107 protein-coding genes and 1 tRNA gene are annotated in these 112559 nt (G+C 65.0%); 52 read left to right on the top strand and 56 right to left on the bottom strand.

Going from position 1 to position 112559, the window contains the following annotated elements; all coding sequences use genetic code 11:
• Positions 1-7: 7 nt before the first annotated feature.
• A complete protein-coding gene (locus ACR652_RS21685) occupies positions 8-349 on the bottom strand; it encodes a septal ring lytic transglycosylase RlpA family protein (RefSeq protein WP_434508578.1) in 342 nt (113 codons plus the stop codon).
• 503 nt (positions 350-852) lie between these two features.
• On the bottom strand, positions 853-1434 hold the full coding sequence (locus ACR652_RS21680) for a hypothetical protein (protein ID WP_434508554.1): 582 nt from the start codon (positions 1432-1434) through the stop codon (positions 853-855).
• A 199-nt stretch (positions 1435-1633) separates the two neighbouring features.
• On the opposite strand from ACR652_RS21680, the gene ACR652_RS21675 reads away from it, so the two are divergent.
• Positions 1634-2800: an AAA family ATPase gene (locus ACR652_RS21675; RefSeq protein ID WP_434508553.1), complete on the top strand. Its 1167-nt coding sequence runs from the start codon at positions 1634-1636 to the stop codon at positions 2798-2800.
• 8 nt (positions 2801-2808) lie between these two features.
• Here ACR652_RS21675 and ACR652_RS21670 read toward each other — a convergent pair whose 3' ends face one another.
• Positions 2809-4047: a hypothetical protein gene (locus tag ACR652_RS21670; protein ID WP_434508552.1), complete on the bottom strand. Its 1239-nt coding sequence runs from the start codon at positions 4045-4047 to the stop codon at positions 2809-2811.
• A gap of 131 nt (positions 4048-4178) precedes the next feature.
• Here ACR652_RS21670 and ACR652_RS21665 point away from each other — a divergent pair, with 131 nt between their 5' ends.
• Complete coding sequence (locus ACR652_RS21665) at positions 4179-4787, top strand: hypothetical protein (protein ID WP_434508551.1); 609 nt, start codon at positions 4179-4181, stop codon at positions 4785-4787.
• 6 nt (positions 4788-4793) lie between these two features.
• On the opposite strand, the gene ACR652_RS21660 is transcribed toward ACR652_RS21665, so the two are convergent.
• On the bottom strand, positions 4794-5300 hold the full coding sequence (locus ACR652_RS21660; RefSeq protein ID WP_434508550.1) for a hypothetical protein: 507 nt from the start codon (positions 5298-5300) through the stop codon (positions 4794-4796).
• A 42-nt stretch (positions 5301-5342) separates the two neighbouring features.
• On the bottom strand, positions 5343-5915 hold the full coding sequence (locus ACR652_RS21655) for an HNH endonuclease (protein WP_434508549.1): 573 nt from the start codon (positions 5913-5915) through the stop codon (positions 5343-5345).
• Between the two features lie 552 nt (positions 5916-6467).
• On the opposite strand from ACR652_RS21655, the gene ACR652_RS21650 reads away from it, so the two are divergent.
• Both ACR652_RS21650 and ACR652_RS21645 read left to right on the top strand, forming a co-directional pair.
• On the top strand, positions 6468-7688 hold the full coding sequence (locus ACR652_RS21650) for an exonuclease SbcCD subunit D C-terminal domain-containing protein (RefSeq protein ID WP_434508548.1): 1221 nt from the start codon (positions 6468-6470) through the stop codon (positions 7686-7688).
• Positions 7689-11435, top strand: coding sequence for an AAA family ATPase (locus ACR652_RS21645; protein WP_434508547.1), 3747 nt, complete (start codon positions 7689-7691; stop codon positions 11433-11435). It begins immediately after the preceding gene.
• 21 nt (positions 11436-11456) lie between these two features.
• Here the strand turns inward: ACR652_RS21645 and ACR652_RS21640 are convergent, their stop codons facing one another.
• Positions 11457-12668 (bottom strand): TCR/Tet family MFS transporter, encoded by a 1212-nt coding sequence (locus tag ACR652_RS21640; protein WP_434508546.1) that lies wholly within the window; start codon positions 12666-12668, stop codon positions 11457-11459.
• Between the two features lie 182 nt (positions 12669-12850).
• Between ACR652_RS21640 and ACR652_RS21635 the strand changes: the two genes are divergently transcribed.
• Genes ACR652_RS21635 through ACR652_RS21620 form a run of 4 tightly spaced genes read left to right on the top strand, consistent with a single transcriptional unit; the run spans position 12851 to position 16767 of the window.
• The gene (locus ACR652_RS21635) at positions 12851-14257 is read left to right on the top strand and encodes an OmpA family protein (protein ID WP_434508545.1); all 1407 of its coding nucleotides are present in this window, start codon (positions 12851-12853) and stop codon (positions 14255-14257) included.
• 22 nt (positions 14258-14279) lie between these two features.
• Complete coding sequence (locus ACR652_RS21630; RefSeq protein WP_434508544.1) at positions 14280-15083, top strand: hypothetical protein; 804 nt, start codon at positions 14280-14282, stop codon at positions 15081-15083.
• Positions 15084-15088: 5 nt separating this feature from the next.
• Positions 15089-15859 carry a pentapeptide repeat-containing protein gene (locus ACR652_RS21625; RefSeq protein ID WP_434508543.1) on the top strand — a complete coding sequence of 257 codons (771 nt, stop codon included), beginning with the start codon at positions 15089-15091 and terminating at the stop codon, positions 15857-15859.
• A complete protein-coding gene (locus tag ACR652_RS21620; protein ID WP_434508542.1) occupies positions 15856-16767 on the top strand; it encodes an ROK family protein in 912 nt (303 codons plus the stop codon). The genes ACR652_RS21625 and ACR652_RS21620 overlap by 4 nt, the downstream gene beginning before the upstream one ends.
• Positions 16768-16791: 24 nt before the next feature.
• On the opposite strand, the gene ACR652_RS21615 is transcribed toward ACR652_RS21620, so the two are convergent.
• Positions 16792-17784 carry a hypothetical protein gene (locus ACR652_RS21615; protein ID WP_434508541.1) on the bottom strand — a complete coding sequence of 331 codons (993 nt, stop codon included), beginning with the start codon at positions 17782-17784 and terminating at the stop codon, positions 16792-16794.
• Between the two features lie 134 nt (positions 17785-17918).
• On the opposite strand from ACR652_RS21615, the gene ACR652_RS21610 reads away from it, so the two are divergent.
• Positions 17919-18707, top strand: a complete 789-nt coding sequence (locus ACR652_RS21610; RefSeq protein WP_434508577.1) for an NAD kinase — start codon at positions 17919-17921, stop codon at positions 18705-18707.
• 19 nt (positions 18708-18726) lie between these two features.
• Positions 18727-19014 (top strand): (2Fe-2S) ferredoxin domain-containing protein, encoded by a 288-nt coding sequence (locus ACR652_RS21605; protein WP_434508540.1) that lies wholly within the window; start codon positions 18727-18729, stop codon positions 19012-19014.
• An 8-nt stretch (positions 19015-19022) separates the two neighbouring features.
• Here the strand turns inward: ACR652_RS21605 and ACR652_RS21600 are convergent, their stop codons facing one another.
• Positions 19023-20270, bottom strand: coding sequence for a DUF2336 domain-containing protein (locus ACR652_RS21600; protein WP_434508539.1), 1248 nt, complete (start codon positions 20268-20270; stop codon positions 19023-19025).
• 100 nt (positions 20271-20370) lie between these two features.
• Between ACR652_RS21600 and ACR652_RS21595 the strand changes: the two genes are divergently transcribed.
• From ACR652_RS21595 to glpD, 7 genes are all read left to right on the top strand, one after another.
• Positions 20371-21051 carry an aldolase/citrate lyase family protein gene (locus tag ACR652_RS21595; protein ID WP_434508538.1) on the top strand — a complete coding sequence of 227 codons (681 nt, stop codon included), beginning with the start codon at positions 20371-20373 and terminating at the stop codon, positions 21049-21051.
• Between the two features lie 39 nt (positions 21052-21090).
• Positions 21091-22074, top strand: coding sequence for a hypothetical protein (locus ACR652_RS21590; RefSeq protein WP_434508537.1), 984 nt, complete (start codon positions 21091-21093; stop codon positions 22072-22074).
• A gap of 352 nt (positions 22075-22426) precedes the next feature.
• The gene (locus ACR652_RS21585) at positions 22427-24358 is read left to right on the top strand and encodes an OprO/OprP family phosphate-selective porin (RefSeq protein WP_434508536.1); all 1932 of its coding nucleotides are present in this window, start codon (positions 22427-22429) and stop codon (positions 24356-24358) included.
• Between the two features lie 150 nt (positions 24359-24508).
• Positions 24509-24856: a hypothetical protein gene (locus ACR652_RS21580; RefSeq protein WP_434508535.1), complete on the top strand. Its 348-nt coding sequence runs from the start codon at positions 24509-24511 to the stop codon at positions 24854-24856.
• A 37-nt stretch (positions 24857-24893) separates the two neighbouring features.
• A complete protein-coding gene (locus ACR652_RS21575; protein ID WP_434508534.1) occupies positions 24894-25193 on the top strand; it encodes a hypothetical protein in 300 nt (99 codons plus the stop codon).
• A 429-nt stretch (positions 25194-25622) separates the two neighbouring features.
• Entirely contained in the window at positions 25623-26963 is a 1341-nt protein-coding gene (locus ACR652_RS21570; RefSeq protein ID WP_434508533.1) for a DEAD/DEAH box helicase, read from the top strand.
• A gap of 146 nt (positions 26964-27109) precedes the next feature.
• Complete coding sequence (gene glpD, locus ACR652_RS21565; protein ID WP_434508531.1) at positions 27110-28603, top strand: glycerol-3-phosphate dehydrogenase; 1494 nt, start codon at positions 27110-27112, stop codon at positions 28601-28603.
• Positions 28604-28631: 28 nt separating this feature from the next.
• Here the strand turns inward: glpD and ACR652_RS21560 are convergent, their stop codons facing one another.
• Positions 28632-30365, bottom strand: a complete 1734-nt coding sequence (locus ACR652_RS21560) for an acyl-CoA dehydrogenase (protein ID WP_434508530.1) — start codon at positions 30363-30365, stop codon at positions 28632-28634.
• 159 nt (positions 30366-30524) lie between these two features.
• Here ACR652_RS21560 and ACR652_RS21555 point away from each other — a divergent pair, with 159 nt between their 5' ends.
• The 3 genes from ACR652_RS21555 to ACR652_RS21545 all read left to right on the top strand — a co-directional run bounded on the left by ACR652_RS21555 (position 30525) and on the right by ACR652_RS21545 (position 32596).
• Positions 30525-30749: an FmdB family zinc ribbon protein gene (locus tag ACR652_RS21555; protein ID WP_434508529.1), complete on the top strand. Its 225-nt coding sequence runs from the start codon at positions 30525-30527 to the stop codon at positions 30747-30749.
• Between the two features lie 343 nt (positions 30750-31092).
• Positions 31093-31620, top strand: a complete 528-nt coding sequence (infC, locus tag ACR652_RS21550; protein WP_434508528.1) for a translation initiation factor IF-3 — start codon at positions 31093-31095, stop codon at positions 31618-31620.
• A gap of 55 nt (positions 31621-31675) precedes the next feature.
• Positions 31676-32596, top strand: coding sequence for a hypothetical protein (locus ACR652_RS21545; RefSeq protein ID WP_434508527.1), 921 nt, complete (start codon positions 31676-31678; stop codon positions 32594-32596).
• Positions 32597-32600: 4 nt separating this feature from the next.
• Here ACR652_RS21545 and ACR652_RS21540 read toward each other — a convergent pair whose 3' ends face one another.
• The 8 genes from ACR652_RS21540 to ACR652_RS21505 form a co-directional block, all read right to left on the bottom strand.
• A complete protein-coding gene (locus ACR652_RS21540) occupies positions 32601-33467 on the bottom strand; it encodes an ABC transporter permease (protein WP_434508526.1) in 867 nt (288 codons plus the stop codon).
• Positions 33468-33622: 155 nt separating this feature from the next.
• Positions 33623-34369: an ABC transporter ATP-binding protein gene (locus tag ACR652_RS21535; protein ID WP_434508525.1), complete on the bottom strand. Its 747-nt coding sequence runs from the start codon at positions 34367-34369 to the stop codon at positions 33623-33625.
• 169 nt (positions 34370-34538) lie between these two features.
• Positions 34539-35618, bottom strand: a complete 1080-nt coding sequence (locus tag ACR652_RS21530; RefSeq protein ID WP_434508524.1) for a YVTN family beta-propeller repeat protein — start codon at positions 35616-35618, stop codon at positions 34539-34541.
• Entirely contained in the window at positions 35615-36793 is a 1179-nt protein-coding gene (locus ACR652_RS21525; protein WP_434508523.1) for an ABC transporter substrate-binding protein, read from the bottom strand. The genes ACR652_RS21530 and ACR652_RS21525 overlap by 4 nt, the downstream gene beginning before the upstream one ends.
• Before the next feature lie 55 nt (positions 36794-36848).
• A complete protein-coding gene (locus ACR652_RS21520) occupies positions 36849-37253 on the bottom strand; it encodes an EF-hand domain-containing protein (RefSeq protein ID WP_434508522.1) in 405 nt (134 codons plus the stop codon).
• Between the two features lie 101 nt (positions 37254-37354).
• Positions 37355-39775, bottom strand: a complete 2421-nt coding sequence (locus tag ACR652_RS21515; RefSeq protein ID WP_434508521.1) for a TonB-dependent receptor — start codon at positions 39773-39775, stop codon at positions 37355-37357.
• 210 nt (positions 39776-39985) lie between these two features.
• Positions 39986-40522 carry a GNAT family N-acetyltransferase gene (locus ACR652_RS21510; RefSeq protein WP_434508520.1) on the bottom strand — a complete coding sequence of 179 codons (537 nt, stop codon included), beginning with the start codon at positions 40520-40522 and terminating at the stop codon, positions 39986-39988.
• 1 nt (position 40523) lies between these two features.
• The gene (locus tag ACR652_RS21505; protein WP_434508519.1) at positions 40524-41879 is read right to left on the bottom strand and encodes a histidine kinase; all 1356 of its coding nucleotides are present in this window, start codon (positions 41877-41879) and stop codon (positions 40524-40526) included.
• Between the two features lie 74 nt (positions 41880-41953).
• On the opposite strand from ACR652_RS21505, the gene ACR652_RS21500 reads away from it, so the two are divergent.
• A complete protein-coding gene (locus ACR652_RS21500; protein WP_434508518.1) occupies positions 41954-42574 on the top strand; it encodes a response regulator transcription factor in 621 nt (206 codons plus the stop codon).
• Positions 42575-42589: 15 nt separating this feature from the next.
• On the opposite strand, the gene ACR652_RS21495 is transcribed toward ACR652_RS21500, so the two are convergent.
• A complete protein-coding gene (locus tag ACR652_RS21495) occupies positions 42590-43843 on the bottom strand; it encodes an FAD-dependent monooxygenase (protein ID WP_434508517.1) in 1254 nt (417 codons plus the stop codon).
• 213 nt (positions 43844-44056) lie between these two features.
• On the opposite strand from ACR652_RS21495, the gene ACR652_RS21490 reads away from it, so the two are divergent.
• The 3 genes from ACR652_RS21490 to rlmH all read left to right on the top strand — a co-directional run bounded on the left by ACR652_RS21490 (position 44057) and on the right by rlmH (position 46365).
• Complete coding sequence (locus ACR652_RS21490; RefSeq protein WP_434508516.1) at positions 44057-45031, top strand: quinone oxidoreductase family protein; 975 nt, start codon at positions 44057-44059, stop codon at positions 45029-45031.
• 419 nt (positions 45032-45450) lie between these two features.
• Positions 45451-45873, top strand: coding sequence for a ribosome silencing factor (gene rsfS / locus ACR652_RS21485; protein ID WP_434508515.1), 423 nt, complete (start codon positions 45451-45453; stop codon positions 45871-45873).
• A 12-nt stretch (positions 45874-45885) separates the two neighbouring features.
• Positions 45886-46365: a 23S rRNA (pseudouridine(1915)-N(3))-methyltransferase RlmH gene (gene rlmH / locus ACR652_RS21480; protein WP_434508514.1), complete on the top strand. Its 480-nt coding sequence runs from the start codon at positions 45886-45888 to the stop codon at positions 46363-46365.
• A gap of 6 nt (positions 46366-46371) precedes the next feature.
• Here rlmH and ACR652_RS21475 read toward each other — a convergent pair whose 3' ends face one another.
• Complete coding sequence (locus tag ACR652_RS21475) at positions 46372-47037, bottom strand: SH3 domain-containing protein (protein WP_434508513.1); 666 nt, start codon at positions 47035-47037, stop codon at positions 46372-46374.
• Between the two features lie 113 nt (positions 47038-47150).
• Positions 47151-47624 (bottom strand): hypothetical protein, encoded by a 474-nt coding sequence (locus ACR652_RS21470; protein ID WP_434508512.1) that lies wholly within the window; start codon positions 47622-47624, stop codon positions 47151-47153.
• A gap of 200 nt (positions 47625-47824) precedes the next feature.
• Here ACR652_RS21470 and ACR652_RS21465 point away from each other — a divergent pair, with 200 nt between their 5' ends.
• The 10 genes from ACR652_RS21465 to ACR652_RS21420 all read left to right on the top strand — a co-directional run bounded on the left by ACR652_RS21465 (position 47825) and on the right by ACR652_RS21420 (position 56772).
• On the top strand, positions 47825-49120 hold the full coding sequence (locus tag ACR652_RS21465) for an adenylosuccinate synthase (RefSeq protein ID WP_434508511.1): 1296 nt from the start codon (positions 47825-47827) through the stop codon (positions 49118-49120).
• 17 nt (positions 49121-49137) lie between these two features.
• The gene (locus ACR652_RS21460) at positions 49138-50367 is read left to right on the top strand and encodes an MFS transporter (RefSeq protein WP_434508510.1); all 1230 of its coding nucleotides are present in this window, start codon (positions 49138-49140) and stop codon (positions 50365-50367) included.
• Between the two features lie 138 nt (positions 50368-50505).
• Positions 50506-50913, top strand: coding sequence for a succinate dehydrogenase, cytochrome b556 subunit (sdhC, locus tag ACR652_RS21455; RefSeq protein WP_434508509.1), 408 nt, complete (start codon positions 50506-50508; stop codon positions 50911-50913).
• 14 nt (positions 50914-50927) lie between these two features.
• Positions 50928-51323, top strand: coding sequence for a succinate dehydrogenase, hydrophobic membrane anchor protein (gene sdhD / locus ACR652_RS21450; RefSeq protein WP_434508508.1), 396 nt, complete (start codon positions 50928-50930; stop codon positions 51321-51323).
• A 47-nt stretch (positions 51324-51370) separates the two neighbouring features.
• Positions 51371-53203, top strand: a complete 1833-nt coding sequence (sdhA, locus tag ACR652_RS21445) for a succinate dehydrogenase flavoprotein subunit (protein ID WP_434508507.1) — start codon at positions 51371-51373, stop codon at positions 53201-53203.
• 90 nt (positions 53204-53293) lie between these two features.
• A complete protein-coding gene (locus tag ACR652_RS21440) occupies positions 53294-53617 on the top strand; it encodes a virulence factor (RefSeq protein WP_434508506.1) in 324 nt (107 codons plus the stop codon).
• Between the two features lie 7 nt (positions 53618-53624).
• Positions 53625-54404 carry a succinate dehydrogenase iron-sulfur subunit gene (locus ACR652_RS21435; protein ID WP_434508505.1) on the top strand — a complete coding sequence of 260 codons (780 nt, stop codon included), beginning with the start codon at positions 53625-53627 and terminating at the stop codon, positions 54402-54404.
• A 193-nt stretch (positions 54405-54597) separates the two neighbouring features.
• Complete coding sequence (locus ACR652_RS21430) at positions 54598-54963, top strand: hypothetical protein (protein ID WP_434508504.1); 366 nt, start codon at positions 54598-54600, stop codon at positions 54961-54963.
• Between the two features lie 196 nt (positions 54964-55159).
• Positions 55160-56194 carry an aspartate-semialdehyde dehydrogenase gene (locus ACR652_RS21425; protein WP_434508503.1) on the top strand — a complete coding sequence of 345 codons (1035 nt, stop codon included), beginning with the start codon at positions 55160-55162 and terminating at the stop codon, positions 56192-56194.
• A gap of 308 nt (positions 56195-56502) precedes the next feature.
• Positions 56503-56772 carry a general stress protein gene (locus ACR652_RS21420; RefSeq protein WP_434508502.1) on the top strand — a complete coding sequence of 90 codons (270 nt, stop codon included), beginning with the start codon at positions 56503-56505 and terminating at the stop codon, positions 56770-56772.
• Positions 56773-56852: 80 nt separating this feature from the next.
• Here the strand turns inward: ACR652_RS21420 and ACR652_RS21415 are convergent, their stop codons facing one another.
• Together ACR652_RS21415 and ACR652_RS21410 are read right to left on the bottom strand one after the other, a co-directional pair.
• Positions 56853-57647: an outer-membrane lipoprotein carrier protein LolA gene (locus tag ACR652_RS21415; protein WP_434508501.1), complete on the bottom strand. Its 795-nt coding sequence runs from the start codon at positions 57645-57647 to the stop codon at positions 56853-56855.
• A 192-nt stretch (positions 57648-57839) separates the two neighbouring features.
• Positions 57840-58052, bottom strand: coding sequence for a hypothetical protein (locus ACR652_RS21410; RefSeq protein ID WP_434508500.1), 213 nt, complete (start codon positions 58050-58052; stop codon positions 57840-57842).
• 258 nt (positions 58053-58310) lie between these two features.
• Here ACR652_RS21410 and ACR652_RS21405 point away from each other — a divergent pair, with 258 nt between their 5' ends.
• Positions 58311-59447, top strand: coding sequence for a hypothetical protein (locus ACR652_RS21405; protein ID WP_434508499.1), 1137 nt, complete (start codon positions 58311-58313; stop codon positions 59445-59447).
• A gap of 36 nt (positions 59448-59483) precedes the next feature.
• Here ACR652_RS21405 and ACR652_RS21400 read toward each other — a convergent pair whose 3' ends face one another.
• The 7 genes from ACR652_RS21400 to ACR652_RS21370 all read right to left on the bottom strand — a co-directional run bounded on the left by ACR652_RS21400 (position 59484) and on the right by ACR652_RS21370 (position 67128).
• The gene (locus tag ACR652_RS21400) at positions 59484-62036 is read right to left on the bottom strand and encodes a DNA translocase FtsK 4TM domain-containing protein (protein WP_434508498.1); all 2553 of its coding nucleotides are present in this window, start codon (positions 62034-62036) and stop codon (positions 59484-59486) included.
• Between the two features lie 83 nt (positions 62037-62119).
• On the bottom strand, positions 62120-62962 hold the full coding sequence (locus ACR652_RS21395) for a YihY/virulence factor BrkB family protein (protein WP_434508497.1): 843 nt from the start codon (positions 62960-62962) through the stop codon (positions 62120-62122).
• 260 nt (positions 62963-63222) lie between these two features.
• A complete protein-coding gene (locus ACR652_RS21390) occupies positions 63223-64032 on the bottom strand; it encodes an outer membrane protein (protein WP_434508496.1) in 810 nt (269 codons plus the stop codon).
• A 393-nt stretch (positions 64033-64425) separates the two neighbouring features.
• Positions 64426-64502 (bottom strand) — tRNA-Pro (locus ACR652_RS21385).
• A gap of 76 nt (positions 64503-64578) precedes the next feature.
• The gene (locus ACR652_RS21380) at positions 64579-65106 is read right to left on the bottom strand and encodes a dihydrofolate reductase (RefSeq protein WP_434508495.1); all 528 of its coding nucleotides are present in this window, start codon (positions 65104-65106) and stop codon (positions 64579-64581) included.
• A gap of 10 nt (positions 65107-65116) precedes the next feature.
• The gene (locus tag ACR652_RS21375; protein ID WP_434508494.1) at positions 65117-65923 is read right to left on the bottom strand and encodes a thymidylate synthase; all 807 of its coding nucleotides are present in this window, start codon (positions 65921-65923) and stop codon (positions 65117-65119) included.
• A 5-nt stretch (positions 65924-65928) separates the two neighbouring features.
• On the bottom strand, positions 65929-67128 hold the full coding sequence (locus ACR652_RS21370; protein ID WP_434508493.1) for an MFS transporter: 1200 nt from the start codon (positions 67126-67128) through the stop codon (positions 65929-65931).
• 216 nt (positions 67129-67344) lie between these two features.
• Here ACR652_RS21370 and ACR652_RS21365 point away from each other — a divergent pair, with 216 nt between their 5' ends.
• The 3 genes from ACR652_RS21365 (at position 67345) to ACR652_RS21355 (ending at position 72894) form a co-directional block, all read left to right on the top strand.
• A complete protein-coding gene (locus tag ACR652_RS21365; protein WP_434508492.1) occupies positions 67345-68358 on the top strand; it encodes a TIM44-like domain-containing protein in 1014 nt (337 codons plus the stop codon).
• Between the two features lie 178 nt (positions 68359-68536).
• A complete protein-coding gene (gene hrpB / locus ACR652_RS21360; RefSeq protein ID WP_434508491.1) occupies positions 68537-71104 on the top strand; it encodes an ATP-dependent helicase HrpB in 2568 nt (855 codons plus the stop codon).
• Positions 71105-71394: 290 nt separating this feature from the next.
• The gene (locus tag ACR652_RS21355) at positions 71395-72894 is read left to right on the top strand and encodes a phosphomannomutase/phosphoglucomutase (protein ID WP_434508490.1); all 1500 of its coding nucleotides are present in this window, start codon (positions 71395-71397) and stop codon (positions 72892-72894) included.
• A gap of 41 nt (positions 72895-72935) precedes the next feature.
• Here ACR652_RS21355 and ACR652_RS21350 read toward each other — a convergent pair whose 3' ends face one another.
• The 3 genes from ACR652_RS21350 to ACR652_RS21340 all read right to left on the bottom strand — a co-directional run bounded on the left by ACR652_RS21350 (position 72936) and on the right by ACR652_RS21340 (position 74827).
• Positions 72936-73688, bottom strand: coding sequence for a TadE/TadG family type IV pilus assembly protein (locus ACR652_RS21350; RefSeq protein WP_434508489.1), 753 nt, complete (start codon positions 73686-73688; stop codon positions 72936-72938).
• Entirely contained in the window at positions 73685-74290 is a 606-nt protein-coding gene (locus ACR652_RS21345; protein WP_434508488.1) for a TadE/TadG family type IV pilus assembly protein, read from the bottom strand. The genes ACR652_RS21350 and ACR652_RS21345 overlap by 4 nt, the downstream gene beginning before the upstream one ends.
• Positions 74291-74365: 75 nt before the next feature.
• Complete coding sequence (locus ACR652_RS21340; protein ID WP_434508487.1) at positions 74366-74827, bottom strand: pilus assembly protein N-terminal domain-containing protein; 462 nt, start codon at positions 74825-74827, stop codon at positions 74366-74368.
• A gap of 381 nt (positions 74828-75208) precedes the next feature.
• Between ACR652_RS21340 and ACR652_RS21335 the strand changes: the two genes are divergently transcribed.
• The 10 genes from ACR652_RS21335 (at position 75209) to cobS (ending at position 84848) form a co-directional block, all read left to right on the top strand.
• Positions 75209-75370: a Flp family type IVb pilin gene (locus tag ACR652_RS21335; protein ID WP_434508486.1), complete on the top strand. Its 162-nt coding sequence runs from the start codon at positions 75209-75211 to the stop codon at positions 75368-75370.
• A gap of 151 nt (positions 75371-75521) precedes the next feature.
• Positions 75522-76028, top strand: coding sequence for an A24 family peptidase (locus tag ACR652_RS21330; RefSeq protein WP_434508485.1), 507 nt, complete (start codon positions 75522-75524; stop codon positions 76026-76028).
• A gap of 192 nt (positions 76029-76220) precedes the next feature.
• Complete coding sequence (gene cpaB / locus ACR652_RS21325; RefSeq protein ID WP_434508484.1) at positions 76221-77015, top strand: Flp pilus assembly protein CpaB; 795 nt, start codon at positions 76221-76223, stop codon at positions 77013-77015.
• A 56-nt stretch (positions 77016-77071) separates the two neighbouring features.
• Positions 77072-78541, top strand: coding sequence for a type II and III secretion system protein family protein (locus ACR652_RS21320; protein WP_434508483.1), 1470 nt, complete (start codon positions 77072-77074; stop codon positions 78539-78541).
• Between the two features lie 27 nt (positions 78542-78568).
• A complete protein-coding gene (locus ACR652_RS21315) occupies positions 78569-79099 on the top strand; it encodes a CpaD family pilus assembly lipoprotein (RefSeq protein WP_434508482.1) in 531 nt (176 codons plus the stop codon).
• A 204-nt stretch (positions 79100-79303) separates the two neighbouring features.
• On the top strand, positions 79304-80560 hold the full coding sequence (locus ACR652_RS21310; protein WP_434508481.1) for an AAA family ATPase: 1257 nt from the start codon (positions 79304-79306) through the stop codon (positions 80558-80560).
• 27 nt (positions 80561-80587) lie between these two features.
• Positions 80588-82018 carry a CpaF family protein gene (locus ACR652_RS21305; protein WP_434508480.1) on the top strand — a complete coding sequence of 477 codons (1431 nt, stop codon included), beginning with the start codon at positions 80588-80590 and terminating at the stop codon, positions 82016-82018.
• Between the two features lie 17 nt (positions 82019-82035).
• On the top strand, positions 82036-83001 hold the full coding sequence (locus tag ACR652_RS21300) for a type II secretion system F family protein (RefSeq protein WP_434508479.1): 966 nt from the start codon (positions 82036-82038) through the stop codon (positions 82999-83001).
• A gap of 26 nt (positions 83002-83027) precedes the next feature.
• Positions 83028-83999: a type II secretion system F family protein gene (locus ACR652_RS21295; RefSeq protein WP_434508478.1), complete on the top strand. Its 972-nt coding sequence runs from the start codon at positions 83028-83030 to the stop codon at positions 83997-83999.
• Positions 84000-84074: 75 nt separating this feature from the next.
• The gene (gene cobS, locus ACR652_RS21290) at positions 84075-84848 is read left to right on the top strand and encodes an adenosylcobinamide-GDP ribazoletransferase (protein ID WP_434508477.1); all 774 of its coding nucleotides are present in this window, start codon (positions 84075-84077) and stop codon (positions 84846-84848) included.
• Here the strand turns inward: cobS and dusA are convergent.
• Entirely contained in the window at positions 84773-85825 is a 1053-nt protein-coding gene (gene dusA / locus ACR652_RS21285; RefSeq protein WP_434508476.1) for a tRNA dihydrouridine(20/20a) synthase DusA, read from the bottom strand. The two genes, cobS and dusA, sit on opposite strands and share 76 nt — an antisense overlap.
• A gap of 179 nt (positions 85826-86004) precedes the next feature.
• Between dusA and ACR652_RS21280 the strand changes: the two genes are divergently transcribed.
• Positions 86005-87072, top strand: a complete 1068-nt coding sequence (locus ACR652_RS21280; protein WP_434508576.1) for a tyrosine-type recombinase/integrase — start codon at positions 86005-86007, stop codon at positions 87070-87072.
• A 248-nt stretch (positions 87073-87320) separates the two neighbouring features.
• On the opposite strand, the gene ACR652_RS21275 is transcribed toward ACR652_RS21280, so the two are convergent.
• The 4 genes from ACR652_RS21275 to ACR652_RS21260 form a co-directional block, all read right to left on the bottom strand.
• On the bottom strand, positions 87321-89480 hold the full coding sequence (locus ACR652_RS21275) for an ATP-binding protein (RefSeq protein ID WP_434508475.1): 2160 nt from the start codon (positions 89478-89480) through the stop codon (positions 87321-87323).
• On the bottom strand, positions 89377-91350 hold the full coding sequence (locus tag ACR652_RS21270; protein ID WP_434508474.1) for a CheR family methyltransferase: 1974 nt from the start codon (positions 91348-91350) through the stop codon (positions 89377-89379). Before ACR652_RS21270 ends, ACR652_RS21275 begins: the two co-directional genes overlap by 104 nt.
• A gap of 1368 nt (positions 91351-92718) precedes the next feature.
• Positions 92719-93819 carry a helix-turn-helix transcriptional regulator gene (locus ACR652_RS21265; RefSeq protein WP_434508473.1) on the bottom strand — a complete coding sequence of 367 codons (1101 nt, stop codon included), beginning with the start codon at positions 93817-93819 and terminating at the stop codon, positions 92719-92721.
• A 587-nt stretch (positions 93820-94406) separates the two neighbouring features.
• Complete coding sequence (locus ACR652_RS21260) at positions 94407-94592, bottom strand: hypothetical protein (protein ID WP_434508472.1); 186 nt, start codon at positions 94590-94592, stop codon at positions 94407-94409.
• A gap of 118 nt (positions 94593-94710) precedes the next feature.
• Between ACR652_RS21260 and ACR652_RS21255 the strand changes: the two genes are divergently transcribed.
• Positions 94711-95007, top strand: coding sequence for a hypothetical protein (locus tag ACR652_RS21255; protein WP_434508471.1), 297 nt, complete (start codon positions 94711-94713; stop codon positions 95005-95007).
• 483 nt (positions 95008-95490) lie between these two features.
• On the opposite strand, the gene ACR652_RS21250 is transcribed toward ACR652_RS21255, so the two are convergent.
• On the bottom strand, positions 95491-95754 hold the full coding sequence (locus tag ACR652_RS21250; RefSeq protein WP_434508470.1) for a hypothetical protein: 264 nt from the start codon (positions 95752-95754) through the stop codon (positions 95491-95493).
• Between the two features lie 589 nt (positions 95755-96343).
• Between ACR652_RS21250 and ACR652_RS21245 the strand changes: the two genes are divergently transcribed.
• Together ACR652_RS21245 and ACR652_RS21240 are read left to right on the top strand one after the other, a co-directional pair.
• A complete protein-coding gene (locus tag ACR652_RS21245; RefSeq protein ID WP_434508469.1) occupies positions 96344-96721 on the top strand; it encodes a hypothetical protein in 378 nt (125 codons plus the stop codon).
• 73 nt (positions 96722-96794) lie between these two features.
• On the top strand, positions 96795-99311 hold the full coding sequence (locus ACR652_RS21240; protein WP_434508468.1) for a TonB-dependent receptor: 2517 nt from the start codon (positions 96795-96797) through the stop codon (positions 99309-99311).
• Between the two features lie 635 nt (positions 99312-99946).
• Here the strand turns inward: ACR652_RS21240 and ACR652_RS21235 are convergent.
• From ACR652_RS21235 to ACR652_RS21150, 18 genes are all read right to left on the bottom strand, one after another.
• The gene (locus ACR652_RS21235; RefSeq protein WP_434508467.1) at positions 99947-100138 is read right to left on the bottom strand and encodes a hypothetical protein; all 192 of its coding nucleotides are present in this window, start codon (positions 100136-100138) and stop codon (positions 99947-99949) included.
• A gap of 25 nt (positions 100139-100163) precedes the next feature.
• Positions 100164-101192, bottom strand: coding sequence for an ACR3 family arsenite efflux transporter (gene arsB / locus ACR652_RS21230; protein ID WP_434508575.1), 1029 nt, complete (start codon positions 101190-101192; stop codon positions 100164-100166).
• 81 nt (positions 101193-101273) lie between these two features.
• The gene (gene arsA / locus ACR652_RS21225; RefSeq protein WP_434508466.1) at positions 101274-103040 is read right to left on the bottom strand and encodes an arsenical pump-driving ATPase; all 1767 of its coding nucleotides are present in this window, start codon (positions 103038-103040) and stop codon (positions 101274-101276) included.
• A gap of 9 nt (positions 103041-103049) precedes the next feature.
• Positions 103050-103409, bottom strand: a complete 360-nt coding sequence (arsD, locus tag ACR652_RS21220; RefSeq protein ID WP_434508465.1) for an arsenite efflux transporter metallochaperone ArsD — start codon at positions 103407-103409, stop codon at positions 103050-103052.
• Positions 103410-103431: 22 nt separating this feature from the next.
• On the bottom strand, positions 103432-103842 hold the full coding sequence (arsC, locus tag ACR652_RS21215) for an arsenate reductase (glutaredoxin) (RefSeq protein WP_434508464.1): 411 nt from the start codon (positions 103840-103842) through the stop codon (positions 103432-103434).
• Positions 103843-103844: 2 nt separating this feature from the next.
• The gene (locus ACR652_RS21210) at positions 103845-104372 is read right to left on the bottom strand and encodes an arsenate reductase ArsC (protein ID WP_434508463.1); all 528 of its coding nucleotides are present in this window, start codon (positions 104370-104372) and stop codon (positions 103845-103847) included.
• The gene (locus tag ACR652_RS21205; RefSeq protein ID WP_434508462.1) at positions 104369-104863 is read right to left on the bottom strand and encodes an ArsI/CadI family heavy metal resistance metalloenzyme; all 495 of its coding nucleotides are present in this window, start codon (positions 104861-104863) and stop codon (positions 104369-104371) included. The genes ACR652_RS21210 and ACR652_RS21205 overlap by 4 nt, the downstream gene beginning before the upstream one ends.
• Positions 104832-105125: an ArsR/SmtB family transcription factor gene (locus ACR652_RS21200; protein ID WP_434508461.1), complete on the bottom strand. Its 294-nt coding sequence runs from the start codon at positions 105123-105125 to the stop codon at positions 104832-104834. Before ACR652_RS21200 ends, ACR652_RS21205 begins: the two co-directional genes overlap by 32 nt.
• A 261-nt stretch (positions 105126-105386) precedes the next feature.
• Positions 105387-105611, bottom strand: a complete 225-nt coding sequence (locus ACR652_RS21195) for a hypothetical protein (protein ID WP_434508460.1) — start codon at positions 105609-105611, stop codon at positions 105387-105389.
• Between the two features lie 190 nt (positions 105612-105801).
• Positions 105802-106122: a hypothetical protein gene (locus ACR652_RS21190; RefSeq protein ID WP_434508459.1), complete on the bottom strand. Its 321-nt coding sequence runs from the start codon at positions 106120-106122 to the stop codon at positions 105802-105804.
• Between the two features lie 86 nt (positions 106123-106208).
• Complete coding sequence (locus ACR652_RS21185; RefSeq protein WP_434508458.1) at positions 106209-106478, bottom strand: hypothetical protein; 270 nt, start codon at positions 106476-106478, stop codon at positions 106209-106211.
• A 230-nt stretch (positions 106479-106708) separates the two neighbouring features.
• Complete coding sequence (locus ACR652_RS21180) at positions 106709-107131, bottom strand: hypothetical protein (RefSeq protein ID WP_434508457.1); 423 nt, start codon at positions 107129-107131, stop codon at positions 106709-106711.
• 3 nt (positions 107132-107134) lie between these two features.
• Positions 107135-108121 carry an N-acetylmuramidase family protein gene (locus tag ACR652_RS21175; RefSeq protein ID WP_434508456.1) on the bottom strand — a complete coding sequence of 329 codons (987 nt, stop codon included), beginning with the start codon at positions 108119-108121 and terminating at the stop codon, positions 107135-107137.
• Positions 108122-108151: 30 nt separating this feature from the next.
• Positions 108152-108520: a hypothetical protein gene (locus ACR652_RS21170; RefSeq protein ID WP_434508455.1), complete on the bottom strand. Its 369-nt coding sequence runs from the start codon at positions 108518-108520 to the stop codon at positions 108152-108154.
• The gene (locus ACR652_RS21165; RefSeq protein WP_434508454.1) at positions 108520-108756 is read right to left on the bottom strand and encodes a hypothetical protein; all 237 of its coding nucleotides are present in this window, start codon (positions 108754-108756) and stop codon (positions 108520-108522) included. The genes ACR652_RS21170 and ACR652_RS21165 overlap by 1 nt, the downstream gene beginning before the upstream one ends.
• A gap of 43 nt (positions 108757-108799) precedes the next feature.
• Positions 108800-109351: a hypothetical protein gene (locus ACR652_RS21160; protein ID WP_434508453.1), complete on the bottom strand. Its 552-nt coding sequence runs from the start codon at positions 109349-109351 to the stop codon at positions 108800-108802.
• Positions 109351-111714 carry a hypothetical protein gene (locus ACR652_RS21155; protein WP_434508452.1) on the bottom strand — a complete coding sequence of 788 codons (2364 nt, stop codon included), beginning with the start codon at positions 111712-111714 and terminating at the stop codon, positions 109351-109353. Before ACR652_RS21155 ends, ACR652_RS21160 begins: the two co-directional genes overlap by 1 nt.
• A 31-nt stretch (positions 111715-111745) precedes the next feature.
• Positions 111746-112399, bottom strand: a complete 654-nt coding sequence (locus ACR652_RS21150; RefSeq protein WP_434508451.1) for a hypothetical protein — start codon at positions 112397-112399, stop codon at positions 111746-111748.
• Positions 112400-112559: the final 160 nt, after the last annotated feature.

Here is a 112559-nt window from a genome sequence, read left to right as displayed (position 1 = left end):
AGGAGGATCAGCGCGCCGCGATCGAGAGCGGTTCCACGCGCACATGGGCCAGCCCGGCGGAGCGGAAGCCGAGCGCGTCCGCGGCATGGGAGGAGACGTCGATCACCCGGCCGCCCGTGAACGGCCCCCGGTCGTTGATGGTCAGCACGACCGACCGGTTGTTGTGCAGATTGGTGACGCGCACCTGGGAGCCAAAGGGCAGGGTGCGATGGGCCGCCGTATAGGCGCCGACATGGCCGCCGCTCGCGGTGCGTCCGCCACTGTAATAGGAAGCTTTACCAACCCAATCCGCCTTCGCATTGCAGGTCAGCGCAACCAGCGCGGCGGCTCCGTACAAAACGGTCTTCAGACTCTTCAACAGCACTCTCCTTCTGCGCGTGCGGGCTTGCGCGCGTTTCCGCGCGGCCACGTTGTCCGCGCAACACGCCTAGTAGTGTCGCGCTTGGGCAGAATAAAGGCAGCCAGAGTCATGTGATTTTGATGAATATCACAGGTTGCATTTGAGAGGATTGGACGTCGATGGTTAGGAAGAACGTAAAGTATAGTATAAAATCTATACTGTCTTCGCTTCGCGCGGCAGATTTATCTGCTTTATGACGAAAGAGTTAATGGAAATATTCAAATTTGCGATTGCGGCGCGCTGCGGGAACGAATGTCACGCTTCGCTCCCGGGTCGACGCAGACGCGCGCCGCCTGCGCGCGACGTGGCGGCGGCGGTTTCCTGGCGACGACGGCTATGGGGGAGGGTGGAGCGGTCGGCCCCGCGCACCGCCAGCGTCGGCTGGCGGGTCCGGCTCTTTCGGGGGGAGGGTGAGCTGAGCGCCCTCCCTCGAACGCGGGAGGGCGTCTGCGTCAGGCTGCGCCGACGGCTGTGTGGGCGTGCACGTCGTGGCCGCCGTTGCGCTGCATGATCGAGATGGCGGTCTGTTCCTTGGCCTCGTCCCAGACGCGCGCCCAGAGCAGCAGGCCGCCATGCGACATCTGCTCCCTGAGCCATTTGGCCTCGCGCGCGCCGACGAGCTGGGCGAGCGTGGCGCCGATCAGCCCGCCGCCGCCTCCGAGCACCAGCGCCGCCGCGATCGCCGCGCCGAGCGCGCCGCCCGCCGCCATCACCATGCCGGCGCCGCCGACGGCGCCGATATAGATCAGCGCGCCGATGAGCCCGGCCTTGGCTTCGTTACGGGCCTCGGGATCGATATAGACGCCGCGCGGCGCCGCCGGATTGTCCTCCAGCGCCTCGGCGGGAACCTGCTCGTCGCCCATTTTCTGGCGCACGATCTTTTCCGGCGCGAGCAGGCTGATGGTGGTCTGGTCGAAACCGTCTGTCAGCAGATCGTCGATGGCGGATTGCAGCTTATCGAGATTGTCGAACACGCCGACAACTTCCCGCACTTGACCGCGCTGCTCCGGTGTCAGGGCTTTTTGTGCTTCCATGGCCGATGCTCCCGCGAGCGCGGCGCGACCGGGCCGTCCCGGCCGACCCCGCTCCCGCTTTGTTAAAGGGAGCGCTGACGCTGGGGTTCAAGGGTTTCGCAGCCAGTTTCGGCGCCCCACGGCCGAGCCTTGCGGCGCGAGCGCGCCGTTCTCATCTCAAGAGGCTGTCCGCGATACGCCGTCAGGCTGAAAGGCGCTCATGACCATTTTCGACACCATCGCCGCCGCGCTCGCGTCGAACCAGCTCCTCGCCGGCGGCGTCGGCACGCTGGCCTTCGGCGCGCTGATGTACGTCTGCCGCGCCGTTCCCGAGAAGACGCTGGAGATATTGGGGAAGACGCTCTGGACGAGGGTCACCGTCGAAAGCATGTCCAACGAATACGCCGACGTCGACGCCTTCATCGAGGGCAGGCGGCTCGACTTCTTCAGCCGGTCGCTGGAGATCAAGGACGGCGCCCTCAAGACCGGCTTCGGCGGCGGCTGGGGCCTCTATGACGGCGTGCTGTTCAGCTACGCCAAGACGAAGTCGACGCAGCAGGTCGCCCCTTTCGAGACGATCGCCGTCTCCTTCCTGACCCGGGACCGCGGCGTGGTGGAGCGCTTCATGCGCGACTGCAAGCCGGAGGAGCATCGCAACGCCATCTTCATCTCGAGCTATTCGGCCAGCGGCGGCGACGGCGGCCTGCGCCGGCGCAAGCGCGGGCTAAACACAGTGTTCGTCGATCAGGCGATCAAGGATCGGCTGGCAGCGCGGCTGCGCTGGTTTCAGGGCGCCGAGGCGTGGCATCTGGCGCGCGGCATTCCCTGGAAGCTCGGCGTCGTGCTGCACGGACCGCCCGGAACCGGCAAGACCAGCCTCATCCACGCGCTCGCGTCGGATTTCGGCTTCGACATCAAATATATCAAATCGCTCCATGGGCTCGGCGCGGCGTTCCGGACGGGAACCGGAAGCGATCTGTTCGTCATCGAGGACATCGACACGATCGCCGGCGGGCTCACTCGCGACGGGGCGAAGCCGCAAGACGAGAAAGGCGCCGCGCTGGCCGCGCCGCTGCATGAGATCCTGAACGCCATGGACGGCATGCAGACGCCGGACGGCCTGAAATTCATCGTGACGACAAACCATCTCGACCGGCTCGACCCGGCGATCGTGCGGCCGGGACGAATCGACGAGGTGATCGAGCTGGGGCCGCTCTCGCTGGAAAGCGCGCGGGCGATGTTCCGGGCGTTTTATGGGCGCGATGGCGTCGGCGCCTATTCGCCGCGCACCGGCGCGGAGCTACAGCAGATGTTCTCGACCATGACACCCGAGCAGGCCGAGGCGCAATTGGCGGGGCAGGGCGATCGGGTGCGGGAGGCCGCCTGACGACGACCTCAGCGGCTCCAGGAGTCGATGGCGTCGGCGAAGACGCGCTCGCCCGAGGCGCCCTTCTCCATGTTGATCGTCGCCGGACGGCCATCGACGAATTGCAGCGGCAGGTCCAGAACGCTCAGCGAGCGCAGCAATTGCACATTGCGCGCCTCGCGGTCGCCGCGCATCAGGCCGATGAGGAAATTGTTCTCGGTGATCGGCACCGGGATGCCGACCAGCTTCTCGCCGGCCTGCGCGTCGGGCCGCCGCATCTGGATCGGGCCGATGGCCTTCACATTCCCGAGCTGGTTTCCGGCTTGCGGCTTGAAGGAAATGTTGATCGTGTGCGAGGCCGAGAGCGCGGAATCGGTGTTCTTCTGGAACAGCAGGCTCATTTTCAGCTTGGCGTCGGGGATGTCGACTTCGCCACGCACCGCCGAGCTGACCGGCTGGCCCGGTCCGCCGCCGACGTTTTCGAGCCGCCAGACCACATTCGCATTGTAGATGCGGTCGACCTTATCGGGCTCCTGCGCCGTCGCGACCCAAAGTTCGGCTTTCTGCGCCACGGGAACCGAAGTGACCCGCTTCGGGCCGGTCGCGGCGCCGCCTTCGATCCGCTCGCCAAATTTCCCGCTGTCGCCGCCCTTGGAGGCAGTCTCGGCGGGTTTGAGCCGGGCGAGGTCCTCGGGCCTCTCGCGCAGATACCAGGCAAGCGCGCCGACCACGGCGATCAGCGACACGAGCACACCGCCGAGCGCGATGAGGCGGGCGGGCGGGCGTTGCGGGCTCGGCGGGCGGGGGAGGGGCGCCGCGGGCCGCTGCGGCTCGCGGGAATGATTGGCGGGCGCGGTCGCGGCGAGCGTGTCGCGCCAGGCGTCTTCCGCGCTGCGCGGGGCCGGCTGTGACTCGGGCGCCGCCTTGCCGGGCTCGGCGGCGCGCGGCTGCGCGGCGGGCGCCGCAGCGGCGGGGGACGATCCGGGCGCAGCCCCGCCATTCGCCCTGGCCGCCTGAGTGGCGGGCGCGGTCTTCTGCGCCGCCGATTGCGCGTTGGCGCGGGCGAGTTCGATCTCGAGGCGGGCGATGGCTTCTTCCAGCGCGCGGCTTTCGGCGGCGATGTCGGCTTCGGCCACGGGCGGCTGAATGCTGCGCAACTGGTTGACCAGAGCTTTCCGCGCGCGTTCGTAAACACCCTGTCTCGTGTCCGGCGTCTGGCCGGGTAGAGCGGATATGGCGCGGGAAATCAGCGAATAATAATCAGCCATGTTCGGTTAAGAGCATTTCCGGCCGAAGGCGTCAATCCTGACCCCTTGCAAAACCACGAAAAACCGGGGATTCGAGCATGCTTGCGCAAGTCGCCGGCGCCCGTGTTCGCGCGACGCGTGGAGAGAAAAGAATGTCTTCGCTGACTCCCCTTGCCCGGCTGATGTCGGCGGCCGTCCTCGCCGCCTCTGTTTTTCTGATCCCTCATGCGGCGAACGCCATCAGCATGGACAAATCCTCAACCATTCGCGACCAATGCGAAATCTCGATCGGACCGGATCTCATCGGCATTGTCTCCTACATGCCCGACCGCTCGCGCGATCGATTTTGCGGCGAATTTCCCGCAACGGGGCGCATCATTCTGACAATCGATCTCATCGCCGAGCGTCTGCGCGAATTGCCGATCGAGGTGCGCATCGTGAAAGAGTCCGGCAGGCCGCTCAGCGAAGAGGATGATCTCGGGCCCGCCACGGTCGCCTATCTGCCGCCGCGCGTTTATCCCGGCGGCGCCGTGCCGGTGGAGCATGTCTTCGACGAGGCCGGAGACTACGCCGCCTTCATCAGCGTCACAGAGAGCTCCGGCGCGCGCCGCACCACCCGTTTCGCCTTCACCGTGGGCGGCTTCTGGCAATTCTACGCGACGGCCATGCTGGCGGGCGTGGCGCTCGCGGGCGCGGTGTTCGCCTACTGGACTCACGCCGGCGACCGGAAGGGCTTCCGCCGCGCGCGGCCCTTCGGCTGACGGCTGTCAGGGCGTGCGCGCGTTTTCCAGCGGCGCGGGGCGGGACGACGACGGCGCCGCGATCAGCCAGTAGATCGCGCCCGTCAACGCCCCCGTCAGGAAGAACAACAGCGCCAGACGCCCTTCGCCGTCGCTGACGCTCTGCGTGCGCTCCAGCCCTCTGGCGGCGCGCGCGATCCATGGCGAGGCGCCCGCCAGAAAACCGCTGACGCCCGAATACCAGACGAGCGAGCGCGCCCCCGCGACTTCTCCGATCAGGGCCGCGATCGCCAGCGGCGCGGCGCAAGTGGCTATGAAAATCGCCCAGAGGACGAAGCCGATCGCCGACAGGCTTTCACTCGGATCGCCGCCGTCGAGCGCGGCGTCGAAGGCCGCGAACAGGCCGGTCATCACCGAAACCAGTCCCGCCTCGCGGGTCGCGGGATCGAACATCGCCGTGATGACGAGAAACGCCGCTCCCACGCCGGTGGCGATGAGGAAACCGAACGCCATCACGATCAGCCGGCGGAACATGTGACTCTCCCCTACGGGCCGCAGTTCGCCGCGCGCGATCCGTTACGGCTCCAGGACGGAATCCCAATAGAGGTAATCGAGCCAACTGTCGTGCAGATAGTTGGGCGGGAACCGCCGGCCGTTGCGATGCAGGTCGACGATGCTCGGCTGATAGGGCTTCTGCGCCGGCACCATATGCGCCTCATGCGGCAGACGGTCCCCCTTGCGGAGATTGCAGGGCGAGCAGGCCGCGACGACATTTTCCCAGGTTGTCGCGCCGCCCTTCGAGCGCGGAATGACGTGATCGAACGTCAGTTCGTCATGCGCGCCACAGTATTGGCAGGTGAAGCGGTCGCGCAGAAAGACGTTGAAACGAGTAAAGGCCGGCTGACGGGCCGGCCTTACATATTCTTTCAGCGAGACAACCGAGGGGAGGCGGATCTCGAAGCTCGGACTTTTGACGACCTTGTCATATTCCGAGACGATGTTGACCCGATCCAGGAACACCGCCTTGATCGCGTCCTGCCAACCCCACAGCGACAGCGGATAATAGCTGAGGGGCCTGTAATCCGCGTTGAGGACGAGCGCGGGACAAGCCTGAGGCGAGACGTTTTGATGTCTGAAGTGAGCGGTCACCCTTGCCAGCCTCTCGGTTTCGAGAAGGGCCTGAAGGACCGCGCCAAGGTCCGTCCGGCCTTTTGCGTCTTTAGATAGTTTACAGGCAGTACGACACGATTGTGAAGACTCGCCGGTCGCCGGCCGGGAGCGGCTCATCGGGGCCGGTCGGGAGCCGGCTGGACGCCCCTCGGTGGCGGCATGTTCTATCGAAAATCTCGTAAAATCAATTTGATGTCAGAATTTTGACTTTGCCGGGCGGCTCCCCGCCGATCCGGGGCGCGCATTTTGCTGCGAGTCGCGCCAGGCTTCCGCTGGCGGGGCCGACTGTCCCATTTCGGGCCAGGCCGATTCGAGGGAGCGCGAACGTGGCGCAGCAAATGGACTTCAGCGAAGCGGGCCTGCGCTCGAACGCCTGGCCGCGTCGACGGTCAGCCTCCCGCCCGGGAGCCGGTTCGGTTTCTCATCATCCGACCTGCGACGCTGCTGGACGATGAGAGACGGGCGGCAGGCCGAAGCAGGCGCGTTGCGTATGCTTGCCTCCGGCCTGCCGTCTGCTGAACTATTGGCTCCGTGATTCGACTGCTTCATACCGCCGACTGGCATCTTGGCGCCGCTCTTCAGGGCTGGCCGCGTGAGGCGGAGCATCGCGCCGTATTGGCGCAAATGGTGCTCTACGCGAAAGAAAACGACGTCGACGCCATCATCGTCGCCGGAGACGTCTTCGACAGTCTCAACCCTTCGGCCGAGGCGCAGCGGCTTCTTTACGAGTCGCTGCGGGCGATGCGCGCCGCCTGTCCGCGCGCGACAATCGTCCTCGTCGCCGGAAATCACGATCCCGCCGGACGGCTGGAGGCGCCGCGCGCCTTGTTCGAATTCGTCGGCGTACATTCGATCGGCGTCATTGCGCGCGAGGCGGGCGCGTTCGATCTCGCGACGCACCTCCTGCCGATCCGCGACGCGGCGGGCGTCGTCGGCGCGCATCTCCTCGCGCTTCCCTATCCGCGCGCCGCCGATCTGCCCATCGCGCGCGAGGATGTGGCGGGCTCCCCGGTGGTCTGGGGAGTCCGCGAACTCTATCGCGAGGCGATCGGCGCCGCGCGGGCGAGGATCGGCGCCGCGCCGCTGGTGGTGACGGGCCACCTCCACATCGCCGGCGGTCTCGAATCCGAAGGCGCGGAGCGGCGCATCCTGGTTGGCGGCGAACATGCGGCGCCCCCCGACATCTTTCCGGCCGACGCCGCCTATGTGGCGCTGGGCCATCTGCATCGGCCGCAGAGCGTCGGGCGCGAGACGATCCGCTATGCGGGGTCGCTCATCCCGATGTCGAAAACCGAGATCGACTACGTCCATGGCGTCAGCATCGTGACGATTGACGACAGTGGACGGGCCTCGGCGCGGCATGCGCCCTTCACCCGAACCGTCCCGCATCTGCGCCTGCCGGCGCGGGGCGCGCTGGCGTTGGAGGAGATCGAGGCGGCGATCGTCGCGCTCGGGCTCGATCAGGAGCCGCCGGACGCGGCGCGGCCCTTCGTGCATCTCACCGTGAAGGTCGATGGCCCCTCGGCGGGGCTGAAGGCCGAGATCGACGCGATCTGCGATCGCTTTCCGATCCGCCTCGTGTCCCTCACGGTCGAGCGGCCGCAGGCGCAATCGGCCGCGCCAATGGCGCCCGCGCGTCTCGCCGAACGTCAGCCCGTCGATCTGTTTCGCGAGGCCTTCGAGGCCGCGCATGGGGCGCCGCCGTCCGAGGCGCATCTGCGGTGTTTCAACGCCCTCGCGGAGGAAGACTGATTGCGCATCCTCGCGATCCGGGGCGAAAATCTGGCGAGCCTCGCCGAGCCCTTCGCCATTGAATTCGAGCAGGAGCCGCTGCGCTCCGCTGGCCTGTTCGCCATCACCGGGGAAACCGGCGCCGGCAAATCGACCATTCTCGATGCGCTGTGCCTGGCGCTTTACGACAAATATCCGCGCGTCGTGGCGGCGGGCGGCGGCGAGGGCGCGCCGGACCCCTCCGGGGAAACGCTCGCGTCGGGCGATCCGCGCGCGATCCTGCGTCGCGGGACCGGCCGCGGCTTCGCGGAAGCGGATTTCATCGCGCGCGACGGGCGCCGCTATCGGGCGCGCTGCGATTTGATGCGCGCGCGCGGGCGCGCCGCTGGCCGGCTGCAAAATCGCGGGCGCAGCCTGTGGCGCCTCGACGACGCCGGCACGGTCGTGGAGACGCTCGAGTCGGGCGTCGAGCCCGTCAACCGCCGCATTGTCGAACTGACGGAACTGACCTTCGACCAGTTCCGGCGCACGGCGCTTCTGGCGCAAGGCGATTTCGACGCCTTTCTGCGCGCAGACGCCCGCGAGCGCGGCGATCTTCTGGAGAAGATCACCGGCGCGGAGATTTACGGGCGCCTCTCGATGCGCGCCTTCGAGAAGGCGCGGGAGGCGCGAGAGGCCGTCGCCGCGCGCGACAGAAGTCTGCGCGAGATCGGCGTCCTGCCGGATGACGAGCGCGCCGCGCTCCTCGCCCGGACCGACGCCATGGGCGCGACGCGGGCGGCGCTCGACGGCTCCCTGCAGGAGATCACGGAGCAATTGCGTCGCCTCGACGCCCATGCGCTCGCGGCCTCGAAACTCGCGCAGGCGGAAAGCGAGCGCGGGGCGGCGGCGGCGGCATTTGACGCTCTGGGCGCGCAGAGGCGCAGGCTCGACGATCTGGCGCGCGTCGCGCCCCTGCGCGGGCCGCGCGAGGAGGCCATGAAGGCCGAGCGGGCCATCGCCGAGAAGCAATCCCTGGCCGCGCAGGCCGCCGAGCAGGACGAGGCGGCGCGCGCCGCCCTGGCGCAGGCGCATCGCGAGGAAGCCGACGCGGCGGCGGCGCTCGAGGCGGCGCTGGAGGAGATGGCCCAGCACGCGCCGCTCTGGGAGAAGGCCAACGCGCTCGACACGCTGATCGCGACGCAGAAAGCCGAGGTCACGCGCGCGCAGGCGGCGGAGCGGGAGGCGGTTCGTCTGGCCGCCGAAAAACAGGCCGAGCTCGACCGGGCGCGCAAGGACGAGAGCGAGACGCAGGCGGCCGGCGAGGCCGCGCGGCAGGCGCTCGAACGGCTCGCCGCCGCGCGTCCGCTGAGCGAGCGCTGGGCCGAGATCGACGAGTCCCTGTCCCGGCGGGCGCAGACGAACGCCGATATGCGCGCGGCGGGAGAGGCGCTGCGCAAGGCGCGCCACGAGCTCTCGCACGCGGAAGAGACGCGCGCCGCCTTCGATCGCGCCGACGAGGCCGACCGCGCGGCGCTGGCCCAGCTCGTCGAACAGGCGGGCGAGCGCGAGGCGGCGCGGGCCGCGCTCGAAGCGCCGGAGGCGCAACAGGCGCTCGACGACATGGCGCGCGCGCATCAGGCGTTGCAGGAGATGGCGCGGCTCGCCCGCGAGCATGATCAGGCGCAGGAAAAGGCGGCGCGGGCGCGCGAGGACATTGCGCGTTTTCAGCACGACGCCGAAGAGCTGGCGCGTCGTCTGGCGGACTTGCAGGCGCTGCGCGCCGAACAGGCCCGGCAGGACGAAGAGGCGTCGCGGCTGGGCGACCTGGCCGACGCAGCGGCCGCCTCCCATGCGCTCGAAATGCGCGCGACGCTCGAAGCCGGACAGCCCTGTCCGGTCTGCGGCGCCAAGGAGCATCCCTTCACGCAGTCGCAAGGCGCCGCGCAGGCGCTGGTCTACGCCTTGCGCGAAAGGCGCGAGGCGGCGCGGCTGGCGCTCTCGGAGACGGACCGGCGGCTCGTCCAGGCCAGCGGGCGCGGCGCGCAGACCCGCGCCCTGCATCAGGACGCGACGCAGCGGCAGGCGGAAGCGCGCGCCGCCATCGCGGCCGCCGCTCATGATTATGAGACCTTGCGGGCGCGGGAGCCGCATCCCGAGGCGCCGCGCTCCGCCGCCGGAGCGGCGGAGACCATCGCCCGGCTGATCGTCGAGGCCGAGGCGCGCCGCGAGGCGCTCAGAAAGATCATCGCCAGCGAACGACAACTCTCGGCCGATATCGCGCTCTTCAACAAGCAGCTCGACGACCGGCGCGCCGCCATCGACGCGCGTCGCGCCGAGCGCGACGCCGTGGAGACGCGCGCGCGTCGCGCGGGCGAGGAGTGCGCGCGACTGGAGCAGACTTTCGGCGCCGCCACCGGGCGGCTTCTCTCCGTCGACCAGTCTCTCTCGTCCTATCTGATCCTGTGCGACCTCAAAGCCGAAGACCTCGATCGCGATCCGGCCGGCTGCCGGCGGCTGCTCGCCGAGTCGGGCGCGAGGTTCAAGCAGGCGCAGGAGGCCCTGACCAAATCCGGCGAACGCCTCGTCGAGCTGGGACGCCGGATCGCGGCGCTGGAGGTCGAGGCGCGGATGGTGGCGGAAACAGCCGCCTCCGCCGCCGCCGATCACGGCGAGCGGCATGGCGCGCTGGCGCGGTTGCAGATCGAACGCGGCCAGATGCTCGACGGCGAGGCGACCGCGCCGCATCGCGCCCGGATCGAGGAGAGACACGCCAGCGTCCATCGCGCCTATGAGGCGGCGCGCTACGCGCGCGCCGAGGCGGACAAGGTGAAGGCCGCCTGCGACGAGCGCATCGCCGGCGCCGCGCGCGACGTCGAAAAGGCGCTGGCGGCTCTTGGAACCGCGCGGACGGCGTTCGCCGGGGCGCTGGCGGCGACGGGCCTGCGTCAGGAGGAAGCGACGCCGCTCCTCGCCATTCCGCAGGAGGAGGCCGACGCCCTGCGGGCGCTTGTGGAGACGGCGCAGGTTCGATTGCGCGACGCCGAAACCGCCATGGCGGCGCGGCGCGGCGATCTTGCCGAGGCGGAAGCCGCCGGGCTTCCCGAGACGCCGCGTGACGAACTGGACGCGCGCCGCGCCGCCGCCGCCGCCTCTTTGGCGGAAGTGTTGACGCAGATTGGCGTCGTACGCCAGCAACTCCAGCAGGACGACGAGGCCCGCGCCCGCGCGCAGGCGCTCTCCGGGGAGATCGACGCGGCGCGGGCGACGAGCCGCATCTGGGAAGAGATCAACGCCGCCATCGGCTCGAAGGACGGCGACAGGTTCCGCCGTTTCGCGCAGGCGGTCACGCTGGAGCAGCTTGTCGCATTGGCCAATCAGCGGCTCGCGCTGCTCTCGCCGCGGTATCGGCTCGAACGTTCGGGCGACATGGGCGCGCTCGGCCTTCAGATCGTCGACCGCGATCTCGGCGACGAGCGGCGCTCGACCCGTTCGCTCTCTGGCGGCGAGCGGTTCCTCGCCTCTCTCGCTTTGGCGTTGGCGCTGGCGGGGCTTGAGGGGCGCGACTCCTTCGTCGACACGCTGTTTATCGACGAAGGCTTCGGGGCGCTCGACGCCATGACGCTGGACGTCGCCATCGACGCGCTGGAGACCCTGCAGGGGCAGGGGCGCAAGGTCGGCGTCATCAGCCACGTCGAATCGATGCAGAGCCGCATCGCGACAAAGGTCTCCGTGGAGCGTCGCGGCGGCGGCGTCAGCGCCGTCCGGCTGCTCGCGGCGGGCGCATAGCTCCCCCGCGACGGGGACCCGTCAAGGATCGGTCGCCTTCAGGCGCAGCGCGAGGCTCGTCGCCAGCAGCGCGGCGGCGATGAAATAGCCGGCGCCCGGGAAGACGTCCCAGGCCACGGACAGGGCGAAGATCTGCGTGAAGATCAACGGGCCGACCATGCCCGAGACGCCGCGCAGGCTGCCCAGCGCGCCTTGCAGGCGGCCCTGTTCGGTGGCGCCGGCGAGTCGCGTGGCGAGCCCCTGAAACGATGGATTGGCCATGCCCCACAGCGCGATGAGCGGCGGCGCGGCCATGAAGAGCGCGCCCGTCGGGGCGAAGGCGTAGGCCAGAAAGCCGAGTGCGCCGCTGGTCAGCGCGATCATCAGCGTCGTCCTCTCGCCGAGACGCGCCACGGCGGGGCGCACCAGCGCGCCGGAGACGATCGTCTGCGAGATTCCGACGATGGCCAGCGCCCAGCCCGTCGTGCTCGCATCCCAGTTGTAGCGCTGCTGCGTATAGAGCACGAACAGCGCGGGCAGGGATTCATGCGCGAGATAGGACAGGAAAAGCGCGCCCGCGAGCAGCGTCAGCGCCGGGGTTCGGCGCAGGAATTCGAGCGAGCCGAGCACATTGGCGCTCCGCCAGACGATCTTCGGGGTGCGCTTCTCCGGCGGAAGCGACTCCGGCAGGATGAAGAAGCCGTAGAGGAAATTCGCCAGGCTGAAGGCGGCGGCCGCCCAGAAGGGGAAGCGCAGGTCATGCGCGCCGAGCACGCCGCCGATGGCGGGTCCCAGAATGAAGCCCAGACCGAACGCCGCGCCGATCAGGCCGAAACGGCCGGCGCGCTTTTCGGGCGGGGTGATGTCGCTGATATAGGCGTTCGCGGTCGAGACGCTGGCCGCCGTCGCGCCCGAAATCAGCCGCCCGACGAAGAGAAAGGGCAGGGACGGCGCCAGAGCCATGAAGACGTAATCCAGCCCGAGGCCGAGATTGGACGCGAGGACCACCCGCCGGCGTCCGAAATGGTCGGACAGCGCGCCCAGAACTGGCTGGAAAAGGAACTGCATCGCGGCCCAGGCGAAGCCGAAGAAGCCGACGACCCGCGCCGCCGACTGGAGATCGCCGCCTTCGAACTGGACAACGAGCTTGGGAAGCACGGGAATGATCACGCCCAGCGCCAGCATGTCCAGCGCGACGGTGATCAGGATGAAGACGAACGCGGCCTCTCTGCGAGGCTGCGGCGGAAGAGTCATGGATGGCCCCGGATGTCTGCGTTGCAGGCTCCGATAGCGGCAAAGCTGCGACCGGGCAAGGAGTCCGCGCGCCTCGGGCGGGACGCGCGCGCCATCTTCTTGACACCTGCGCCGGTCAGACAAGGATGCGTTGCGAGTATGCGCGTCTTGACTGATTCTCACCTCACGGGGCCAGGACGTTCATGCACCAGCCCAGAAAATGGTGGATCGGGCTGCCGATCCTCGCGGGCCTGATCTATATGGCGGCGGCGGCGCTGACGCCCCGCATCGAGGCCGATCTGACCTCGCGCCTCGCCGCGCGCCTCTCCGTCGATCCCGCAAGAATTTCGGTCTCCGGCCGTGACGCCGCCGTCGCCGGCGTCGCTCCCGACGCGCTTGCCGCGCTTCGCGACGAACCGGGCCTGCGCCGGATCGCCGTCGCGGGCGCCCCCTTGCCAGCCCAGGCCCCGGCCCCGGTCACGGTCGCGGAGGCGCCAAGGCCGGCGCCGCAGCCTTATGTTTTCGCCGCGACGCTGCGCGAGAGTCTCGTGGCGCTCGACGGCAAATTGCCGGACGAGGATTTGCGCCGCAAAGCCGAGGTGCTTGCGGCCTCGGCGGGACCCGGTCTCGCGGTCGCCGACGGCGCCATCATCGACGCACATGCGCCCGCCGGCGATTATGCGGCGGCGGTCGGCGCGGCCTTCGAGGCGCTTGGAGCGCTTGCGCAGGGCAGGGTGACCCTCTCCGATCACGCGCTCACCATAGAAGGCGCCGGGCGCGCCAATGTCCGCGCCCAAAGCCTCGCCGCGACTGTGAAGGCGCATCTGCCGTCCGGCTTCGATCTGGCCCGGACGGAGGTCTCCCCCGGCCCAGTCTCCCCCTATCTGTTCGAGGCGACGCGCAAGGGCGCCGTCGTGACGCTCTCCGGCTACGCGCCCGAAAGCGCCGTCCGCGCGCGGCTCGTAGATTTTGCGCGGCGGCGCTTTTTCGACGCGACCGTCGAGGATCGTCTGGAGATCGCGCCGGGCGCGCCGCCGAAATTCGCCGATGCGGCGCAGGCGGGGCTCGCGGCCCTGGCGCGTCTCGATGACGGCCGGCTTACGCTCTCGGGCGTCGCGCTGGCGCTTTCCGGGGCGGCCCGCGTCGACGGCGCGCGGGCGGAGATCGCCGCCGCGCTCGAAGCTGGCGCGCCCAGGGATGTCGCAAGCGATCTACGTCTCGTCGCGCCTGCGCCGGGCGCGCCGCTCGACGCCGAGGGATGCCGGGCTGCCTTCGCGCGGCTGTCCACGACGCCGGTGCTGTTCGAGCCGGACGAGACCGCCGTCAGCGACGCCTCCGCCGCGCTTGTCGACAGTCTGACGGCGACGGTCCTGCGCTGCCGGACGACGGCGATCGAGGTCGCCGGCCATCTCGACGATCAGGGGATCGCGGAGCTCTCGCGCGACCGCAGCAAACGCCGCGCGCAACTCCTCGTCGACAGATTTGTGAAGGCTGGCGCGGACCCGTTCCGCGTCTGGGCCATGGGGTATGGCGGCGAGCGCCCGCTCGCGCCCAATGACGGCGAGGAGAACCGGGCAAGAAACCGGCGAATCGAATTCATCGTGAGGTGAGAAACGCAAAGGAGGGTCGGGAATGGCTTATGTGCTCTCGCTCGGTTGGCCCTGGTTCGCGGGCGCGCTCGCGCTCGGCGGGTTGGTTGGTTTTCTCAGCTTTTCGCGCGTCAGGGACGCAACCTTCTCGGGCGGCTGGATCGTCCTTCTCGGCCTTGTCGCCCTTGCGATCGGTTTTTCCACCTCGCTTGCGGAAGTTTTCTCCGGCCGCGACGCGCTCACGCTCGACGTGGCGGCGCTGGCGGGGCTGGCCTACGCCGCTGGCCTGCCTCTGGGCGGCGTGCTGAAATCCGCCGCTCCGGAGGCGGAACGAAAACCCGCGAAGGCGTTTGTTCCGGTCATTGTCGCGTCGGCGCCCGAGCCGGCCGCCGAGCCCGAACCCGAGCCGGTCTTCGAGCCCGAACCCGAGCTGGCCGCCGCGCCGGAGCCGGCGCCGCTCGCGGAGGCCGCCGCGGCCGATCCCGAACTGTCGGACCCGCCGTCCATGGAGACGCCGCTGGCCGCGCTCGAACCCGCTTCGGCTGCGCCGGAGGCGCCCGCCGCCCGGCCCGCGCGCGGGAAAAAATCGGCGCCCGGCGTGAAGCCCGAGACGCTCCCGGCCCCAAGGGAGGGGCGCGCGGACGATCTGGCGCGCATCAAGGGGATCGGCCCCAGGAGCCTCGAAAAGCTCAACGCGCTCGGCATCTTCCATTATGATCAGATCGCGGCGTGGAATCTCGACAACGCCAAATGGATCGGGGCGACCATCGGCGCCCCCGGCCGTGTCGAGCGCGACAAATGGATACAGCAGGCGCGGGCGCTGGCCAGCGCCGGAGTGGAGCAGTGATGCACATGCGTTGTCTTCGGCGCGCCGCGATTGGCGCGCTGCTTCTCGCGCCGGCGCAGCTTGCGGCGCAGGACATGTTGCAGGGCGTCGATCTTTCGCAACCCGCCTATTCCCAGTCGGAGCTGACCCGCTCCGACGTCGAGGCCGCGATCCGGGCCGGCCGGCTGGACTTCGCCGGCAAGAGCCTCAACGGCCTCGATCTCTCCGGGCTGGATCTTTCAGGCGCGAATTTCCGCGCGGCGCGTCTCAACAAGGCGCGTCTCGCCGGCGCCAAACTCGATCACGCGATTCTCGATCAGGCTTGGCTGATGGAGGCCGATCTGACCGGCGCCTCGCTCAAGGGCGCGCAGGCGTTCGCCGCCCAGATGCAGAAGCTGCGCGCCGACAATTCCGATTTCTCCGGCGCGCGCGTCGCCGGCGATCTGACCGGCGCCTTCCTGCGCGGCGCGGTCTTCGACGGCGCCAATCTCTCGGCGGATATGAAGAACCAGTCCATGGGCCTGATGCGCGCCGTGCTGCGCTCGGCCATTCTAGAGGGCGCCGTGTTCCGCAAGGCCAATCTGATGAGCGCCGATCTGCGCTTCGCCCATGCGGCGCGCGCGGATTTCACGGGCGCCAATCTCATGAACGCCGACGCGGCGGGCGCCGATTTCACCGCCGCGAAGTTCGCGGGCGCCATGACGAAGGATCTCGATCTCGACTCGGCGCAGATCGACACGGCGGCGGAGGGCGAGCTGCAATCGGCGCAGCATCTCGACCGCGCGCGACGCCAATGAGCCAGGAATCCCTTCGCATCGGCGTCGATCTCGGCGGGACCAAGATCGAAGCCATCGCGCTCGACACATCGGGCGCGGTTCTCGCGCGCCGGCGCGTGGCCACGCCCGCGCATGATTACGCCGAAATCGTGCGGGCGGTGGCCGCGCTGGTGCGCGACATCGAGCTTGAAACCGATCGTCGCGGCACGGTGGGCGTGGGCGCGCCCGGCTCGCTCTCGACGCGCACCGGGCTGGTGCGGGGCTCCAACACGCAGGTCGTCAACGGCCGGCCGCTCGACGTCGATCTGTCGAAGGCGCTGGGGCGCCCCGTGCGCGTGGAAAACGACGCCAATTGTTTCGCGCTGTCCGAAGCCGTCGACGGCGCCGGGCAGGGCGCCCGCGTGGTGTTCGGCGTCATTCTCGGCACGGGCGTCGGCGGCGGCGTGGTCGTGGAGGGGAAGCTCGTCACGGGGCGCAACCGCATCGGCGGCGAATGGGGCCATACGCCGCTGCCGTGGATGACGTCCGACGAATATCCCGGCGTGCGCTGTTTCTGCGGTCACGACGGCTGCGTCGAAACCTTTCTCTCAGGCGCCGGGCTATCGCGCGACCATGCGCGCCGTTCGGGCGACAGCGCCGGCGGGGAAGAGATCGTGCGGCGCGCGGACGCGGGCGAGCGGGCGGCGCTCGACGCGCTCGAAGCCTATCAGGACCGGTTGGCCCGCGCGCTCGCCATGGTGATCGACATTCTCGATCCAGACGCGGTGGTGCTCGGCGGCGGCCTGTCCAATATTGCGCGCATCTATCAGGGGCTGCGCGAACGGGTGGCGCGCCACGCCTTTACCGACGCGCTGGACACGAAAATCCTGCGAAACGCCCATGGGGATTCGGGCGGCGTGCGCGGCGCCGCGTGGTTGTGGCGCGAGTAGCCCTGCGCTCCTCCCGCCGTCGCCTCAATGATAGGGCAGGCATTCCACCTGACTGACCTCGGGATACTTCATCCCATTATACATCATGCCAGTCTCACCCTTGACCATCCATGGCCACGTATCCTTCGTGCAGCTCCTCGCACTGCAGGAATCGTACAGGAATCTCACTCTGACGCCGTCGCAGACCTGCACGAATTTGAATCGGTACTGTCCGAGATTTTGACCCAGCGGCTTGACGCTGACGCAGGTGCTCGGGTCTTGCGGACACGCGCCGCCGCGCGAATTGCCGGAAGATGGCTGTGGCGCCTGTTGCTTCGCGGCAGCGAGGATTTTCCTGCGCATTTCCTGCGCCTTCTTCTGCATCCGATCGATATCGTAGATCTCGCTGTCGGACGTTCCCTCGTATAATTTGGCGGCTCTGTCGTAGCATTTGGCGGCGGCGGACAAATTGGCGCTGTTCGCCAGGCTGTCGCATTCATGCTCCTTGTCGAGGGCGATTCCATAGGCCTCCACCACTTCCTGGGGCGGGTTCGGCATGGGCATGTCCATCTGCGGAGGTGCGCTGGATTGTGACGACCGACCACCCGTGTCCGCGCCAGAAGAGCTTGGGGTTTCGTGACGCTCGGATGGCGGCGAGCGTGTTGGCGCGCTCGTCGGCGGGATTCTGAAGATGCAATGGGTGAAGCCCTTGCCGTGGTCAGGCGAAAAATAATCGAAAAGCGCGCCGGTGCGATCACGGCAATCGGCCTCGGAGGTGGTGATGCGAGAATGGCAGAAGCCATTACCATCGTAACCGCCATACGGTCCTTCGTAACTATCGGCGCTGGCGCCGGGAATGATGGTTTCGCAGGAATCCGCGAAAGCATGGGGGCACCCGATCCAGCCAAGGAACACAGTTGCGGCCACAAGCTTTTTCATGGTCATGGCTCCCGATTGATCAAAACGGCATGCGAAAATAGCACAGTTCAAGGAAGCGGTCTCATGCGGCGGCCGCCTTCCCGATGGCGCGCGATCCATCTCGCCTCACCGGGCCGCTCCTCGCAAGGGAGAGAGAGTCATTGGGCGGCGATCGCCTTCCCATCGCCCGGCGCGCCGTGTATCGAGAGGTCGGCGGCGCGCCTTCCCGCGCCGGGCATCGGGATGTCATGGTCATGGGCGCTGGCGACGCTCCCACCGCAGCGAAGAGACTGGCGTTCCTCTCCTCCGGCACTCCGGAGGCCGAGGAGGCGCGGCTGCGCCTTGTCGAGAAATACGGCGACTCGCCGCCGGAAGAGGCCGACTGCATCGTCGCGCTCGGCGGCGACGGGCTGATGCTGCGGACGCTGCACAACTACATGGACACGGGCAAGCCGATCTACGGCATGAACCGCGGCTCGGTCGGCTTTCTGATGAACCAGTATCGCGAAAGCGGCCTGCGCAAGCGCATCGCCGAGGCCAAGGCCTCGATCATCCATCCGCTGCTGATGGACGCCACCAATGTGCATGGCGACGAATTCTCCGCCCATGCGATCAACGAGGTTTCGCTCCTGCGCCAGACCTCGCAGGTGGCGAAGCTGCGGATTCTCGTCAATGGCCACGAGCGTCTGCCCGAGCTCATCACCGACGGCGTGCTGGTGTCGACGCCGGCGGGCTCCACGGCCTATAATCTCTCCGCGAACGGCCCCATTCTGCCGCTCGACGCGCCGCTGATGGCGCTGACGCCGATCTCCGCCTTCCGTCCCCGGCGCTGGCGCGGCGCGCTGCTGCCCGACGCCGCCAGGGTGCGCATCGAAGTGCTGGAGGCGGCCAAGCGGCCGGTGTCGGTCGTCGCCGATCACGACGAGTTCCGCGATCTGGCCTATGTGGACATCGAGATGGACCACAACGCCAATCTCGTCCTGCTGCACGATCCCGGCCATTCGCTCGAGGAGCGAATCCTGCGCGAGCAGTTCGGCTATTGATCAGGAGCGCGTCGCAAAAGTGATCGAACCCTTCCGGCATCATCTCTTCGTCTGCACCAACAAGCGCGACGGCCGTCCCGCCTGCGAGGACCATGGCGCGAAGGACGCGCTTGCGAAGGTGAAGGAGGCGGTGCACGCTCTGCCCGCCGCCGAGCGTGAGGGCGTGCGCGTCTCGTCCGCGGGATGTCTCGGCCGCTGCCAGCACGGGCCGGTCGCCGTGCTCTATCCGGCGAACAAATGGATCAGCTACACATCGACCGAAGAACTGATCCGCTTCGTCATGGACGCGATCAAGACCAGCGGCTGATCCTCCCGTCAGGCCGCCATCAGCTCGGCCTCGAAGGCGACGAGGTCGATCAAGGGCGCGCGTGCGGAGACGCCGGAGAATGTCGCGGGCGGCGCGACTTCGGGAACCATCGCCTCCTGCGCGATGCGCGCCGTTTCAAGGCGGGCCTCTTCCAAAGCGGCCTCGCGCTCAAAGCGCCGCAGCAGCGCCATCAGCATGTCGAGCTGGCCGTCGTTGATCGCCTCGCAGGCGGTGATGACGCGCTCCACCATGATGAGGGAGAGGCGCGCATCGGCCCCGCCGCCGGCGCCATATTCGCGCTGGGCCGCGAGCGCGGCGCGGAAGGCGGGCAGGAATTTTTCCGGCAGTCCGGCGCGCATGTAAACCGCCGCAAAGCCGGCGCCGCGGAAGTCGGCCAGCATGGCCGCGACCCTGTCTTCGTGAAGTCCGGACAATTCGGCGAGCGCCGATTCGAGGAGATCGCGGTTTCCCGACAGCAGCGCCCGCAGAACGAGACTCGAGGTCAATTGGCCGGACGCGCGCAGATGCGCGACGAGTTCGCGCACGCCGCGACGGCCGTCATGTTCGGCGGCGTCCGCGACGATCAGCACATTAGCCTTGTCGCGCTCTTCCCGCAGGAGCCGCTCGGCGCGCTCGCTGCTGAGCCATCCGCATTCGACGGCGAAGGCCGAGAGGCAGGACGCGGCGGCCGCGACAAGCGCGCTGCGCACGGACGGAGGCAGCGACGGCCGCGACAGCAGCGCCTCGCGCGTCTCGCCGTCCTCGCCGAAGCGCTCCACCATGCGGCGCAATGAGAAATCCAGAAGATCGGCGCCCGGATTGACGGCGAGCGCGATGCAGGCCTCGCGCGCGCCGATTTCCGCCAGCGCCGCGCAGACGCCATGCGCGAGGCGGGGGCGCAGCGCGACGGCCGTTTGTGAAACGGCGTCGCCGATGGCCACGCAGTCGATCAGTTCCGCGTCCGACAGCAGCGGCGAGCGCGAGAGCACGGGGCCGGCGATCCCCGACTGGTCGCAGGCGAGCGTCGCGATCAGCGCGCGCGGAGCATCGACGGCGCTGGCGAAATTATCCGCGAGCGCGCGGCGCACCAGCGGGGAGGGGTCCTCGGCGAGCGACATCAGCGCAATTTCAACTTGCCGCCGCTCCGTTGCGTCGAGATCGCCATAGAGATAGGTCCGCGCCAGCTCGCCCGCCCCTTCCGCGCGTTGCGCGGCGCTCGCCGTTTGCGCCCAGGACAGGAAATAGCGGACAATCATGCGACGCTCCGGACCGGTAAAGCTCAAGATTAAGCGATCATGGCCGTTTATGGTAAATGTGGATTTAAAGGCGCCCCCGCGCCGGAAGGAATTCCCCACCATGCGCTCCGTTCTCCTGTTTTCGGCCGATCGTCGCCGGTCGTTCGTCGACGCCCTGTCCAGCGGCGCGTCGGCGATCCTGCTGCGTCCGGGCGACGCCGCCGGGATGACGCGGGCCGAAGCGCTCGCCTGGGCGCGGGGGCTGATCGAGGCGGCGCGCAAGCGGGCGGAGCGGCCGCGGCTGCTCGTGGAGATCGCGCCGCTGCGAGACCCCGCCGCCGAAGAAGAGCTGGCGGCGCTCGTGATCCCCGGACTCGACGGCGTCATGCTCGGGGGCTGCGAGGGGCGGGCCGACGTCCAGCAGCTTTCCGTGCGGCTGTCGGCGCTGGAGGCGGCGGCGGACATGCCCGCCGGCGCCGTGAAAATCATCGCCCTCGCCGCCCAGACCCCGGCGGGCGTTTTCGCTCTGACCGGCTATGCGGGCGCCTCGTCGCGGCTCGCGGCGCTGGCGATGGACGAGACGCCGCTACCCGGCGGCGCGGCGGCGCGGGCGACCGCCCGCACGCTTCTGGCGCTTGCGGCCGCTGCGAGCGGCGCGCGCGCGCTCGACGCCGCGCCGCCGGCGCGGGGAAGCGCGCTGGAAGAGGCCTGCCGCGCGATCCGACGCGATGGGTTTTGCGGTCTGATGACCGCCTCGGCGGGAGATATCCCGGTGATCAACCGGGCCTTCGTCGCCGCCTGATCGACAAAAGGCCACGATCACGGCCATAGAAAAGGGACCATGACGAAAAAGACGCTCCGCACCGCCGGCCGCCTGCTCGCCGTCGCGCTGGCGCTGCCGCCCCTGACCGAAACCGCCCTTGCGCGCAGCGGCCATCCGCAGGGCGACGCCAGCGCGCCCGCCGCCGGCGCGAAGGCGCCTGCGGCGCCCGCCAATACGGAAGGGCTCGCGACGCTGCGGCTCAGCGCGACGCTCGGCCCCGCGGATACGCAGGTGGTGCGCAACGGCATCGTCTGGCGGATTTTCCAGGAGGCGGTCGAGCCCGACGGCTCCCACAAGCTCGTCGCCCAGCTCGACGAGGCGACTCCGACCGTGCCGCTGCCGGACGGCGCCTATATCGTCCACGCCGCCTATGGGCTCGCGGGCGCGACCCGGCGCGTGGTCATGGAGGGCCGGCATCTCTCCGAGCGGGTCCCGCTCAACGCCGGCGGCCTGAAGCTCATCGACATGCTCGGCGACACGCAGATCCCGCCGCAACGCCTCGCGATTTCGATCTACGTCCCCGAGCGCGGCAATTCCGAGGCCAAGCTGGTTTTGGCCAACGCCAAGGCCGCCGAGGTCATCTGCCTGCCGGAAGGGGCCTATCACATCGTCTCGACCCTGCTCGACACGACCCAGGGCGCGCAGGGCGGCAACAACGCCACCAACTCGGTGGTCACGGCGGATCTCAAGGTGCCCGCCGGCAAGCTGATCGAAGCGACGCTGAAACACCACGCCGCCACCATCACGCTCAAACTGGTGAAGGCCCCGGGCGGCGAGGCCCTCGCCAACACAAGCTTTTCCGTGCTGACGCCGGGCGGCGACGTCATCCGCGAACTGATCGGCGCGTTTCCGTCGCTGGTGCTGGCGGAAGGCGAATATGTCGCCATCGCGCGCCACGAGGGCAAAACCTATCAGAACACCTTCCGCGTGCAATCCACGAAGGACGCCGACGTGGAGGTCGTCATGAAGGACGAGAAAGTGCCGGAAGAGCCGGCGCAATAGGCTCGCGCCCCGGCGCCTCGGGGACGCAAGACGCGACAGAATCAGACAAAATCCTCGCTGTTGTCGAATCGTCATAATCGGGCGATCTTGGCCAAACCGTCGCTGATTCGAGCGATGTGTTGCGTTCCAGTCACGCGAGGAGCCGCCAGGCTCCATTTGTTCAATAAAGCGTTGGAACCTTTCAACATTCCGTGTCCTCCGGGACGGGTGTGGCTGCAACAAATTGTGGCATTTGCGCCACATGTCAGGCGTGACTGCGTCCAGGGCCTTTAGCGCGGCCCTTTCTGTCACGGCACTGTCATGCAGCCCCGGCTTGAGTGTCGCGGAAATTCACTGCTCGGGGAGTTCTCTGATGTTGCTAAGGAAATGGGCTGTCGGGGGCGTTGCTGTAGGCGCGCTTCTTTCGGCGACGGCGGCGCACGCGATCGACGCGAGCGCGATCGACGCGCGCTTGCGCGCTCTCGAATCCGAGATCGCCAAGCTGCGCAAGGAAGCGAAAGATGCGAAGGCGCAGGCCGCCAGGGCGACCAATGTCGCCAACGCCGCCGTCGTGAAGGGCGCTCCCGATCCGCACGCGCCGCCGCCGCCCCCGCCGGTCTTCGTCAATATGGGCTTCGGCAAGGGCTTGCAGATCGAGACCGAAGACAAGGAATTCATGTTCAAGGTTGGCGGCCGCCTGTTCGTGGATGGCGGCGGCACGGCCGGTTCGCCCGGCAACGGCTGGCAGGGCAATGTCGGCTTCGGCCAGGCGCGTCTCGAAGTCGAAGGCAAGATGCATTCTTGGTTCTACAAGATGCAGTACGACTTCGCGAACTCCACTGTGCAGCTTTGGAACACCAACCTGCCCAACGCGAACGTCAACACCGGCCTGGCGCAATGGTCGAACAACTACGTTACCGACCGCAACTTCCTCTGGGGTGGCTGGCGTGACGCCTATCTCGGCGTGCAAGACCCGCGTCTGTCGGCTCCGTGGCTGGCCGAGCCGGTCTACTTCAAGATCGGCAGCCAGTATGAGTCCTTCAGCTTGGAGGCGCTCGCGTCCTCGAAATATCGCGACACGATCGAGCGTCCGCTCGCGGTCGACGCCATCGCGCCGTTCCGCCACCTCGGCATCGCCGCCGGCATGATCGGCAAGGACAACTGGACAGCTCACTTCGGTCTCTACTCGCTGAGCTTCCAGGATCTGAACATGCGTCCGGTCAATACGTCGTCCGGCAACTTCGGCGTCATCGTTCCGCAGTACAACGGCGTCGGCGTCACCAACGCCAACTGGTATCAGCCCTGGGGCGGCGGCGCTTATTGGGAGGCCACCGGCCGCGTGACCTGGGCGCCGATCCGTGACGAGCACAGCCTCGTGCATATCGGCGTCGCCGGCAGCTACCACCAGCCGAACAACTCGACCGCCTATAGCGACGATCGCAACATGGCGCCCGGCAACCGCCTCGGGTCGGAAGCCAACGTCATGGGGACGAACTTCCTCGGAACCACCGATCTGTCCTGCGGACGCTTCAGGCAGAGCGGCGCCCTTTCGACGACCCCTGGCTGGAACACCTACAACGCCGCGGGGACGAACTGCGTCAAAGATATCGAAAAGCTCGATATCGAAGCCGCGGCGTCCTACAAGAACTTCTTCGTTCAGGGTGAGTATCTGCTGGCGAACTACAATCGCAACAGCGCTGCGGCCGCGACATTCGCCCAGGTGCAACTCGGACCCAACGCGACGCAAGCACAGGGCATCTACCTGTCGCCCGGAAACTCGCGTTACGTGGCGAGCGGCGGCTATGTCCAGGGCGAGTGGTGGATCACCGGCGAAGAAAAAGCGCAGTCCTACGACATGAAGGACAAGAACGGCGTCACCTTCGGCCAGTTGAAGATCAAGGACCCCTTCTCCAAGGGCGGCTGGGGCGCGTGGGGCCTGGTTGGCCGCTGGAGCGTTCTCAACCTGAACAACGGTCCGTTCTCCGGCGGGAACATCAACAATGCGCTCGCCTACGCCAACAACGCGTTCGGGTTGTTCAACGGCCCGATCGCGACCGGCGGGTCGGCCCAGGGCGCCAACGCCATCCTGTTGGCGAACGCGATCGGCAACTCTGGCATCTATGGCGGTTACCAGCAGAATGTGACGGCCGGCATCAACTGGTATCCTGACGCAGGCGTCGCCTTCCAGTTCAACGCGACTCACGTTCTGTCGCTGAAATCGCCTCTGAACTGGAATCCGCAGTCCACGTATGAGGGCGGCTCGCACCCGACCTTCCTCGAGGGACGCGTGAAGGTCTACTTCTAGTCCTCGACTCCAGTCGAGAAATCAGGCCTGCGCTCCCGAAAGGGAGCGCAGGCTGCTTTTCATGGCGAGGCTTTGCAGATAGTTTTTGTCTCAGAAGACTCGGCTGGACGGCTCGTCTGGGTCGGAAGCCTCGCAAGGAACGGGGAACTCATGAGACTTTGGGCGCTCTTCTTCGGTTGTCTGATTTTCCTGTGCGTTTCCGCCCAGGCGCAGCCGGCGAATGAATTGAGCGGATGCGTCGACCGGCAACGGGCGCAGCAATATCTCGTCGACCACAATTATGCCGAACTGCTGCGCGGCGAGGGCGCCAACGGCAAGACCGTCGCGGTCTGGACGACCGGCCTGAAAATCATCGTTTTGAACTTCCCGACGCCCAAGGTTCCGGGAAGCGACGAAGTCAAGACGGTCTGCATTGACCAGTCCGCGTCCAAGGTCGCGTTCAGCCTCGAAGTCATCGAGAAACTGATCGGCTCCGCGTCCGGCTCGACGAAGCAATAGTGGTCAGAGACGCGGTGAACAGAGTTGGAGAGGGCGCATGTTTCGTGAAATTCGACTGATTGTGGCCATCGCCGCCATCTTTCCTTTGATGGCGCCGGAGTCTTTTGCGGCTGGAGCTGTTAGCGCCCAACCCGTCGCCGGAAAGCACCGCAATTTCAAGAAAGGCTACGATGCGGGATACCGCGCCGGCTATGCGAGGGGCTACCGTCAAGCAGCCAACAACGCAAATCCCAGCCCGGCATTGGTTCCGGTCGAAATGTTCGGCGTGACAGTTTACAGGGCAAACCCTTGTTACCAGTACAACGACAGGGATTGGGCTTTTGAGAATGTCTGTTGAGGCCTTTGTCCGCTCTGGCCCCGATGGAGACGAGAGGCGCATGCTGGCGCAAAAATGACGGGCGCGCGGCGCAGGCTGGCGATATACGCCGCGCGCTCAAGCGTGGCCGTGGATGGTTGTCCAGGCTTTTCAGTTTCCATACCGCTGGCTTTCCGCCTCGGTGTCCATACGCACGTCCGCGCTTTTTGGCCCTTCATGGTTGACCGCAGCGCCGCCGTCCTGTATCGCAGTCTGGCTGCGCCGCAGCATCAGGCGCTCCAGCCGCGTAATCGGAGTTCTGCCCACCAAGGGGCCTCCGACCAGCTGTCGAGCCTTTGACGACATTTCTACCGACGGCCCGATACGCGGGGCATGTCTCCCCCTTTACCGGACATGCGACCTGCGCCCGCTCTACGGACGCGGCCGTTGATCCTTCATGAAAGAAGCTCAGTGACCACATTTTCCGATCTCGGCCTCGCCGAGATTCTGCTACGCGCCCTTGCTCACGAGGGCTATGAGACCCCCACCTCCATCCAGGCTCAGGCCATCCCCTATCTGCTGGAGGGTCGCGACCTTCTCGGCATCGCGCAGACCGGCACCGGCAAGACGGCCGCTTTCGCCCTGCCCATTCTGGAGCGCCTCGCCGCCGACCGGCGCCGTCCGGCTCCCTTCACCGCCCGCGCGCTGGTGCTGGCCCCGACGCGCGAGCTCGCCGCGCAGATCGCCGACAGTTTCCGCGCCTATGGCCAGTTCATGCGCCCGAGCGTCGGCGTCATCGTCGGCGGCGTTTCGCATCGTCCGCAGATCGACATGCTGGCGCGCGGCCTCGACGTGCTCGTCGCGACTCCGGGCCGTCTGCTGGATCATGTCGCCAGCGGCCGCATGCGGCTCGCCTCGACGGAAGTGCTCGTCCTCGACGAAGCCGATCACATGCTCGATCTCGGCTTCATCGTGCCGATCCGCCAGATCGTCGCCAAGCTCCCCAAGCAGCGCCAGACGCTGCTGTTCTCGGCCACCATGCCGAAGGAGATCGCGGGTCTCGCGCAGGACATGCTGCGTGAGCCGGCGCAGGTGTCGGTGACGCCGGTGGCGACCACCGCCGAGCGCGTGGATCAGCATGTCTTCCTCGTCGACGGCGGCGCCAAGCGCGACATGCTGATCGAACTGATGAACGACGCCGAGATTTCGCGCGCCATCGTCTTTACGCGCACCAAGCGCGGCGCGGATCGCGTGGCGCAGCATCTCGACGCCGCCGGCGTCGGCGCCGAGGCGATCCATGGCAACAAGAGCCAGAGCCAGCGCATTCGCGCCCTCGACTCGTTCCGCAAGGGCCGCACGCGCGTGCTGGTCGCGACCGACATCGCCGCGCGCGGCATCGACGTCGACGGCGTGTCCCATGTCGTGAATTACGAACTGCCGGAGACGCCGGAGGCTTACGTTCACCGCATCGGCCGCACCGCGCGCGCCGGCGCCTCGGGCCGCGCCATTTCGCTCTGCGACAATGGCGAGCGTCCGCTGCTGCGGCAGATCGAAAAGCTCACGCGCCAGTCGCTTCCGGTAACGGACCGCCGCAGCGCGGATCAGCGTCACGACGACGCGCAGCCGGCGCGTCGCGCGCCGCGCGGCGGGGCGCCGAAGAGCCATGCCGGCGCCCGCAACGCGCCGAAGCATCCGCGCCGCGAGGGGCAGCACCGCGACGGCCAGCATCCGGGCGGGCAACGCCCGGCCAATGGCCAGAAGCGCCGCGCTTTCGGCGGCGGCCGCCCGCCGGCGCGCGCGCCGCAGGGGTAAGGCTCACTTTCTGTCTCTCCCGCGTGATCGCGGGAGAGACACTCACTTCATCCCTCTCCCGCGTAACGGGGGAGGGGCTCCCCACGCCGAGCTTGCGCCTTTCCCCCGCCGCCATAGATTGAGCATGGGGTGAAAAAGGGCGGCGCATGATCTTCGATCTTCTCATTGTCGGCGGCGGAATCAATGGCTGCGCCATCGCGCGCGACGCGGCCGGGCGCGGCCTGTCCGTGCGTCTCGTCGAACAGCACGACCTCGCCAGCGGAACATCGTCCGCCTCGACCAAGCTCATTCACGGCGGCCTGCGCTATCTGGAGCTGTATGAGTTCCGCCTCGTGCATGAGGCGCTGGCCGAGCGCGAATTGCTGCTTGCCGCCGCGCCGCACATCATCTGGCCGCTGAAGTTCGTTCTGCCGCACGAGAAGGGCTTGCGCCCGGCATGGATGCTGCGGCTCGGGCTGTTTCTCTACGACCATCTCGCGCGCCGCAAGCGCCTCGAGGGGTCGCATATGATCTCCCTCAAGGGCAATGCGCTGGGCGCGCCTCTTCGCGAAAGCTACACGGTCGGATTCACCTATGCGGATTGCTGGGTGGAAGACTCGCGCCTTGTCGTTCTCAATGCGCTCGACGCAAAGGAACGCGGCGCGACGATCAGCGTCGGCGCGCGGCTGACGCGGGCCCGTCGCGAGAACGGCCGATGGCTGGCCACGCTCGAAGACGGAACGCAGATCGAGGCGCGCGCGCTCGTCAATGCGGCGGGGCCATGGGTTTCGCAAGTGATCGAAGACGCGCTGCATGTGCGCTCGCGCAAGCATGTGCGGCTGGTGAAGGGCTCGCATCTGGTGACGCGCAGGCTCCATGACGGCGCGCACGCCTATATCTTGCAGAATCCCGACGGCCGCATCGTCTTCGCCATTCCCTATGAGCAGGATTTCACGCTGATCGGCACCACCGACGTTCCTTATGAGGGTGCGCCGGGCGCCGTCGGCATCAGCGAGGCCGAGACCGAGTATCTGCTCGACTCCATCAATCACTTCCTGCGCGTTCCGGTGACACGCAACGAGATCGTCTGGAGCTATTCCGGGTTGCGGCCGCTCTATGACGACGGCGCGCTGAACGCGTCGGTGGTGACGCGCGACTACGCCTTCGATCTCGACGCGCCGGGCGGGGCGCCGCCGGCGCTCTCGGTTTTTGGCGGCAAGATCACCACGGCCCGCCGCCTCGCGGAGCACGCGCTCGACGATCTCGCGCCCTATCTGCCGCCGCATGGCGCCGCATGGACGGCGGGCGCGGTTTTTCCCGGCGGCGACATGGCGTTCGAGGAGGTCGTCGCGCGTCTTGAAAGCGAAAAGCCGTTCCTCGGCGCCAGGCTCGCGCGCCGCCTCGCCCGCGCCTATGGAACGCGCGCCGGGCAATTCCTGAAACATGCGCGCGCCATGGCGGATCTCGGGCGCGATTTCGGCTGCGGGCTCACCGAAGCGGAACTGCGCCATCTCGTCGAAAACGAATGGGCGCGCACCGCCGATGACGTGCTGTGGCGCCGCTCGAAGCTCGGGCTGCATATGAGCGAGGATCAGCAGCGGGCGCTGCGCGATTACATGGCTACTCCCTCTCCCCGCGAGGCGGGGAGAGGGCTGGGGTGAGGGGCAAAGGGGAGCAGGCGGGGAGAGGTCAACTCCCGAGCGCCGCCCGTGCGTCCGTCACCGACTCCGCCCCCTCCATCACCATGCGCGCCAGTCCCGGCGCGGCGACGGCGACGTTCTTCGCAAAGAAGCGCGACAGCGTTTCATACCGTTTCGCGTTGGGATCGTTCTCGCGACGCGCCAGCTTCGCGCCCTTCTCCAGCAGCGTGCCGCCGCGGGCCAGCGCGAACAGGCGCAGATAAGGCGTCGCGCCGGCGAGGCCCTGGGCCGGGGCGTCCTTCATCGCCCGCGCCATGTGCTCGCTCGCCTGCGCCAACGCCTCGACCGCCTCGGCAAGCGCCGCTTCGCCACTCTCGCGCGCGATGGCGCGCATGTCGTCGATTTCGCGCCGCGCCCTCGCGCCGCCCGACATGGCCAGCTTGCGGCCGGCGAGGTCGATGGCCTGAATGCCGTTCGTGCCCTCGTAAATCGCGCAGATGCGCGCGTCGCGCATGAGCTGGGCGACGCCCGTCTCCTCGATATAGCCCATGCCGCCATGAACCTGCACGGCCAGCGACGTCACGTCATTGCCGATGTCGGTCGAGAAGGCCTTGGCGACCGGCGTCAGCAGGCTCGCGCGTTCGTCCGCTTCCCTGGCCCGCGCCGGATCGGCGTCGCGACGCGCGCGGTCGATCGAGGCGGCTGTCTCGAAACAGATGGCGCGGGCGGCGGCGGTCAGGCTCGCCATGGTCAGCAGCATGCGCGCCACATCTGGGTGCTCGACGATCGCGCTGGTTTCGGACGCGCCCGGCGCGCGTCCCTGCCTGCGCTCGCGCGCATAGGCCAGCGCCGCCTGCGTCGCGCGCTCGGCCAGCGCCACGCCCTGGAGCCCCACGGAGAGGCGGGCGTTGTTCATCATGGTGAACATGCAGGCGAGGCCGTTGTTTTCCTCGCCGATGAGGAAGCCGGCGGCGTCCTCATAGATCATGGTGCAGGTCGGCGAGGCGTGGATGCCGAGCTTGCGCTCGATCCCCGCGCAGCGCACGTCGTTGCGGCGGGTGAAGGCGCCCGATGCGTCGGGCAGGAATTTGGGGACGAGGAAGAGCGAAATGCCCTTCACGCCCGCGGGGGCGTCGGGCAGGCGGGCGAGCACGAGATGCGCGATGTTGTCCGCGAGATCGTGCTCGCCATAGGTGATGAAGATCTTCTGCCCGGTGAGCCGGTAGGAGCCGTCGGGGTGGCGCGCGGCGCGCGTGCGCAGCAGCGCGAGATCGGAGCCCGCCTGCGGCTCGGTGAGGTTCATCGTCGCGGTCCATTCGCCGCTGACGATCTTGCCGAGATAGGTCTCCTTGAGCGCGTCGCTGGCGTGGGATTCCAGCGCCTCGACGCCGCCATGGCTCAACAGCGGGCAGAGCGCGAAGGAGATATTCGCCGCGTTCCAGATTTCCGTGCAGGCGGCGTTGAGCAGGGCGGGGAGACCCATGCCGCCGAAATCGGGGTCGGCCGCGATGGCGTTCCATCCGCCGGCGCGCCATTGCGCATAGGCCTCGCGCCAGCCCGGCGCGGTGATCACGGCGCCGTCGGCGAAGCGCGCGCCGATGCGGTCGCCCTCGCGGTCGAGCGGAAGCAACTGGCCTTCCGCGAATCTGGCCGCCTCGGCGAGGGTCTGCTCGGCAAGCCCGCCGGCGAGATCGGCGTAGAGTCCGTCCGCTTCCAGCGCCTCCCGGCCCGCCGCCAGACGAAGGGAGAAGACGAGATCCTGAAGCGGGGCGCGATAGGTCATTTTTTCCTCTGATGCGAATCGTCGCCGCAAATCTAGCAGGCTGCACATGGCCAACTAGGGCGCCGCGCCGGCCAGCGCGCCTGCGACGCCGTTTCGGCTTCCCGACCATGCCTTGGGGCGGGTAAAATACGACGACGCCAAAACAGGAGGCCGCCAGATATGCCGCTCTACGCGTTCCGTTGCCAGACCTGCGCCCATGAATTCGAGACGCTCGCGCGCTTCGAGGAAACCCCGGAATGCCCCGCTTGCGGCGCCGCGCAGGTGGAGCGGCAGCTTTCGCTGATCGCCAGGCCCGCCGCCGGCGGCGATACGGGAGTGGGCGAAAGCTGCGCGGCGATGGCCGGCGGGGCGCCCTGCGCAGGTTGCCCGGCGCTCGCCGACTGACGGGCGACCCTGCGGGGTGCGGGAGGAGGGGCTGTCGCAAAAGTGTTTCGCGCTATGTGCCTGACGCGGGGGTCGAAAAGCCGCGCGATCAGGCAACCGCGCCTGAGGATGCGCCGCACGAGGGCGTGGAGGTGATGCAGAATGACCTCCGCGGTCCGGTTTCGCGCGAATTATGGGGTTCTGGCCGATTTCGGCAGTTGACTTGCTGGCCTTTCGTGAGAATCTCCCGTACTTCGAAAACCCCCTTCGGGAAGCGCCTCGACCGGCTGACGGAAGGCGCCTGTTTCAATCGATGGCCGGAGATTTCGGCCACTGCCAAGGAGAACGATCCATTCGCAGGCCAATGAAGAGCATCGCGGCGCCGCAGAAGGAAGGCCCGCGCATCAATCGTGAAATTCGTGCGCGCGAAGTGCAATTGATCGATTCCGAAGGCAAGAATCATGGCATCGTGCAATTTCCGGACGCGATGACCCTGGCCGAGCAGGCCGGGCTCGATCTCGTCGAGATCGCCCCGAATTCCACGCCGCCCGTCTGCAAGATCCTCGATTACGGACGCTTCCGCTTCGCCGAGCAGAAGAAGGCCGCCGAGGCGCGCAAGAAGCAGAAGGTCGTCGAGGTCAAGGAGATCAAGCTTCGCCCCGGCATCGACGAGCACGATTACGACGTCAAGATGAAGGCCGTGCGCCGATTCTTCGAGGAAGGCGACAAGGTCAAGGTGACGCTGCGGTTCCGTGGTCGCGAGATCGCCCATCAGGACATTGGTTTCCGTCTCATGACCCGCGTGAAGGCCGAGACGGCCGACATGGCGAAGGTCGAGCTTGAGCCGTCCATGGAAGGCCGGCAGATGGTGATGGTTCTCGCGCCGAGATAAGGCGCTGCGCTCGCCGGCGTCGCCGGCGGGTATGGGGAAGGGCTGGGTTTTACAAATGTCGATTGCGCCGTCCTGGACAATTCTTTCTTGGGCGGCGGGGGCAGCCGCGTTTTTCTGCGCCGCCGCCGCGGTTTCGCCTGTCTCCGCCCAGCTCGCGCTTCCCGGCGCGGTCGAGCCCACCCCGGAGGGGTCGGTGGCTTCGCCGGCGCGGCCGAAGAAGAAGCTGAGCAGCGGCGAGATCGGCTCCGCGCGCGGCCCCGTGGTGATGCCGAAGGCCCCGTCCGAGGACACGATCATCGGCAAGACGCTGAAGCTCGACGGCAATGGCAGCGCCATCGAGTTCTCACGCGCGGGCGGCGCCGATCTGCAGATCGCCAAGCTGACCCTCTCGGGCGACCGGCTCTCCCGTTCCGGCGAGGAATGCCGCGTCGAGGTTTCGGGCATGCCGCTCAAGCTGACGCCGCGCGACAGTGGAGCCGGCCTGCGCCGCTATCAGGTCGCGTCCTTCCCGGCCTGTCCGTTCACGCTGGACGTGCTCGACGGCGCCGTTCTCGTGACCAATGACGGCAAGGCCTGCGAGATCAAGGAAGCGGATTGCCGCGCCGATCCGAGCGGCCTGTGGGGAACGCCGGAAAGCGACTTCGACCCGAAGAAGGCCGAGGAGATGCTCGGCTCCCGCGCGGCGGTCGAGAAGACCGTGCGCTCGGATTTCAAGGCCCTTTACGACCGCAACAGCAAGGACAAGCTGGTGCGCGGCTTCGTCGTGAAGGAGCAGGCGGGCTTCTCCTCCTGGCGCGAGGAAGTGTGCCGGTCCTACGCGAAGGAATCCGATTTCGGCTATTGCGCGCTGCGCCTGACGGAAGCGCGGGTCATCGCGCTTGGCGCCCAACTGGCGGGCGGCGTGAAACTCCCGGAAGGCTACGCCGAAACCGTCGCCGCCGAGGAAAGCGCGGGCAAGGCCAAGGGCAAGAAGTAAGCGGTCAGCCGCCCTTGCGCATCAGCATGCCGCGCGCCGGATCATAGGCGATGATCGCGCCGACGAGAAATACGCTCGCATAGGCGACGAGCACGGCGAGCGAGGTCCAGGCGACCTGCTGGTAGAAGGCGAAGCGGATCAACTCCACGGCGTGGGTGAACGGATTCGCCTCGCAGACGTAATAGAGCCAGGGGCTCGACTCCTTCACGCGCCAGAGCGGATAGAGCGCGGAGGAGGCGAAGAACATTGGGAAAATCACGAAGTTCATCACCCCGGCGAAGTTCTCGAGCTGCTTGATCAGCGACGACAGCAGCATGCCGAGCGCGCCGAGCATCAGTCCGGCAAGCGCCAGCGCCGGCAGCACGGTGAGATAGCCCCACTTTGTCGGCGGCTCGATTTCCCAGAAATAGGCGATGAGCAGGAAGGCGTAGACCTGCAGAATCGAGACGGCGACGCCGGCCAGCAGCTTCGACCCGAGCAGGAACCAACGCGGGAAGGGCGAGACCAGCAGCGTGCGCATATTGCCCATCTCGCGGTCGTAGACCATCGAAAGGGACGACTGCATCCCGTTGAAGAGCTGGATCATCGCCATGAGGCCCGGCGCAATATAGACCTCGTAGAGGATGTAGGTCTCGTAGGGCGGGATGATCGACACGCCGAGCACCTGCCGGAATCCCGCCGCGAAGATGAACAGCCACACCAGCGGCCGCACCAGCGCCGATATGAACCGCTCGCGCTGATGCAGAAAACGCAGCCCCTCGCGCCAGACCACGCCCCCGAGGCAGATGAGATATTGGTGAAGCGTGAAGCCGCTCTCCCTCTCCCCGCTTGCGGGGTGAGGAGCAAGGCCGCTGTGCTGACTTTCGGTCACGGACTGAGGCTTTCGGTTTTCATTGCTGATGTGGCCTGCCCCTCACCCTAACCCTCTCCCCGCAGGCGGGGAGAGGGGATTGGGGCGCCGCTCCCTCTCCTGCTTGCGGGGAGAGGGCCGGGGTGAGGGGCAGGCCCCGCCACTTACTTTGCCGCTCATGCCAGCGCCTTCTCGCTGGCGCCGGTGATCTTCGCGAAAGCGGCGCCAATGTCCCCGGCGCCGCTCTGCGCCACGATCTCCCGCGCCACGCCGTTCGCCAGCACCTTGCCCTGATGCAGGATCACCACCTGATCGTCCTCCGCGATCTCGTCGATCAGATGCGTGGTCCACAAGACGCCAAGCCCTTCGTCGCGCACGAGGCCGCGCACATGCGCGAGCAGATCGGCGCGCGCCTTGATGTCGAGGCCGACGGTTGGCTCGTCGAGCAGCAGCAGGCGGGGCTTGTGCAGCAAAGCGCGGGCGATCTCCACACGGCGCATCTGCCCGCCCGAAAGCGCCCGCGCCTTGTCAGCGCCGCGTTCCGCGAGACCCGCGCGTTGCAGCGCCTCGAGTCCGAGACGGCGCGCCTCCAGCGGGCCGATGCCGTGCAGCGCCGCGTGATAGATCAGATTTTGCATCAGGCTCAATTCGAGATCGAGCGTGCGCGCCTGAAACACCACGCCGAGTCGTCGCAACGCCGCGCCGGGCTCCCGCAGGACATTGGCGCCGAGAATGTCGATCTCGCCGCCGCGCGCGACGTAGAGGCGCGTGATGAGCGAAAACAGCGTGCTCTTGCCAGCGCCGTTCAGCCCCAGCAGTACAGTGAAGCTGCCGGGCGCGACGTCGAAGGAGACGTCATCGAGCGCCTTGCGTGGGCCATAGGAATGGCTGACGTTCCTGATGCTGAGGGCGGGAGTCGTCATGGCGCGGGTGACGTTGTCGTATGTTGGCAGGCCCCCTCCCTGTCCCTCCCCCGCTTCGCGGGAGAGAGGACCCTCCCGATCAGCAATCTTGAGGAAGGCGCCAATCTGCTCCCTCTCCCGCGCAGCGGGGGAGGGGTGGGGAGGGGGTCTCGCAACGACATGCGCCCGTTCATTTCGGCGCCACCACGACGCCCCAGGGAAACGATCCCACGGGGATGGACTTCACCACCTTCAGACTGGCGACGTCGATGATCGACACGTCATTCGACACGCCGTTGGCTGTGAGCAGATATTTTTCGTCGGGCGTGAAGGCCAGGTGCCAGACGCGCTGGCCGACCAGCAGATATTTCTCGACCTTCTTCGTTTCCGCGTCGACCACCGCGACGCGGTTCGCCGGGCCGAGCGCGACGAAAGCGCGCTTGCCGTCTTTCGTGATGGAAATGCCGATCGGCTGAATGGCCTCCTTCGACATGCCGGGAATCTCGAAACTGATCTTCTGTTTCAGTTCGCGCTTGGCCGGATCAATCACCGCCACCGTGCCGCCGACCTCGGACGACACCCAAAGCTCCGAGCCGTCCTTCTTGAATTCGGCGAAGCGCGGGCGCCCGTCGACGAGAATATTCGCGACGATCGCCTTGGTCTGCGTATCGATGAGATGCGCCATATTCGTTGTTTCGGACGTATTGACGAGAAGCTTGCCGTCCGGGCTCACCGCCATGCCCTCGGGCTCGACGCCGACGGGAATATCGCCGATCTGCTCCCTGCGCTTCACGTCGATCATCGTGACGAGATTGTCGTTCTCATTGGAAACGTAAATCGTGTCGCCGCCGGGCGAGAGCGCCAGCAGCTCCGGATCGGGCCCGGACGGCAGCTTGCCTGTCAGTTTCAGCGTCCTTGTGTCGAGCACCTGAATGGCGTCGTCGTCGCCGGCGCAGATGTAGAGCTCGGAGCCGTCCTTGTTGAGCTCGATGCCGCGTGGCCGGCGGCCGACTTTGACAGTCGCGGTCGCTTCGAGCTTGTCCGTGTCGATCACGGTGATGGAGTTGCCCTTCTCATTGCTGATGTAGGCCGTGTAGGCGCGGGCGGGGGAGGGGATCAGGGCGGCGCAGAGAATTGCCGCGAGAAGCCCCCTCAGCCCTCCCCCGCTGCGCGGGAGAGGGAGCAGAGCCGGGCCTTCATTGAAAGCGCGGATCGTGAGCATCCCCTCCACCGTGAAACGGGGAAGGGAGAGGGAGGGGGCCTTCGTCATTTCAACCTGCATTTCGTTTCGGGCTGATCGAAGCCCAGCGTGTCGAGTTCGCTCACCTGATGCAGGAACCCTTCCTGCGGCGAGACGGAGACGGTCATGCGTCCGTCGGAGAGAAGGATCGGCTGCCGCAACTGCTGATTCCACGGGCGCAGCGTCAGCCGCACGCCCTTGAAGGCGGCGATGGAAAATTCCGGGCTGGCGATGAAGGCGCGCAGCTTTTCAGGATCGGCGGAATTGGCGCGCGTCGCCGCTTCGCCAATCATGCGCATGGCGAGCCAGGCGTTGTTGTCGCGCGCGTTCATCAGCCGGCGAAAGGTCGCCATGAAGCGGTTCTGCAATTGATGCGCGCCCCATTGCTCATGGGCCGGGTCCCAGCTCGTCGGATAGAGTCCCGCCGACCCTGCGACGGGTCGCGGGTCCCATGTGCGATAGGGCAGATAGCCCGCGAAAACCTCGCTCTCGTCGACGGCGACGAGCGTGTCATAGGCGGCGGCGTTCTGCGTGAGCACCGGCATTTGCCGCTGCGTCTGCACGGAGCCTGAATCACTGCGTCGTCCGCCGCCCGTATCCTCGTAGACGCGCTCCTCGACGATCTTCGCGCCGAATTTCTTCGCGGCGTGGCGATAGGCCTGCGCGAGCAGTTCGTCAGCGGGATGCGAGCCCTTGACCAGCAGCCATTTGCGCCACTGCTTCCAGACGAGATATTGCGCGAGTCCATCGGCGAGCATGGCGCGCGATGGGGCGACATGAATCACATTGGCGCGACAGTCCTCCTCGCGCAGCTTCTCGTCCGGCGCCGAGACGTTGAACAGCAGAGCGCCCTTCGCTTTCGCGCGCTCGCTCGCGGCGAGCAGGCGGTCGGCGGCGAGGTCCGCGATGATGAGACGCGCGCCCTTGTCGGCGAGCGCGTCGATGGCGGCGGCGACATCGGCGCCCTCGTCGAGCGTCTGGTCGATGGCCTCGTAGGTCTGATGGGTGAATTTGCCGGTGGTGTTGTTGTCGGCGGCGCCGAGCAGCGCGCCGGCAAGCGTATCGTCGGCGGCGGGAATGTCGAGGATGGAGAGCGTCTCGCGCGAGTGCGGCTCCCGCAGCACGCCGACCTTGAGGTCAAGCGCCTCCGCCACGGCGGGGGTGGCGGCGAGCAACAAAAACAAAGCGGCGGCGAGGCTTTTCATGCCTCCTAAATGGCCGCTTTGGCGCGCGGGATCAAGTCCGCGCGCCAGCGCGGGCTCAATGCGTGGCGCGCACCAGATCCTTGCCCTTCTTTGAGGCCAGCTCCTTGGCGTCGAGCGTCCCATCATTGTCCGGATCGGCGTCTTTGAATAGCGAGGAGATGGCGGACAGGAATTCGTCCCGGGTCAGCGTGCCGTCCTTGTCGGGATCGGCGGCGGCGAAGCTTTCCCGCGTCAGCCGGCCCTGAAGCTCCTTCTTGTCGAGCGTGCCGTCCTTGTCCTTGTCGAGCTTGTCGAAGAGCGCCTCGGCCGCCTTGTTCGCCTCGTTGAGGTCGACTGTCGAGTCGTTGTCCGTGTCGAGCCTGGCGGCGGCCGATCCGGCCTTCTTGGCCAGCGCCGGCGCAACCGGGGCGGCGAGAACGCCCGCGAGGGCGAAGACGCCAGCGAGAAGCAATCTGTTCATGGCAAGCTCCTGTCGGGAAGAACTCCCGGAATATATGGGCGCCTTTTCCGGCGCGCCAGCCTCGCGAAACGCAGGCTGGGCGCGGATGCGGCAGGCGCCCGTCAATAGGTGAACTTGACGCCGCCATAAATGCCCGTCGGCGGTCCGAGCGAGACCAGGCGCGGATTTGTGTATGTCAAGAAGCTGATGTTCTGCGTGTCGAACCAGGCGCCGAAGCTGCGCGCCCGCGTGTTGGTGACGTTCTCGAACAGGCCGTAGACCTGAAGGTTCGGCGTGATCTGATAGGACGTGCGCAGATTCAGCAAGGCGTAGGAGGGCAACCGGCCGCCGATGTTGATTTCATCGCCGCGGATGAAGGAGCCGGCGGTGTATTGCACGTCCGCGCCCAGCTTCCATTGCGGCGTGACGGCCCAGTCCGCGCCCGCCTTGAAGCGATGCGGCGCGACCGACGTCAGATTGGCGCCGGGAGTCACGAGGATGGAGCCGTTGCCGAACTGTTGCGCGAGCGGATTGTTGGGCGAGCCGAGCGTGACCGCCGAGCGGAACGTTCCGATGGTCATGGTGTAATTGGCGTAGGCCGAGAGGCGTTCGTCGCCATAGCGCAGCGCGACTTCCACGCCCTCGCGCCGCGTCGAGCCCGCATTGGTGAAATAGCCGCGGCCGGGGATCGAGCTGGGGACAGCGAGAATATCGTTGAAATTATTCGTGCGGTAGAGCCCCGCGCTCCACGTCAGCAGACCGGGAAAATAGTCGCGGGCGGCCGGAAGCGCCTTCGGAATTTCGATCGTGCCCCGCATGCCGAATTCGGTCGTGTTCGACTCCACCTGCTTGAGCGGCGGATCGGAGACCATGAAGGTGTCGATGAGGCAGGGACGCGCCGGATCGGCGCAACCAAGCTCCAGCGGCGTCGGCGCGCGATTGGCTTCGGAGTAGCTGGCGTAGGCGAAGCTGTTCGGCAGCACCTCATAGGTCGCGCCCGCGACTGGATTGATGCGGGTGAAGACGTCGGCGCCGTTGAGCGCCGTCCCGCGCAGATCATAGAGGCTGACCCCCGCGCGGTTGAAGCGCGCGCCCGCCGTCACCTTGAGCCGGTTGGTGACGTCGAGCGTGTCGAGCGCATAGACGCCGAGATAGGAATTGCCCGAATTGACGGCGACCGGCGCGACGCCGCTCGCCGGTTCGTCCACGTAATAGTTGATCCCCTGCACGACCAGATTGGGCGGGATGATTCCGAGTTCTTCACTGCCGTTGAAATAGGTCCAGCCCTGATCGAGGCTCGCGCCGAAGGTGATCTTGTTGTGGAAGCCGAAATAGACGTCATCATTCGTCGCCTGAACCGTGCCGCCGATGGTGCGGGAGCGCGTCCATGTGCGATTCACGGCGCCGAGTTGAATCTGCCCGTCGAAGAAATTGGGGATCGAGGTCGTCGCGCCGTCGCCGTTCTGGCAGAAGGCGTCGCCCTGCTGGCAATTGAAATCCGTCGCATTGCCGTCGACGCGCGCCTGATCGAAGGCGCGGTAATGGATGTCGCCGAAGAGTTTCCAGCTCGGGGACGCCTGCACATTGCCGTTGATGTCGAACATCGACAGCGTGTTCTTCTGCGACTGCGGCGTGGTGTAGACCGCCCAGGGATTGCGGGTCGCGTCCTCGATCGGCGCCGGCCCCGTGCCGTTGATCTTGTTGCCGGCGAGCGTGACATTGGCGTGAATCTCGGCGCTGTCGCCGCGGTAGCCGATGTCGCCATAAAGGCGCTTGATCTGCGCGCCCGAGAAATAGCGATAGCCGTTGTCGCCCAGCGCCTCCATGGCGAGATAGCCGGCGTAGGGGCCGACCTGCACGCCATATTCCGCATAGCCCTGGCGCCGGCCGCGGCTGCCGCCGCGCCCATCGGCCTCGAAGCCCTGCCAGGTGAAGCCGTTCTTCATGTCGAGCACCACGGCGCCGCCGATGGCGTTGAGGCCGAACAGCGGATTGCCGGTGACGATGGTGGAGCGGTCGATGGCGATATTGGGGATCATGTCCCAATAGACATTGTCGCCCCACGCCTCATTGAGGCGAATGCCGTTCTGATAGACCGCGAGGCCCTGCGGCGTGCCGGCGGAGGGCGATGCGACGAAACCGCGAAAATCCACTTCGGGCTGAAGCTGGTTGCCATTGACGTCATTGACGCTGACGCCCGGAGACTGGCGCGCGAGATTGCTGACCAGCTCGAAGCCGCGCGTGTTCTGCAATTCCTTCGACGACAGCGTATAGGTCGCCGCCGGGACGGCGTATTGGATGACCACCGGCGAAACCTGCGCGGTCGCCGGAGCCGCCTGGACAGGGGCGGTCGTCGGCGCGGCGGGACGGCTCGGGCCGGACGCAGCCGCCGCCGGGGCGGGCTTTGGTCCGCGCGGCGTCGTCGAACGCAGGGGCGCGGCGCCGACCTCGATCGTCGGGAGCGACTGCTGGGCGAAGGCGGCGGCCGGGAGAAGGGCGGCGCCGAGCGCGATCAGCGAAACTTGCCTGTTGAGAGCCATCATATGTCCGGGCGGGTCGTGCGGTGTTGCAAACTCGGCGACGTTTATAGCGTCGGCACGCCCGTCGCGTCCTTGTCACGACGCCTCATTTCACCAATATTCCCAGCCTGTTGTAAGATCGCTACAGTTCTGAAAAATAACGGTTTTCCGGGGATGGCGTCCTGCGCGGCCCGGGAAGATTTCCCGTTTCCGGCAATCGCTGGAGGGCCGCCGCTAGTCGTCGAGACGGCGCGAATAGCGGATCTCGTCATATTCGACCAGCACACCGGATTCCCGCCGCGAAATCCTGCGGGCGCGTTCGTCGCAGACAAAGCCGGTACGCTCGTAAAAATCCCTGGCGCGGCGGTTGCTGCGGATCGTCCACAAGATGATTGTCCGGTACTGCCGTTGCCGGAAGTCCTCCAGCAGCCATTGCATCAGATCGTAACCGATCTTTTTGCCCCACCATTCCGGCAGCACGTAGAACGACAGCAGCTCGCATGTCTTCCCGCCGTCTTCGGCGTCATCCGCCCTGTCCGCGGCCGCGAAGCCGATCACCTGCGGTCGCCCGATGATCCACAGGCGCCCCTCCGGGCCGAGATCGTGGTAACGCCCCCGCCACAGCTCGATGCGCCCGGAGAGCGTGAGGGCGTCGAGGACGGAATCCGGGCAGATGCCGCGATAGGCGACCCTCGACGAGTCGAGGTGAACGCCAGCCACGGCGGGGATGTCCGTCTCGGCCCCGCGCCGGATGTCTGGCGATGTCTTCATGTCAGATCTCCGCCCTCACTCGGAAAGCCGCTTCGCGACTTCGGCCATCTATGTCGCGAGCTGGAAACGGCAACGTCGCGATCAGCCTCGCGCCGCCCTCCGAGCCGTTCCCGACTCTCAAGGCGCCGCCGAGCGCCTCGACGCGCTCGCGCATGCCCCTCAGGCCGAGACCTCCTCGCTGTTTTGGTGCAAGTCCGGCGCCGTCGTCGCTGACCTCGACGCGCAGCCCCTCGCGCGCGCGCGTCACCGAGAGGATGACGCGACGCGCGCCGGAATGGCGGAAGGCGTTGGTGAGACCCTCCTGCGCGACGCGATAGGCTGTCAGCGCGGTGGCCTCGTCGATGTCGTCGCCGGCGCCGTCGAGCGCGAGTTCGATGAGCATGTCGGCGCGCGCCTCGCGCCAGCCCCGCGCCAGCGCCTCCAGCGCGTTCGCAAGCCCCATCTCGGAGAGCGCGGCCGGGCGCAGCCGCCCGAGAATGCGGCGGTTGACCTGCTGGAGCGTGGCGACCTGCGCGTCGATCTTCGCGCACTCCTGCGCGAGCAGCGCCGGCTCGGCGCCGGGCGTCTGAGCCTTGCGCGCCAGCGCGCCGAGGCCCGCGCGCACGGTGAAGAGAAAGGGGCCGATCTCGTCGTGGAGGTCGCGCGCGATGTCGCGCCGCTCCTCATCCTGCACGGTGATCATGCGCCGCACGAGCTGGCGGTTTTCGTCGTCCAGACGCTGGAGCGTCGTCGCAAGGCTGTTGAGCCGCGCCGCGATGGCGACGAATTCGGGCGAGCCGTCGCCCGGCGCCCGCACCGCATAGTCGCCCTGTTCGAGCCGTTGCAGCGCGGCCGAAAGCATTCCGATGGGGCGCAATGTGCGTGAGACCGCCAGCGAGACAAGACCGAACGCCACCCCCGCGACGCCCGCCGCGCCGATCGCCAGCCAGACGATCTCCTCCCAGATTTCCGCAATTTCATCGGCGGGATTGGCGCCAATCTCGATGACGCCGAGCGGCGTGGCGACATAGGCGGGAGCCGGCGCGCGGAACACCAGCGCGCTGAACCAGTCGGGCGCGGCCTTCTGCGTCGCGGGCGCGGGCGCGGGCTCGCCTTCGACCCCGACATGAACATGCCGCAGCCGCCGCGCGTCGGCGAGAAGATCGGCAAGCTCGCGTTCCGGGCGCCGCGAGGATTGCAGGCTGGGCAGGGTGGCCTGCACGAGATCGCGCGCCAGTCGCGTCGCGCCCTCGGCCTCGGCGCTGACGCGGGCGCCGGCGTGGAGGATCAGCAGACCCACGCCGAACGCGAGGCCGGCCACGATGACGCCGCCGAAGAGGAGCGACAGCCGGGCGCGCAACGACAGACTTTGGAGCATGGGCGCTTTCCTTCCGCCTCGCCGGACTTTACGAAAGCCGGGCCGGCGGTCAATCTGGAGGGGCGGGAGGAGAGATGCGGGTTCTCATCGTCGACGATCATCCGATCATTGTCGCGGGCTGCTCGGCCATGCTGGCCAGCGAGGGCGACATCGAGGTGGTCGACGCGCGCGACGCGGACACCGGCCTTGCGGCCTTTCTTCAGCACCGGCCGGACGTCACGGTCGTCGACATCGCCATGCCGGGCGTCTCGGGGCTGGAGCTGGCGCGCCGCATTTTGCTCGAAGACCCCGCCGCGCGCATTGTCGTGTTCAGCATGAACGACGACCCGATCTTCGCCGCGCGCGCCATCGAGGCCGGCGCGAAGGGCTATGTGACGAAGAACGACGATCCCTATCTCCTGGTGAAGGCGGTGCGCGACGTCGCCGCCGGCGGCGTGTTTCTCATGCCGAAGATCGCCAATCGTCTGGCTTTCGGGAAGACCGGAGGCGGCGTCAGTCCACTCGCGTCGCTCACCCCGCGCGAGATGGAAATCCTGCGCATGCTCGGGGCGGGGCTGGGCATGGCCGAAATCGCCGACGCCACGCAGGTCTCCTACAAGACCGTCGCGAACAGCTGTTCGATCATGAAGCGCAAGCTGGGCGCCCGCACGCCGATGGAGCTGATGCGGATCGCCCTTGAGCAGAAACTCGCCTGACCGCAAATCCCGCCGTCAGCCGGCTCTCGCCTCGCGCGCCGGCCGGCGCATCAGACGCGGCAGCACGAGATGCGGCAACACGCCTTCGCGGATCACGGCGCGGCGCAGCGGACCCAGCGCGGCGACGGCGATGAAGCTCGCGCCGCGAAACAGATCGACCGGAAGATAGGGGATGATCAGCGAGCGGTTGAGCACATCCACGCCATGGGTGCGGAAGCCGATGTCGGCATGGCGGTGACGGTCATAACGGGCGAGGGCGCGCGACACTTCGCGTTCGTTGCGCAGATCGACGCTGGCCAGACAATCTTCGAGATCGGCCACGTCGCGCAGGCTCAGATTGAGGCCCTGCGCGCCGATGGGCGGGAAGATGTGGCAGGTCTCGCCGACGAGCGCCATGCGGCCGGCCGCATGTTTCGACACCTGCATGCCGCCCATGCGGAACTGGCCGATGTCGCTCTCGATGGTCATCGCGCCGAATTCGGACTTGGCGTAATCCTCGATTTCATATTCCAGCTCGTCGCGCGGCTTGGCGAGACGGCGGCGGGCGTCGGCGACGCTCATCAGCCAGACGAGGCTCGAGCGATTGGGCGCGCCCTCGCGCGGCGGCAGCGGCACCAGCGTGAAGGGGCCGGAGCGCGTGTGCCACTCGGTCGAAATGTTGTCGTGCGGGAACTCGTGCCGCAGCATCATGGTGAGGGCGACCTGCGGATAGGTCCCTTCCTTGATGTCGATGCCCGCCACGGCGCGGGCGCGGCTGTTGCGGCCGTCGGCGGCGACGAGGAAATCCGCTTCGATGCGCCGGCCGTCGGCGAGGATCGCGGCGGCGCTCGCGCCATTGAGCTCGTAATCGACGATGTCCGCCTCGATCAGCGCGATCTCGGGCTTGGAGCGGACGAGGTCGAGCAGCACGCCGACCAGTTCGTCGTTGGAGATGTTCACGCCGAGCGCCGGCAGATCGACCTCGCTCGCCCGCAGGGTCAGCTCGGGCACGGGGAAGAGCTGATCGGTGTCGTCGATCATGCGGATCGCCTCCACCGCGCAGCCGAGCGCCTTCACGCGCTCGAGCGCGCCGAGCGCGTCCAGGAAGCGGATCGACGCCTCGAACAGCGCCACGGTCCGGCCCGGCAGCGGCGGCGGGATGCGGCCGACGAGCGTCACCCTCAGCCCGGCGCGGGCGAAGGCGAGGGCGGCGGCCAGGCCGGTCGAGCCGACCCCGGCCACGAGAATGTCAGTCTTCGTCGCGCCAGTCCGCGCGGAAACCTCGGTCATCACGAAACTCCTGATCGTGACTCTGTTATAGCGGCCCGCTCGGCTCAGGGCGAGGGTCCCCTGTCACAGACGCGACAGTTTGGGCTTATAGGGAGGCTGCGGCGGCGCTTCCTGTGGGAGACGCCGCAAACATTCATGCGCGGCGGTCTTCCCCTGCTATCTAGGTAGACTCAAGCAGTCCAGATTCGCGTCTTTCAGTCTTTGGAGGTTTCGATGGTCAAGGCGATCCGCGTGCACCGGCCGGGCGGTCCCGATGTGCTTCAGCTCGAGGATGTGGAGCTTGGGCCGCCGGGGCCGGGCGAAGTGCAGATCCGCCAGCGCGCCATCGGCGTGAATTACATCGACATTTACCGGCGCACCGGCCTGTATCCGGCGGAACTGCCCTACATTCCGGGCCACGAAGGGGCCGGGCAGATCGTCGCCGTGGGCGAGGGCGTGAAGGATTTCGAGGAGGGCGACCGCGTCGCCTATATCTCCGGCGGGCTCGGGGCCTATATCGAGGCGCGCAACATCGCAGCCGAGTCGGTCATCCATCTGCCCAAGTCGCTCAGCTACGAGCAGGGCGCGGTGATGATGCTGAAGGGCTTGACGGCTCAATATCTTCTGCGCCGCACCTTCCGGGTCAAGAAAGGCCACCGCATTCTGGTCCACGCCGGCGCGGGCGGCGTCGGCCAGTTGCTCTGCCAATGGTCGCGCGCGCTCGGCGCCAAGGTCATCGCCACGGTCGGCTCGCCAGAGAAGGCGGCGATCGCCGAAAAGGCCGGCGCGCAGGACGTCATCCTGTATCAGGAGGAGAATTTCGCCGAGCGCGTGAAGGAGATCACCCGCGGAAAGCTCTGCGACGTCGTCTATGACGGGGTGGGGCGCGCCACCTTCCCGGCCTCGCTGGACTGTCTCGCGCCCTTCGGCCTGTTCGTGAGTTTCGGCTCGGCGTCGGGGCCGATCCAGGCGTTCGACATCAATCTCCTCTCCCAGAAAGGCTCGCTTTTCGCCACCCGGCCAACGCTCTTCGCCCATATTGCGAAGCGCAAGGATTACGAGGAAATGGTCGAGGACATGCTGCACGCCATCAAGCGCGGCCATCTGAGCATCGACGAGCCGCAGCGCTTTCCGCTGTCGGACGCCGTCGGCGTTCACGCCGCCCTCGAATCACGTCAGACGGCCGGATCGCTGGTCCTGATCCCGTGACCGACGCCGCGGCGGGGCCTGGGCGCCCCCGTCGCGGCGCAATTTTTGCGTGTGTGGCTTTCACGGCACGCCGGTGCGCGCTTTTTTCCTAAGCATCTGAAAATCATGCGCTTCCTCGGCGCCATCCGGCGCCCGTCCGCCCGTGAAAATGCAGGATTGACCGTAAACAAGCCTTGCCTTAAGGGCGCGTCGCGCGCCCGTCTTAAAAACAGTCGCGCCTTCTGTCCCGAAATGAGCTATATTGAACCTGTTCCGGCTTTGAGGTTCCTCCCGCCTCTCGATTAGCCTGAACTGCCTACAGACCCGGCCTCGACGCCGGGTTTTTTTCGGCCCGGGCAGCCTCAGGTCCTGCTTTTTTATTGCAATCAGCGGCAAAGGGTCCCATCCTTTGTCTGCGGCCGGTTAACAGGCCGCGGAGCATGAGGGTTGCAACGCTGTCGACAAGTGTTCATCCGGGAGTGAATCGTCTCTCCCAGCCGACCATCGGCGCCAACGCGCCGCTTTCCGGCTCGGCCGTGCACAATGTCCTTCAGGCCCTGGACGAGATGAAGGCCGAGGACATCATCTCCATCGATCTGCGCGGCAAGACCGCTCTCGCTGATGAAATGATCATCGCGACGGGCCGTTCGACCGTGCATGTCGGGGCTGTCGCCGACAAGGTGATCAGGGCCCTGAAGAACGCGGGCGTCACGGCGCGCGTCGAGGGGCTGCCCCAGTGCGACTGGGTGCTGATCGACGCCGGCGACGTCATCGTCCACATTTTCCGTCCCGAGGTGAGACAGTTCTACAACCTCGAGAAGATGTGGGGCGGCGACCGGCCCGTGGAGATGCGGGTGGTCTAGCGCGGAACGCCGGTGCGTTTGGGACTGGTTTGCGTGGGGCGGCTCAAGGCCGGACCCGAGCGCGAGATTTACGCGCGATACGCCGAGCGCATCGCCGCCCTGCGGCGGATCGGGCTCGACGGTCTCGATTTGCGCGAGATCGACGAGAACAAGGCGAAGAGTCCGGCCGAGCGCATGGCGCGGGAGGGCGAGGAGATCCTCGCGGCGGTCCCGGCCGAGTCGGGCCTCGTCGTCTTCGACGAGCGCGGAAAAGCGGCTGACAGCACGGCCTTTGCGGCTTTCATCGGGCGCGAGCGGGACGCCGGGCGCAAGGCGCTGTGGTTCGCGGTCGGCGGCTCGGAGGGCCTCGACGGCGCCGTCCGCGCCCGGGCGACGGCGGTCTTTTCGTTTGGCGCCATGACGCTCCCGCACCAACTGGTGCGGATCCTGGCGGCGGAGCAGATTTACCGGGCGATGACGATCCTGTCAGGGCATCCCTACCACAGGCAGTGACGCCGCCTACTCGCGCAAAAAGCGCCCATTCACCCAGCCGCGGTCGGCCCCGTCTTCGACCTGACACCACCGCTGACCGCCGCTGTTCCGACACCCCAGGTTCTTGACCGTCTTGCCGTTCGGGATTTGCCCGAGGCGCGCGCCTTTCGGGGACGGCGCAGCGCGCAGGGCCAGCGCGTCGTTGGGCGCGACGCCCGTCACCACCCAATAATCGGGGCCGCCCGTCAGACCGTCGGCGAAGTCGCGGCCGCCCTTTTCCTGCGCGGCGCTTTTTTGGCCGAGCCGGATCGTCACCTTATAGCGGGCGGCGGTCCCGCGACGGGCCTCGTTGCGCATCAGATAGACGCGGGCGGTGTAATCCCCGCTGGTCGCGGCGACGCCCTCGAAGGTCGCGCCCGACGTCGAGCCGATAAAGATCGCCTCATCGGCGGCGCCGGGGGCGAGCACGTTGAAGAAGGCCTTCTTGCTGGCGAGGGAGACGCTGATCGACTCGCCCGCCCCGGCGGGGAAGACATAGTCGTTGGACGCATAGCCCTTCACGACGCCGCTCAGGATCGCGCGGCCAGCCTTGAATGTTACGCGGGTGACGCTGGACGTCTCCTGCGCGCCGGCGAGGGAAGCGACGAGGCCAAGGCAAATGGCCGCGGCGGTGACGGGCAATGGCCGAAACATGACTTCTCCGCAGAGCTTTAAGCGATCGCCGCCAAGCTTGCTCCCCTGAAACGAAAATTGAAACGCCGGCTCGGCGATTTCCGCAGCGGCCTTTCGCCGCGCGCCGGCTGGACTTACGTTGACCCGGTCCATAGCTCCGGGCCGCTTGCCTGCTTCTCCGTCCGCGCCGCCTGAAGGCGCGTCATCGCGTCTTCGACCTGCCGGAAATCCCCCCGAAGCGCCTTGAGCGCGTAGCGCTCCTGATCAATCTCGCGCTGGGTGCGGAAGCCCAGGCGGCGCAGCACGGGGAGGGGCGGGCACCAGCCCTGGATGGCGTGCTGCATGAGGAAGCCCGAGACCAGCGCCGGCAACGCGAGCCAGCGCCGGCTGCCGAGGAACCCGAGCGTCAGCCCGCCGAGCCCGAAGGCGGAGGCGTTGGCCTCGAGCGCGCGTTCGACGTCCCACTCTCGGTCGAGTTCCTCCAGCCGCCCGCCGATGCGATCAGGGTGCAGCGCGAAATAGATGAGGCGCTCCAGCATCTCCGCGTGAATCATGCGATTCACGGCCTCGCTGGTGTTGCTCTGGACGCGGTCGGCGGCGGCAGCCATGTTCCTGACCCTTCTGGCGGCGGGATCAGAGGCCAACCGGCGAGCGGCCGCGAAGTTCCGGCGGGTCTTTACCGCCCGGCTGTCCTGCGCTACACCCCGTGCGTAACGAGCCTTCGCGTTACCGCGAGGGCTTTTTGTCGTTTTGGCGCGCGTTCCGTCGTGAAAGCGCCCCGAAGAACCAGACAGCGCGAAGAAGCATCATGGCGAATGTGGCGGTGGTCGGCGCCCAGTGGGGCGACGAGGGCAAGGGCAAGATCGTCGACTGGCTGTCGCTCGAAGCGGATGTGGTCGTCCGCTTCCAGGGCGGCCACAACGCCGGTCACACGCTCGTCATCGACGGCAAGACCTACAAGCTCGCGCTGCTGCCCTCGGGCATCGTGCGGCCCGGCAAGCTCTCGATCATCGGCAATGGCGTGGTCGTCGACCCGCACTTCCTCGTCGACGAGATCGAGCGGCTGCGGGCGCAGGGCGTCGAGATCACGCCGCAAAATCTGAAGGTTGCGGAAAACGCGCCGCTCATTCTCTCGCTGCATCGCGAGCTTGACGCCCATCGCGAGGAGGCCGCCGCCGGCGGCGCCAAGATCGGCACCACGAAGCGCGGCATCGGCCCCGCCTATGAAGACAAGGTGGGGCGCCGTTCCATCCGCCTGATGGACCTCGCCGAGCCGGACACGCTCGACGACAAGATCGCCCGCGCGCTCGCCCATCACAATCCGCTGCGCCGGGGCCTCGGCCTGCCGGAGGTGTCGCCCGCGACCCTGCGCGAAGAACTGCTCTCGGTCGCGCCTCGAATCCTGCCCTTCATGGACGCGGTCTGGGACCTGCTCGACGAACAGCGCCGCGCCGGCAAGCGCATCCTCTTCGAGGGCGCGCAGGGCGTGTTGCTCGACGTCGATCACGGCACCTATCCCTATGTCACCTCGTCCAACACGGTGGCGGCCTCGGCCGCGAGCGGCTCGGGCCTCGGGCCGGGCGCGATCGGCTATGTGCTGGGGATCGCCAAGGCCTACACCACCCGCGTCGGCGGCGGCCCGTTCCCGACCGAGCTTCACGACGCCATCGGCGAGCTGATCGGCGACCGTGGCCACGAGTTCGGCACGAATACGGGCCCGCGGCGCCGCTGCGGCTGGTTCGACGCCGTGCTGACGCGACAGGCGGTGAAGACGTCGGGCGTCAATGGCGTCGCGCTGACCAAGCTCGACATTCTCGACGGGTTCGAGGAGATCAAGATCTGCACGCACTACATGCTGGACGGCAAGCAGATCGACCGCCTGCCGGCCTCGCAGTCGGCGCAGGCGCGGGTCACGCCGGTGTATGAAAGCTTTCCCGGCTGGCAGGAGACGACCAGCGGCGCCCGTTCATGGGCCGAGCTTCCCGCGCAGGCGATCAAATATGTCCGCCGCATCGAGGAGCTGATCGGCGCGCCTGTCGCGCTGCTGTCGACCAGCCCCGAGCGGGACGACACGATCCTGGTCCACAATCCCTTCCAGGATTGAGCAAGAACGGGAGCGCGGTGACGAGCGGAGAGTGCCCCCTCCCTGACCCTCCCCCGCTCGGCGGGAGAGGGGAGCGGCTGCGCCGGATTCCGTCGAGCGTCTGGGCGCTTGGGCTCGTCTCCCTGTTCATGGATTTCTCGTCCGAGATGATCCATGCCCTGCTGCCGGTCTATCTGGTCGGGGCCATGGGCGCGACCATGGCGGAAGTCGGCGTGATCGAGGGCGTCGCCGAGGCGACGGCCTCCATCGTCAAGATATTCTCTGGCGCGGTTTCCGACTGGTTCGCCAGCCGCAAGCTGCTCGCGATTCTCGGCTACGGCCTCGCGGCGGCGACGAAGCCGATGTTTCCGCTCGCTCCCGATGTCGGCTGGGTGATGGCCGCGCGATTCACCGACCGGGTGGGGAAGGGGATTCGCGGCGCGCCGCGCGACGCGCTGGTCGCGGATGTGACGCCTCCGGAGCTGCGCGGGGCGGCCTTCGGCCTCAGACAGTCTCTCGACACGGTCGGCGCCTTTCTCGGCCCCGCGGTCGCGGTGCTGGTGATGTGGCTGACGGTGGACGACATCCGCGCGGTCTTCTGGCTCGCCGTCATTCCGGCGATTCTGGCCGTGGCTGTGCTCGCGTTCGGCGTGCGTGAGCCGGCGGAAGACCGCCCGGCGCGCCCGGCGCGCTTTCCCCTGCATTGGGATGAGATCGCGCGGCTCGGCGGCGGTTTCTGGCTGGTGGTCGCGGTCGCGACGCTCTTCGGTCTGGCCCGATTCTCGGAAGCCTTTCTGATCCTGAAAGCCACGTCTCTCGGTCTGCCGGAGGCGCTCGCGCCACTGGTGCTGGTGGCGATGAACGTAGTTTACGCCGGCGCCTCCTATCCCGCCGGCGCCTTCTCCGATCGCGGCGACCGGATCACGCCGCTGGCCATCGGCGTTTTCGCGCTGGCGCTGGCGGACGCGGCCCTCGCCGTGGCGACCTCGCTGCCGCTGGTCTGGGCCGGCGTGGCGCTCTGGGGGCTGCATATGGCGCTGACGCAGGGGCTTTTTTCGGCGCTGGTCGCCGACGAGGCCCCGCCCGCGCTGCGCGGCACGGCCTTCGGCGTCTATAATCTCGCCAGCGGACTGGCGCTCCTTGTCGCAAGTTTTGCGGCCGGAAAGCTTTGGGACCTTTATGGCGCCGGGGCGACCTTCGCCGCGGGCGGAGGGGTCGCCGCCGTTTCGCTGGCGGCGCTTTTGCCTCTGGCGAGAATGAGACGTTGAGCGATTCGAAAAACCTGCCGAAAGCCTTGTCTTTTCCTGCATGAAAAATGGCGCAGTTGCGGCGCCGCACCATTTGAATTATCCACTCCTTAGAGCGTTCCTCGGAACCATTCCGGCGAACGCGGGAGAGGATCACGCATGGCAAACGCCGGACTCGACGAGCGCGCCGAAAAGCGCCCGCTGTCGCCGCATCTGACCATCTTCAGGCCCTGGCTCACCATGGCCATGTCCATGGCGCATCGCATCAGCGGGGCCGCGCTTTACGTCCTTATGGCGTTGCTCGCGCTTTTCCTGCTCGGCGCCGGCTTCGGCGGCTGGCTGCACGCCCTCACCGGCTGGCTGGCCTCGGGCTTCATCGGCGGCGTGATCGTCTTCCTGACCACATGGGCGATTTTCCATCATCTGATGGGCGGCGTACGGCACGCGCTGTGGGATCGCGGCCTTTACATGGACCCGCAGGGGCGCGAACTTCTGGCGCAGGCCTCGCTCTATGGCGGCATCGGCCTGACCGTGCTGCTGTGGATCATCAAGTCTCTCGCCGGTTGAGGAAAGGCGCGTCGATGTCGGTTCCGACTCATTTCAAAAGCGGCCGCACGGGCCAGGGCGCGGCTTACGTCTCGGATCACGAGGGGTCCGCGCACGCCCGCTTCATGCGCCTGTCGTCTTGGGCGCTGGCGCCGCTCGGCGTGCTCTCGGCCTGGTGGATCGCGGGCCTTGCCGGCAAGACGCTGGAGGGCGTGCGGGCCGAGATCGGCCGGCCGATTCCGGCGATCGTGCTGATCGCTTTCGCGGTCGTCGGCATGATCCACGCCCGGCAGGGCATGACGGAAATCATCGAGGACTATGTCCACGATCCCGTTCTGAAAGAGAAGGCGTTGCACGCCAACAAGATTGCGTCGATCGCAATCGCCGCCGTCTGGACGCTGGCGATCATGCTGATCGCCGCGCCGAAGTAGCGCGCACAACGGGCCGCTCGAACCAAAGATAAATAAAGGCTTCTGATATGGCTGCGAATGGCGCTGCTGCTTCCGTCTCCATCAATGGACGGGCCTATCCGATCATCGACCACACCTTCGACGTCGTGGTCGTGGGCGCCGGCGGCGCTGGCTTGCGCGCGGTCGTCGGCTGCGCCAAGGCGGGCCTCAACGTCGCCTGCGTGACCAAGGTTTTCCCGACCCGCTCGCATACGGTCGCGGCGCAGGGCGGCGTCGCCGCGGCGCTGGGCAACATGGGGCCGGACGACTGGAAATGGCACATGTACGACACCGTCAAGGGCTCCGACTGGCTCGGAGACCAGGACGCGATCGAATATCTGTGCCGCAACGCCCCGCAGGCGGTCTATGAGCTGGAGCACTGGGGTGTGCCCTTCTCGCGCACGGCCGAGGGCAAGATCTACCAGCGCCCCTTCGGCGGCATGACGACCGATTTCGGCAAGGGACCGCCCGCGCAGCGCACCCGCGCCGCCGCCGACCGCACCGGCCACGCCATGCTGCATACGATGTATGGGCAGGCGCTGAAGCACGAGACTAAATTCTTCGTCGAATATTTCGCCATCGACCTGATCATGGACAGCGAGGGCGCCTGCCGCGGCGTCGTGGCGCTCAAGCTCGACGACGGCACGATCCACCGCTTCCGTTCGGCGCTCACCGTGCTCGCGACCGGCGGCTATGGCCGCGCCTATCTCTCCGCGACCTCCGCGCACACCTGCACGGGCGACGGCGGCGGCATGGCGCTGCGCGCAGGGCTGCCGTTGCAGGACATGGAATTCGTGCAGTTCCACCCGACCGGCATCTATGGCGCGGGCTGCCTGATCACCGAGGGGGCGCGCGGCGAAGGCGGCTATCTGACGAACAGCGAGGGCGAGCGCTTCATGGAGCGTTATGCGCCGTCCGTGAAGGATCTCGCGCCGCGCGACATGGTCTCGCGCGCCATTACGGTGGAGATTCGCGAGGGCAGGGGCGTCGGCAAGCGCAAGGATCACGCCTATCTGCATCTCGAGCATCTCGATCCGCAGATTTTGCACGAGCGCCTGCCGGGCATTTCCGAGAGCGCGAAGATTTTCGCCGGCGTCGATGTCACGCGCCAGCCGATCCCGATCCTGCCGACCGTGCATTACAACATGGGCGGCATCCCGACGAATTATCACGGCGAAGTGCTGCGCAAGGTCGACGGCGATCCCGACGCGGTGGTGCCGGGCCTGATGGCGCTCGGCGAAGCGGCCTGCGTCTCGGTGCACGGCGCCAATCGCCTCGGCTCCAATTCGCTGATCGATCTCGTCGTCTTCGGCCGCGCCGCCGGCCTGCGCGCCGCCGAGCTGGTGAAGCCCGGCCAGTCGCAGCCCGAGCTGCCGGCCGATTCGGCGGAACTGCCGCTCTCGCGCCTGGACTTCGCGCGCAACGCCAATGGCGGGACGTCGACGGCCGAACTGCGCGACAAGATGCAGCGCGTGATGCAATCGCATTGCGCGGTGTATCGCACGGGCGAGGTGCTGGCCGAGGGCGTCGCCGGCGTCAACGAGGTGTGGCGCGAGGCCGCGGATGTGAAGGTCTCCGACCGCTCGCTGGTCTGGAACTCCGACCTCGTGGAGACGCTGGAGTTCGACAATCTGATCGTGCAGGCGGTGGTGACGATGGAGTCGGCCGCCAATCGCAAGGAGTCGCGCGGCGCGCATGCGCGCGAGGACTTCCCCGAGCGGGACGACAAGAACTGGATGAAGCACACGCTGGCGACGATTGACCGCGAGAAGAAATCGACATCGATCGATTACCGTCCCGTGCACAATTACACGATGACGAACGAAGTGGCCTATATCGAGCCGAAGGCGAGGGTGTACTAGCGGCGTTCCAACAGGAGGGTCAGACGGATGGGTATGGCTTCGCGAAGCAATCCGGGCGTCGGCCATAATCGCAAGGGCCGGAGCCCCTACATGTACGCCATCGCTTTCGACCTCGACACCGAGCAGTTGCGGCAGGTCTATCCAAACGCAAACTGGAACAACGCTAATTTCGACATCCGCAGGGAGTTGGAGGCGCGCGGTTTTCGCTGGCAGCAGGGCAGCGTGTATTTCGGCGGCGACGACATACGGGCGACAGATTGCGTGAAGGCCACGATGGACCTCGATGCAATGTTTCCGTGGTTCAAGCCCTCGGTTCGAGATATCCGAATGTTGCAGATCACAGAGGAAGACACGCTGATGGGCTTCCTTGGCTACGAAGCGGGCCGGTCGGCGCGCGGCGACCGCAAGCGTTGAGGAACCGATGGTCGAATTTACCCTTCCGAAAAACTCCGTCATCGGCGAAGGCAAGGCGTGGCCGAAGCCGGAAGGCGCGGCGACTCTCCGCGAGTTCCGCATCTATCGCTACAACCCGGACAGCGACGCCAATCCGCGCATCGACACGTTCTTCGTCGATACGGACGACTGCGGGCCGATGGTGCTGGACGGCATCATCTGGATCAAGAACAAGATTGATCCGACGCTGACCTTCCGCCGCTCCTGCCGCGAGGGCATCTGCGGCTCGTGCTCGATGAACATCGACGGCGTCAACACGCTGGCCTGCACGAAGGGCATGGACGAGATCGAGGGGCCGATCAAACTTTATCCGCTGCCGCATATGGGCGTGGTGAAGGATCTGGTGCCGGATCTCACGATCTTCTATGAGCAGCACGCGGCGATCGAGCCTTGGCTGCACGCCGGCGCCAATCCGGAAAAGGAGCGGCTGCAATCGCCCGAGGATCGCGCGAAGCTCGACGGGCTTTACGAATGCATCCTCTGCGCCTGCTGCTCGACGGCCTGTCCGAGCTATTGGTGGAACTCCGACCGCTTCCTCGGCCCCGCGGCGCTGCTCCAGGCGTTCCGCTGGGTGCAGGATTCGCGCGACGAGGCGACAGAGGAGCGTCTCGGATATGTGGATGACGTGTTCCGCCTCTACCGCTGCCACACGATCATGAACTGCACCAAAGTGTGCCCCAAGGGCCTGTCGCCCGCCAAGGCCATCGCCGATCTGAAGAACCTGGCCATCGCGCGTCAGGAGGCGTGAGCCCACGCCCGGCGTGATCTCGCGACCGCATTGGCAGAAAAAGCGGCAATCTGCGTGTTCTCATCCCTCCCCTCGCGGGGAGGGTGGCGCGCGCAGCGCGACGGGTGGGGTTTCCGCCGCGCCGTCGCCTCCGACCTTGATCCCGCCGCGCGGCGGGGGTAGGACGGCTGGAGCATTTTCGGAGAACAAAGCCATGCGTCATTGCGCGCGTCGTTTTTACGGATCTCTCCTCGTGGCGGCCTTCCTGACCGCGGCGGGCGCCGCCGTCGCGCAGGACCTGCAGGTCGATCCCAAGGCGCTCGATACGTCGGGCGCCTCGGTTCAGGTCAAGCGCAAGGGCAAGAAAGGCGCGGACGCCGCTGCGCCTCAGCCTGCCGGCAAGACCGGCGCGGCTGGCGGTCCGAACCGGCAGTTCGGCGAGCTGGAGGGCTGGTCGCCCGGCAAGGCGCCGCCGAAAACCAAGGAACAGCTCCAGCAGGAGGAGCGGACCTCCTCCTCGAAGAGCGGCGGCGTGAACATGTCGCCATCTGGCAATGTCGGCGTCGGTCTTCCGTTCTAGAGCGCTTTCCGCCCCTGGAAACCGGTTGGCCGCAAGAAAGCGCGACAAGCCAAAAAACGAGAGCCCCGCTCTGATTCCATCAGAGCGGGAAATGCTCTAGAGCCTTCTCGACCGCGCTTTCCGTTTCGCCGGGCCGGCAGCCGCCCCGGGGGAAAGCGCTCTGAACCCCGGCCATCGCGCCGGACGGAGTTTCTCAATGGCGTACAAGGTCGCCATCGTCGGGGCCACGGGCAATGTGGGCCGCGAGATGCTGGATATTCTGGCGGAGCGCCGCTTCCCCGTGTCGGAAGTCGTGCCGCTCGCCTCGTCGCGCTCCATCGGGCAGGAGGTGTCCTTCGGAGAGAAGACGCTGAAATGCCGGCATCTCGACACCTATGACTTTTCCGACACGGACATCTGTCTGATGTCCGCGGGCGGGACGGTCTCCAAGGACTGGTCGCCGAGGATCGGCGCGCAGGGCTGCGTCGTCATCGACAATTCCTCGGCCTGGCGCATGGACCCGGACGTGCCGCTGATCGTGCCCGAGGTGAACGCCGACGCCACGGCCGGCTTTCGCAAGAAGAACATCATCGCCAATCCGAACTGCTCCACGGCGCAACTCGTCGTGGCGCTGAAGCCGCTGCATGACGCCGCGACCATCCGGCGGGTGGTGGTGTCGACCTATCAGTCGGTCTCGGGCGCCGGCAAGGACGCCATGGACGAACTCTTCGCGCAGACGCGCTCGGTGTTTGTCTCGGACCCGGTGGAAGCCAAAAAATTTCCCAAGCGAATCGCCTTCAATCTCATTCCGCAGATCGACGTCTTCATGGAGGACGGCTTCACCAAGGAAGAGTGGAAGATGGTCGCGGAGACGAAGAAGATCCTCGACCCGAAGATCAAGCTCGTCGCCACCTGTGTCCGCGTGCCGGTGTTCATCTCGCATTCGGAAGCCGTGAACATCGAGTTCGAGAAGCCCATCTCGGCGGACGAGGCGCGTGACATTCTGCGCGAGGCGCCGGGCGTGCTCGTGATCGACAAGCGGGAGCCTGGCGGCTACATCACCCCCCACGAGGCGGCGGGCGAAGACGCCACCTATATCTCGCGCATTCGCGAAGACCCCACGGTCGACAACGGGCTGGTTCTGTGGTGCGTCAGCGACAATCTGCGCAAGGGCGCGGCGCTCAACGCCGTCCAGATCGCGGAGGTTCTGATGAACCGCAAGCTGCTCACGCCCAAAGCCAGGGCCGCGTAACGACCAGCGAGATTTCGAAAGGAATCGGCCGGGCGTCCCCATCGGACGTCCGGCCGCTGCGTTTTGGTAACGTTGCAGGGTTGAAATGCGCCGGAACGTCGCGCCAAGACCGACAGAAATTCGTGATTTTCTAGAGTGCTAACAATTAATTTCTAACGTTTGTCACGTTTTCTGTTGCCATTTTCGGTTGTCCAAACGTAGCTTGCAACCATCGCGAACCTCCCGCTTTGGCTCCGGCCGCGCGGGAGCGATGTGAACGTCCGGCTCGATGGGCCAGGGCGTCGCCCCTTTTGTGACTGGTGGACACCATGGACGCGCCAAAGAAGAGTAAGCGTGGGTTTGCTTCGATGGACCCGGAACGGCAACGTGAGATCGCCCGCAAGGGCGGCAAGAGCGTGCCGCCGGAGCGGCGGAGCTTCTCGCAGGACGCCGACCTGGCGGCGAAGGCGGGTCAGAAGGGCGGCAGGAACGTCGATCCCGCCAAGCGCTCGTTTTCGCAGGATCGCACCCTGGCGTCCGTCGCCGGCGCCAAGGGCGGCGCGGCGTCCCATAAAACCGTCCTTCCCAAGAACGGCTGAGCGCCTTCCCGCGAGAGAGCGGGAGGGAGCATTCCCGGTCGGCCGCGCCGTCATGCTGCGCGGCCAGCCGGACTCTTCGGCTATTTGCCGATCTTGAACAGCGCCGGATCGGGCGTCTTCGTCTGGTCGATGTTGAAGAGGGTGATCAGCGTCTCATAGCCCTGCGGGTCCTTCACCTGCCATTGCTTCAGTTTGAAGGTCTTGGGATCGAAGATCAGCCGCAGATGCGAGGTGCCGCCGAAGGTCGCCTTGTCCTCGATCAGGATGGTGACGCCTGAGTCGTCGGTCTGCACGTCCTGAACGGTGACGTCCTTCTCCAGATCGATCTTCTCCTTCATCAGGAACTTCAGTGGCGTCTGATTGATGAAGTAGAGATCCTGCGTATTGAGCTTGCGGTCGCGCACGGCGACTTGCGCGCCGTCGGCGACGACCTCCATGGTCGCCGGCTGCGCATATTCGAACCTCACCCGGCCCGCGCGCTGCACATAGAGCTTGCCCTCGGAGCGCACGCCGTCGGCGCCGATCTGCACGAAATCCGCCGTCATGACCGGGGACGCGTTGAAGAACGCGTCGGCGCGCTTGACCGCCTCCTCACGGGTGAGCGGCTTGGGCGGCTCGGCCGGCGCCGCCGGATTGGCGAGCTGAACGGGATCGGCCGGCTTGGCGGCCTTGGCGCCTTTCTTTCCTTTGGCGGTCGTCTTGGAGTCCGCCGCTTTCGGATCCGCCGGCTTGGCGTCGACGGCCTTTTCCGCCGGCTTTGGCGCTTGGCCCGGCGTCGTCCCGGTGGGAGTCTCGGCGGGCGGCGCGGCGGGTCCGGCGACGGCCGGCGCGGCGAGCGCAGATGCGAGGGCGATGGCGAGAACAGCGTGCTTCACTGGCGCGAATCCGGTTTTGGAGCTTCCGACCCACTTGCTAACATAACTTGGCCGAAATGCGGGCGTTTGCCCCGGCGCCTCGTCGCGCCGGAAAAAAGCGCGGACCCTGAAACGCAAAAAAACCGCCGGGAGGATGTCTCCCGGCGGCAAAGGTCAGAGCCAGTCATACGGGGCGCTCGCCAGGAGTCAGTTTTACTCTCCCGAAACGGGCTTCGGCTTGCAGGCTTGCGGGTGCTGCTCGCAGAAGTCCTCGTTGTGCCGTCCGCCTTTGCTGTTTTCCTTGTCGCCCTTTTTGGCGACCGCAACCTCTTTCGAGTCCTTGCTGTCCTCGGCGACGACGGCGCCCGTTGTCAGAACGAATGCCAAACCCGTCGCCAAACCCATAGTGATGAACATCTTTTTCATGCGCCACCCTCACATCGAAACGCGCCAAGCTAAAGCGATGACCCCCGCCATGTCCATGGCGGGGCCATCATTTTTTTTGAAGGCGCGCGGCGCGCCGGTCCGTCGTGGGGCGGCGGCTGAATCGCTAAAATTTGAAGTATTAAGATTAAGAATACAGGTTTGACTTCAAGTGTTGAAATAAAACAGGAGCCTGCTGTAAGAAAACAAGCTGAAACTTGGCTTTGAAAATACCGCAAGCATGATCGGGAGAAACTGACCATGACGATCTTTTGGAAAGGTTCTGTCCTCGCAGGTCACGCGGCGGTTCTATTCGGGGCGGTCTGCGCATCCGCACAGGCGGGCGATGTCAAGGCGAACCAGCGCGCGCAGATCGAATTCCTGCAGAAATACGCCGCGCCTGCTCGGCTGACCCCGCCGCCGGCGGCGCTCACGACCCCACATGCGAGCGCGCCGCAGTCTCTTCCGCCGCCATCCGCTTCAACGAGCGGCGGCGGCCCCCGGGCGTTCGCGCCGAGCGCAGCCCCCACGGCGGCGCCCGCTGTGACAGCCGGCGCCGCGACGACGGCGGCCTTTGCCGGCGGCACGACGGCTGTCTATTTTTCCGCGCATCCCGACGACTTCGTGCTCTTCAGCCTTCCCTATCGGGACGTCGCCGCAGACGCGCGGGCGGTCTTCATCTTCGTCACCGCGGGCGACGGGGGGCTTGGCGCGGGACCGACAAACGCGCCCTATTATCTCGCGCGTGAAAACGCCGCGTTGAAAAGCATCCGCTTCATGGCGGATGCGGCGCGACCCTGGGCGGAGAAAATCTACACCGTCACCGCCACGGTCAACGGTCATCTGATTTACAAATTCTGGTACCGCAGTTCCGTGGCCTATTTTCTGCGCCTGCCCGACGGCAATGGGGCGGGCGAGGGTTTTCCGGGCACCGGAAATACGTCGATCGTGAAGCTCCACAATGGCGAGGTGAGCACGCTGAAGGCCATCAACAATTCGACGACCTACAAGGGATGGGCGGATCTGGCGGGGACCGTCACCGCCATCGTCAAGGCCGAGTCGGCCGGCAGTCCGAATGTCTGGCTCAACGCGAACGACTTCGACGAGTCCAAAAATCCGGGCGACCATTTCGATCATTACGCGACGGGCGCGCTCGCGGCGGCGGTCCAGAAGACGCTGCCCTGCGTGAACGCCGCTTATTACGTCGGCTATTCGCTCGCGGGCGTCTCGAACCTCAGCAAGGAAGACGCGCTCAACAAAACCGGCTCCTTCGCCAGCTATGCGACAGGGCTGACCGAGAAGAATTATTTCGGCGCCTGGGACAGCTCGCACAAGGCCTGGCTCAACGGGCTCGCGGTCAGGACGGCCATGGGCAATGGCGCGGCCTGCGCCAATTGAGTCCCTGACGGGGGAGCCGTCGCGCGGGCGACGGCTCTATTCCGCCGCCTCGATGTCGAACGCCCCGCGATCAATTCCGCCGCCGACGAGAATGTCGCGCTTGCCCGCATGGTTCGGCGCCGAGACGACGCCTTCCTTCTCCATCCGCTCAACCAGCGAGGCCGCCTTGTTGTAGCCGACCGACAGGCGCCGCTGGATGTAGCTCGTCGAACATTTCTTGTCGCGCAACACGATGGCCACGGCGCGGTCGTAGAGATCGCCGCCTTCCTCCGCATCCATCGAGCCGGGCTGAGGCGCCTCGCCGTCATCGCCCATGTCGTCGTCCTCGGCGGTGATGGCGTCGAGATATTGCGGCGCGCCCTGCGCCTTGAGATGCGCCACCACATGCTCGACTTCCGCATCGGACACGAAGGGTCCATGCACGCGCGAAATGCGGCCGCCGCCGGCCATGTAGAGCATGTCGCCCTGACCGAGGAGCTGTTCGGCGCCCATCTCGCCGAGAATGGTGCGACTGTCGATCTTCGAGGTCACCTGGAAGGAGATGCGCGTCGGGAAGTTCGCCTTGATCGTGCCGGTGATGACGTCCACGGACGGGCGCTGCGTCGCCATGATGAGATGGATGCCGGCGGCGCGGGCCATCTGCGCGAGGCGCTGGATCGCGCCTTCGATGTCCTTGCCGGCGACGAGCATGAGATCGGCCATCTCGTCGACGATGACGACGATATAGGGCAGAGCGGAGAGGTCCATCTCCTCATGCTCGAAGATCGCCTCGCCCGTCTCGCGGTCGAAGCCGGTCTGCACGGTGCGCGTGATGGTCTCGCCGCGCTTGTGCGCGTCGGCGACTCGGGCGTTGTAGCCGTCGATGTTGCGCACGCCGAGCTTGGACATCTTCTTGTAGCGGTCCTCCATCTCGCGCACGGCCCATTTGAGCGCGACCACCGCCTTCTTGGGATCGGTGACGACGGGCGTGAGGAGGTGCGGGATATTGTCGTAGACCGAGAGCTCCAGCATCTTGGGATCGACCATGATCAAACGGCACTCTTCCGGCTTCAGCCGGTAGAGCAGCGACAGGATCATGGTGTTGATGGCGACGGACTTGCCCGAGCCGGTCGTGCCCGCGACGAGCAGATGCGGCATGCGGGCGAGATCGACGATCACCGGCTCGCCGCCGATCGTCTTGCCGAGCGCGATGGCGAGCTTGTGGTTGGAGTGCAGGAAGTCCTCGCTGGCGATCAGCTCGCGCAGATAGACCGTCTCGCGGCGCTGGTTGGGCAGCTCGATGCCGATGGCGTTGCGACCCGGCACGACCGCGACGCGCGCCGAGACCGCCGACATGGAGCGGGCGATGTCGTCCGCGAGGCCGATGACGCGCGAGGATTTGATGCCCGGCGCCGGCTCCAGCTCATAGAGCGTGACCACGGGGCCCGGCCGGACGTTGATGATATCGCCGCGCACCGAGAAATCCTCCAGCACGCCTTCGAGCACGCGGGCGTTGGACTCGAGGATGTCCTCCGAAACAGGCGCCGCGCCGGCCGTCTTCTTCGGCTCGGCGAGCAGTTGCGGCTCGGGATAATCATAAGCGTCCGGGGCCGCGCGAGCGGACTGGCGGGCGGGTTCGCGGGTGACGCGCCGGGCGGGAGCCGGCGCCGCGGCCGGCGCGCGGCCAGGCGCCGTGCGTGGCGCCGGCGCGCTGTAAGCGTCGGGCGCGTCGTCATCGTCATCGTCGGAGGCCGCCTCCTCGGCGCGGCGCATCCGACGCGGCGCGTAGGGCATGTAGACTTCCAGATCGTCGAAGGTCGGCTCGACGCGCGGCTGTGATCCCGATTCCTCCTCGACGACCGGGCGCGGCGCCACGCGCTTGCGCAGCTTCTCGGCGACGCGCCGCAGCGACGCCTTCGCGGAGAGGCCAAGATGGAGCAGGGCGCCGAGAGAGATGAGCGCGAATCCCGGCTCGCCGGCCGGATCGTCGTCTTCCTCCACATCAGGCGAAGGGTCGTCCTCGTGCCGCAGACCATCCTCGCGGATGTCGTTTTCGGACTCGAAGCCCAGCCCCGAGGCGCCGCTGACCGAGAGAATCGCGACGAAGGCCGCGCCGAGGCCGAAGATGGCCATCAAGATTCCGGAGCCGGCGAACATGGTGCGCGGCACCGCGAGAATCGCATCGCCCGCGACGCCGCCGAGGCCGGTCGGCAGAGGCCAGCGGTCCGTCGTCGGCAGCAGCGAGGCGGTCGCCGCCGTGGCGAAAATGCCCGTCACCCAGAGGCCGAGCCGCAGCGCAGCGCGGTCGATTCGGCGGCGGCGGATCATGCGCAGGCCCTGCGTCGCCAGCGGCAGGATGGCGGCGATGGAGCCGAACCCGACGAGTTGCATGAAGATATCGGCGGTGACGGCGCCGGGAGACCCCAGCAAATTGCGCACATGCCCGCCGGTCGCATGATTGAGGGACGGGTCCTGCGCCGACCAACTGACAAGCGCCAGCGTCATCGCCCCGGCGCTTCCCACCATCAAGGCGCCGGCCGTCTCTGCCGCGCGACGGGCCAGAAATTCGCGAAGCTGTTCTGAAAATCGGTGAAATCGATAGCTACGCATGTGAAACTGGCCCGCATGGCGAGACGGCGCCGGGAGGGCGCGCCGATCATGCGCGAGGGTAAAAAACCTCGGTTAAGAGCCGCTTAACCCTCGGACTTTCGGGCGCCGGCGCGCAGCGCGATGATCTGGTTCAGTTCAGCCCCATAAATGAAGATGACCGCCAGAGTATACAGAAAGACCAGCGCGATCATGATCGAGGCGAGGCCCGCATAGGTCGAGACATAGTTGCTGGCGAATCTGGCGAGATAGGCGCCAAACCCCGCGCCGAAGGCCAGCGAGACGACGAGAGTCAGCACGAAGCCCGGCGCGATCATGAGCAGGCTGCGCCGACCGGTCGGCAGAAGCTTGTGCGCCGCGAGCACCGCGACGCCGACGATCGACGAGGTGACCCCGTAGCGCACGGGCGCATAGAGCGGTTCGAGCTCGGCCATCAGGCCCGGCGCATATTTTTCCGCCAGCGCCCGCGCAAGCGGCGCGAGCACCATCAGAAAGGCGACGGCGAGCAGCGCCGCCGCGCCGAGGAAGACGTAGAGAATCGATTCGAGCCGCAGCAGCCACCAGGACCGTTCGTCGCGCATGTCATAGGCGCGATTGAGCGAGATTCGCAGCGCCTCGACCCCGCTGGAGGCGAAATAGATCGCCAGCACGGCGCCGACCGTCAGTAGCCCCCCGCGCGGCTGCGTCAGCACATTGTGGATTTCCGCCGAAATCGGACCCGCGACGCTCGGCGGCCAGGTCTCGAAGATGAGCGCGGTCGCGGCGTCGGCCTCCGTCCTGAGGCCGAAGAAGCCGGCGAGGGCGGTCAGGAAGATCAGGAACGGAAACAAGGAGGTGAGGATCGAGAGCGCGATATGGCTCGCGATCGCCCAGCCGTCGTCGCGAATGAATTTCAGATAGGAGTCGTAAAGGATCCGAATGACTGGCATCGCCTGAAGACTAACCGGGGCGACGCGCCTCGGCTAGAGCAGCCGACCGATGGTCAGTCTGACGCCAGCCAGCGGATGCTATGACGGCAGCGGCGTCGACTCCAGCTCGCGCCAAAAAACGGCTCGTGACCTCGGATGTAAAGGCGCGGGCTGTTTTTCTTTTTGTCGAGGCCCGGCGTCGCGACGCGGCCCCAAACGAAAAAAGCCCGGCGCGAGCCGGGCTTTTCCGTGTGCCGCCAGCGCGAGGGCCGGCCGCGACATCAGTACTTGGCGAGGACCGGAGCGCCGGCGCCGCCGAAGTTGAAGTGATAGTTCACGCCCGCGCGAACCGTGTTGAACTGCGGGTGGTGATGATAGCCGGGGGAGAAGCCGAACACGCCCGAGGACGTGTTGGTCTGCAGGTCCGTGTAGAGATACTCGGCCTTGGCCGACCAGTTCTGCATGAACATCCACTCGACGCCGCCGCCAGCGGTCCAGCCGGTGCGGACGTTGGAGCCGTTGAACGGACCACCCGAAACCTGGCCGTAGGCGAAGCCGCCCGTGCCGTAAACGAGCAGGGTGGGGGTGATCAGGAAGCCGGCGCGGCCGCGGAGCGTGCCGAACCAGTTGAGAGCCACGCCGCGGTTGCCGCCCGGAGCCAGGGGAATCAGGAAGCCGTTCGAATCCGGATCCGGATACAGGATGTGGTTGGCCATGCCGCCCGTGGACATGCTCGTGCCCTGGAAGTCGGTCTCAATGCCGACCACGATGTTCGAGCCGAACTGGTAGTTGTAGCCGATCTGGCCGCCGCCGACGACGCCGCCAGCGTTGCTGCCGCCCTGCGTGTTGCCCGGCAGAATGAAGTAATTGCCGGTCGCCGGGCTGACATAGCCCGTCATGCCGCTCGAGTTGATCGTGCTGGACGACCAGCCGCCACCCAGGTTGAGACCCGCATAGAAGCCCGTCCACATCGGCGGCGGCGGCGGGGGCGGCGGCAGAATCGGCGCGGCCTTGCGGGAGGGGAGATCGGCAGCGAGGGCAACTCCCGCGGACAGCGCCAGCATGGCGACGGACACAGTTATTTTTTTCATCAAGACAAGCCCTTTAGGTCTTCGTGAACGAGAACGAGAGCAGCAGCTCATGAGCAGCATAGAGGCTGGCGGGGGGCCTTTTGTCTAGGCCTTCGCAGCAAGATTCAGCCGGTTTTCGGAGGGGTGTAACAAATACGCAACATGTAACGATGTGAAACTCATTGATCATGGCAATAGTTTGATAAGATGTTGATCAATCTGATCGATTTTGGCGTTGCAATTTAGCTGCCACGGTGACGCCGTGGCGCCGGGCCGATGGCCAGAATATGTTACGAGCTGCGTTAAAGCGGGGGGTCGCGCCGAGCGTCGGCCTCTCGCCGATGACCCGCAGGGAAGCGGGTCTCGACGAGCGGCTGCTCGCGCCATCGACTTCGTGCTGGAAGAAGATGAAAATGGTCGGAGTGAGAGGATTCGAACCTCCGACCCCCTCGTCCCGAACGAGGTGCGCTACCAGGCTGCGCTACACTCCGAACCGGCGGCCGTCTCGGCCGCTGACGAGGGGCCTTATAGCTACTGGTTGCCGTTCCCGCAACTGTCTTTTGCCGCTCACGTCGCCTTTTCGCGCCGCCGCCGGCGAAGCGTCACGAAAGAAAAATTCGCCTCGTCCTTCTCCCCGCGCGGCGGGGTCTGCCGCGCGACTTCTTCCCAGTCTTCCGGGTCGAGCGCTGGAAAATGGGCGTCGCCGGGGATGTCCAGATCGACGTCCGTCAGTTCGATCAGCTCGGTTTGCGCGAGCAGCGCGCGGTAAATTTCCTCGCCGCCGGCGACGATGATCTCGTCCGTTCCCATTTCGCGAGCGAGTCGGCCGGCGACCGCCAGCGATTCGTCCAGGCTTGCCGCCACATGGGCGCCCGGCGCGACAAATCCCGGGCGGCGCGTCACGACCACGCTCTCGCGGCCCGGCAGCGGCCGGCCGATCGATTCCCAGGTGCGGCGGCCCATGATCATCGGCCGGCCCCAGGTGCCCGCCTTGTAGCGTTTCAGATCGGACGAGAGGCGCCAGGGCAGGCCATTGCCGACGCCGATGACGCCGTTTCGCGCACGCGCCACCACGGCCACGAGTTTGGGGGTCATTTTTGAATCCTTACACCGCAATTGGCGCGGCGATCGCCGGCCAGGGGTCATAGCCCTCGATCGAAATGTCCTCGTAGCGGAAGTCGAAGAGCGAGGCGACGGAAGGGTTAAGCGCGAGACGCGGCAGCGGACGCGGCGCGCGGGTCAGTTGCAGACGCGCCTGATCCAGATGGTTGAGATAGAGATGCGCGTCCCCGAGGCTGTGGACGAACTCGCCCGGCTCGCAGCCCGTGACCTTCGCCACCATGTGGGTGAGCAGCGCATAGCTCGCGATGTTGAAGGGTACGCCGAGAAAGACGTCGCCCGAGCGCTGGTAGAGCTGGCAGGAGAGGCGTCTCGCGCCGCCGGTTTCCGCGACGTGGAACTGAAACAGGCAGTGACAGGGCGCAAGCGCCATCTTCTCGATTTCCGCCGGATTCCAGGCGGTGACGACGAGCCGGCGCGAGAAGGGATTGCGTTTGATCTCCTCGACGAGCCAGGCGATCTGGTCGATGGTCTCGCCGCCGGGCGCGGGCCACGCGCGCCATTGGCTTCCATAGACCGGGCCGAGATCGCCGTTGGCGTCGGCCCACTCGTCCCAGATGGTGACGCCGTTCTCGCGCAGATAGCCGATATTGGTGTCGCCTTTCAGGAACCACAGCAATTCGTGGATGACGGACTTCAGATGCACGCGCTTCGTCGTGACGAGCGGGAACCCCTCCGAGAGGTCGAAGCGCATCTGATGGCCGAACATGGACAGCGTGCCCGTGCCGGTGCGGTCCTCCTTGCGGACGCCTTCGGTCAGGATCTTGTCGAGGAGGTCGAGATATTGGCGCATGCCGTTTAGTCCAGGGCGGCGCCGCGCCGCTCGGGTATAAGCAACAGGGTCGCGCAAATATCCAGAAGATAAATCCCCGCCAGCAGTGCGATCGCGTGTGCGAAACCGGACTGCGCGGCCAGCGCGGCGATCACCACCGGCCCCCAGCCGCCAATGCCGCGACCGATGTTGAAGAGCACATTCTCCGCCGTGGCGCGGGCCTCGGTGGGGTAGAGCTCGGAGAGCAGGGCGCCATAGCCGCCGATCATGCCATTCACGAAGAGCCCCATCAGCGCCCCCGCCACCAGCAGCGCCCAGGGATCGGAAAGCTGCGCATAGAGCAGAACCATGCAGAAGGCGCCGAACTGGAAGGTCACGAAAGCGGGGCGGCGGCCGTATGTGTCGGCCATATGGCCGAAGACGAGGACGCCCGAGGCCATGCCCGCGACCGTGAAGATCGTCCACAGGGCGGATTTCGAGAGGCTGAAGCCGAACTGGCTCGACAGATAGGTCGGCAGCCAGACCATCAGCCCGTAATAGCCGAAATTCTGCACCGTGCAGAGGATCGCCATGCCGAGGCTGGCGCGGGTTTTCTCCGCGTCGGCGAACAGCAGGCGCAGAGGCGCGATTGCGCTTTCGGCGCGGACGGCGGCGCGGAAAATCTCCGGCTCCTCGACATGGCGGCGGATGACGAAGGCGACGAGACTGGGGACCACGCCGACGAGAAACACTCCGCGCCAGCCAATATGGGGCAGGAGCGCGGGCGCGAGCAGCGCCGCCATGAGCACCCCCGCCTGCCAGCCAAGGCCGACATAGGAGCAGGCGCGCGCGCGTTTTTCGGCGGGCCAGGTCTCGGCGACGAGCGCCATGCCGAGCCCGAACTCTCCGCCGAGGCCGAAACCGGCGAGGGTGCGGTAGAGCAGAAGATCATCGTAGCCGCGCGCGAAGGCGCACAGGCCGGTGAACAGCGCGAAGACCAGGATCGACCAACTCAGCAACCGGACCCGTCCATAGCGGTCGCTCAGCACGCCGAAGAGCAGCCCGCCGCCGACCGCGCCGATGAGCGTCCAGGTGATGAGCGCGGCCGCCTGCGCGCGGTCGAGGCCCAGATCGGCCGAGATCGGCTCCAGCATGAAGCCGAGGATCAGCAGGTCGAAGCCGTCCATCGCATAGCCGACCGTCGCGGCGAGAAGCGCCCTGTGGGCGGCGGAAGGTGTTGCGGGCATGTGTGTTCCGTCGGCGGCGGGGCGCCGCGGCCTCGGGCTTATCCGAAAGCGGCGGGTTTTGGGAGGGAGAAGGTCGCCAGCCCTCCCTTTCGCGCCGCCCGCGCGGGAGGACCGCCCGTCGTCTTTCCCGACCCCGGTCTTTGCAGCCCAAGGCCTCATCCCCATATACTGCCTCCGAGGGGAGCCACGCTTCCCCCGCGAAAGGGGATACAGACAATGTTGCGGTTTCTGGCGCAAAAGCGCGGATCGCTGTTTTCAATAGTTCTTGCGGCCCTGCTGGCGTTCGCGCCGGCGATCGCCGAGGCGCGCATGGGCGGCGGCGGGAGCTTCGGCTCGCGCGGCTCGCGCACATGGTCGGCGCCCCCGTCGACGCGCACGGCGCCAGGAACGGCCTCGCCCTTTGAACGCAGCGACACGCCACGCTCGGGCTATGGCATGAACCAGCCGGGTTACAACAGCCCCGCCTTTGGCGGCTCGTCCTTCGGGCGCGGCCTGATGGGCGGCCTCGCCGGCGGCCTGCTCGGCGCGGGTCTCTTCGGCCTGCTGACCGGCAACGGCTTCTTCGGCGGCATTGGCGGCTTCATGTCGATCATCGGCTTCCTGCTGCAGATCGCGCTGGTCGTCTTCCTGGCCCGCATGGCCTTCGCCTGGTGGCAGCAGCGCAATGCGCCCGCCGGCGCCGGTCCGAAGGGCTCGACCTTTTCCTTCACGGGCGGCGCGCCCTTCGGCGGCCGTCCGGGCGGGGCTGGTCCCATGGGCGGAGTCTCGGGCGGCTTCGGCCCGGCGGGCGGCGCGGCCCAGCAGGCGCGCCCGACGCCGATCAAGGTCGCGCCGGAGGACTTCAACGCCTTCGAGCGGCTGCTTGGCCAGTCGCAGGCGGCCTATAGCCGGGAAGACCTCGGCGCGCTGCGCGCCATGGCCACGCCGGAGATGGTTCGCCACTTCGAGGAGGAGGTCGAGGCGAACCGCGCCCGCGGCCTCGTCAACCGCGTGACGGACGTGAAGCTTCTTCAGGGCGACCTGTCCGAGGCATGGCGCGAGGGCCGTGACGAATACGCCAGCGTCGCCATGCGTTTCGCGCTGAACGACGTGTTGGAGGACCTCTCGACCGGCAAGCCGGCGCCCGGCTCGCAGGGCCGCACGGAGGCGACCGAGGTCTGGACCTTCCGCCGCCCTGCGGGCGCCGGCCCGGACGGCTGGACGGTCTCCGCGATCCAGCAGGCGGCGTAACCCTTGCTCCCTCTCCCCGCCACGGCGGGGGGAGGGCTGCGGCGAGAGGCGACGCCGGGGCATCCTTCCCAACCTCGCCTCGTGATTCACGTTATTTCCGGTTGCGGGCGCGGGCTCGCCCCTCACCCTGTCCCTCTCCCGCGAGGGGAGAGGGGATTTTCCGTCGAGCCGAGCAAAGTTGACACGCCCACAGGACGCCCTGCCGATCGACGCCGTGCTGCCCGAGATAAAGGCGGCGCTGGCAGTCTCGAACACTCTCGTCATTGTCGCGCCGCCCGGCGCCGGCAAGACCACGCGCGCGCCGCTCGCCCTGCTCGACGCGCCCTGGATGAACGGCGGCAAGCTCATCCTGCTGGAGCCACGCCGCCTCGCCGCCCGCGCCGCCGCCGCGCGCATGGCCGCGACGCTCGGCGAGCCAGTGGGCGAAACTGTCGGCCTGCGCATGCGCCTCGAGTCGAGGGTCTCGGCCAGGACGCGCATCGAGGTCGTCACCGAGGGCGTCTTCGCCCGCATGATCCTCGACGATCCGGCGCTGGAGGGCGTCGCGGGCGTTCTGTTCGACGAATATCACGAGCGCTCGCTCGACGCCGATCTCGGCCTCGCGCTGGCGCTCGACGCGCAGGCGGGGCTGCGCGAGGAGCTGCGCCTTGTCGCCATGTCGGCGACGCTGGACGGCGCCCGCGTCTCGGCGCTGATGGGGGACGCGCCGACGATCGTCAGCGAGGGCCGGGCTTTCGACGTGGAGACGCGCTATCTCGGCCGTGACGCGCATGAGCGTGTCGAGGACGCGATGACCCGCGCGATCTTGCGCGCAGTGCGCGAGGAGCCCGGCTCGGCCCTCGCCTTTCTGCCGGGGCAGGGGGAAATCCTGCGCGTCGCCGCGCGGCTGGAGGACGCGCGGATCGAGGGCGTCGACATTGCGCCGCTCTATGGCGCGCTGGATCGAGCGGCGCAGGACCGCGCCATTTCCCCGTCTCCGCCCGGACGACGCAAGGTGGTGCTGGCGACGTCCATCGCCGAGACGTCGCTGACCATCGAGGGCGTGCGCGTGGTGGTCGACTGCGGACTTTCGCGTGTGCAGATGTATGAGCCCGACCTCGGCCTGTCGCGCCTCGAAACCGTGCGCGCCGCGCGGGCGAGCGTCGATCAGCGGCGCGGCCGCGCCGGACGCACGGAGCCGGGCGTCTGCTACCGGCTCTGGGACGAACCGCAAACCGCGTCGCTGCCCGCCTTCGCCGCGCCGGAGATCCTGGCGGCCGATCTCTCAAGCCTGGTTCTGGACCTCGCCGCCTGGGGCGTGAGCGATCCGGCGCAGTTGAACTGGCTCGATCCTCCTCCCGCGCCCGCCTGGAAGGAGGCCGTGGCGCTCGATCGCGCGCTCGGCGCGCTCGATGACGACGGGCGTCTCACGGAAACGGGCAGGGCGCTGCGCAGCCTGCCGCTGCCGCCGCGACTCGCCCGCATGACGCTCGAAGCCGCGCGCCATGGCGAAGCCGAGCGCGCGGCGGAACTCGCCATGCTGCTCTCCGAAAAGGGGCTCGCCGGCAATGACGCCGATCTCTCTCACCGGCTGGAGCGGTTGCAGGGCGACGGCTCCAAACGCGCGCGAGACGCGAAGCGGCTGGCGGGGAATTGGGCAAGGCTGGCGAAAGCGGCCGCGCCCCCGCCCCAACCCTCCCCCGCTGACGCGGGAGAGGGGGCAAAATCTGGATCGCGAGCGACCCCTCTCCCACGAAGTGCAGGGAGGGGGTCTGGAGACTCCGCCCGCGCCGCCGCCGATCTCTCCGACGGCGCCCTCATCGCGCTGGCGTTCCCGGACCGCATCGCCAAATCGCGTGGGAACAAAGGCGATTTCCTCATGGCCAATGGCCGCGCCGCGAGCCTGCCGGTCGAGGACCCGCTGTCGCGCGCGCCTTTCCTCGCCGTCGCCGAACTCACCGGCCGCGCCGCGCAGGCCCGCATCCTCGCGGCTTGCCCGCTCGATGCGGAGGAGGTCGAGGGGATCGCCGGCGGCCAGATCGACGTTCGCGAGGAAACGACCTTCGATCCCGCCAGCGCCAGTCTGCGGCGGCGCCGATTCCGCCGGCTCGGCGCCATTCGTCTGTCCGAGCAGAACCTCTCCGTCGAACCCTCGTTGGAGAGCGCCCGGGCGCTGGCGCGCGGCGCGGCGCAGCTTGGTCTCGCGCGTCTGCCCTGGACGAAGGCGCAGACGCAATTGCGCGACCGCGTCGCCTTTCTGCGCCGCGCCGAAGGCGAGGAATGGCCGGACCTCTCGGACGCCGCGCTGACGGAGACCGTGGACGACTGGCTCGCGCCCTGCGTCGTCGGCCGCGCGTCGCTGGCGGACATCACCGCCGGCGATCTCGACGCCGCGCTGGCCACGCTGCTGCCCTATCAGTTCATGCGCCGCCTCGACACGGAGGCGCCCTCGCATTTCGAAACGCCGGCGGGGGCGCGTCACGCGCTCGATTATGGCGCGCCAAATGGCCCGCTTCTCTCCGTGCGCGTGCAGGAGCTCTACGGACTCTCGCAACATCCCAATCTCGCGCGCGGCCGCGCGCCGCTCACGCTCGAACTGCTCTCGCCCGCGCATCGGCCGATCCAGACGACGCGCGACCTGCCCAGCTTCTGGGCGGGGTCCTGGAACGAGGTGAAGAAAGAGATGCGAGGCCGCTATCCGCGCCATCTCTGGCCCGACGATCCGGCGAAGGCGCCGCCCACGACGCGCGCGAAGCCGCGCGGGTAGACCCAGCGCCCCCGGGGCGCGACGCTTCGCCGTGGTCGCGCAATTTCGACTAAAACGGGTAACATCCGCGGACCGCTTTAAGAAACGCGAAATCAATTGCGAACATGATGTTTCGTCTCCTGGAGACAGGGGGGCGCCGAGGGCAGCGGCGTCTCCCTTCCCCCGGGAGGCGGGACCTTGGAACAACCGGCGGCGCGCTTCGTTGCGTCGGCGCGGGCAGGGGCGATTTTGCGGGGCTGGCGCGACGGTGTAAACGAAACGCCGTTTCCAGCCCGCACCAAGGACGCTCCATGCTGCCGAAACCCGTTTCAGCCTTAAGCTCCAACACATTTGAATATGAGCAGAAGCCGCTCGTGAAGCCCACGGGCTTCCGCGAGTATGACGCGCGCTGGCTGTTTGGTCCGGAGCTCAATCTGATGGGCGTGCAGGCGCTAGGCATGGGCCTCGGCACGCTGATCCACGAAATGGGCGTCGCGCCCGACCTTGTCACCGGCCACGACTATCGCTCCTATTCAAGCTCCATCAAGCTTGCGCTGGTGGCGGGGCTGATGGCCTCCGGCGTGCGCGTGCGCGACATCGGTCTCGCGCTCTCTCCCATGGCCTATTTCGCGCAGTTCGAACTCGACGCCCCCGCCGTGGCGATGGTCACGGCCTCGCACAATGACAATGGCTGGACCGGCGTGAAAATGGGCGCCCAGCGCCCTGTGACCTTCGGACCCGACGAGATGAGCCGGCTGAAGGAAATCGTTCTCTCCGGAAAATTCCGTGAGGCCGGCGGCGGCTCCTATCGCTACATCGAGAATTTCGGCGCGCGCTATCTCGACGATCTGACGCGGCGGCCGAATTTCGCGCGCAAGATGAAGGTCATCGCCGCATGCGGCAATGGCACCGCCGGCGCCTTCGCGCCGGCGATGCTCGAGCGGCTGGGCTGCGAGGTCATCCCGCTCGACGTCGAGCCGGATTACAATTTTCCGCGCTACAATCCCAATCCCGAAGACATGGAAATGCTGCACGCCATCGCGCACAAGGTGCGCGAAACTGGCGCGGACGTGGGGCTGGGATTCGACGGCGACGGCGACCGCTGCGGCGTCGTCGACAATCAGGGCAATGAAATCTTCGCCGACAAAATCGGCGTGATGCTGGCCCGCGACCTCTCGAAAGTCTACCCCGGCGCGAAATTCGTGGTGGATGTGAAATCCACCGGACTCTTCGCGACGGACCCCGACCTCCTAAGCCGCAATGTCTATACCGATTACTGGAAGACCGGCCACTCCTACATCAAGCGGCGCGTCAACGATCTCGGCGCGCTCGCGGGCTTCGAGAAATCCGGTCACTTCTTCTTCAACACGCCCGTCGGGCGCGGCTATGACGATGGCCTGCTGACGGCGGTGCATATTCTCGAGATGCTGGATCGCAATCCCGGCAAGAGCATGTCGGATTTGTACAGCGAACTGCCGAAGACCTGGGGTTCGCCCACCATGTCGCCGCATTGCGACGACGAGAAGAAATACGATGTCGTCAAACGCGTGACCGCGCACATCGAAGGGATGAAGGCGCGCGGCGAGATGCTGCTCGGCCAGCCGATCCGCGACGTGGTGACGGTCAATGGCGTGCGCGTGACGGTCGCGGACGGCACATGGGGCCTGGTGCGCGCCTCGTCCAACAAGCCGGACCTGGTCGTCGTGGTGGAAAGCCCCGCGTCGGAAGCGCGCATGCGCGAGATGTTCGCGGCGGTCGATGCAATCTTGCGCCAGAATCCCGAAGTCGGCGCGTATAACCAGACAATCTGACCCAGAGAGGGGCTGGCGGCCCTCCGGCCGCCGGCGCCTTCTCAGGAAGGCATCCAGGGACAGGTCACCGCGGCGCCTGTCGTCTTGTTCTGTATGTGGGCAGGCGAATAGGTGTTGCGGTTCTGGGCGTGGCCGGCTCGGAAGCTCGTCGATGTCGCCGACTGGCCCCAACTGAAAAGCCCGTAGCCGAAGGGAGACGTATAATCATAGCGCACATGGGTGACGATGATGTAGCGATCCTTGCTCAGATCCCAGGTGGCCATCTTGACATATTCGCTCGCCAGGGAATTTGGTCCGTCTAATCCGGCGGAGAGCGATGTGCTGCATTGAAGGTAATTCAGACCATTCTGGTTGGCGCGCCACACCAGGCGGGGATCATATGAGTAAGAGAGCATCACTGTGCCGCCATTGGAAACAACCTTCGACGTCAAGCTCAACCGGAGTTCATAAATATCAATATGCAAGTTCGCCGCCGGCAAGGGGCTGATGAGAAACTCGGCCGCCTTGAAGAGTTCGGCGACGTCAGCATCGGTCATCGCTGCCTGACCAATGGCATCGCCGCCAGACGATTTTTGCGCCGCGAGATCCGCGATCGTATCCGCGACGAGTTCGATCCTGTGGGTCTCCTGCATCCGTTCGGTCAGCGCGCCCATGCCGAACATGAGGGTCAGCAGGAATGGCAGGATCAGCGCAAATTCGACCGCTGCAATGCCGCGCTCATCCTTCAACCTTTCGATGCGCCAGCGGCTAGGACGAATCCTGGCCGGCACAGGCAGGTATAACAGCCAACTCATGACGCAGGCTCCACGCGAAACGCCGCTTTGCCATAGGGATAGTAGGTCGTCGAATCTTTTGAGAACTTCCCCAGGACGGTCTTGAGGTTGAGGAAAATCGGCGGCGCCTTGTAAATGATGATGACGGTTCCGATCTGGTCCGGCGCGGGCAGCGCTGTCGCCGCCGTCGACGTTCCTGCGCTTGCGAGCGTCTGAAGTGTGGCCGCGGACACACTGACGCTGGCGCTGCTGGCGGCCCAGGTCGCGGCCGAGGATATGACGACAACCACCTTGCTGCAGTCGAACATTGAACTCAGCGTGCCAGGGCTCCGCGAGCCGCTTCCCGAGGTGCAGACATAAGCATCCTGAAACTGCTTCGGCGTCGTTCCCGACGCCACGGCGCTCACGCGGAGCTTTCGGCTCGCGTTCTCCGCGACGTTTTGAAGCTGCGCCGCGCGGAAATATGCGAGACCATCCTCGATGATCCCACCCACCAGCAGCATGAAGGGAATGATGAGGATCGAGAATTCAACAACCGTGACCCCGCTTCGGTCCGCGAGAAATGTGCAGACGCGGCGCCATCCCTTGCGCCGATCGCGAGAGGTGAGGTTGAACGCGTACATGTTACATCCATCCGTCGCCGCAGGCCATTGAACACTCAATCGTCGTTCTGACGGGAGCGCCATTCCTCAGAGAGTCTATTTGGAGTTCATCGCAGACTCATGCGCCTTTGCGGCGGATATGGCGTTTTGGGAATAGGCCGCATCATCTCCGAGATCGACGGTCGTGACGCATTTCGGGTTGCACGAGAGCGACTCGCGATGGACGCCGCGCTGAACGAGAACCTTGTCGTTGGCCGGAACCACCGTGACGATCGATTCGCCGACCTGTTGTCCCGAACGGTCGAGCACGATCAGATTGGTCGTTCCGAAGCTTTTTCCGGTGATGACGAACAACTGGTTGCCCTTGACCATGCTGACGTCCGCGACAAGCGGATTGCCGATCACGAGAGTCTGGGTGCCTTCGGGAAGCCTGACAAGGCGCGCATAATCGAGAACGACCCTGATTGTCCGATCATCGGCGGCAGCAGGCTGTGCAAGGCCGGAGACGGTCAGCGCAAGAAACAGAGCCGCTCGGCTGAGAGACAGGTGATGACTCATGTGTTTCTCCATCCAAGACCGCCGCAGGCGGGTACGTTCATCGTCGCCGAACTCATTCCCCGCTCCCACAATGTCGAAGCAAAATACACAGCAAGTCGTGAATGATTGCTGAAATTCACGCGCGCAAGAACGTCCTTGTCTGCATTGGCGTTGAGTTGACGAAATATCTAGAATGGACTGCTAGTTATCATTCGAGCACGACTACTGCGACTACGACTTTCGATTGTAGAATCGCGTTTTGTGCACGGTTTGATTGATGAAAAAGACTCTGTGTCGTCGTTGATCAACGAGTTTGAAAGATTTCGGCCCTAGTGTCCTGATCATTCGTCTGAGCTGAGCGATTCAGGTCGGCGAGAGTGCAACACAGTTCGGAGCTGGACCATGAAGAATTTTTTTGCGCGCTTCATAAAGGATGAAGCGGGCGCGACCGCGATCGAATACGGCCTGATTGCCGCCCTGATTGGCGTGGTGATCATCCTGGGTGTGAAGAAGCTCGGCACGACGCTGTCCGCGACCTTCGACAAGGTTGCCGGCAACCTCTGAGCGAGGCGCCTGATCCGGAGACGCAGCGATTGGCGGCCCGCTGGGGCCGCCAACTTTTTATCAAGAGGCGCGTCTGCTTCTCGATTTTGGAAACAGGCGACGACCACGCAACCATGTTGCAGCGCGGCCTCACGCCGTCAGGAGAGCACGCATGCTTCAGAATCTGGCATTGATTCTGTTCCCGGCGATGATGGCGTTCGCCGCTGTTTCGGATCTTCTGACCATGACGATTCCGAACAAGATTTCGCTCGTGCTGGTTGCGGCTTATTTCATTCTCGCGGCATGGCTTGGGACCCCCTGGGACGCCGTCGCGCTTCATGTCGGCGCGGGACTGTGCGTGCTGGCCCTCACGCTCCTCGCCTATCTGCCGGGCTGGATTGGCGGCGGCGACGCAAAACTCGCTGCGGCGACCGCGCTCTGGATTGGCTGGGAAAATCTTGTCGATTACGGCATTCTCGCCTCATTGGCGGGAGGCGGCGTGACGCTCATTGTCCTCGCCATCGGCTGGCTGGATTTCTACGAGTATTTTCGCGCATTCCCTTTTGCACGGTTGCTGGCGAGAAAATTCAATTGCGTGCCTTACGGAATCGCGCTGGCGATTGGCGGTCTCCTCATCTATCCGCACACTGAGATGTGGCGTGGGCTCGCCGCCTTGTGAGGCTGCACAGCAGGGCGACGCACGCGGGCGCAGAATGTGTTTTGTCGACAGGGAAAGACAAGCGCCCGAGACAGTTTAGTAAGGTTTTCATCTGATCGGCGTCATTTGTAAAAGGCAATTAACCCTAATTTGACCTTTCGCTGCTGATATACCTTTACGGCCAAGGTCTGGCTGGTTCGGAATATCTGCGCGATGAACAGAGCACAGCTTATAGTTCTGGGGATCGCCGTCGCGGCTGGCGGCGGCGCCTTCATGATGATGAACGGAGACGAGGGCCAGAAGGCGGGCGTTCAGGTCTCCGCGACGCCCGTCAATCTCGATCAGGTGCTCATCGCCACGCACGATCTGTCCTATGGCGCCTCACTTTCGGGCGAAGACGTCAAATGGCAGGATTGGCCGAAGGAGGCCGCTCCGGCCGGCGCCATCCTGAAAAGCGCGGAGGCGAAGGCGCCGGAGGAGCTGAAGGGCTCCTATGTGCGCATTCCGATCGCAGCCGGCGAGCCTGTGCGGAAAGAGCGACTCGTGAAGGGCGTCTCCGCCGGATTGATGTCGACCATGCTGCCTTCCGGCAAGCGCGCCGTCGCGATCGACGTTTCGACCAACAACACGGCGGGCGGATTCATTCTGCCAAACGACCGGGTCGACGTCATCCGCACCTTTCGTGATCCTGCCGCAACACAGATGACAGGAGGCGAAATGCTGAGCTCGGAGGTTGTTCTGACCAATGTGCGCGTGCTCGCCATGGGTCAGACGATCGAGAAAAAGGGAACCGAGCCGGTTGTGACGGGCTCGACGGCGACCCTCGAACTCACGCCGAGACAGGCGGAGCGCATTGTGCTCGCGCAAAAGACCGGCCAACTGACGTTGATGCTGCGCGCGATCACCGATGCGCAGCAGAACGCGCAGTCGGAGGAAGACGCTTCATCCGATGGCGACTCGCTGACTGTCGTCAAGCACGGCGTGGCGATGAACTATCGGGCCAAATGACGCGCACGATGGCCTCGTTACGTCAAAACTCAAATGTCTCGGCCGGAGCGCCTTCCATGATATCCAGAAAATCGCAGTTCATCGGCTTTGCGATGGTTGCGGCTGCGGCCGTCCTGGACGGCGGAGCCGGCGCCGTGCGCGCGGAGGCGCCCGGTGGCGTGGAAAACCAGAACGAAGCGCTGCTGTCGCGGCGCATTTCGCTGGGCGCCGGCAAGACCGTCATCGTCGACTTGCCGAGAGACGTCGCCGAAGTCATCGTCGGCAATCCCAAGATCGCCGACGCGATCGTGAGAACGCCCCGCAAGATCTATGTGATGGCGGCGGAGGCGGGCCAAACCACCATCATCGGACTCGACTCCGCGGGCCGGCAGATCGCGAATCTCGAGATCAGCGTCGGACGCGATGTCGGAGAGCTGATGCCGCTGCTGAAGGCGGCGCTTCCGCAATCCAACATTACCGCGCGGACCGTGAACGAGGTGATCATTCTGACGGGTGAAGTGGCGTCCGCGGGAGAGGCGAAACGGGCGGTCGACATCGCCAAGGGATTTGCCGCGCGCGTGGCGGGCGGCGCGCCCGGCGACGCCGCGTCGGCTGGTTCGAGCGGCGGAAATGTCGTCAATGCTCTCTCCATTCGCGGCGAGTCGCAGGTCATGTTGAAAGTGACCGTCGCCGAAGTCGAGCGCAAGGTGATCAAGCAGCTCGGGCTGTCCGCCCAGGCCGGCGGCAATACATTGCTGAGCGGGGGCTGGGGAAAGCTGGTTTCGGAGAATCCCTTCTCGGTCAATCCGGTGATGTCCCAGAGCGCGCTGATGGTGAATGGCGTCAACAACACCAATGCGACGCTGAAGGCGTACGAGCGCTATGGCGTGACGCGCATTCTCGCCGAACCGACCGTCACCGCGATTTCCGGCGAACAGGCGAAGCTTCTCGTTGGCGGCGAAATTCCCGTGCCCGGCTCGGGCGGCTGCACCTTTTCGTCCAATGGCGCCGCGCCGGTCTGTACCCCGGGCATCACCTTCAAGCCTTACGGCGTCTCGCTCAACTTCACTCCGGTGGTTCTGTCCGAGGGACGCATTTCCTTGCGCCTTGCCGCCGAGGTCACCGAGGTCGATCTGCAGAACAGCTTCGCCTACAACAATGTCAGCGTTCCGGGGTTCAAGTCCCGCAAGAACGAAACCACCGTCGAGCTTCCCTCCGGCGCCACCATCGCGACGGCCGGTCTCATCACGCAAAGGTCCACGCAGGCGATCACCGGCCTTCCGGGCTTGCTCAATCTTCCCGTGCTCGGCGCGCTGTTCCGGTCGCGCGACTACCAACGCAACGAGACGGAACTGCTCGTGGTGGTCACGCCCTATGTCGCGCGCACGCTGACGCAGCAGGAAATTTCCCGGCCGGATGACGGCTTCGCCGACGCATCCGATCCGCAGGCGTGGTTGCTGGGACGCGTCAATCGCATCTACGCCGCCCGCAACAATCCGCAGATGATGCAGAACTTCAAGGGCCGGATCGGCTTCATTCACGACTGACGCGCGACCGCGCGAGGGACAACGCTGATGTGCACCAAGATTGCTGCAATTTCGTGCAGCCCGCTTCGACTGGGCCGCGTGCTTGCCCTGATGATGGCCGCGCCGCTTGCCGCCTGCGGCACGCCGCGCGCGCTGCCGCCGCCCGTCACGCCCTACGATTATCGCGACCGCCATCCGGTCGTGCTTGCGGAGGCGCCGCAGGTTCTCGATCTTCTGCCGTCGGTGGCGGGAGACCGTGTTGACAATGAGACCATGGGCCGCATCCGTGAATTCGTGGCGCGCTATCGGGCCTTCGGTCACGGCAAGGTCACCCTTCTGGTTCCTGTTGGCAGCGAATCGGCAAAGACCACGGCGGTGACGGCGCCGGCTGTCAGACGCGCGCTCGCGGCCGCGGGTCTCGGCGGAAACATCCTGGTTGGCGATTATACCGTCGTCGACACGCGACTGGCGGCGCCCATTCGGCTTTCGTTTCAATCGCTGAAGGCGAAAGTCGCCAACCGGTGCGGAGAATGGCCGCGATCTCGCCTCCGGCTCTTCGCTCGATGGATGGCGGAATGAGAGCTACTGGAATTTCGGTTGCGCGGAGCAGGCGACGCTTTCGGCGCAAATCGCGGACCCGCGCGATCTGCTCAACCCGCGCGGCCAAACGCCTTCGGACATAGAGATGCGCATGCGCGGCATCGACAAGCTGCGCAGAGGGGAAGACCCGAGCACGGTCTGGCGGCTCAAGGGTTCAGCCATCAGCAATGTGGGAGCCGAGTAATGGCGGACGCGTCACCTCATCTGGGCGCAAGCGACGGCGCGAACCTCATTCCGCCTGTCCCGCGGATTTCGATCCAGAGCTTCTGCGAGTCGGTCGACGTCGCCGCGGTTGTCGAGGAAGCGGCGCGGGATCGGCGCCTCAGCAAGGCGCATGTGAAGACGCATATGGGCGGCGTTCCCGCGGCCATCGAGGCCTTTCGCTCGGCGCCGACTCCAAACCTCATCGTGCTGGAGACCTATTCCGATCGCAGCGTTCTGGTCCAGCAACTGGAGAGTCTGGCGGAGTTTTGCGACCCCGGAACAAAAGTCATGGTGATCGGCCATGAGAACGACATCGGCCTGTACCGCGACCTGATCTCGCGGGGGGTGAGCGATTACGTCGTCGCGCCGATCGATCCGCTCGGCTTCATCGCGCAGATTTCGCATCTCTACCACTCTGCTGGCGGCGAGACGATCGGGCGATTGATCGCGGTCGTCGGCGCGAAGGGCGGCGTCGGGGCGTCGACTCTGGCGCATAATATCGCATGGTCGATTTCGCGGCAGCTCGAACTTCAAACAGTCGTCGCCGATCTCGATCTGGCTTTTGGAACGGCGGGGCTGGATTTCAATCAGGACCCGCCTCAGGGAATCGCCGAGGCGGTGTTTTCACCCGAGCGGCTCGATATGAACTTCATCGACCGGCTGCTGTCGAAGTGCAGCGATACGCTGAGCATCCTCGCGGCGCCAGTGACGGTCGATCGCGCCTATGACCTTGCCGAACACACTTATGACGGCCTCTGCGACATCTTGCGGTCGACGGCGCCTTGCGTGGTTCTGGACGTTCCGCATCAGTGGTGCGGATGGACGAAGCGTGTGCTCGTCGGCGCGGACGAAGTGGTGCTGGTGGCGGCGCCCGATCTTGCGAATTTGCGCAATGCGAAGACAATCATGGATTCGCTGCGCGCGCTGCGCGCGAACGACCGGCCGCCCCGTGTGATCATCAATATGACCGGCGTGCCCAAGCGGCCCGAAATTCCAATTGCGGATTTCGCCAAGGCCATGGAAATCGAGCCGATCGGGATCATCCCCTTCGACCCGAAGCTGTTCGGCTCCGCCACGAACAACGGTCAGATGCTCGCCGAGGTCGACGGCTCGTCGAAGATCGTCGAGATGTTCGACGACATGGGCAGGCAGTTGATGGGGCGCAGCGGACCCCGGCGGGCGAAGAAGACTCTGCTGGAGTCGCTTCGGCGTCTTGGCGGTCTCAAGGCGAGTTGATGTGACAGGTTGAACGGGTAGGGAAAAATGTTCGGAAAGCGTACGAACGTCGGGGAAGCGCCTGCCCGCGTGCAGCCGGCGGCGCCCGTCGCCGCCCCAGCAAAGCCTCAAGCTCCTTTTCAGTCGGCCCAGGGCCAGGCTCCGGCGCCGCCGGAACCGGTCGAGACGAAGAAGTCCGACGAGTATTATGTCACCAAGAGCGTGATCTTCGGCGCGCTGATCGAGGCGATCGATCTCGCTCAGCTTTCCAAGCTCGAGCCGGAGACGGCGCGGGAAGAAATTCGCGACATTGTCAGCGAAATCATCTCCATCAAGAATGTCGTGATGTCGATCGCGGAGCAGGAAGAGCTGCTCGACGACATTTGCAATGACGTTCTGGGATACGGTCCATTGGAGCCATTGCTCGCGCGTGACGACATCGCGGATATCATGGTCAACGGGGCCTTCAAGACCTATATCGAAGTCGCCGGCAAGATCCAGCTCACCAATATTCGCTTTCGCGACAATGCGCAGCTCATGAACATCTGCCAGCGCATCGTGTCGCAGGTCGGCCGCCGCGTCGACGACTCGTCTCCCATCTGCGACGCGCGTCTTCTCGACGGCTCGCGCGTCAACGTCATCGCGCCGCCGCTGGCGATTGACGGGCCGGCGCTCACCATTCGAAAGTTCAAGAAGGACAAGCTGACGCTCGATCAGCTCATCCGCTTCGGCGCGATTTCGCCCGAGGGCGGCGAGGTGCTGAAGATCATCGGCCGTGTCCGCTGCAACGTGCTGATTTCCGGAGGCACCGGCTCCGGCAAGACGACGCTGCTGAATTGCATGACCAATTACATCGAGAGCGACGAGCGCGTGATCACATGCGAAGACGCCGCCGAACTCCAGCTCCAGCAGCCGCATGTGGTTCGCCTTGAAACGCGCCCGCCCAATCTCGAAGGGCAGGGCGCCATCACCATGCGCGATCTCGTCAAGAACTGTCTGCGCATGCGCCCCGAGCGCATCATCGTCGGCGAGGTGCGCGGCCCCGAGGCTTTCGATCTGCTGCAAGCGATGAACACGGGCCACGACGGGTCCATGGGAACACTGCACGCCAATTCGCCGCGCGAGGCGCTCGGCCGTCTCGAATCCATGATCACGATGGGCGGCTTTTCGCTGCCGGCGAAAACGATCCGGGACATGATCGTTTCATCCGTGGATGTCATCATCCAGGCGGCGCGCCTGCGCGACGGCTCGCGTCGCATCACGCATATCACGGAAGTGCTTGGCCTCGAGGGCGAGGTTGTCACCATGCAGGACCTCTTCGTCTATGAAATTCTCGGCGAGGACGCCAATGGGAAGATCATCGGCCGACATCGTTCGACAGGGATCGGCCGACCGCGTTTCTGGGAGCGCGCACGTTATTACGGCGAAGACGTGCGGCTCGGCGCGGCGTTGGACGCTTCGGAAGCCCAGAGCGGATAAGGCGAGCAGAGGGCGACATGGAAAAGCAGTTGATAGGGGTGGCGCTCATCGCGCTTTGCGCGGCGGGCGCCGGCTATGTTTTCGTCTATCCCTATCTGTCCGGCGAGAGACAGGCCCAGAAGCGCCAGGCCGCGCTGATTTCGGCGGGACCCGGGCGGCAGGCGTCGAAGAGCGTCGATCAGGCGAAGCGGCGCAAGGCGCTCGCGGACAGTCTGAACGAGGTCGGCAACAAGAAGAAGACCGTCGATCTGGGGCAACGCATCGAGCAGGCTGGCCTCGATTGGTCAAAGGCGTCCTTTCTCCTGGCGTCGGCCGTCATCGGCCTGGCGCTGGGAGGAATCGGCTTCGTGCTCACTCTGAAGCCGCTGGTGGCGGGCGGCGGCCTGCTCGTTGGCGCGTTCGGTCTGCCCAACTGGATTCTCGCCTATCTTCGCAACAGGCGCACGAAGAAATTCATCGAGGAGTTTCCCGGCGCCATCGACATCATCGTGCGCGGCGTGAGAGCCGGCTTGCCCTTGGGAGACTGCTTTCGGGTGGTCGCGAACGAAACGCAGGACCCCGTCCGGCAGGAGTTCAAGAAGATCGTCGACGCTCAGGCCGTCGGAATGACGATGGCGGAAGCCGTGGAGCGCTTCGCGGCGAGCGTGCCTGTCGCCGAAGTGGCTTTCTTCGCCATCGTGATCAGCCTGCAACAGAAGGCGGGCGGCAATCTGTCCGAAACGTTGTCGAACCTGTCAGCGGTCCTTCGCGACCGAAAGAAGATGAAGGAGAAGGTGAAGGCCATTTCGTCCGAAGCGAAAGCCTCGGCAAGCATCATCGGCTCTCTGCCTTTCCTTGTCGGCGGCGTTGTCTACCTGACGAGCCCGGATTACATCATGGTGCTGTTCAGCACGTCGACGGGCAACATGATCCTCGCCGGCTGTCTGTTCTGGATGGGGATCGGGATCTTCATCATGCGCCAGATGATCAATTTCGAAGTCTAGTCCGCGCGAGCGCTTGAGGGCAGGGCATGGAAGACATTCTCCAGGAGGCGATGACCACGAAATTCGCTGTCAGCGCGCTGACAGCGATTGCGGTCGTGGCGACGATCATCACCATGGCGCTGCCGTTTTTCGGCGACGACAAGCTGTCCAAGCGCATGAAAAGCGTGTCGAACGAGCGCGAACGCATTCGGCAACGCGAGCGCGCCCTGCAGCAGAAGCAGCAGAGCAAGACGCTCCGGACCCAACCCAAAACCTACATGAAGAACATCGTCGAGAGGTTTTCGCTCTCACGATGGTTGAACACCGACGATGCGCGGATGCTGCTGGCCTCGGCGGGCTATCGCGGCTCGCAGGCGGAAATCGGCTTTCTGTTCGCCCGCGCGGCGGCGCCGATCGGCTTCGTGATCGGCACGATCGCCTATTTCTATTTCTTCGAGGAGCCCGGCGGCGATCTGTTCGTCGAGGGCGGCGCCTGCGTCGCGGCCGCTCTCGCGGGCATGAAGGCGCCCGAGCTTTATCTGAAGAACGCGACCAGCAAGCGGCAGGCGTCGATCCGCCGGGCCTTTCCCGATGCGCTCGATCTGATGCTGATCTGCGTGGAATCGGGGATGTCGATCGAACTCGCGTTCAAGAAGGTCGGACAGGAAACCGGCTCCCAGTCCGTGCCGCTCGCGGAGGAATGCGCGCTTGCGACGGCGGAGCTGTCGTTTCTGCCGGACCGCCGCCAGGCCTATGCGAATCTCGCCGCGCGAACGGGGCTCGACATTGTGCGACAGGTGGCGACAGTGCTGAACCAGTCGGAGAAATACGGCACGCCGCTTGGTCAGGCGCTGCGCATGACCGCGCGTGAGAGCCGGGAAACGCGCATGATCGAAGCGGAGAAGACAGCGGCGTCGCTGCCACCGAAGCTGACCGTGCCGATGATCATTTTCTTCCTGCCGGTGCTGATGGTGGTCGTCATGTCTCCTGCCGCGCTCCAGATCATGGCGCTGTCCTGAACGCGCACCCAACGCGCACCCGCGCGCACATGGGGGCCGTCTCGACAGGCGGGATGTCATCCGCCATGTAGGGGCATGAACGGAAACGCCACAGACGACATTCGCGCCTGCCTGCGGTTTTACACGCGGCTCCCGATCCGCCCGGGAGCCGACGGCCATGCGATGCCGGATTTCTCCAGAGTGTGCTGGGCGACGCCCGTCGCCGGCGCCGTGGTCGGCGCGATCGGCGGCGGCGCTCTCCTTCTCGGCGCGTCGCTGAAGCTTCCCGCACTTGTCTGCGCGACGGCGGCGATCGGCGCCTGTGTGATCGTCACCGGCGCCCTGCACGAAGACGGCCTTGCTGATGTCGCGGATGGTTTTGGCGGCGGCGTCACCCGCGAGCAGAAGCTCGCCATCATGCGCGACAGCCGCCTCGGCTCCTATGGCGCGCTGGCGCTGTGCCTTTCCACTCTGCTGCGCGTCTGCGCCCTGGCGGCGCTGCTTCAGAGCGGAGTACTGTTTGCAGCGCTTGGGCTGATCGGCGCCTCGGCGTTGTCGCGCGCTGTCGGGCTCATTCCTCTGGTGCGCCTTCGTCCGGCGCGCAGCGACGGGGCCGGTTCTTCGGCGGCGACGCCCTCGCCGTCGTCGCTGCGGGTTGCGTTCTACATCGGCGTGGCGCTGGCGCTGGCGCCCGCGCTGGGCGCGGCGTCGCTGGCGCAGGCGGTTGTCGGCGTCATGGCGTCCGTCGCAGCGGGCGCCGCCGTCGCCAGCTTCGCCGAGCGCCAGATTGGCGGCTATACGGGCGATGTGCTCGGCGCGGCGCAACAGGCGGCCGAGATCGCCGTGCTGACGGCGTTGTCCGCGGCCTGAGGACCTGAGCGGTCGGGCTCGACGTCCCGCATGCGCGCCATGGCCAAGGCGACCTCCTGCACCGCTCCGACGAGAACCTCCGGACCCGCGCCGGGCCGGACAGCCTCCAGCGCCAGCCGGCGGCGGAAGCTCCGCGCGCCGGGAAGACCCGCGAACAGGCCGAGCATATGGCGCGTGATGTTGGAAAGCTTTTCGCCCCGCGTGAGTTCGCGTTCGATATAGGGCAGGAAAGCCTCGACCGCCGCGAAACAATCGGCGTAGGGCGCGGGCGCGCCGAAGACGTCCGGATCGACCGACAGCAGCAGGCAGGGATCGTGGTAGGCGGCGCGGCCGACCATCACGCCGTCCAGCACCGTCAGTTGCTCCCGCATCTCGTCGAGAGTCGTCAATCCGCCGTTGATCGCGATCGGCGTTTCCGGAAAGGCGCGCTTCAGCCGATGCACGAGCGGATAGTCGAGCGGCGGAATATCGCGGTTTTCCTTCGGCGAGAGCCCTTTCAGCCAGGCCTTTCGCGCATGGACGAACAGGGCGTCGACGCCCGCCCCGACGCAATGCTCGGCCATGTCGAAGAGCGCCTGTTCGGGCTCCTGATCGTCGACGCCGATGCGGCATTTCACCGTGACGGGCAGGGCGACCGCGTCCTTCATCGCCCGCACGCAATCGGCGACAAGGTCGGGCCGCAACATGAGGCAGGCCCCGAAGGCGCCGTTCTGAACGCGGTCAGACGGGCAGCCGACGTTGAGGTTGATCTCGCTGTAGCCGTACTCTTCCACGATCCTGGCGGCGCGCGCCAGATCGCCGGGGTCCGAGCCGCCGAGCTGGAGGGCGACGGGCTGTTCGAAGGCGTCGAAACCCATCAGGCGGTCGCGCTTGCCATGGATCACCGCGCCGGTCGTCAGCATCTCCGTATAGAGACGGGCGCGGCGGGTCAGCAGCCGATGGAAAGACCGACAATGCCTGTCGGTCCAATCGAGCATCGGTGCAACTGCAAAACGTATGTCGCTGGATTTTAAGAGTTTCTCTTTCATATCAGCGTCTTGCGTCTCGCTCTTGGCTGTCTCATTTTCGCTTCTCGATCCCTATTTTCTACTATTTCTTCCCGACTTACGAAAAATTTAGTAGATATCAGAGCCCTTTTCGTAGGTCGGGTGGAGCCATGGGGAGCATTATACCGCGCAAGCGCAAGGACGGGTCCACGGTTTATGGAGCCCAGATCGTCGTCTATAGGGACGGCAAGATTGCGCACCGGGAGTCCAAGACTTTCGACAGGCGGCAGGCAGCCAAGATTTGGATCGACAAGCGTGAAGCGGCTCTCGCTGAGCCCGGCGGGGTCGATGCGGCGAAGCTCGGCATCGCCACCAACATAACCTTATCCGAGGCTATAGACAAATACCTGGCCGAGAGCCGCAAGAGCATGGGCCGAACGAAGACTCAGGTTCTAAAGGCCCTGAAAGAGTTCCCGATCGCCAGCAGCAAATGTGCCGACATCAAGAGCCACCACCTCGTCGATTTGGCTAAGCAGCTCATGGAGGCACGGTCTCCTCAGACCGTCGAGAATTACATGAGCCACCTTCGGGCGGTGTTCGCCGTCGCGAAACCGGCGTGGAACGTCGAGCTTGACCGAGAGGCGATAGCCGACGCCCGGATCGTCACCAAGCGGATGGGCTACACGTCGAAATCCAGAGACCGGTCTCGCCGGCCGACCTGCGACGAGATTCAGAAAATTATGGAGCGGTTCAGGTTGAAGCGGTGGGTCCATAAGACCACCCCGCCCATGCATATGATTGTCCCCTTCGCGCTCTTCTCGACCCGCCGGCAGGAGGAGATTTGCCGAATCACATGGGCCGACTTCGACAAGGAGGGCGGCCGAGTTCTGGTCCGCGACATCAAGAACCCGGGGGAAAAGATCGGCAACGACGTCTGGGTTTCCCTGCCTCCCGAGGCTTCCGAGATCGTCTCAATGATGCCGAAGACGGACGATAGGATTTTCCCCTGCAATCATAGGACCGTCAGCGCGTCGTTCACGCGGGCCTGCAAAATTCTCGGCATTGAAGATCTGCATTTTCACGACCTTCGGCACGAGGGGGTCAGCCGCCTCTTCGAGATGGGCTGGAACATCCCGCAGGTCGCGGCGGTGTCCGGCCACAAGAGCTGGATATCGCTGAGGCGATACACCCACATCCGGCAGACGGGCGACAAATGGGCAGGGGATTGGTGGCGCTGAATCAAACAAACCCTAAGGCCCCGTTACTCGACTGAATTCGCCTCGTCCTTTGAGGCGGCTGCCAAATTAGGACGTAGGCAACGCAAAGCATCCTAGAGATCCGAAGGCGTATAGGCCAAAATCTTATGCTTGGAGCCGGACTTGGGTTCCTGAAAGTAAACGATTCCCAAGTCAGCAATGCGCCAATAGCGGACAATGCGGACAGTCTTTCGCGAGTTGAGGAATCCCTTGCCAACTCTTTCCAACGCTCACCCTTCGTGACTCGACGGCATTCTCTGCAGGATTCCCTGCAACGCGGCCAGGTCCACCGGCTTGACGAGATGGTAATCGATGCCCGCCTCGGCGGAGCGGGCGCGGTCTTGCTGTTGGCCAAACCCTGTCGCGGCGATCAGAACAGCCTTTGAGGTCGCCGCCAGGCCGCGCAGTGTTCGCGCCAAGTCATAGCCGCTCATATCCGGCAGGCCGATGTCCAGCACGACGACTTCCGGCGCTTCCCTGGCGGCGGTCTCCAGGGCGCTTTTTCCGTCGAGCGCTTTGAACACTGTGTGGCCCTCCATCTCCAGCAGCAATTTCAGACTGTAAAGTGCATCGCGGTTGTCATCGACCAGGAGGATGCGTCGCGGCGCGATCGGGCCAGACTCGGAAACGCCGTTGTCAGAGACGGCACCGGGTGCATCGGCCGACGCCGCCAGCGGCAGCCGCACGACAAATTCCGCGCCCTTGCCAAGGCCTTCGCTATGGGCCTCTACGGCGCCGCCGTGGAGCTCGACGAGGCGCCTCACCAGCGTCAGACCCAGCCCCAGGCCGCTCACCGGATTTCCGCCGGACGGGTCAACACGCGCAAAGACGTCGAACACGCTTATCAGCGCCTCTGGCGCGAGGCCGACCCCATTATCCGCAACCGAAAGAACTGCGGTGTGGTCCTCCTGTCGCAGGGTGATTCGAATACGCCCATGTTCGGGGGTGTATTTGGCGGCGTTGTCCAGAAGGTTTGAAACGACTTGGACGAGACGCACCTCGTCACCCTCGACTTCGACCGCTCGGGGGCTGAGCAGGAGGGTGAGCTCGTGGCCGCGCGCCTTGATTGCGGAGTCCCGGTTGGTCACAGCTGCGTTGATGATGTCGCGAAGATCGACCCGTCGGGTCTTCAGTTCCAAGCGCCCCGAATTGATCCGGGCGACGTCCAGCAATTCGTCGACGAGCCGGCCCAGGTGCATTATCTGCCGTTCGGAAATGTCCCGGATCCGTCGCAACTCGGGGTCGGGAGGAAGCCGTCTTTCGAAAATCGCCATCGCGTTGACCAGAGGCGCGAGCGGATTACGGAGCTCGTGGCCGAGCATCGCAAGAAACTCGTCCTTGCGCCGGCTCGATTCCCGCAATGCCGCCTCCGCCTCCTGCTGGGCGATCTCCGTCACCTTTCGCTCGGTGACATCGGCGTTCATTCCCACCCACCCGCGCAGCTTTCCGGCGTCGTCTCTCAACGGCACCGCCCGCGCATGAGTCCAGCGCCAGCCGCCCCTCGCATGTCGGACGCGAAACTCCGCTTCGAAGGGCGCCTGCGTCGAGATGCTGTTGCGCCAGCTCTTGATTGTGGCTTCGCGGTCATCCGGATGCACAACGTCGGCCCAGCCACAGCCTCGAAATTGCTCGAACGATTGGCCGGTGAAGGCGCGCCAGCTGGGGGAATCCTCAATGACGTTGCCGTCGGCGTCGGTTGTCCAGACCATCTGTGCCGAGGCGGCGACCAGAGCGCGGAAATTCTCCTCGCTGTTGCGGGTCGCGATCTCTGCGTTCTTCAGCTTGGTGATCTCCACGAAGGTAATCACCACGCCCTGGATCTGATCGGCGGACGAACGGTAGGGATTTATCCGCGTGAGGTACCAGTCGCCCGCTTCGCTCTGGATTTCGTGTTCGATGGGCGTCAGCCTTTCGAGCACGCGCAGGGCGTCCTGTTCGAGCCGATCGTAGCCGAGGCGATGTCGCAATTCCGTGAAGGGACGGCCACGGTCGCTGGCGCGAATGTTGAAAAGCTCGCGGGTGCGTGGCGTTACGCGAAGAATTCTCAGCTCGCGGTCGAGGAACAGCGTCGCGATTTCGGTCGCGGACATCAGGTTCTGCAGATCGCCGGTGAGCTGGCTCAGCTCCTCCACCTTGTGCCGGTTCTCCTGATTGACGGTCTGCAGCTCCTCATTCATGGACTGCAATTCTTCCTTGCCGGTCTCCAGCTCCTCCAGCGTCGAGCGCAGCTCCTCATTGACGGACTGCAACTCCTCATTGGCCGCCCGCATTTCCTCCTGGGACGTTTCATATTGCTCGACGACCGCGCGCAGGCGCTCCCTGGTCGCCTCCAGTTCGGCATGCGCCTCGGCGGCTTCCGGACCGACGGGCGGACGGACATGGCGCTGCATCGGACGCTTCATATTCATCGAAAATCACGAGCTGGAGATTGCTCAGTTCGGGATCCTTCGAGGGCCGAACATGGAAGACAACCTGCTTCGGTTTCCCGTCCAGCTCGATGAGGATCGGGCGCGAGCGATTGCTTTCGCCATGCTCGACCGCCGCATGCAGCGCCGCTCGCAGCTCGATGCGCAGCTCTTCACGCGCCAGACGAAAGACGCTGGCGGAGAGTTCCCCGCCGGGAACCTGCAAATAGCGTCCCGCGTGCTCCGAGGCGTGAACAATCCTAAAATCCTGATCGACGAGCAGGCTCGGCGGCGCGTAACGCTCCACCATCTTCTGATGGAGGGCGCCGTAGCTGCCCGTGGGCTGGGCGCGCAGTCCGGTCATCTCTAACGGGACGGCGCGGCGGAATGTTTGGGGAAACACTGGCAAGCGGGGGTCCGGCGCGGGCACGTTGCGACGGCGATACAAACAGACCTGCTTGTTTTCGACCTGGAACAAGGCCGCCCGGTCGATCGACTCCGACGGCCCAAGCAAAAGCAGTCCGCCGGGATTCAGCGCGTAATGGAAAAGTTCGATCACGTCACTTTGGAGCTCGCGCTGAAGATAAATCAGGAGATTGCGGCAGATGATCATATCGATGCGAGAGAAGGGCGGATCACGCAGAAGGTTATGACTCGCGAACACCACGCGCTCGCGTACGTCCTGGCGGATGCGATAGCTATTGTCGTCCTTGACGAAAAATCGCCTTAGGCGCTCTGCCGACACCGCTTCTTCGATCGTATCCGGGAAAAGGCCCTCTCGCGCTCGACGCAGGGAAGGCTCATGCAGGTCGCTGGCGAAGATCTCGATGTGCGGCGCCTCCGCCTGGCTTCCGGCCTGCTCCAGCAACAGCATGGCGACGCTATAGGCCTCCTCACCGGTCGCGCAGCCGACCGACCAGACGCGGATCCTGTCGGATGCGGTCTTGGCCTTGAACAGCTCGGGAATGACTGCCTTCTGCAGATAATCGAAGACATCGGCGTCGCGGAAAAACTGGGTGACGGTGATGAGAAACTCGTCGGCGAGCGCATTGGCTTCCTTGGGTTCGCTGCGCAGGAACTCCAGATAATCGGCAAGGAACTCCTTCTGATGCAATTGCATGCGCCGGCGGATACGCCGCAGCACCGTCGAGGGCTTGTATTTGGAAAAATCCATAGTAGTGCGCGACCGAACCTGCGCTAAAATGTTTTGCAAGATCTCTTGGTCGGCGGCGGGTGACTGTTCGAGAGCCTCGCCGATCTCCACGCGGGGTTGTGTGGTGGCGAAGCGCAGTATGTGCCAGGGCATGTCACGGATCGGCAGCACAAAGTCGACTTGACCGGTTGCGATCGCGTTCTGGGGCATGGCGTCGAACTGGGCTTCCTTCGGGTCCTGCGCGATCGTGAGCCCACCCTGCTCCTTGATCTTCCTCAGGCCGAAGCTGCCGTCCGCGCCAGTGCCCGACAGAATGATCCCAACGCTGCGGTGGCCGTGCGTGTTGGCCAAGGTCTCGAAGAAATGGTCGATCGGCGCACGTCCCTCGTGGTTCTCCTCAATTTTGGAGAGGCGCAGGTGGCTGTCTATGGTCGAGAGATTGCAGCCCGGCGGAATCACATAGATATGGTTCGGCTCGATCTCCTGATCTTCGGTTACCTGAGAGACCGGCATCGAGGAAAAAGGCTGTAGCACCTCGGCCATGGCGCTCGGCTGGCCGGCGCGCAGGTGAACGATGATGACAAAAGCGAAGCCGTTGTCATTTGGCAGAGCCAACAGCAGGTTCTTCAGCGCTTCGAGCCCGCCCGCGGAGGCGCCAATGCCCACAAGCATCGAAAGCGAAGACTCAGGTTCGGGCATCATGCCCCCTATAAATGGCCAAGATCATCCATAACATACGTAGCGGCGTACTTGGCGCGGGCGAACAAAGTCAAAAGCGTGTCAATCTGATTCTCTCGCTCACGCTAAAAGGGTGAACGGGCAAACGACCGCTTGGGGTCAAAAGCCGCCGAGCTGGTTGCGATCCTGCTGGAGAACGAGATGTCCGATGCGGAGGGATTACGTACCTTTTGGCGTTGGTCCAGAATGTTCGATAATCCAAAGTTATCGGACACACTCCCACCCCGTCTGGTGCGGCGCTTAAAGCATAAAGAGCGGCCATAAAGCGCCGTCTCGCTTGAGAGAAAGAGCGGCGCAATCGGCGACGACTCGCAATACCTGGACGAATTCGAACTCGGGACCTCCGGCGTGACAGGCGCGGAATGTCTCTCGAAATCGAGGGTCTGAGAGTCGAGCCGGTTAATATGCAAGCCCAAGAAGCGACCTAGGTATCGATACTAGTAGCTTACCCCGCCCGACCTCGCTTGCTCAAGAAAAAGCGCCGCTTGCGGCGCTTTTCGTATTGCGAGAATAGGTTTTTCATTGCTTGTATAAAATAAATGGGGTTCCAGCAACATTAAGATCATTCGAGAAATTCGTCATAGTGAGCATATTTCCGGATTGAGCTACGGAATAGGCGAATGTATTCGAGCCTGGCGATGCCGAATATGTTCCGCCTATACTAGCAGTATTATACGTGCCCGATAACGTGAGTATGCCTGTGCAAGTTGTTTTATTAAAAACATTCGAGCTTACCTGGCTCGTGCTAGTCCCTGCCGCGCCATACGCTGTAACAATCGTTTGCGCAGCTATCGTTCCGTTCGATACATATTGTTGAAATCCTGAACTTAGCGGTGAGGCGGCGGTTGGATTAGACGCTCCCTTGGTGATAACATTGAAAGAACCAGCAGGTATTGAAGTGCTCGTCGCCGTAGCGAACGTCAATTTCCAGGTTGTCGCAGCTGTTACAAGCGTCGAGCTTGTACCTCCGGTGGGTGTTCCAACGAATTCACCACCTCCTCCTCCCACATACGTCGCTGCGGATGGGACAGTACATGCAGCATGGGCGGCGAGAGGAAAAATGCAAAGCGCGCAAGATAGAAAGATCTTCGAGAACCTCATGTGATTTTCCCCCAGCGTCCAGATAAATTACGACCCATGATTCAGCATTTCTTCCAGCGTTCATGGGGTGAACACTCGGAACGATAAACTGGGCTCCAATCGACGTCGTCTCCCAAATGGGGGATGCGCCTGGGGCGAGGGCAGTTAAATTTACTCTCGTAATGACAAAGGCTTTTCAGACGGGAGGGGCCTAACAAGCCTCTCCCTTTTTTCTTGACACATTATGCTGTCTCATAGCTTGGGTTTCATTGGTATCTTCGTTTGAGCTGCCAGCAGCGCGGCGAGCTGTGACTGCCGCTCTGCGCCCGTTTTGGCGAAGATGGATTTGACTTGGCTGCGAACCGTCCCGACGGCGACACTATGCTGCTCAGCGATTTCGTCTAGGGTCAGCCCTTCAGCGACGCGGCCGGCTACCCTCGCCTCGGCTGCGGTCAAATCAAACAAACCTTGGATAATCGCCCTGGGGGGAGCACTGGCAGTGGCGAGCGGTGTGATCGCCAACACCGCAAACCCGCCATCGAACAGATCGCGCGCTTGGCCCGTTGCTGGAACTAGGTGTACAACGACCGGCGTCTCTGCTGCGCCTTTGGCCGGAAATGAGCAGGTCGGGTTTGCAGCGGGATCGCGCATGTCTACCAAGGCGCGCATGAGGAGGGTGTTGGCCCCCGAGTCCACAAGCGCCAACCGGTCCTTGGGTAGCCAAGTCAGGTACGAAGTCATCTCTTCGATGAGGGAGTTGGTCGCAAGGACCTTCCCGTCGGCCGCTACAATGGCCGCAGGCAACCCTATCAATGCCAGAGCCTCGGCGGCTGCTCGCAGCCGCTGTAGGCGCCACCGCGCGGCAAGGAGACCAGCGCGCGCGAGATGGGGACGAAAAGCATCGAGGCGAGCGATGTCCTTACGTTCGAAGGGCTCCTTTCCGATGCGACGGTTGAATTGTACCACGACTAGATCACCAGTAGGCACAGGGATCGCCGTCGCGGCACAATGATGGAGGCCAAGTGGCTCACACCACTCCGTCATGATTGTATCCCTGAGCCACTCCTGTTCAGTAAAGGCTTCCTGCTCGGCGACAAACCCCGCGCGATCAGCGGCAACGAGCCGGGCAGTTGCTTGGCTTCGCAAAGTGCCACTAGTCATCCACACGTCAGTCTCTTGCCCCGTCATTGCAGGAGAAGCGCGCCAGCCCGTCCAGGCATCCGCCCGACGCGTGAGGATGACACCACCGGCGGAATCCGCCGCACCAGCTAATTCGTGGATGACTTGCGACCATAAGTCGGCGTCAACAGCGGCTTCGTAGATCCGATCAACGACGGATTCGTGGTCCCGCATGGAGTGAAACCCTCACAGGGCAATGCGGCTAAGCTTTGGTCATTGTGAACTCGACCGCTGCAGCCGGGCGTCTAAATTCAGAGGTAACACGATCAAAAATATATTAAATAAGCGAAACCGCAACCGGGTATAAAGTCATGCTCAGCGCAATGCAGCCGGAACACATGAGGCGTTTCAGCGCGCAGCTAAGGGCGCAGCTCTTCAAATCTAGCCGTGACCTCCAGTTGCTCATCGCTGAGATTGAAGCTGAAAATATCGAGCTTCGACGCCGCCTCGGGGAGACAAACGACAACTCGGCCCAGTCCTCGCTAGTTAGCAAGCTCTCGCCGGCGGGCCGCGCTGAGTTCAATGGGTGTCGGCGCGCACTTAAGGGTGAGTCTGACGAACAGAAGCTGGTTGCTGCGCTCGAGATGTTTTTTCGATCAAGCGCCCGCAACCTCGCGAGATGATATTTAGAGCATACCCCAAGCCGGAGTCGCGCATTCAGCCGTATTTTCTGAAATTTTAAAAAATGTAGCTTGCAGCCGGCGATTCTCATGAGCCGCTCCACCGCCGTGTTTCAGGCAGGATGATTTTCGCCGAGCGAGTCAAACGATTTGCCAAAGCGTTGATGTAGAGCGCTCAATGAGCGACACGATCGGCGCTTTGGGGAGTTTGTCGCCGATTGGCCAGTCATGGCTGCCCAAAAGCATGAATAGAACGAATATACCTTTTTCTATATTGACACCGGAATCCTGAACTGAAGGAGTCCCGGACGACATCCATTCAGTCATTTTACGGGTTTCTCCTTACTGCTTATTTCCAAGTATTGCTGCGCGTCGTCTCCAGATAAACATGATCAGGTAGGGGACCGGACACCGGGCTTCTATCGGACAGAAATGGAGAACGACTATGAAAATGCTTCTCATTTCCTCTGCTTTCGCCCTGAGCGCCAGCGCTGCCTTCGCGCATCAGCCGCCGCCCCCGCCGCCGCCGACCACGCCCACCCAATCCATCACCGCGACCATCTCGAACACCAACGCCGCCGTCGCGAACCAGGCGCAGACGGCGACCGCCACCGGCATCGGTTCCATGGGAACCGGCTCGGGAATCGGCGTTGGCGTCGTCGTTCAGGACGCCCACCAGGCGAACTTGGCGGCGCAGTATGTCACGAACCAGATCGCCGGTGGCAACAACTTTAACTACTAAGCGGCGTAGGCGTCCTGAGAAGCAATGTCGTGACGGCATTTCTTGCCGCCACGGCCAACGGGCAGGGAAATGCTCGCGGGCCTTGGCTGCGAGGCAATACGCCTCGCAGCCAAGGCAAAATGCTTTTCATCCACTCGAGCCGCAAGGGCCTGATCGGAGGCCACGCTATTGAACGGCGCCACAGAGGATTTTCACCTTCACGCCGCCCCGCTCCACAGAGATGCACGGCGGCTTCGTTACGCCTCTTGATCCCCGCAAGATGCTTTTTGGCTGAAGGGCGAGAGACGAGCAAGATCCGGCCAGGCGATATTTTCCAACAGTCCTCATTACCCTGGCGGGAATCGAATCGGCAGGTTGTCACGTTTTCGTCGAACCGCACGGATTGCCGCAGCACATCCATCGAATACCAAACGGCCGCGCCGGACTGAGGGTCCGACACGGCCATCTTGATTAAGTGTCTTCGAGACGAAAGGTGACTGTCGCTCAGGGAGCGAAGTGCTGAGAAAGAATATTCCCTATGAACTGCTGGGCGTTGGCGGTCTGGCCACCGTACTGTCCAACGACGCCCACTCCCGTGCCGCCCATGAGGCCGATGCCGAGCGCGACGCCTGTCTGCACTTGGATTGGGAGCGCCACATTAATCGAGGTCGGAACATTGATCTGGGGCGAGCCAATGCTGGTCGAGCCAGCATAGGCTGTGCCTACTGTCGCAGTGAAAACTGCAAGGGAGACGAGAAATTTCTTCATGGTCCGATCCTCCGACTTCTCGGCCGAAGTCCGTCGGGGCGGCCTTCGACAAGTGGTATTATTTTGACGGTCGAAGCAAAAGGATACCTGTAAAAAAGGACTAACACCAAAGTATACGGGGTGCGCGGATCATGGGGCCCCTGAGATGAAAGGCAAGTCCGTTCCAATCTGCATGATGTTCGCGATGGTATGATACCGTGCTGCGAGAAGCGTCAGATCCTGGCAGACCGCTAGCGCTCATTGCCTTTGGATGCCTGCTTTGAATAAACCAGCGTTACGGCTTAGCTCAAAAGGCGAGGTCGCGGCGCCTGACTTTGACGAAGCAAGCTCAAATCTCCCAAAGGCCTTTCCAAGCTCAGAGCGTCGATTGTTTCTGGCCTGGAAATATTATTTCTGGTTTGTCGCAATCGGTATTTGACTGTGACATATAAGTCTCGCGGTCGCTTTATTGGTCTTTGGTAGCTCGCGCTAACTGGCAAATTCGAAGATACGATTGCACACTGGCCCTCGAACGCTTGAGCTGATTTCCACACTTAAGCGAGCAATGGCCATGAGCATGGCTTTGCAGATTTCTTAATCGGGCTGTTCTTTGCGCACTCGTCTGCTCGCATCGCTGATCGTCTGTGTAGCTCTGCTGGCACAGTTCGTTGCGTCCCTCTGGGGTGCGGCGGAAGCGCGTGAGGGCCCGCTCGGATGCCACAAGACCTACGCTTGGTCCGCGACCGTCGATGCCAAACAATCAGCCGACACGAGCCAACAGACGCCGGCGCAGACGCCGTCGGGGCATGACCATGCCACCTGCTCGCTTTGCCAGCTTGGCTTCAGCGTCGTTCAAAGCGAGGCGCCGGATATCGAAACGCGGGTCCTGGCGCATGAGTCTGTCAAGCTCGACGAACCTCAGGCCCCCGCACCGATTTCCGTTTTGAATTACAGCGCGCCCGCACGCGGGTCTCCTTCCCAGGCCTGATCCCAATAGAAGCCAGGGCGCCTTTGGCGCTGGATCGGTCGGGCAATTGCTCGGCACCGGGAAGGAATTGAACATGACTCGTTTATCGCTTTTACGCGGCGTGTGCGCCTGTGCCTTGATTTTCACCCTCATTAGCCCCGCTTTGGCTATGCACACGCTCCCGACAATCAACGTCGGCGCCGTCACCCGGCGCACCACCGCCCGGCAGTTACCCCGCTCCAACGCGCCGGTCCGAGCGCCGGTCGTCGCTTCGACGCCAGGGCCATCGACGACGGCCGCGGCCGGTTCCGAAGGAAGCGACGGCTTCGACTCGTCCGCGCAGCAAGACACGGCGCTGGGCCCGCGCATAAAATATCCGGCCCCGCCGAAGGATATGCCATCGTCGAGCGAGCGCTTCTTCACGGGCGGTCAGGTCAACACCATTCCCGCGTTTCGGCCCGGGGAGGCGCTTGAGGTTGTGCCAGGCCTCGCGGTGACCCAACACAGCGGGGAAGGGAAGGCTAATCAGTATTTTTTGCGCGGCTTCAACCTTGACCATGGCACCGATCTCGCTCTCTATCTTGACGGAATGCCGCTCAACATGCGCACGCATGTCCATGGGCAGGGATACGCCGACGCCAATTTCGTCATTCCCGAAATGCTCGCCTATGTGGACGCGCGCAAAGGCCCCTACAATGTGGAGGACGGCGACTTCTCCAACGCCGGCACCATCCGCATGCAATATCTGCGGAAAGTGCCGCAGGGCGTGTTCTCGACGACCGGAGGCGCTTTCAATTTCGGTCGCGTCTTCGGGATGAAGTCTTGGGAGTTTGCGGGCGGCGACATTTTCGGCGGCGGCGAGATGTCGACCTACGACGGTCCCTGGTACATTCCCAATAAAGCCCGCAAGATAAATGCTGTCCTTCGCTGGTCGCGGGGCGAAGAAAATGACGGTATGTCGATTACCGGCATGGCCTTTGCCAACCGGTGGAATGCGACCGATCAGATTCCGCTGCGGATACTCGACCAGGGCTTCTCACGATGGGGAAGCATGGACCCTAACGCTGGCGGCGACACCACCCGCTTTAGCCTGTCCGGCCGCTGGGCGCAGGAGACGGCGACATATTGGTCGAAGGTCGAAGCCTTCGCCATGCATTCGACGCTCGATCTCTACCAGAATTACACTTTTTTCCTCGACCATCCTGTCATTGGCGATGAGTTCCGTCAGTTCGACCGCCGCACAATGTTTGGCGGCAATGCCTATCACGCGTTCAAGTTCAATCTCTTCGAAGACAAGGAGAGCGAGCTGAGGGTTGGCGCCCAGTCGCGGTACGATTCGATCCGCCTTGGTGTGCAAGATAGCGTCAGGCGCATGCCGTACGACACAAAGCGCAACGACCAGGTCGGCGAGGGGAGTATCGCGCTTCTCACAGACATCAAGACAAAATGGAGTTCCTGGTTGAGGACTGTAGTTGGCGCCCGTTGGGATTATTACTGGGGCTCCAATCAGGGCTTGCAGGCCTATTGGGACTCGCCGCTCATTCCGGGCGTCGACTCGCCCGCCTTTGATCCGGCAAACCCCTATCGCCTGTGGACAGGCCCAGTGAACAGCGGAGCCTCCAACGCGCAACTCCTGAGTCCAAAGGCTTCGGTCATTATCAATCCGTGGGACAATAAGACGGATTTCTACTTGAATTTCGGTCGCGGGTTCCATTCGAACGACTTCCGAGCGACGACGCAACGCATCGCGACCTCCGAGCTCGACGACAATGGCAATTATCTCGCCGTCAAGCCACAGGGCCTGCTCTCACCCTCGACGGGCGCGGAAGTTGGCGTGAAGACCAAGGCGATCGACAAACTCGAGAGCGCTGCCACGCTATTCTTCATAAACACCGCCAAGGAGAACGTCTTCGAGGGCGACACCGGCGACACGACGATCGCCCGCGGCGCAAATCGAATCGGCGTTGAGTTCACGAATCACTATCGCCCCGTCTCGTGGCTCGCCTTCGAGGGCGATGTGACCGCGACTCATGCGCGGTTCACCGGCTTTGACAAAGATCAGGCGCAACTCTTCCTTGCGCTATTGCAACCTGGCGCCTTCGAGTGGGGAGCTTGGCAGAGCAACATGCCGGGCAATTATCTCATCAACACATCGCCGATCGTGGCGACCGGCGTCGTGGAACTCGGCGAAGCGACCGGCTGGTTTGGGAATTTCAAATACCGCTACATCTCGCCGCGCGTGCTGACACAGGATGGCTTCCTCAAGGGTCCAGCCATCGGCACGGTAAACGGCCGTGTCGGCTATCGCTGGAAGGAGGGCGGGTGGAAGCTGCAGCTCGACGTCTTCAACATGTTCAACTCTCGCTCGCAGCAAATCACCTATGGCTACGGCTCGTTTATTCCGACAGATGCGCTGTTCCAGGCGTGCATTGGTGCGCTCAATGCGCCGACGACCGATACGATTTGCGGCCTCGGCCAGATGGGCGTGCATGGGCACCCTATTGAACGGACATCCTGGCGTTTGACCTTCGGCGGGCCGTTAGACTTCGATCCGACAAGCAAATTGCCGGACCTGACGGAGCCATTCCAGCTTGTGAAGTTCTGGGAGTGATGCGAGAGGAGACCCCTACGTAGAACCAATCAACGCCGGCACAATAAGCAACAGAAAGCGGAGTCGAGAGGCGACTGTCAGCCCTGCAAGTGCCGGTTTTTGCTCAGAAGCCGCCAAGGTCAGAGATTCACTCATTCGATAGGCCGGATCAATGGACCTTTTCCCCCTGATCCAGAGCGTCCGATAACCCAAATTTGTCGGACACACCCCCACGCCGTCGGGCGGGGCGGCTCAGAGCGTGAATGGGCCCGCGAAGCGCCGTCTTGCTCGCGAGAATAAAAGCGCAGTCGGCGACGCGTCACCTTAGCCTTGGCGAAATTAGACGCCCAGATCCCCGGCGTGACAGGCCGTAAATTCATATTTAAAATCAATCGTTAATGATTGGAAGAAGCTGACAACAGTAGAAGAAATTCCAGACATTTGCTTTTGAATTCGGAGCGCGACCGCGTCTGTATAGCGGAGAGATTACACTACAGTTCCAGCTAGCGCTGCTACCCGAGGGGGATCCCTCTCATCACGCAATAAAGAACGGCTAGGTTGTCGTGCGGGAAACAGGTTGACGATCGCGTAGGGAGACGGTCCGCCGCCGCGTTGTAAGCAGCGGCGGCCTTGGCTTTTCAGTTCACCGATTGATTCTAGCCAATCCCCTCGATAATCCGCCCGGTTCCGTCACAGCGTTCGCAGGGCTCTTCCGTCGGTTGGCCGGTCTTCTTGTTCGGCTGTTTCCCGGAGCCGTGGCAATCCGGGCAAATGTCCTCGCCGGTGCCGGGGGTTCCGGCCTCCGGGTCGTCGTCAGGCGTGTGATGGCGAAATGGATTTTTTGACATGCGATTGCCCCGTCCGAGCTGTTCGTTAAGCCGCTTTGTGTTCATACCACCCGCGCGAGCGGCGGACGATATGGACGACGGAGAGCATGACCGGCACCTCGACGAGCACGCCGACGACCGTCGCTAGCGCCGCGCCTGACTGGAAGCCGAAGAGGGCGATTGCCGTCGCGACGGCCAGCTCGAAGAAGTTGCTGGCGCCGATCAGCGCCGAAGGACCGGCGACGCACCATTCGACGCCGAGGGCGCGGTTGAGAAGATAGGCGAGGCTCGAATTGAAATAGACCTGGATCAGGATCGGAACGGCCAGCAGGGCGATGACGAGCGGCTGGGCGATGATCTGTTCGCCTTGCAGGCCAAAGAGGATAACGAGCGTCAGCAGTAGGGCCGAAAGCGACAGCGGTCCGAGCCTGCCAAGCGTCTTCTTCAATGCGTCCTGCCCACCTTGCGCCAGCAGCGCCCGCCGCCACAGCTGCGCGACGATGACCGGCACGACGATGTAAAGCACGACCGACAGCAGCAGCGTGCTCCAAGGCACGGTGATGGAGGAGAGACCGAGCAGCAACGCGACAATCGGCGCGAAGGCGATTACCATGATGCTGTCATTGAGGGCGACCTGCGACAGCGTGAAATGCGGCTCGCCATCCACCAGGTTTGACCAGACGAAGACCATGGCCGTGCAGGGCGCAGCGGCCAGCAGGATCAGCCCGGCGATATAGCTGTCGATTTGGTCGGCAGGCAGGAACGGCCGGAAGAGGTGCGAAATAAAAATCCAGCCGAGCAACGCCATGGAGAAGGGTTTCACCAGCCAGTTAATCCCAACCGTCACCGCGATCCCCCGCCAATGCTCCTTGACCCGCCCGAGCGCGCCAAGGTCGATCTTGAGCAGCATCGGGATAATCATAAGCCAGATCAGCACGGCGACCGGCAGATTGACCTCGGCGACCGTCGCCCCGCCAATGGCGCGGAAGACAGCAGGAACGGTCTGACCGAGGACAACCCCGGCGACGATGCAGAGCGCCACCCAGAGCGTCAGGTAACGCTCGAAAACACCCATGGCAGGCGCTTGGCTGATTTGAGACGGGCGCGTGAGGGTTGTGGCTTCATTCATGATCGTTGCTCTTCCTGTAAAGCAGGCTTAGGCCGGCTCCCTGACAGCGGCCAGTTTGAGAAGACGTTCGACGCCGACCGGTTCTTCCTGAAGCAGAGGCACGACGGCGTAATGGCTGGCATGGGCCGTCGCGACTCTTTCCACTTCCGCCAACTCGTTTTGGGCGCGCTTGCGCAAGATGGGCGAGCGCGGACGCGCCGCCGCGACGCTGTTATTGATGACCCATGCCCACGGCTCGATCCCGGCACGCCGCAGGTCGGCTTGCAAGCTGGCGGCTTCGAGGACGGGCGTGGTTTCGGCCAAGGTGACGAGAAGGACCTTCGTGCGTTTGGGGTCCTGAAGCTGCATCATAGGCGTCGTGTAATGCGCGCCTTTGGCGTCGAGCATGCGCGCGACCTCGCGGTGATAGGCTCCCGTCGCATCCAACAGCAGCAGCGTGTGGCCGGTTGGCGCGGTATCCATCACCACAAATTTTTCCCCCGCCTCGCGGATGATGCGCGAGAAGGCCTGAAAGACGGCGATTTCCTCGGTGCAGGGCGAGCGCAAATCCTCTTCGAGCAAAGCGCGCCCTTGGGCATCGAGCTTCGCGCCTTTCGTCCGCAGCACTTCCTGCCGATAACGCTCGGTTTCAGCGTGAGGGTCGATACGGCTAACCGTCAAATGCGCCATGGAGCCGTGCAGCGTCTCAGTGAGATGTGCGGCAGGGTCGGAGGTGGTGAGGTGAACCAGCAGCCCGCGCCGCGCCAGCTCGACGGCAACCGCTGCCGCCAGCGTCGTCTTGCCGACCCCGCCCTTGCCCATGAGCATGACCAGCCCATGGCCTTCGGCAGCAATGTCATCCACGAGACCGGCGAGGCTTGGCGCGCGCAGTTCGACCGGCTCCCCGCCCGCCGCGTCTATCCGGGGCGCGGTTTCAACAAGCAGCTGGCGCAAGGCATCGAGGCCGACGAGGTTGAACGGTTTGAGCGGCACATCATCGCGCGGCAGGACACGAAGCGCCTCCGGCATCGCGGCCAAGGCCGCTTGCTCGCGTCCGTGAATTGCCGCGGCGAGCGGATCGAGCGCCGCCTCTTCCTTGGGCAACAGCCCGTTGACGATCAGAAATTGCTGGGTGAGGCCGATTGCCGCCAGCTCGCCATGCGTGCGCGCCGCTTCGCGCAGCGCGGAATTCTGGGCGCGGGCGACGAGGACGAGGCGGGTCCGCTGTCCGTCCGCCAGCTCCTGCACGGCAGCATTGTATTGGGCGCGCTGTTTCTCGAGGCCCGCCAACGGCCCAAGGCATGAGGCGTCCCCCTTCCCCGCTTCGAGGAAGCCCGACCATGCGACGGGCAGTTGCAGCAGGCGGATAGTGTGGCCGGTCGGCGCAGTATCGAAAACAATGTGTTCGTAAGCCGAGGTGATTTCCGTGTTGGTCAGTAGCGCGGTGAATTCGTCGAAGGCGGCGATTTCCGTCGTACAAGCTCCCGAAAGCTGTTCCTCAATGCCTTTGACCACGGCTTCCGGCAGCTTGCCGCGCACGGGGCCGACGATGCGGTCGCGATAGGCTTGTGCCACCGCTTCCGGGTCGATTTCGAGGGCAAACAGCCGGGGAACGTCACTCATCGGGGTGATTTTGTTCCCGATAGAAATCCCGAAAACCTGGCCGACATTCGAGGCCGGATCGGTGCTAACCAGCAGCACGCGGCCACCAGCTTCCGCGAGCTGGATCGCCGTGGCGCAGGCCAGCGAGGTTTTGCCGACGCCGCCTTTGCCGGTGAAGAAAAGGAAACGCGGCGCGCCTTCGAGAAATTTCATGGCGTTACCTCAACAGCATGAGGTCTTGCCGCCGCAGCATGAGCCTTGTTGCGCTTCGGCGGCTTCCTTGACGCCTGCCCAGCGCGCCAGCTCGGCGCGGTTCGGATAACGTCCGGCAAGCGCAATGTCGCCATTGACGAGGATCAGCGGCAGGGCCTCCTGCCCGGATCGCTCGAGAAAACCTTTCACCGTGGCGTTGTCGGCAAAGGCCATGGGTTGTTGCGCAAGGTTGAAGCGCTCGATTTGCGCGCCGTTCTTTTTCGCCCAATCCACATCCGCCGCGAAGGTGACAAGCGCCTGATCCGTATCGACGCCGCAGACGCCCGTGCTGCAACAAAGGGCGGGATCGAAAACGTGAATGGTGGTCATGCGAATCCTTTCAGGATTGGGGTTAAGCGCGCTTGCCGGTGACGACTTCGCCATCTTCCTTGGTGAAGTCGCCAATGTCGGGGTTGGGCAGAATATCGAGCACGGCCTCCGAAGGGCGGCACAGCCGCGCGCCTTTTGGCGTTACGACGATAGGCCGGTTGATGAGGATTGGGTGTTCAAGCATGAAGCCGATCAGCTCGTCTTCCGTCCATTTGGGATCGGCTAGGCCGAGCGCCTCATAAGGCGTTCCCTTCTGTCGCAGCAGCTCGCGCGCGGAAATGCCCATGGCCTTAAGCAGCTCGACGAGCCGCGCGCGCGTCGGCGGGTCTTTCAGATATTCGATGACGACCGGCTCTTCGCCGCTTTGGCGGACCATCGCCAACGTGTTGCGCGAGGTGCCGCAGGCGGGGTTGTGATAGATAGTAACAGACACCCTCACGCCTCCGTTTTGTGGCCGTGGGTCGCGCCTTCCGCCTCGCCGATTTCGCGCAGTCGCGCTTTCAGCTTGAGTTTATCAAGGCGGGCAATCGGCGTCGCCAGCAGCAGCGAAATGCGCGTCTTCAGATAACGGAAGGCAAGGTTGAAAGCGCGTTGCTTTTCGATATCCGTGCCCTCGACCGCCGCAGGGTCTTCAATGCCCCAATGCGCGGTCATCGGTTGGCCCGGCCAGATCGGGCAGACTTCGCCCGCCGCGTTGTCACAGACCGTAAAAACGAAATCCATCACCGGCGCACCGGGAGTTGCAAACTCCTCCCAATTCTTTGAGCGGAAGCCCTCGGTCGGATAGTCATATTCCGCAAGGGTTTTAATGGCGAAAGGATTGATGACGCCTTTCGGCTGGCTCCCGGCCGAGAAGGCGTTGAAGCGCCCGGCCCCATCCTTGCGAAGAATACCCTCCGCCAAAATCGAGCGAGCGGTGTTGCCTGTGCAGAGGAAGAGGACGTTATAGACGCGTTCGGTCATTTGTTGGCTCCCGTTCCAGAACAACAAGCGGCTTCAATGACTGGCGCAGGCGTTGAGCCGCAGCAGGGAGAGGACTCCCCCTTCCCGCCGGTGCGGAATCCGGCCAGCTTTTCATCGTCGCCGTAAATCGTGCTTTCGCCGGTCGTCAGGAACGACTCCCACAACAGCCCTTGCGGGTCGGAAATCCACGCTTTCTCTGACTCGGCGTAGCAACAGGTTGTCGCGCCTTCTTCCAGCACAGGGCGTTCGGCCTCTTGCAGGCGGCCATAGACTTCCTTCAATTCCTCGGGCGTCTCGACCTGAATCCCGAGATGATCGACGCCCGTCTTTCCGCCCCGCGCCGAAATCGCAAAATTCACCCGCGGGTCATCAAGCATCCATTTCGCGTAGTCCGGTTTGGCGACGGTCGGCTCAGCCCCGAAAAGCGCGCTGTAAAAGCGGACGGACCCCGCTAAGTCATCAACGGACACGTGCACGTGCAGGCGTTTCATGGCGTCCCTTTGGCTGGCAGGTTGAAGGAGCGGCGGCCTCGCAAGAGGCGGTTGCGCCTTGGCAGCAATTCTCGGTCATGTAAGCGAGCAGCGCATTCATGACCGGATAAGCCGCCGAATAGATCAGCGACCGGCTTTCGCGCCGAAAGGTTATGAGATCCGCTTGTTTGAGCTGGGTGAGGTGAAAAGACAGCGTTGCGGGCGCAAGCCCCAGCCGCTCGCCAATTTGCCCCGCAGGAAGCCCCTCGGGTCCGGCCTGCATGAGCAGGCGGAAAATATCGAGACGTGTCTCATGACCGAGCGCGACAAGGGCGGCTATGGCTTCTTGTTTTTCCATATTTCAAATATGATGGAAATATAAGGCGTGTCAAGCCCATGCGCGGACAGGGTGGCTTCAAGTGCAGAATGGGTTGCGTGCAAATAGGCGCGAAACTCGAGCGCCGTTTCGTCAGCAGCCTTTGGCGGATGACCGCTATGGGTTAGAAGTCGCCGAGGTCCGAAATCCTGCAAAATACTTGTGCATTCAACGCCGCCGCAGCTTAGGCAGACAAGCTGCTTTTTCGAAAATTCGATGCAGCCGGTGGCGCTCACCCGCGCTCAAAAACAGGTTGGAGCCATACCGGCGCAGCCGGACCCTTAGCGAGTCCAGCGCCTCCGCTTCGTGGCAGTTGATTTCAGGGTGATCCGCTGCTGCAGCGATTCTTTCCTGGAGGAGGGCAATCTCGGCATCGGATAATTCACGGGACATGTGGTGCCTGCTGATTGCCCCGTGCGAGAGTAGACGAACAACGATGGCGATTGCGCGGCCGCTACGCTCCCACTAGGGGCTCGCTGGCGCGCCGGTAGCCTCGGACGACAGGCGGCGCGGAGACAAAGAAAAGCCCCGCCCGGCAAGAATTTCAGTCTGCCAGACAGGGCTAAGTAAAGCGTGCAAGAAATCAGGGATGCGGCAAAAACCTCTGGCCCTCCGGCCAGACCTTCGCCACCACCCAATAAAGGAAGCCGGTTCCGAGGACGCCCACGGCGACCAGGAAGATCTTTTCCCCGCCCGCCCTGGCATGCCCTCGAAGCGACCGGACGAATTTCATGTCCTCGCGCACGGCGTCGCGCTCTTTGGGGTCCTTGCAGTCGACGCCGAATGTCAGCTCGATCTTGCCGGCCATGGCGTCCTGCACCAAGGTCGGGATCGCCTGCCGCAATTGCGTGACCGCGGAGTCCACGATCTCTTGCACATCTTCTTTCGTGAGTGGTTCGCTCATCGCGGGATGGCTCCTGACGGGTGGCGCCTTGCCGCCCATGGTCGATGCGACGAGGCGCGCTTGCGGCGCGCCCCTCATTCCTGCGATCAGGCGGCGGCGGGCTGTTCGACGGCTTCGGCCGGCGGCGGGGCGACAGCCTCCGCGTTGGCGGCGGCGCTGTTCGCGTCATCGATCAGCGCCTGCATTTCGGTCTGGTCGACGTGGACAGCCTGAAGCTCCCCCACCTTGCCGATCAACCGCCTATTGGCTTCAATCAGGCGCGCCTGCGCCGCCTTCAGATCGTCAATCTGCGCCATCACCGTTTCCTCTCTGTGCTCGAGCCTTGAGAGACGACGGAAGACATTCCACCAAGCCATTGTCGCCTCCATTGGGTTTCCGGGGATCCGCCCCGGCGCGGGGTCGCTATTCCGCCGCGCTGAATTCCCGTTGCACGTCGGAATAGAATTGCTGGCAGGCGAGGACCGCCCGGTTGGCCTTGATTGCGGTGAATCGGTTCTTCAGCGCGAAGACCCGGGCGTCCATGCCGATCAGCGGGGCAGGGAGGGGCGCTGGCGCGCATGACGCTGCTAGCGGCGGCAGATGGGGCCTAGCGACCTCCGGCGGCGTCCAGGCGGCGCACCCGGCGAACGAGATCAGCGTCAATCCGGCAGCGATCCACCACAGTGGTCTTCGTCCCGGCGGGGGCAGGAACATGGTCGGTTTCCTTTTTGACGAGTTCGGATTGCAGGCGGTCGATCTCCCCCGCCATGACGGCGTCGGCTTTGGCGCCGGCCGCGAGGCGCGCGCGGTCTGTTACGGCGATGGCGTCGGCGGCCTTGGCCTGCCGGGACGACTCGGCCTGCTGGGCGAGGACCGCCGCCGCGCGCGCCTCGGCTTCCCGCTTGGCGCAAGCGACGCTCGCACGGTGGTGGCCGGAGGAGAATCCGACGACCGCCGCAATTAGGATCATGCCGAGGGTCGACGTCGCCAGCGAGCAAAGGCCGGAAAGGATGGGAAGGAGCGCCGGCATGGGTCAGAACCTCGTGTTCACGCCGTCGCGGGCGTTGCGCACGCGCTCTTCCTCGGCCGCCCTGATCCCCTTCCATATTGACCAGGCGCCATAGGCGGCGAGCAGGGCCAGGACGATGACCCCGACGACCTTCCAGTTGTCCTGAAGCCACGCGACGGCCTGATTGAAGCTGTCGACATGCTCGACTGCTGACTGGATCGGTTGCACGACGCCCTGGACCTGATCGGCAAGCCCGAGGGCGCCGCTCGCCGACGTCGCGGCGACGGCGAGGCCCGCTTTCGCCTGGTCGGTGGCGGCGATGGTCTGGGACCCGGCCGCGCGCAGGTCTTTGGCCGTCAGCTCCTCGCGGGGCTTCGACGCGATCTTCGACCATTTGGCGTATTCGCGCTCCAGCCAGGACGCATACTTCGGGACCTGTCCGGGGCCGTTATAGCCGCGAGCGAATCCGGCCCAGTTGAGGGAGCGCAGATCGTCATCGAGGCGTCTGGCCTTGATGAAAGCCACCATCTGGTCGAGCTGGGCGGCCTCGGACTCGGTCGCCGCATCGAACATTGCGCGAGCGGAATTGAAGCCCGCCATGGTGTGGTTTTCGCCGAGCACCTGGCCCAAGCCGATCGAAATCGCCTGGAAGGCCGCTTCTGCGTCGACGCGCGACGCCTGATCGAGGCGCTCATATTGCGCCTCACTCCCTTTCGGATAGGGGCGCTGGCCCCATTCCTTATAGGCGAGCCCGGCGCGAACGGCGCGATCGAGGCGCGACCCCGGGCCATTCAATTCCCCGGCCGCTCGCATGTGCCGATTGAGCACGCGATAGAAGACGTGCGGCTCGAACAAAATGACGGGCCGGCGCTTGGCGTCAAAGCCTGACCCACGGCTCTCGACCGCGAGGACGGCGCACAGCGCGGCCACTCGGCACCCGATCTTCTCGGCTGCGTCTTCAACTTCGCGCGCGGTCAAGCGCCGCGCGGCTCCGGAGAACTCGACGGACATTTTAAGACTCTGGGTTGCTGGTTAAGAATTTTAGGAGGTGATCAGCGTCGGCTGGATCATCAGGCTGCCAGTGGCGACCGTGTTTTCGTTCGCCTTGAGCTCATAGTAGTGCTGACCCGCCATTACATTTGCGTTGCCGAGCGTATCGACTTTGACGAAGTCGACGTAGACGACCCAAGTCTGAATCGCGTTGACGGTTTCCTGGACGACGCGGCACCCAGACGCAGGAGAAGACTTCGACAGGATTGGCGTCTCACCGGGGGCGATATAGGGATTTTTGCCAAGTGCGAATTTGGCGGCGGGAGTCCCCACGTAGCCGGCCGGCTGACCACTTGGATCGAGCAAAGGGAAGCGCAGGGAGAAGACGTCTCCCTGCGTCACCTCCACAGCGTTCGTCATCAGACCGCCCTCGCGTAGCTGAGGTCAATGAGCGTATTCGCCGCCTTGTCGGGGATATCCACGATCGAGCCGACCGGGAACTTCCAAACAGTTTTGGAAACGCCGGCTTCCTCGTCGTCCGTGTGCGCGGTCTCATACGCCCAGGCCCGGGCGATGCCGTTTACCGCCGGTTTGAAATCCGCCCCGATTGGAAAGATGACCGGCTGCTCGACGGTCATAAGGAGTTCGATTTTCATTGAAACTTCCTCTCTCTGTGGTTGGCTTGCGCTGCGGCGAGAATTACGCCGCAGTCAGAGTGACGGTCACATTGAGCGTGTCGCCGCTGATAACGGAGCGGGAAGCGCCGAACGCCGCTTCGCCATAAAGGACGCCAGTCGTGCCGCCCTTGGTGTTATCGCTGACGAGATAAGCGCCAAGGATCGTGGCGGTCGCGTTGATGTTGAAGACAGCGACCGAGGCGCTGTTGTCGACGGAGCCGGCGGATGGCGTGCCGCCGGTCCACGCGGGGCGACTGGCGTTGCTGTAATCCGTCGAGTCCGTCCAGCCGGCGTGGGACGCCATCGTGTCGGCGGTCGCCAGCGTGCCTGTTCCTTTGTAGAGGCCGACATACCAGGCCGCCGTGTAAGCTGATCCCTTGAAATATTTCGCCAGCAGATCGGTTGCGCCAGCGGTCGTGACGAGGTTCTCGCAGCTCTCGACCCACTTGAGATTGCCGTCCTTGTCGAAGCATTCGACTTTGTAGAAAGTCCGCATGCGCGCGCCAATGACGTTATCATTGGCGCCAGTCCAATTCGAGAAGGCGCGGGCAATCGATTTGAGAGCGTGTCGCATTAGATGATCTCCTTAACTTCCGCAGATCGGTCGAAGATGATTTCGACCGTCCCGCTGAGTATTTGCGATTGATTGTCCGTCGCGGACATGCTGTGCGTCGGGATGTTGATCGCGTTTTGCCCGAGCAGGGAAAGAACAACCGCCGTCAGATCAAAGACGACAGGCCTCGCGGTGTTTCCACCACACGATTGGGCGAGAGCGGCGGCGATCTCCGCCGCGGCCGCAAGCGATAGCCCGCTCGATATGTTGGCCGAAAATGACGCCGTGAATGTCGTGGAAGGCGAGGAAGCATATCTGCCGGAGGGGGCCACATTTCCGGTCTGGGCAAGCTGAATTGTGCCGGAGGCGACGATTCTCCCCGCGTCATTGAAAGCCACTGAGACGCCGACCGCCGCCCCAACTGCGATCTTGTTGACAACCGCGTCCGTTAACCCGCCGATCTCCCCAATCGCCGCCGATGCGGGCAACAGCATGACTGCGTTCCCCGTCACCCCGCCGGTCTCCGCGAGCGCTGATGCGCCGCGCGTGCTCACCGCGGCTGATGGCGCTTGCCCACCTATCTCGACGATTGCCGATGCGCCCTGCGTTGTCATCGCGCTCGAGGGCGCGGCTTGCCCCGTTTCTGCGATGTTCGCGATGGCGAGCGTTGTATTCAGGGACACCGGCGAAACCGCGCCGGTCTCATTGATCTGCGCGCCAGCGACTGCCGTCGCAATGCTGCTGTCCGCGAGGGAGCCGCTTTCGGAGATCGTCGTCGACCCCACGAGCTTTAATTGATAGGCGACGGCGGCGCCGCCCATTGCGCCGATCGTCGCTGATCCGGAATATGCTGGGGAACCGGTGAACGTTGCGCCACCTGCTTCGCCTATAGACGCAGCCGTAGCGAACACAAATCCGCCAAACACCGATACGCCGCCGGCCTCGGCGAGCGCGGCGCTTGCGAGCATGCGCGCAAGCAGGGAGGGGGATAGCGCACCAATCTCAGCTATCGCAACCGCAGCGACGCTCGCTGATTGGCCGCCCGGCGTCATCCCTCCCGTCGCGGCGATGGTCGATTGGCTGGCGCTGTTGTACTGACTGGAGTCGGTCAATCCCCCTGTCGCAGAGATCGTTGTCGCGCCGACGCTGTTCGACTGGCTGCCGTCGCTGACCCCGGAAGTTTCCGTGATCGTGATGGGGCCGACCTGGTCGGCTCGGGAAGTCGCGAAAAAATTACCGATGACAGACGGGTTAATGACCCCGACAGCAGCGAGCAGTTGCATTGCGGCATGGCCCAGCGTCGCGGCGACGGTCGCAGAAGCAGGGACGGCCAGCGCGGCGGCGGGCGAGTGGCCGCCGGTCGTCGCCAGTGAGGTCGCCGGGGACATCCCCTGCGTCTCGACCGCGGGCGCGCCTCCCGTGGTCGCAAGATAGATTGAGTCGTTGTAGACAACTCCGGTTGGCGTATAGGTGTAGACGATCAGGCCCGCCATACCGGCGCCGCCGGCCTTGGAGGTGCTTCCGCCGCCTCCTCCGCCGGCGCCGTAGTTCCCGCCTGCTCCGCCGACGTTGTTCCCGGAATTGCCGCCGCCCCCGCCGCCGGGGCCGTGCGTCGCATCCCACAGCGTTCCGGCGCCGCCGGCTGTAGAAGTCGCCCCGCCGGTTCCGGCCGTGCCGCCACCTGCTGCGCCGCCGTTGCCAGCGCCGCCGTTGCCCGCGACCGTGAACGATGCGTTGACGCCATTCGAGCGCCCGCTCGGCCCGGCAGCGCCGCCCCCGCCGCCGCTGGCCGACACCGCGCCTGATCCCCCGTTGCCTCCGGAGACCGCGCCGGTCGTCGGGACGCAGTTGGAGGCCAGACCTCCCGTCGCCGTCAACGATCCGGAGCCGGCGGCGGTCAGAACGACCGTGGACGTGTTGTCCTTGAGCCAGGTGTTGCAGGCGCGCGCCGTGCCGGAACCCGCCGTGCCGCTGTTGGCGGCGCCGATCTGGAAATCGGTTCCAGAGTTGAGCGTCGCGCCCGGGGAGAGAGCGACGTTGACCGCCTTCGCGTAAGCGCCCGCGCCGCCGCCCGCGCCGCCAGACGACGGACTGCCGGTAAGGCCGTTCGATCCTCCGCCGAGCCCCTCGACCGTGTTGGCCGAGTTGTTCCAGTCGCTCGGGACTGTCCAGGGGCTCGCGGTCGTAATGAAGCCGACCGTCGCAAGCTGCTGCTTAGAGACAGAGCCGTCTGCCGATCGCGTCAGCCCATAGGCTTCGCGGGTCAAGACCCCATCCGCCGCGCGCCAGTGATACGCAATGGCGACGGCGCAGGCGCCCACAGAGAACCAGCGCGTGACTTCGCGCCAGCGCGCCTGTCGCCGCTGCAGGAAGGACCGCTTCATTTTGATCTTCGAAGACCCGCGCGGGAGGGAATTAACTTGTCGCGCCTTTGATGACCGCGAAATTGACGGTCGGCTGATCTGCGGTCCCGTAGTTGTAGCACCACAGCGTGATGTAGGCGCCGCCCGCCACGCAATAGGCGTTGGCCCAATACTGGACCGCCGCGCCATTGCCGGGCGTGACGTTCACGATCAGGATGTCCCCAGCCGCGATGAAAGAGTTCGTGAGGAAGAATGTCTGGCCAACCGTGTTGTAGGCGGCTCCCGTCCCGGACACGAGGAGGATCGAACCGGTCGGCTTGTTGAGCGTGACGCCTGTCGTGCGGCTGGTTGCTTGCGAGACAGAACCGCCGGCGCCAATGCCGGTCTGATAGCCGATCGGGCCTTTGACGCGCAGGGACGAATCCTGTTCCAGCCAAAGCGAGTCGATCGGCGAGGCGGAACCGTTTGGAGTGACCTGGGCGACCAGACGTGTTCCCAACGTCGTCGACGTCCAGTTCTGCGTCGCCTCGGCGCGAAGGTTGGCCGATTTCGTCGAGAAGGCCGCGCCCCCCGTCGTGTAATAGCCGGAAAACTCCAGTTCGCCGATGTCGTCCCCGCTCTGGATTGCTGTCGGGGCGGCGACCGTGCCGTTCGCGCGGCGAAGGCGGATTGCGGGGATGCCGCCGAACGCGTCGACGACACCCAACTGATAGGCGTTGCCCCCCGATGTTGATTTCCGCTGAGAGTTGACCCGGGAGAGCGGGAAATTTCCGCTGAGAATTGACCCATGTTCTGAACCCGCCCTGGCTGTTTTCAGCGGGGGTCGACGGAGTGATAGACATGGCGTTATTGAGCGTTATCCGGCG

The organism is Methylocystis sp., from assembly GCF_051061225.1.
Classification (GTDB): domain Bacteria; phylum Pseudomonadota; class Alphaproteobacteria; order Rhizobiales; family Beijerinckiaceae; genus Methylocystis.
Note: the sequence above shows the minus strand (reverse complement) of the source record. Positions and strands in the feature narration are given on the sequence as shown.

Bases quoted from the DNA above. Each gene is read 5' to 3' on its own strand.
- ACR652_RS21420 (WP_434508502.1), top strand. From the start codon at position 56,503: ATGGACGCGCCAAAGAAGAGTAAGCGTGGGTTTGCTTCGATGGACCCG.
- ACR652_RS21255 (WP_434508471.1), top strand. From the start codon at position 94,711: ATGAAAATGCTTCTCATTTCCTCTGCTTTCGCCCTGAGCGCCAGCGCT.
- ACR652_RS21585 (WP_434508536.1), top strand. From the start codon at position 22,427: ATGTTGCTAAGGAAATGGGCTGTCGGGGGCGTTGCTGTAGGCGCGCTT.
- ACR652_RS21430 (WP_434508504.1), top strand. From the start codon at position 54,598: ATGCGTCATTGCGCGCGTCGTTTTTACGGATCTCTCCTCGTGGCGGCC.
- dusA (WP_434508476.1), bottom strand. From the start codon at position 85,825: ATGCTCGATTGGACCGACAGGCATTGTCGGTCTTTCCATCGGCTGCTG.
- ACR652_RS21155 (WP_434508452.1), bottom strand. From the start codon at position 111,714: ATGAAGCGGTCCTTCCTGCAGCGGCGACAGGCGCGCTGGCGCGAAGTC.
- ACR652_RS21300 (WP_434508479.1), top strand. From the start codon at position 82,036: ATGGAAAAGCAGTTGATAGGGGTGGCGCTCATCGCGCTTTGCGCGGCG.
- rsfS (WP_434508515.1), top strand. From the start codon at position 45,451: ATGAGGGTTGCAACGCTGTCGACAAGTGTTCATCCGGGAGTGAATCGT.
- ACR652_RS21335 (WP_434508486.1), top strand. From the start codon at position 75,209: ATGAAGAATTTTTTTGCGCGCTTCATAAAGGATGAAGCGGGCGCGACC.
- ACR652_RS21410 (WP_434508500.1), bottom strand. From the start codon at position 58,052: ATGAAAAAGATGTTCATCACTATGGGTTTGGCGACGGGTTTGGCATTC.
- ACR652_RS21630 (WP_434508544.1), top strand. From the start codon at position 14,280: ATGGCTTATGTGCTCTCGCTCGGTTGGCCCTGGTTCGCGGGCGCGCTC.
- ACR652_RS21660 (WP_434508550.1), bottom strand. From the start codon at position 5,300: ATGTTCCGCCGGCTGATCGTGATGGCGTTCGGTTTCCTCATCGCCACC.
- ACR652_RS21295 (WP_434508478.1), top strand. From the start codon at position 83,028: ATGGAAGACATTCTCCAGGAGGCGATGACCACGAAATTCGCTGTCAGC.
- ACR652_RS21500 (WP_434508518.1), top strand. From the start codon at position 41,954: ATGCGGGTTCTCATCGTCGACGATCATCCGATCATTGTCGCGGGCTGC.
- ACR652_RS21210 (WP_434508463.1), bottom strand. From the start codon at position 104,372: ATGACCGAACGCGTCTATAACGTCCTCTTCCTCTGCACAGGCAACACC.
- cpaB (WP_434508484.1), top strand. From the start codon at position 76,221: ATGAACAGAGCACAGCTTATAGTTCTGGGGATCGCCGTCGCGGCTGGC.
- ACR652_RS21590 (WP_434508537.1), top strand. From the start codon at position 21,091: ATGACGAAAAAGACGCTCCGCACCGCCGGCCGCCTGCTCGCCGTCGCG.
- ACR652_RS21600 (WP_434508539.1), bottom strand. From the start codon at position 20,270: ATGATTGTCCGCTATTTCCTGTCCTGGGCGCAAACGGCGAGCGCCGCG.
- ACR652_RS21280 (WP_434508576.1), top strand. From the start codon at position 86,005: ATGGGGAGCATTATACCGCGCAAGCGCAAGGACGGGTCCACGGTTTAT.
- ACR652_RS21435 (WP_434508505.1), top strand. From the start codon at position 53,625: ATGGTCGAATTTACCCTTCCGAAAAACTCCGTCATCGGCGAAGGCAAG.
- ACR652_RS21490 (WP_434508516.1), top strand. From the start codon at position 44,057: ATGGTCAAGGCGATCCGCGTGCACCGGCCGGGCGGTCCCGATGTGCTT.
- ACR652_RS21195 (WP_434508460.1), bottom strand. From the start codon at position 105,611: ATGTCCCGTGAATTATCCGATGCCGAGATTGCCCTCCTCCAGGAAAGA.
- ACR652_RS21310 (WP_434508481.1), top strand. From the start codon at position 79,304: ATGGCGGACGCGTCACCTCATCTGGGCGCAAGCGACGGCGCGAACCTC.
- sdhA (WP_434508507.1), top strand. From the start codon at position 51,371: ATGGCTGCGAATGGCGCTGCTGCTTCCGTCTCCATCAATGGACGGGCC.
- ACR652_RS21390 (WP_434508496.1), bottom strand. From the start codon at position 64,032: ATGAAAAAAATAACTGTGTCCGTCGCCATGCTGGCGCTGTCCGCGGGA.
- ACR652_RS21575 (WP_434508534.1), top strand. From the start codon at position 24,894: ATGTTTCGTGAAATTCGACTGATTGTGGCCATCGCCGCCATCTTTCCT.
- ACR652_RS21620 (WP_434508542.1), top strand. From the start codon at position 15,856: ATGAGCCAGGAATCCCTTCGCATCGGCGTCGATCTCGGCGGGACCAAG.
- ACR652_RS21525 (WP_434508523.1), bottom strand. From the start codon at position 36,793: ATGAAAAGCCTCGCCGCCGCTTTGTTTTTGTTGCTCGCCGCCACCCCC.
- ACR652_RS21375 (WP_434508494.1), bottom strand. From the start codon at position 65,923: ATGCGCCAATATCTCGACCTCCTCGACAAGATCCTGACCGAAGGCGTC.
- ACR652_RS21370 (WP_434508493.1), bottom strand. From the start codon at position 67,128: ATGCCCGCAACACCTTCCGCCGCCCACAGGGCGCTTCTCGCCGCGACG.
- ACR652_RS21610 (WP_434508577.1), top strand. From the start codon at position 17,919: ATGGGCGCTGGCGACGCTCCCACCGCAGCGAAGAGACTGGCGTTCCTC.
- ACR652_RS21545 (WP_434508527.1), top strand. From the start codon at position 31,676: ATGTCGATTGCGCCGTCCTGGACAATTCTTTCTTGGGCGGCGGGGGCA.
- ACR652_RS21510 (WP_434508520.1), bottom strand. From the start codon at position 40,522: ATGAAGACATCGCCAGACATCCGGCGCGGGGCCGAGACGGACATCCCC.
- arsD (WP_434508465.1), bottom strand. From the start codon at position 103,409: ATGACCACCATTCACGTTTTCGATCCCGCCCTTTGTTGCAGCACGGGC.
- ACR652_RS21305 (WP_434508480.1), top strand. From the start codon at position 80,588: ATGTTCGGAAAGCGTACGAACGTCGGGGAAGCGCCTGCCCGCGTGCAG.
- ACR652_RS21625 (WP_434508543.1), top strand. From the start codon at position 15,089: ATGCGTTGTCTTCGGCGCGCCGCGATTGGCGCGCTGCTTCTCGCGCCG.
- sdhC (WP_434508509.1), top strand. From the start codon at position 50,506: ATGGCAAACGCCGGACTCGACGAGCGCGCCGAAAAGCGCCCGCTGTCG.
- arsA (WP_434508466.1), bottom strand. From the start codon at position 103,040: ATGAAATTTCTCGAAGGCGCGCCGCGTTTCCTTTTCTTCACCGGCAAA.
- ACR652_RS21350 (WP_434508489.1), bottom strand. From the start codon at position 73,688: ATGAGTTGGCTGTTATACCTGCCTGTGCCGGCCAGGATTCGTCCTAGC.
- ACR652_RS21235 (WP_434508467.1), bottom strand. From the start codon at position 100,138: ATGTCAAAAAATCCATTTCGCCATCACACGCCTGACGACGACCCGGAG.
- cobS (WP_434508477.1), top strand. From the start codon at position 84,075: ATGAACGGAAACGCCACAGACGACATTCGCGCCTGCCTGCGGTTTTAC.
- ACR652_RS21180 (WP_434508457.1), bottom strand. From the start codon at position 107,131: ATGCCGGCGCTCCTTCCCATCCTTTCCGGCCTTTGCTCGCTGGCGACG.
- ACR652_RS21640 (WP_434508546.1), bottom strand. From the start codon at position 12,668: ATGACTCTTCCGCCGCAGCCTCGCAGAGAGGCCGCGTTCGTCTTCATC.
- ACR652_RS21265 (WP_434508473.1), bottom strand. From the start codon at position 93,819: ATGCGGGACCACGAATCCGTCGTTGATCGGATCTACGAAGCCGCTGTT.
- ACR652_RS21345 (WP_434508488.1), bottom strand. From the start codon at position 74,290: ATGTACGCGTTCAACCTCACCTCTCGCGATCGGCGCAAGGGATGGCGC.
- ACR652_RS21260 (WP_434508472.1), bottom strand. From the start codon at position 94,592: ATGACTGAATGGATGTCGTCCGGGACTCCTTCAGTTCAGGATTCCGGT.
- ACR652_RS21505 (WP_434508519.1), bottom strand. From the start codon at position 41,879: ATGCTCCAAAGTCTGTCGTTGCGCGCCCGGCTGTCGCTCCTCTTCGGC.
- ACR652_RS21425 (WP_434508503.1), top strand. From the start codon at position 55,160: ATGGCGTACAAGGTCGCCATCGTCGGGGCCACGGGCAATGTGGGCCGC.
- ACR652_RS21405 (WP_434508499.1), top strand. From the start codon at position 58,311: ATGACGATCTTTTGGAAAGGTTCTGTCCTCGCAGGTCACGCGGCGGTT.
- ACR652_RS21400 (WP_434508498.1), bottom strand. From the start codon at position 62,036: ATGCGTAGCTATCGATTTCACCGATTTTCAGAACAGCTTCGCGAATTT.
- ACR652_RS21160 (WP_434508453.1), bottom strand. From the start codon at position 109,351: ATGCGACACGCTCTCAAATCGATTGCCCGCGCCTTCTCGAATTGGACT.
- ACR652_RS21365 (WP_434508492.1), top strand. From the start codon at position 67,345: ATGTTGCGGTTTCTGGCGCAAAAGCGCGGATCGCTGTTTTCAATAGTT.
- ACR652_RS21520 (WP_434508522.1), bottom strand. From the start codon at position 37,253: ATGAACAGATTGCTTCTCGCTGGCGTCTTCGCCCTCGCGGGCGTTCTC.
- infC (WP_434508528.1), top strand. From the start codon at position 31,093: ATGAAGAGCATCGCGGCGCCGCAGAAGGAAGGCCCGCGCATCAATCGT.
- ACR652_RS21185 (WP_434508458.1), bottom strand. From the start codon at position 106,478: ATGGCTTGGTGGAATGTCTTCCGTCGTCTCTCAAGGCTCGAGCACAGA.
- ACR652_RS21530 (WP_434508524.1), bottom strand. From the start codon at position 35,618: ATGACGAAGGCCCCCTCCCTCTCCCTTCCCCGTTTCACGGTGGAGGGG.
- ACR652_RS21205 (WP_434508462.1), bottom strand. From the start codon at position 104,863: ATGAAACGCCTGCACGTGCACGTGTCCGTTGATGACTTAGCGGGGTCC.
- ACR652_RS21440 (WP_434508506.1), top strand. From the start codon at position 53,294: ATGTACGCCATCGCTTTCGACCTCGACACCGAGCAGTTGCGGCAGGTC.
- ACR652_RS21560 (WP_434508530.1), bottom strand. From the start codon at position 30,365: ATGACCTATCGCGCCCCGCTTCAGGATCTCGTCTTCTCCCTTCGTCTG.
- ACR652_RS21190 (WP_434508459.1), bottom strand. From the start codon at position 106,122: ATGAGCGAACCACTCACGAAAGAAGATGTGCAAGAGATCGTGGACTCC.
- ACR652_RS21165 (WP_434508454.1), bottom strand. From the start codon at position 108,756: ATGAAAATCGAACTCCTTATGACCGTCGAGCAGCCGGTCATCTTTCCA.
- ACR652_RS21470 (WP_434508512.1), bottom strand. From the start codon at position 47,624: ATGGCTGCCGCCGCCGACCGCGTCCAGAGCAACACCAGCGAGGCCGTG.
- ACR652_RS21240 (WP_434508468.1), top strand. From the start codon at position 96,795: ATGACTCGTTTATCGCTTTTACGCGGCGTGTGCGCCTGTGCCTTGATT.
- ACR652_RS21475 (WP_434508513.1), bottom strand. From the start codon at position 47,037: ATGTTTCGGCCATTGCCCGTCACCGCCGCGGCCATTTGCCTTGGCCTC.
- arsB (WP_434508575.1), bottom strand. From the start codon at position 101,192: ATGGGTGTTTTCGAGCGTTACCTGACGCTCTGGGTGGCGCTCTGCATC.
- ACR652_RS21200 (WP_434508461.1), bottom strand. From the start codon at position 105,125: ATGCAGGCCGGACCCGAGGGGCTTCCTGCGGGGCAAATTGGCGAGCGG.
- ACR652_RS21615 (WP_434508541.1), bottom strand. From the start codon at position 17,784: ATGGATCGCGCGCCATCGGGAAGGCGGCCGCCGCATGAGACCGCTTCC.
- ACR652_RS21495 (WP_434508517.1), bottom strand. From the start codon at position 43,843: ATGACCGAGGTTTCCGCGCGGACTGGCGCGACGAAGACTGACATTCTC.
- ACR652_RS21320 (WP_434508483.1), top strand. From the start codon at position 77,072: ATGATATCCAGAAAATCGCAGTTCATCGGCTTTGCGATGGTTGCGGCT.
- ACR652_RS21395 (WP_434508497.1), bottom strand. From the start codon at position 62,962: ATGCCAGTCATTCGGATCCTTTACGACTCCTATCTGAAATTCATTCGC.
- ACR652_RS21675 (WP_434508553.1), top strand. From the start codon at position 1,634: ATGACCATTTTCGACACCATCGCCGCCGCGCTCGCGTCGAACCAGCTC.
- ACR652_RS21595 (WP_434508538.1), top strand. From the start codon at position 20,371: ATGCGCTCCGTTCTCCTGTTTTCGGCCGATCGTCGCCGGTCGTTCGTC.
- glpD (WP_434508531.1), top strand. From the start codon at position 27,110: ATGATCTTCGATCTTCTCATTGTCGGCGGCGGAATCAATGGCTGCGCC.
- ACR652_RS21340 (WP_434508487.1), bottom strand. From the start codon at position 74,827: ATGAGTCATCACCTGTCTCTCAGCCGAGCGGCTCTGTTTCTTGCGCTG.
- ACR652_RS21635 (WP_434508545.1), top strand. From the start codon at position 12,851: ATGCACCAGCCCAGAAAATGGTGGATCGGGCTGCCGATCCTCGCGGGC.
- ACR652_RS21270 (WP_434508474.1), bottom strand. From the start codon at position 91,350: ATGATGCCCGAACCTGAGTCTTCGCTTTCGATGCTTGTGGGCATTGGC.
- ACR652_RS21670 (WP_434508552.1), bottom strand. From the start codon at position 4,047: ATGGCTGATTATTATTCGCTGATTTCCCGCGCCATATCCGCTCTACCC.
- ACR652_RS21665 (WP_434508551.1), top strand. From the start codon at position 4,179: ATGTCTTCGCTGACTCCCCTTGCCCGGCTGATGTCGGCGGCCGTCCTC.
- ACR652_RS21380 (WP_434508495.1), bottom strand. From the start codon at position 65,106: ATGACCCCCAAACTCGTGGCCGTGGTGGCGCGTGCGCGAAACGGCGTC.
- ACR652_RS21170 (WP_434508455.1), bottom strand. From the start codon at position 108,520: ATGACGAACGCTGTGGAGGTGACGCAGGGAGACGTCTTCTCCCTGCGC.
- ACR652_RS21515 (WP_434508521.1), bottom strand. From the start codon at position 39,775: ATGATGGCTCTCAACAGGCAAGTTTCGCTGATCGCGCTCGGCGCCGCC.
- ACR652_RS21535 (WP_434508525.1), bottom strand. From the start codon at position 34,369: ATGACGACTCCCGCCCTCAGCATCAGGAACGTCAGCCATTCCTATGGC.
- ACR652_RS21275 (WP_434508475.1), bottom strand. From the start codon at position 89,480: ATGCAGCGCCATGTCCGTCCGCCCGTCGGTCCGGAAGCCGCCGAGGCG.
- ACR652_RS21330 (WP_434508485.1), top strand. From the start codon at position 75,522: ATGCTTCAGAATCTGGCATTGATTCTGTTCCCGGCGATGATGGCGTTC.
- ACR652_RS21465 (WP_434508511.1), top strand. From the start codon at position 47,825: ATGGCGAATGTGGCGGTGGTCGGCGCCCAGTGGGGCGACGAGGGCAAG.
- ACR652_RS21680 (WP_434508554.1), bottom strand. From the start codon at position 1,434: ATGGAAGCACAAAAAGCCCTGACACCGGAGCAGCGCGGTCAAGTGCGG.
- ACR652_RS21555 (WP_434508529.1), top strand. From the start codon at position 30,525: ATGCCGCTCTACGCGTTCCGTTGCCAGACCTGCGCCCATGAATTCGAG.
- ACR652_RS21175 (WP_434508456.1), bottom strand. From the start codon at position 108,121: ATGTCCGTCGAGTTCTCCGGAGCCGCGCGGCGCTTGACCGCGCGCGAA.
- ACR652_RS21580 (WP_434508535.1), top strand. From the start codon at position 24,509: ATGAGACTTTGGGCGCTCTTCTTCGGTTGTCTGATTTTCCTGTGCGTT.
- ACR652_RS21250 (WP_434508470.1), bottom strand. From the start codon at position 95,754: ATGAAGAAATTTCTCGTCTCCCTTGCAGTTTTCACTGCGACAGTAGGC.
- ACR652_RS21355 (WP_434508490.1), top strand. From the start codon at position 71,395: ATGCTGCCGAAACCCGTTTCAGCCTTAAGCTCCAACACATTTGAATAT.
- sdhD (WP_434508508.1), top strand. From the start codon at position 50,928: ATGTCGGTTCCGACTCATTTCAAAAGCGGCCGCACGGGCCAGGGCGCG.
- ACR652_RS21315 (WP_434508482.1), top strand. From the start codon at position 78,569: ATGTGCACCAAGATTGCTGCAATTTCGTGCAGCCCGCTTCGACTGGGC.